Below are 114,275 nucleotides of genomic sequence, written 5' to 3'. Positions count from 1 at the left end.
AGCACCGGCGACCAGACCACGCGCGCCTCCGGCCATTTGGCGCGCAGGGCGTAGAGCAGGCCGCCGAACTCCTTCTTGAAGCGCGGCACCGAGTGGAAATTCTTGGTGTCGTTGGTGCCGATGGCCAGAACAATGTGCGTCCACGGATCGGCCGACAGATTGGGCAGCACATGGTCGCGGATCTGGCCCGACGTTGCCGAGTTGAAGCCGGCGGCGCGCCAGCGTACGGCGTTGCCGGAGCGTTGCGCGATCATTACGGCAAGCTGTGCGGCAAGCCCGTCCTCGGAATTGCCGATGCCGACCGAAGCAGCGGAGGAATCGCCCAGCACCAGCAGCGAGATCGCCGGCGCCTTGCCGGATATCTCGTGCATCACCGGCCCTTGCGCCGGCAGCATGCGGGTGGTGCGGCGGCGCACGCCAAGCCCCTGCCAGACGTAGACAGGGTAAGCGAGCCAGGTGAGAAGGGCCGGGAAGCGCATGGCAAAACCGTTTAAAGATCAGCGGCAGGCTTAGCGCATGTTCGGGCGCAGGTGAACGCGCTTCTAGTCGCAGCAGCTCGGCTGCCCCTGCCTGTCCTGATATTCGTCGTGCAGCCGCACCCAGTCCATCAGGCTTTGATAAGCGCCGTTTTCGCCGCGACCCTTCGGCGTCATGTCGAGATAATCATAAGTGCCGATCTGCGCCTCGCCGCCGCGGGCGCGCGACATGAAGGTGAGGAAGATGTCGCCGTTCTCGTCCTTGTAGAAAACACTGGTGCCGGGAAGGTCCTTCGATGTCCGCGGACGGGTCTCGAAATTATAGGTGGTGTCGCCGGCGGCGATCTGCTTGTCGGTGAACGAAACCTGCATGTCGAAATTGAAATCCGAGGCGTAAGACGACACCCAGTCGAATTTCCAGCCCATGCGCTGCTTGTAAGGCAACAGCTCCGCCAGTGGCGCGCGCGCTATCACTACCAGCGACACGTCGTGGTGCCTGAGATGCTGGTTGGCGCCATCGATATGGTCGGCAAGGAACGAACAGCCTTCGCAGCGATGATCCGACCCTGGCGTCATCATGAAGTGGTAGACGATGAGCTGGCTGCGGTTGGCGAACAGCTTCGTCAGGTTCTTCGGACCTTGCTCGGTCTCGAACACGTAATCCTTCCTGATCTTCAGCCATGGCAGTTCACGCCGCTCGGCCGCGACGCGCTCGCGAAACCGCGTCAGTTCCTTCTCGCGCGCCAGATGCGCCTTGTTGCGATGCATGAACTTCTCCCTGTCTGTCATCCCAAGGACGTTCGGAATGGGCAGGAACCGACATCGCTGCCGGTTTCGACCGAAAGGGAAATAAGGATGCTGACGTCCGATCCCAAGACCGGGCTCGCCACAAACAAAAACCCGGGCGCATAGGCCCGGGTTTGTATGACAACGGGAGGACCGCTCAGGCTGCCTGTTCGAGGCTTTGCTTCCATTTGCCCAGCGCCGCCAGGTGGTTCATGTGGGCGCGATGGGTGAAGGCGGCCTGGCCGGCGGCGACGTTCGACGCCTTGCCGCTCCAGGCTTTCTGCGGGGCTGCCTGCAGGGCGCGACCGTAGGAGAAGGTCAGCTTCCACGGATGCGGGCCGATGGCGTTGATGGCGTTGAGGTTGGCGGTCGCTTCCTCGTCGGATTGTCCACCTGAGAGGAAGGCGATGCCCGGCACCGCAACCGGCACGGTTTCGCGGAAAAGCTTGATCGTCTTCTCGGCGATCTCCTCGGGGCTGTTCGTCTTGCCGGATTTCTTGCCTGATATGACCATGTTCGGCTTCAGGATGGTGCCTTCGAGCACGACGCGCGCCGCATGAAGCTCGTCATAGAGCTTGATCAGCGTCGCCTTCGAGACCGCGTAGCAGGTGTCGATATCGTGGGCGCCGTCCATCAGCACTTCCGGTTCCACGATCGGCACGATGCCGGCTTCCTGGCAAAGTGCGGCATAGCGGGCGAGCGCATGGGTGTTTGAGGCGATCGAATTGGCCGAAGGCACGCCCTTGCCGGTGTCGATGTCGATCACCGCGCGCCATTTGGCGAAGCGGGCGCCGAGCTTGTAGTAGTCGGCGAGACGCTCGCGCAGACCGTCCAGGCCTTCGGTGATGGTGTCGCCGGGAAAGCCGGCCAAAGGCTTTGCGCCGGCATCGACCTTGATGCCGGGGATGGCGCCCGCGGCCTTGATGATGTCGACCAGCGGCGTGCCGTCGGCGGCCTTCTGGCGGATGGTCTCGTCGTAGAGGATGACGCCGGAGATGTATTTGGTCATCGCGTCCTTGGCGCGAAACATCATCTCGCGGTAGTCGCGGCGGCTGTCGGCGGTCGATTCGACGCCGATGACGTCGAAGCGTTTCTTGATGGTGCCGGAGCTTTCATCGGCGGCCAGCAGGCCCTTGCCGCCGCCCACGATCGCGGCGGCAATATCTTCGAGACGTTCGCTCATTGTTGCTTCTCCTGAAGGGGTCTGTTCCGCGCTTAACGGAAGTCTACCGCCAAAGGAATGGCATCGGAAAGCTCGAATCGATTGAAAGTTCCCGGCGCGTCGTTTGGCGCCGTCGTTCCCGGTTAGGCCTGCTTCTTCAGCACGTCGACGCCGGGCAGCGGCTTGCCTTCCATCCATTCGAGGAAAGCGCCGCCGGCGGTCGAGACATAGGTGAAGTCGTCGGCGACGCCGGCATGGTTGAGTGCGGCCACGGTGTCGCCGCCACCGGCGACCGAGACAAGCTTGCCGGCGTTGGTGCGGGCTGCCGCGTGCCTGGCCGCCGCGACCGTCGCGTGGTCGAAAGGCTCGATCTCGAAGGCTCCGAGCGGGCCGTTCCAGACCAGCGTCGCGGCGCGGTCGATCCATTCGCCGATCGCCTTCACGGTCTTTTCGCCGACATCGAGGATCATGCCGTCGGCCGGCACATCAGAGATGGCGACGGTCTCGCAGGCGGCGCCCGCCTTGAATTCCTTGGCGACGACGCCGTCGACCGGCAGGATGATGGCGCAGCCGGCTTCGGCCGCCTCGATCATGATCTGCTTGGCGGTCGGGGCAAGATCATGCTCGCACAGCGACTTGCCGACGGCGGTGCCGCGCGCGGCAAGGAAGGTGTTGGCCATGCCGCCGCCAATTACCAGCGCGTCGACCTTCTTGACCAGGTTCATCAACAGGTCGATCTTGGTCGACACCTTGGCGCCGCCGACAATGGCGACGACCGGACGGACCGGATTGCCGAGACCCTTCTCAAGTGCTTCAAGCTCGGCCTGCATGGTGCGGCCGGCATAGGACGGCAACAGACGCGCCAGCCCTTCGGTCGAAGAATGGGCGCGATGGGCAGCGGAAAAGGCGTCGTTGACGAAGATGTCGCCATTGGCGGCCAGCCGCTCGGTGAAGGCCGGGTCGTTCTTCTCTTCGGTCTTGTAGAAGCGGGTGTTTTCCAAGAGCAGCACGTCGCCCTTGTTCATGGCCGCAACGGCGCTTCCCGCGGTGTCGCCGACGCAGTCGCTGGCGAAGCCGACGGGGCGCCCGAGCACCTCGGCGGTCGCCTTGGCGATCGGCTCCAGCGAGAATTCGGCCGAGGGGCCATCCTTGGGCCGGCCGAAATGGGCGAGCAGGATGACCTTGGCGCCCTTGCCGGACAGTTCGGCGATGGTCGGCGCGATGCGTTCGATGCGGGTGGCGTCGGTGACCTTGCCGTTGGCGACGGGCACGTTGAGGTCGACACGCACCAGCACGCGCTTGCCGCTGATATTGCCGATATCGTCGAGTGTCTTGAAGGCGGCCATGCTGGTTCCTTTCCGTGGAAAATCGCCGGGACCATACCTCGCATCAATGACGATGCAAGGCTTGAGCCGCGGTGCGCGTTAAATTTTGAAGTCAGGGCGAACGTAGCGGTGATGCTGGGGGACGAACTTGCTTTGGTTAGTGGCGCAGACGGATCGTACTCAGCTCTCGATCGTTGCCTTTTCCGCGGCAGGATCCGAGGACGGCTTCTCCTCAGCCGGAGCCTCCGCGACCTGCGCCTCCGTCGGCTTGCGCCAATTGCGGATGAAGGCAGAGACCCGGTCGCCCATCTCGCCAGCGCTGAGAAACACCGGCACACGCGCCACCGGCGCGGTCGGTTCGAAGGACAGGCCGAGCCCTGTGATCTTGCCCTTGTCGTCGACGTCGCGGACAATCAGCTCGATCGGACCGATTAGCACCCGGTCAGCATATTCTGCATGGCCGCCGAGACGCGCCGCCACCAGTGCGCCGACGGTGAGCTTTTGCTCGACTTCGGTCAGTCCCGGAGCGTAGGCGGCTTCCAGTTCCGCGGCTGAACGTGCGGGATCGACGGCGAAGGCGCCGAAGAAATCGGCATCCTCGGGATCGACCACGGCACGGCTGGCGAACAGCTTGTCGAGCAGGCGCGGATAGCGGTCGGGCACGAAGATGTAGACCTGGTCGCCGGCGGCGAGCCGGCCCATGTCCTGGAAGCGCATCGAGCGGCCGTCGCGCAGCACTAGCGAGGGTCTGGCCCAGCGTGGAATGCGTTCGCCGCGCGCCACCGGGCTGCCGGGCGCGACACGGTAGGCTAGAAGCTCGTGATGGGCCGAGCCCGGCAGTTCGAGTTCGACCTTGTCGAGCGGTCCGAGTCTCGCCGGCACGATGAGGCCGAGCCGGCGCGCCAGTGGGCCGACCGTCCAACCCTGCACCACCAGCGACACCAGCACGATGATGAAGGCGGTGTTGAAGATGACGCGCCCGTTCTCCAGCCCGCCGAGCAGCGGGGTGATGGCAAGCAGGATGGAGACGGCGCCGCGCAGGCCGACCCAGGACACGAAGGCGACTTCGGGGCGCGGCAGGCGGAACGGGATCAGGCAGAGCCAGACGGCGACCGGGCGCGCGACGAACATCAGGAACAGGCCAAGCAGCACCGCCGGCACCAGGATCGCCGGGAATTGCGAGGGCGTCGCGAACAGGCCGAGGATCAGGAACATGATGATCTGCGCCAGCCACGACATGCCGTCCTGGAAGCGCTTCAGGATGGTGACGGCGCGGATGTCGGAATTGCCGGCAATCAGGCCGGCGAGATAGACCGCGAGAAAACCCGAGCCGCCGATGGCGCCGGCGGCGGCAAACACCATCAGCGACAAGGTCAGCACGAAGATCGGCAGCAGGCCGTGGTCGAGATTGAGCCGGTCGACGAGGCGTACGATGGCAAGGCCGCCTAGCACGCCGACGATGGCGCCGAGGCCCATATTGAGCACGAAGCCGAGGATCAGGTCGGTGACCAGCACATGGGTCTCGGGATTGGCGTGGGCGGCGATGACCTCGACCAGCGTGATGGTCAGGAAGATGGCGATCGGGTCGTTGGTGCCGGATTCAACCTCGAGCGTCGCGCGCACCCGTTCGCGCAAATTGATCTCGCCGGCGCGCAGCAGGAAGAACACCGCGGCCGCGTCGGTCGAGGCGACGGCGGCGCCGAGCAGGAAGGATTCCAGCCAGGTGAGGTCGAGCAGATAGTAGGCGGCGGCGCCGAACAGGCCGGTGGTCAAAAGCACGCCGAAGGTCGCCAGCGACAGCGCCGGCCCGGCCGCCTGGCGGAGCGCGTTGAGCGGCGTGCCGAAACCGGAATCGAACAGGATAACGGCCAGCGCCAGTGAGCCGGCAAAATAAGCCACGCGCGCATTGTCGAATTCGATGCCTAGACCGTCGGTGCCGGTGGCAAGGCCGATGCAGAGGAAGAGCAGCAGCAGGGGGGCGCCGAAGCGGAAGGCGATCAGGCTCGAAAACGCGGCGGCGACGACGAGCGCTGTGCCGACCAGCGTGACGAGATAGATCGCATGCTCCATCCGTGACTTGCCCCTCGAATTCCTCTTCCTCCCGATTTACGGGAGAGTGGGGCGAAGGCATGGCCAGTGCAAGGCGGGAGGGTGGTTTTTTGCCCTATGCCGCTGATTTTTGTGCATTTTGGCCGGTCGGGCTGGCTTGGCACGCGCTCCGACGAAAAACGCCCGGACAAAGCCGGGCGTTTGAAGCTGCGAGACGATGTTTGTGATCAGGCGATGGTCTTGCCGAAGGCGACCGAGGTGTCGGCCATACGGTTGGAGAAGCCCCACTCATTGTCGTACCAGGACAGTACCGAAACGAAGTTGCCGTCCATGACCTTGGTCTGGTCGAGCGCCATGATCGAGGAGCGCGGATCATGGTTGAAGTCGATCGACACATTCGGGTGATGAGTGACGCCCAGAATGCCCTTCAGCTTGCCGTTGGAGGCGGCGATCACCGCTTCGTTGATCTCCTGCACGGTGGTCGCGCGCTTGGCGATGAACTTGAAGTCGACGACCGAAACGTTCGGCGTCGGCACGCGGATCGAGATGCCGTCTAGCTTGCCCTTGAGGTCGGGTAACACGAGGCCGATCGCCTTGGCAGCGCCGGTCGAGGTCGGGATCTGCGACAGTGCGGCGGCGCGAGCGCGGTAGAGATCCTTGTGCATGGTGTCCAGCGTCGGCTGGTCGCCGGTGTAGGAGTGGATCGTCGTCATCATGCCTTTTTCGATGCCGACGGTGTCGTGCAGCACGGAGGCCAGCGGCGCCAGGCAATTGGTGGTGCAGGACGCGTTCGAGATGACAATGTGGTCCTTGCTCAACTGGTCGTGGTTGATGCCATAGACGACGGTGAGGTCAGCACCTTCGGCAGGCGCCGAAACGACGACGCGCTTGGCGCCGGCGGTCAGATGCGCGGCGGCCTTGTCGCGGGCGGTGAAGATGCCGGTGCATTCGAGCGCGATGTCGATGCCGAGTTCCTTCCACGGCAGCGTTGCCGGGTCCTTGATCGCGGTGACCTTGAAGGTCTCCTTGCCGACGGTGATCTGGTCGCCGGAAACCGAAACTTCATGCGGGAAGCGGCCGTGCACGCTGTCATAGCGCAGCAGGTGCGCGTTGGTCTCGACCGGGCCGAGATCGTTGACGGCGACGACCTCGATGTCCTTGCGGCCGGATTCATGGATGGCGCGCAGGATGTTGCGGCCGATGCGGCCAAATCCGTTGATGGCAACTCTGACGGTCATTTTACTCTCCCTGGGAGCTCGAAAGGCGGCAGATGGGTCCGCAGCTTCATAGCGGCGGAAGCGGAAAGAATCCAGCCGCAGCGACGTGGATTTAAATCGATTAGGTTGGGCCAGTCCCGCGAAGCCGCCGCAGCGGTTCGCGGGAATGACACCGAGCTTACTTGCTGTGCAGGCGGGCTTCCGCCGCTTTGGCCGCGGCTTCGGCGGTGATGCCGAAATGCGGGTAGAGCTGTTCGATGGTGCCGGAGGCGCCGAAGCCGTGCATGCCGATGAAGATGCCGTCGGAGCCGATCAGGTGATCCCAGCCTTGGCGGATGCCGGCTTCGATCGCCATCTTGATCGGCGCATTGCCGATGGTCTTCTTGCGGTAGGCATCGCTCTGCTGGTCGAACAGTTCGAAGCAAGGCACCGAGACGACGCGGGTCGGGTGGCCGTGCTTTTCCAGGAGGTCGCGGGCGCCGAGCGCGATCTCGATCTCGGAGCCGGTGGCGAAGATCGTCACCGCGGCGTCACCGCTGGCCGCGGCCAGTTCATAGGCGCCCTGGCTGCTCAGGTTCTTGGCCGCGTATTCGGTGCGCACCGTCGGCAGGTTCTGGCGGGTCAGCGCCAGGGTCGACGGCGTCTTTTCCGATTCAATGGCGATCTGCCAGCATTCGGCGGTTTCCACCGCGTCGGCCGGACGGAAGACATTGTGGTTCGGAATGGCTCGGAGCGCCGCCAGATGCTCGACCGGCTGGTGGGTCGGGCCGTCTTCGCCGAGGCCGATGGAATCATGGGTCATGACGAAGATCGAGCGGATGCCCATCAGCGAGGCCAGCCGCATCGACGGACGGGCATAGTCGGAGAAGCACATGAAGGTGCCGCCATAGGCGATGAGGCCGCCATGCAGCGTCAGGCCGTTGAGAGCGGCGGCCATGCCATGCTCGCGGATGCCGTAGTGGACATAGCGCTGGCCGTAATCGTCCGGAGTGATGTTCTTGGTCTGGCTGGTCTTGGTGTTGTTGGAGCCGGTAAGGTCGGCGGAACCGCCGATGGTCTCGGGCACGGCGCCGTTGATGACTTCCAGCGCCATTTCCGAGGATTTGCGGGTGGCGACCTTCGGCTTGTCGGCCGACAGCTTCTTCTTGTAGTCGGCTATGACGGCGTCGAAGTTGGACGGCAGCTTGCCGGCGAGACGGCGCTCGAACTCGGCCTTCAGCTTGGCGTCGGCCTTGGCCAGGCGGCCCTCCCAGTCGGTGCGCGGCTTGGCGCCGGCCTTGCCGGCGGTGCGCCAGGCGTCGAGGATGTCGGCCGGAACTTCGAAGGGCGGCGAGTCCCAGTTGAAGAACTTGCGCGCACCGGCGATCTCGTCGGCGCCGAGCGGCGAGCCATGCGCCTTGTTGGTGCCGGCCTTGGTCGGGGCGCCGAAGCCGATGGTCGTCTTGCAGGCGATCATCGTCGGCTTGTCGGAATGGCGGGCGGCCTCGATGGCATAGGCGATGGCTTCGGGATCGGTGCCGTCAATGTGGCTGGCGTTCCAGCCCGAGGCCTGGAAGCGGGCAACCTGGTCGGTGTTGTCGGCGAGCGAGACCGGACCGTCGATCGAGATGTTGTTGTTGTCCCAGAAGACGATCAGCTTGTTCAGCTTGAGGTGGCCGGCCAGCGCGATGGCTTCCTGGGAAACGCCTTCCATCAGGCAGCCGTCACCGGCCAGCACATAGGTGTAGTGGTTGACGAGGTCGTTGCCGAAGGCGGCGTTCATGATGCGCTCGCCGAGCGCGAAGCCGACCGAATTGGCGAGGCCCTGGCCGAGAGGCCCGGTCGTGGTCTCGATGCCGGTGGCGTGGCCGTATTCGGGATGGCCGGCGGTCTTGGAGCCGAGCTGGCGGAAATGCTTGATCTGGTCGAGGGTCATGTCCTCGTAGCCGGTCAAATGCAGCAGCGAATAGAGCAGCATCGAGCCATGACCGGCCGACAGGATGAAGCGGTCGCGGTCGGGCCAATGGGGGTTCTTCGGATCGTATTTCAGGAACTTCGTGAACAGCACGGTGGCGATGTCGGCGCAGCCCATGGGTAGGCCGGGGTGGCCGGACTGAGCCTTTTCGACAGCGTCCATGGCGAGAAAACGGATCGCATTGGCCATCCGGTCATGTTGTTCACGCGACGTCATGGTACCTCCGGGGTGGGGATTTGCGGGCTTGGCAGAGCCCTGGAAAGGGTGCGCGACACATAGCAGGCGCGGGCTTTTAGTCAACAAATCGGCTGCACATTTGCCGGTCTTGTGATGCCGGCGGCAGGCCTACATTAGCGTTAGCAGGGGACAGTCGCGAGAGCTTTGTTGACGTTACCTTCACCCGGTGCCTAATGTTTCCTTGTTAACGCGTTCTGAACGCGAGCGATTCGGTGATGGGCAGGGCACAGGACGAAGGCCATGACCGGGGAAACCACACTCAAGGAAGTCATCCACAGGCTGGGCAAGGCCATCGAGGGGCTGGAAAACGCCGTCGCGGCCAAGCTTGAGCATGAGCGCGACTACTCCGAAGCCGAGGCTGAAGTGCAGCGCATGAATGCCGACCGTTCCCGGCTGGCGCAAGAACTCGACAATTCCGAAGCCCGCGCCGAACGGCTGGAAGATGCCAACAAGGAAGTGTCGCGCCGACTGGTGACCGCCATGGAAACCATCCGCGCGGTGCTGGACAGATAGGAGCTGCAGGCCATGGCACAGGTCACGGTTTCCATCGACGGCAAGCAGTACCGCATGGCTTGCGACGAGGGCCAGGAAGAGCATCTGATCGACCTTGCCGAACGCTTCGACCGCTATGTCTCGCATCTGAAGGATTCGTTCGGCGAGATTGGCGACCAGCGGCTGACGGTGATGGCCGGCATCATGGTGATGGACGAGCTGTCGGAGCTGCAGAAGCGCGTCAAGGGCATGGAGACCGAAGTGCAGACGCTGCGCAAGACGCGCGACGATGCGCTGACCAAGGCCGACAAGAACGACACCGTGCTGACCAGCGCGCTCGGCGCGCTCGCCCAACGTATGGAAGACCTGGCCACGTCGCTTGCGGTCAACAAGGCCTGAGCGCAGCCTTTTCCCGCAGAAACGAAAGACTGTCGGGCCGAATGTCGGGTAGGTAGAACGAAAGTGCTCGTTCCGTCGCCGACAAGAGTTTCCTATTGTCTCGCGGCCGCGATTTATGCGCTAAGATGCGGCAATGCCGGAGCGTGGGCGCCGCCTTGGTGCCACTCCTAACGAAATCTGTTGCAGGGGAAATGTGCCATGAGCCTTCGTATCAACGACATCGCGCCGGACTTCACCGCTGAGACGACGCAAGGGACGATCAATTTCCATGACTGGATCGGCGACGGCTGGGCGATCCTTTTTAGCCATCCGAAGAACTTTACCCCGGTCTGCACGACCGAGCTTGGCACGATGGCCGGGCTCGAAGGCGACTTCAAGAAGCGCAACGTCAAGGTCATCGGCATATCCGTCGATCCGGTTGCGAGCCACGACAAGTGGCAGGCCGACATCAAGACGGCGACCGGCCAGACGGTGAACTACCCGCTGATCGGCGACAAGGACCTCAAGGTGGCCAAGCTCTACGACATGCTGCCGGCGGGCGCCGGCGAGACGTCGGAAGGCCGCACGCCGGCCGACAACGCCACGGTGCGCTCGGTCTACGTCATTGGGCCGGACAAGAAGATCAAGCTGGTGCTGACCTATCCGATGACCACCGGCCGCAACTTCGACGAGATCCTGCGCGCCGTCGATTCCATGCAGCTGACCGCCAAGCATCAGGTGGCGACGCCGGCCAATTGGAAGCAGGGCGAGGACGTGATCATCACCGCTGCCGTCTCCAACGAGGATGCGATCAAGCGCTTCGGCGCTTTTGACACGATCCTGCCCTATCTCAGGAAGACCAAGCAGCCGACAGCCTAGGTTTTCTCGACCCGGGTCGTTTTTCGATTTGTCCTGTTTCTGGCAAGGCGTGCTTGACGGGTGCGCCTTGCTGGATGACCATGCTCTTGGTTCATTCCGGCAGAGAAAATCATTCCTGCCGGAGCGAGGGGTAGGGGAGCCGGAAATTGGACGCAGCTTTGGCCAAGCCGCTGGTCAGCGGCTTCTACGACAAGCCGACCGGAGCCATACAGTATGTCGTCGCCGATCCGGCGACGAGGCGCTGCGCCATCATCGACCCAATCCTGGATTTCGACGAAAGGTCCGGCGCGACGGCGACGAAAAGCGCCGATGCCTTGCTGGATTTCATTCGGGAGAACGGACTGGAGCTCGAGTGGATCCTCGATACTCATCCGCATGCCGATCACTTCTCGGCAGCGCATTACCTCAAAGAGAAGACCGGCGCGCCGACCGCGATCGGCGACAGGGTCGTCGAGGTCCAGGCGCTGTGGAAGGCGATCTACAACTGGCCGGATTTTCCCGCCGACGGCTCGCAGTGGGACCGGCTGTTTGGCGAAGGCAATAGCTTTCGGATCGGCAGCCTTCCGGTCAAGGTGCTGTTTTCGCCCGGCCACACGCTGGCTTCGATCACCTATGTCGTCGGTGACGCGGCCTTCATCCACGATACGCTGTTCATACCCGACAGCGGCACGGCAAGGGCAGACTTTCCCGGTGGCAGTGCGGCGCGGCTGTGGCGATCGATCCAGGGCATTTTGGCATTACCGGATGACACGCGCCTATTCGTTGGCCACGACTACCAGGAGGGTGGCCGCGAGCCGCGTTGGGAGAGCACCGTCGCTGAGCAAAGGGCGAAGAATATCCACCTGGTTGCGGCGCACACCGAAGCCGAGTTCGTCGCCTTGCGTGAGGCGCGGGACAAGACATTGCCGATGCCGCGGCTGATCCTGCATGCGCTGCAGGTCAACATGAACGGCGGACGGCTGCCCGAGCCGGAAGCCAATGGAAGGCGGTATTTGAAGTTCCCGCTGGATGGGTTTTAAGGGGCTGTTGGCGAAGCTGCCAATCTCCCCCCTTGCGGGGGAGATGCCCGGCAGGGCAGAGGGGGGTGCTGTCCCTCCGCCCTGTCAGCCAGATATAGCTGCGCCCTCAATTTCCGATTGAGGTAGCTAAAACCGAAGTTGGCGATCCTTCACACCCCCCTCTGTCCTGCCGGACATCTCCCCCGCAAGGGGGGAGATTGGATGTCACGAATGCTTTCGCCAATCGCTGCCGCACCCACCAGACACAAAAAAAGCGGCGCCAGTTTCCTGGCGCCGCCTTTGTTTCGTAACCGAACCTGGCCTTAAGCCGCGGGCTGCGCCTCAATCGTGCGCAGAGCCTGCATCTGGCGCTTGGCGGCCGCCTTGACCGCGTCCTGCACCTTCTCGAAGGCGCGCACCTCGATCTGGCGCACGCGCTCGCGGCTGATGTCGAACTCGGCCGACAACTCTTCCAGGGTCAGCGGCTCTTCGGCGAGGCGACGGGCCTCGAAGATGCGCCGTTCACGATCGTTGAGCACGGCCAGAGCGCCCGACAGCATGCCGCGCCGGTTTTCCAGCTCGTCCTGCTCGATCAGCATCTCTTCCTGGCTTTCGTGGTCGTCGACCAGCCAGTCCTGCCATTCGCCGGATTCACCTTCGCTGGCGCGGATCGGCGCGTTGAGCGACGCGTCGCCCGACAGGCGGCGGTTCATCGACACGACTTCGGCTTCGGAGACATTCAGCCTGGTGGCGATCTCGGCGATCTGGTCGGGCTTCAAGTCGCCATCGTCGAGCGCCTGGATCTTGCCCTTCACCTTGCGCAGGTTGAAGAACAGGCGCTTCTGATTGGCGGTCGTGCCCATCTTGACCAGGCTCCACGAGCGCAGGATGTACTCCTGGATCGAGGCCTTGATCCACCACATGGCGTAGGTCGCAAGGCGGAAGCCACGCTCGGGTTCGAATTTCTTGACGGCCTGCATCAGGCCGACATTGCCTTCCGAGATCACTTCGCCGATCGGCAGGCCGTAGCCGCGATAGCCCATGGCGATCTTGGCGACGAGCCGAAGGTGGCTGGTGACGAGCTTGTGCGCAGCGGAAGTGTCTTCATGCTCGGCGTAACGCTTGGCGAGCATGTACTCTTCCTGCGGCTGAAGCATGGGAAAGCGGCGGATTTCTTCCAGGTAGCGGCTGAGGCCGCCTTCGCCGGAAACGATACTGGGTAATGACTGGGCCATGATAGCGCCCCCTCTCTATTGGAGTGATGCCCCCGAAACGCGGCGGGCATGTGACGCGAGCACCAAAAGGCTCCCCCGCGACAGGTGATTTATACAGGAACAAAACCAGAAAAGACAGGCATTTGTTCAACACGAAACAGTGTGTCACGCCAAAGTGAACAATGCCGCTCAGGTTTTAGCTGGCTGGTTCAGAGCTTCCGAAAGCCGCCGACGAGTTCCTCCATATCCCCCGGTATCGGCGCCTCGAACCTCATCGACAAATGGGTAGTCGGGTGTCGAAATGCAAGGAGCCAGGCATGCAAAGCCTGGCGGGAAAACGCCTTGACCTGACCTTTCAACGGTTCCGGCAGCCGGTTGGCCTTGGTGCGGAAGGCCTGGCCGTAGTCGGGGTCGCCGATGACGGGATGGCCGATATGGGCCATGTGGACGCGAATCTGGTGGGTGCGGCCGGTTTCCAACCGGCATTCGACCAGACTGGCGGTGGCGAACGCCTGCTGGTCCTCGCCGAAACGCTCCTTCACGGAGAAATGGGTGACGGCATGGCGGGCGTCGTCGCGGCCTTCCGGCACCACGGCGCGGCGCACGCGGTCGGCGGCGCGGCCAAGCGGTGCGTCGACCGTTCCCGACGGCCGCGAGGGGATGCCCCAGACCAGCGCCAGATAGGCGCGTTCGAGATCACCGGTGCGGCCATGGTCGGCCAAGGCCTCCGACAGCGCCTTGTGGGCGCGGTCGGTCTTGGCCACCACCATGACGCCGCTGGTCTCCTTGTCGAGGCGATGGACGATGCCGGGCCGCCTGACGCCGCCGATGCCCGAAAGACTGTCGCCGCAATGATGGATCAGCGCGTTGACCAGCGTGCCGGTCCAGTTGCCGGCGCCGGGATGGACGACGAGGCCGGCCGGTTTGTTGATGACGATCAACTCGTCGTCCTCGTAGAGCACGTCCAGCGCGATGTTCTCGCCTTGCGGCTCGGCCGGCTCCGGTTCGGGCATTAGTACAGCTACACGCTCGCCAGCGACCATCTTGCGCTTGGTCTCGTCGATCGGCTTGCCATCGATCGAAACGGCACCTTGCCGGATCAGCATCTGCACTCGGCTGCGCGACATATCGGGGCCAAGCGCGGCCGCCAGCCACTGGTCGAGGCGCTGGCCGGCCGCTTCCGCGCCGGCTTCGAGCACGGTTGGCGGCGCCTCTATGAATTGTCTGGTCTCTTCGTTATGAGCGCTCATCGAAAAAAGTTCCGGAAAGTTCTGCCATGGCCCGGCCCGTTGCCGATGAAGAAGAAAAGCCGCTCGATCCCGAGATCGAAAAGGTGCGCGGCAGGCTCATCCGCTTCATGGCCATCAATCTCGGCCTGCTTTTGCTGGCCCTTATGGTGGTGATCGCGGCCATTGTCTACAAATCGCGCAAAGCGCCGCCCACGAACCCGCCGCTCGCCAGCGACATTCCAGTACCGCCCGGCGAGCCGCTCACGGCCGACATCGTGCTGCCGGTAGGAGCCAAGGTGATCAGCCAGGCGCTGTCGGGCAATCGCATTTCAATCGACGCCGAGCTCAGCGACGGCAGCCGTGCCATTTTCATCTACGACATCGCCGAGCGCCGTATCATCGGCCGCTTCGCCATCCGCAACAAGTGAGCCTACAGGCATGACCGGGTTTGCCGAACATCGCCGTGTCGCGACCGTCACGCTCGTCGTCGCCAGTTACGATGAGGCGATCGCCTGGTATGTCGAACGGCTGGGCTTTCTGCTTACCGAAGATGTCGATCTCGGCGGCGGCAAGCGCTGGGTGACAGTGGCGCCGGCCAACGGTCAGGGCGCCAGGCTGCTTCTCGCCGAAGCTGACGGCGAGAAGCAACAGAAGAGCATCGGCAACCAGACCGGCGGCCGCGTCTTCCTGTTCCTCGAAACCGACGATTTTGCCCGCGACCACAAGGCAATGCTGGAAAAGGGCGTCGACTTTCGCGAAGCGCCGCGTCTCGAGCCTTACGGCACGGTGGCGGTGTTCGCCGATTTGTATGGCAATCTGTGGGATCTGATCGAGCCGAAGCGCCAGGTCTGAGCGGCCAATTCAGCCGTTCGTCCGAACCGCTCAAAGCCCGGTTGCTTTTTCCCAGCCGTCAGCCTATATCGCCGGTTCTTGAACGCGCCCATCGTCTAGCGGTCAGGACACCGCCCTCTCACGGCGGGAACAGGGGTTCGATTCCCCTTGGGCGTACCAAACAACGGCTGGGCCGTTTCTTCCCTCCACAATTTCAGACAAGCTGCCACGCGGATCGCGTTCGACCGCGAGGGGGCGGCGGTATCAGCGAAAGCCGGCTAGTCCGTGCACCCGAATACACCCAATTTAAGTCAGGCCGCGACGCTTGAAAGCGTAGCAATCTCTGTTACTTGCGGTGCGGGGGCAGCATCTGCGGCAACGCGGATTTGGGTCGGGTAAAGCAGGTAATGAGCTCGGTGACAATGACATGCCCGCACTGCCACGGCAGCGGGAAGATTTTCGATTGCTCCAGATGGTATGCGTCAAAAGGGCATTGCTGCCCGCAAGGAACGCATCGAACAGGCTGCCCGGGGCAGACCATGGCATGCGCCGAATGCGCAGGCGTGGGCACGTTGACGGAGGCCGAGCTCAGAGCTGTCGCGTAGCCAACGTCCTTCAACCTTGAACGCTTGGCCCTTTTTTCGTCTTCACCGCCATACGCCGGTCGACATGGTCGCTTCTGGCGCGTCGCTGCCAATTGCACTAGCATCATTGTGCGAAGCCTTGCCAAGGGCTCGTTGCGGCGCGCAGAACGCCGGGGAACAGATAGGGAAAAGCCGCCAGGCATGCACATCCGCCGCGCGCATGGCGTGCGGCGATGGTATGATTTGGCAGGATCCAAGCTCGCCCTGGAAGGCGATGGGTCGGCGAGGAGAAGACCGATGCAGAAACTGCAATCGCAGGGCGTCCATCACATCACGCTCGTCGGTGCCGGCCGCCAGACATCGATCGATTTCTGGGAAGGCGTGCTCGGCATGCCGTTCATCTTCGAGCAGCCCAATCTGGACAAGGCGAGCGAAAGCCATCTCTATTTCGATCCCGGCGACGGGAGGCTGATCACCATCTTTACCGATGAGAGCCGCACGCCGGTGAAGCGGCGCACGCCGACCGATATGGGCTGTGTGCATCACATCGCCTTTTCGGTGTCGCGCGTCACCTTCCTGCAGGCAGTCGCCCGGCTCGACGAGCGCGGCATCAAGCACAGCGGCGTCAAGGATCGCGGCTTCATGGATTCGATCTATTTCGAGGATCCTCTCGGCCTGTTGATCGAGCTCGCGTCCTACCGCTTCGAGCCGCCGGCGGGATTCACCCATGCCGATGTACTGATGCAGGCGCACAAGCTGCGCGTCGCGCGCGGCGACTACAACATTGCCGAAGTGCATCTTGCCGACGCCATCCAGGCGTTGGTGGAGAGTTCCCGCGCGACCTTGTCGGACGACCGGGCACCGAAGAATCCATACTGACGGCCACACAAAGGGGAGGACCACGATGGCAAAGACAGTGAAGAGCGCGAAGAAACCTGCGGCAAAAGCTGCCGCCAAGCCTGCGGCGAAGGCATCCGCAAAGGCCTCACCCAAGGCAGCCGCAAAGCCGGCTGCGAAAGCAGCGGCAAAGCCGGTAGCGCCAAAGGCAAAGGCCAAGTCTGCGAAGAAGCCGGCGCTGAAGATCAGCATGCTGAAGCCGAGCGTCAACAACATGACCGTTCGGGTGTTTGCCCGTGCGGCCGGCTTCGACGCCGCCGAGACCGATGCCTGGGGCCACACGCGCTCGCCCGAATATATGGCGCGCAATCCCGCGCATCTGACACCGATGATCGAGGACAAAGGTCTCCCCAGAGGCGTGCTGTGGGAGAGCTGCGCCATCATGCAGTATCTCGCCAACAAGCACGGGCTGGAGAAATTCTATCCCAAGGCGCCGGCCAAGCGGGCGATGGTCGACAGCGCCATGTTCTACCTGATCGGCACGCTCTACCCCTATGTGGCGCGCGCCACCTATCCGGCGCTGGGTTTCCCGCACTATGCCGGCGAGGTCGGCCACAGCGACGCCCATCCGGACAAGAAGTCCGAGGCGCAGAAGGCGGCCATGGCGGCGATTGCCGAGCCGCTGGAGGTGTTTCACTCCTTCTTCAGGGACGGCAAGCCGTTCATCGGCGGCAAGTACCCGTCGATCGCCGACATCCGCCTGGCATCGACACTCGAGTTCCTGGCCGTCATCGACTACGCGCTGCCCAAATGGGCGAAGGAGTATATGGCGGCCATCGAGAAGAAACTCGGCAAGGCCTATGCCGAGCCGGCTGGCGATGTGCGCGGCTACATCGCCTATGTGAAATCACAAGCCAGCGCGCAAAGCTAAGGATTCGTTAACCAAAGCCCTGTCTATTGAGGGCAATCCACCCTGCGACCACGGATGTACTGGCGCCGAAGTGGAAGGAAAGGTCGGCGCAATGCCGGCCTTTTTGCTTTTCGCCGATGCGCCATAAGACGCGTCCCCGCGCTCTGCCATAGAGTCTGACATCAGGCATATTGCCATTGCCGGCTTCGACCCTACCATCATGCCTGGCGGCCGAGGTACGAGGAGCTTTGCGATGAAGGGCGTGGCGAGATTGTTTGCGGTTGCCGGTGTTGTGTTGGCCGGACGCTACCCGTCCAATGCTGCACCGCTCGATACGATGAGCGAGGTCGGCGATGCGATCCAGGCGTGCTGGACGCCGCCGGCCGATGCTGGAAATGCCAGCGTTACCTTGAGCTTCAGCTTCAAGCGCGACGGCACGCTGATCGGTCCGCCGCGACCGACGGCGATCAAGGTCGACGGCGACGCCAATGCCAAGAAGTCGTTTGTCGACGCCGCAACCACTGCTCTGCAGAAATGTCTGCCGCTGAGCTTTTCGTCCAAGCTTGCACAAGGCGTAGCTGGCAATGTCTTCACCATGCAGTTCGCCTCGCCCAAGCAATAAGCGAGCGTCACTCAGTTGTGCCGGCGCCTTATGTCGACATGCCGTTGCAGGTCTGGTGTCTCGAAGACGTAGTCGGCCCACGCCGATTCGGGAATCTGGCCCGCGAGATAGCATTCCAGCAGCAGGCTCTGCTCGGGATCGAGCGCCCTTGGCGCCCGTTCATGGTCCAGCCCCAGCGAGTGGAACAGGTTCTTGGTCAGGCCAGAGACAGTGAAGTGAATAGACATCTTCGGTCTCCTTTTGTCTGACACAACGCGGGACAGCGGAGAAAGGTTTCAACCGCAAGGGCCGATAACGCGTGATTGATCGGGCTGCGGCCCGGCCATTGTCGATGCCTGGCTTCGTCTCAATCTTGAAACAAAAGTGTAATAGCGAGTTTACAGCATTCGGCATAATACACTTGGCGTAAATACATGGCCGTTGCTGGCTTCCTCTTAATTAGACTTGCCTCACGTATTGAGGCTCAATCGGCTGGAGCGGCTATCGGCTCCACAGGGTACAAGGACCAGGGGCGCCGATGATGCGTTTGTGGCTAGTCGTGATCTTCGCCCTGGTGTCGATGACGGCGACCGTCCTCGGAAGCTCGGCTTCCCTTGCCGATCCATGCGCCGCACTCAGAGGCCAGATGGTGTCGTCCGGCCGCAGCGGCGGGATCAGCCCCGAGCTTGCGCAGCTGCGCCGCCAGCTTGCGGCGATCCAGGGCCTGGAGAGGCAACGCCGCTGCACGGCGCAAAGTGCGACGGGCGGCTTCTTCAACGCTTGCGCCGACCTCGCCAAAAGCCGCGCGCAGGTGCAACGCCAGATTGCCGGCGCCGCGATTTCGGGCCGGGATACGTCCGGGCTGCAGGCCAGGCTCGTCGCGCTCGGCTGTGCGCCCGCCGCCGGGCAACAGAGACAGCGCCCGGCGGGCGCCATGATCGGCAGCAATTCGATGCTGTTTTGCGTTCGCCTGTCCGACGGCTATTTCTTCCCGGCACCGAAATCGCAGTTCGTGCAAGGCGACGATGTCAAGGAGATGGTCGATCAGTGCCGCTACATCTGCGACGATGCCGGCGTCGACCTGTACACGCTCGGCGACCCAAGCCTTGAAACCGAAGAGATGGTCGCGCTCGGTACGCGCAAACCCTACAAGGATCTGCCGGCGGCCTTCAAATACCGCGACGATGCGACTTTCCGGACATGTGACGTCAAGCGCTATTCCAGGCGTGTCGCCGAACTGAGAGCGCGCACGGTGACGCCAGCCAATATGAGCAACGCCATCATTCCCCTGCCGTCGGCAAAGCCGGATCTCGGCACCGTTGCGCAAATCCCCCGGATCGACGCCGATGCCCCGGAGGCCAGGGGCGCTGCCCAGCAGCAGTCGGTCGTGTCGTTGGCCGGCGAGCGGCCAGTCAGGATGGTCGGGCCGGCTTTCTTCCCGTCGGAGTAACCTGCGCCTAGTGCCAGCTATTCGCAGACCATCTTGTAGCGTTTGCCGGGTTCGCTGACATTCTTGCAGGTAAGCGGGTTGGCCGGTTCGGAAGCCATGCTGGGCGGGCTGGACCTGACGTGCCGTCTTGGCACGACCTTGGTCGTCTGCCGCCGAACCGCCGGCCGGTACGGCTCCTGCGGCGGTGCCGTTGGAAACACACCAGCTGCCGCCTGCATCTTGCTGGCCTCGGTCTGCGACGGATCGCGATCCCAGACCCGCCTGATATCCAGCGGCCTCGGGATCACGACCGTGCCGTCATAGCTGCGCGCACAGCCGCTGCTCGCAAGCAGCGCCAGGCCCAGGAAACAAGGCACGATCCATCCAGTCATCAGCAACACCCCCTGCCGACTTATAGCCCGGCCGGGGTTCCGCCGACAACCGGCGGAATACCGCAGGGCAATGTGGGCTCTGGCCGCAGTTTGGATGCGTTATGGTTAGCGGATCATTAATGCTTCTCGGGCACATTCCGCCGGCGAGCCGCTGAGGGGGTTCGGCCTTGGCTTTCGGGGTGGGAACGGGATGGCTGACGGGACAGTTGGAACACGCGGCGGACGCGGTTCCCGAAAAGGGGCTGTGAACGGCGAGGATACGTCCGTCGGGGCTTCACCCGAAGCGCTGCGCCAACTGGTCGAGGCCGGTGCTGACTGGGTCTGGGAGACCGACGCCGAACTGCGCTTTTCCTGGCTTTCGGAACATTACCAGGCCGCCACCGGCATCGATCCCGCCAGCATTCTTGGCCGCTTCCGCTTCGATTTCCTCAAGCAGACGGTGGACGGCAATCGACACGCCGCCGCGCATCTGGAGGATCTGCAGGCGCATCGGCCGTTTCGTGACTTCGTCTATGAATTGAAAGGTGGCCGCCCGGGCTGCCGCTGGGTTTCGATCACCGGCTTTCCCCGGTTCGACAGCGAGGGCGAGTTTACCGGCTATCGCGGCATTGGCCGCAACGTCACGGCGCTGGCCGGTACGCTGGACGACCTTCGGCAGGTGCCGCCGGCCGCAGCCGAGAGCACGCAGCATCTCGCCGACCTCGAGCGGACCATGGATGCCATGCATATGGGCGTCGTGCTGCTCGATGCCAAGCTCGACACGCTCATCGTCAACAAGGCCTATCGCGACCTCTCAAGGATTCCCGACGGCGCCGTCACGGTCGGCGCGCCGTTCAGCCTCCTGATGGAGCTCAACCGCCGCAACGGCATCTATGGCGATCTCGATGAACAGCAGTGGCAGCATTACCTTGCCACCCGCATCGAGGAGATCCGCGCCGGCTCGGTTGCGCCGCGCGAGTTCACCCACGCCAACGGCCGCACGATGATGTTCTCGGTCACGGCGCTGTCCGGCGGCAAGCGGCTGTTGACCTATTACGACGTCACCGAGCTGACACTTCGCGACGCCGCGATCGAAAGCGCCAACGCCAGGACCGCCGAGACCTTCGCCAATCTGCGCACGATGGTCGACCAGATGCCGATCGGCGTCGTCGTCGTCGACGCCGAATTGCGCGCCGAAGTGATCAATCGCGCCTTCTACGATTTCTGGCAGATCGATGCCAAGCAGGCCGGCATCGGCTGCAGCTTCCGCACGCTGATGGAGGCCAGCCGTGGCATCGATCCGTTTGGGCAGGACGAAGCGGCCTGGCAACAGCACATTGCCGAGCGCGAGGCGGAGATCCGCGCCGGCATTGCCGGATCGCGGCAGCTGCCGCGCAATGACGGCCGCACCTTGATCTGCTCGACGGCGCCGCTCGCCGGCGGCAAAAGGCTGATCTCTTACGTCGACGTCACCGACATGAAGGACCGTGAGGCCGAGCTCGCCGAGGCACTGGAAAAATCACGGCTGGCTGAAGCAGTGATCAACGCCGTCGAGGACCCGATTTTCGTCAAGGACGACAATCTGCGCTTCGTCTTCGTCAACGAGGCGTTTTCTGCGCTGTTCGGACAGACGCCGCAGGCCATGCTTGGCAGGCCTGGCGGCGACTTCATGCCGGGGAGGGACGCCGCGCTGTTCGAAGACAGTGAACGCGCCGTACTGGCGACAGGCACGCCCTACGAGGTCGAGGAGAATTTCGAGGTCGAGGGCGCCAGGCGCTCGCGCATCGTGCGCAAGAACCGCGTCGGCATGCCCAGTGGCCGCAACTATGTCGCCGGTTTCCTGTTCGACATTTCCGACATGAAGCGCCGCGAGACGGAAGCCGAGGACGCCCGCAAGAACCTCGCCACCGTGCTGGAATCGCTACCGGCCGCCGTCATCATCTACGACCGCGACGACAAGTTCGTTTTCGCCAACCGCAAGCTGCAGGACACGCTGCCGGCGCTGGTGCCGGCATGGCAGCCCGGCAGCAGCTTCCGCGACGCGCTGGAACTGGGGCATTCGGTCGGCTATTTCCGATCGAGCGGCGATCCCGAGATCGACAGACTCTATGATGGCGATCGCGATGTTTGGCTCAACGCCATCCTCGCCCGCTACCACTTGCCGAACTCCTCCTACGAACGGCGCAATGCGGACGGCCGCTGGTACCAGGTCTACGACATGCGGACCGAGGACGGCACCTTCATCGGCGTGCGCGTCGACATTTCCGACATCAAGAGCCGCGAAAAGGCCCTGCAGGATTCGATGCGCCAGATCGACCTGTTCCGCCATGTCATGGACGAGCTGCCGGTCGCTGCCTTCATCAAGGCGCAGGATCTCAGCATCGAATTCGTCAACAAGGCCTGGTGCGCCATGACCGGCATCGCCAAGGAAGATGTCATCGGCCGCACCGACCGCCAGCTGTTCGGCGCCGACGATGCCGAAAGCTACAGCTATGACGACACCGAGGTCGTTGTCACCGGCAGCGTCAAGGAGATCGAGGAACCCGTCACCCACCGCGACGGCACCGTGCGGCAGTTGATGACGCGCAAGAGCCGGCTGGTGGCGCTAGACGGGTCGGTGCATCTGGTCGGCTCCAGCACTGATATCACCGAGGTCAAGGCGCGTGAGCAGGCGCTGGAAGAAAGCATGCGCGAGAACGAGGTGTTCCGCAGTCTCATCGACAACGTGCCGGTGTCGATCTACGCCAAGCGCTCGGACCTGCGCCAGTTCTACGTCAACAAGGGCTGGTGCGACCTTACCGGCCTGAGCAAGGAGGAGGCGATCGGCAAGACCGACGTCGAGATCTTCGGCGCGGACGGTGAGGCCTTCGTCGCCGGCGATATGGCCGTGCTGCGCACCGGCGAAACACAGGAGATCGAAGAGACGGTGACGCTTGCCGGCGGCAATGTGCGCCACCAGTTCGCGCGCAAGGGCGCGATGATCGCCTCCGACGGTTCGCTCTATCTGATCGGATCGACCACCGACATTACCGAATTGAAGATGCGTGAGGCCGAGCTGCGTGAGGCGCGCCAACGCGCCGTGCTCGCCGACCGCGCCAAGTCGGAATTCCTGGCCAATATGAGCCACGAAATCCGCACGCCGATGAACGGCGTGCTCGGCATGGCCGAGCTGCTCGCCAAATCCGACCTCGATCCCAAGCAGAAGACGTTCACCGACATTATCGTCAAGTCAGGCAACGCGCTTTTGACCATCATCAACGACATATTGGATTTCTCCAAGATCGATGCCGGCCAGCTCGTGCTCGACCCCGCGCCGTTCAACCTGCCAGAGGCGATCGAGGATGTGGCGACACTGGTGTCGACACGTGCCAAGGAGAAGGATCTCGAGCTGATCGTGCGCGTCGAGCCGGGCCTGGAAAGCCTGTTCATCGGCGATGTCGGCCGCTTCAGGCAGATCGTTACCAATCTGCTCGGCAATGCGGTGAAGTTCACCGACGAAGGCCATGTGCTGGTCGATGTCACGGGGACAAGGGTTGCGACCGGAACCAGGCTCACCATCTCGGTCACCGACACCGGCATCGGCATTCCGGAGGAAAAGCTCAAGGCCGTCTTCGAAAAGTTCAATCAGGTCGATACCTCGTCGACCAGGCGCCACGAAGGCACCGGGCTCGGCCTTGCCATCACCTCGCGGCTGGTCGAGTTGATGGGCGGCGAGATCGGCGTCGAGAGCGCCGAGGGCAAGGGCTCGACCTTCTGGTTCACCGTCACGCTGCCCAGGGCCGGCCAGCAGACGGGGCAGCGCATCATGCCGGTGGACGTCACCGGCGCGCGGGTGCTGATCGTCGACGATAACGCCGTCAACCGGTCGATCCTGACCGAGCAGATGGTGTCGTGGACGTTCGATTCCTGCGCCGCCGAAAGCGGACCCGAGGGGCTCAAGGTGCTGGTCGCCGCAGCTGCCTATGGCGTGCCGGGCGACTGCGTCGTGCTCGACTACCAGATGCCGGGGATGAGCGGCGCCGAAATGGCGCGCATCGTGCGCAACACCGCAGGGCTGGCCGACACGCCGATCATCATGCTGACCTCGGTCGACCAGTCGCTCGCCAACACCAGCTACCGCGACCTCGGTATCGACGCGCAGCTGATCAAGCCGGCGCGCTCCTCGGTGTTGCTGGAGACGTTGGTCGCGACCATCCAGCGCCATCGCCACGGCACGGCAGGTGGCGATGGGGAACACGCGGCAAGCGACAGCTCCGGCCAGGCGACGGTGCAGCCGGTGTCGGCGCCGCCGGCACGGGCCGCATCCGAGCGGGCCCAGCTGCATCCGCCGCCGGTGCGTGCCCGCGCCCGGGCAGGCGGCAACGAACGCGGGCTCGACATCCTCGTTGCCGAGGACAATGAGGTGAACCAGATGGTGTTCACCCAGATCCTCGGTGAAACCGGCTATAGTTTCGAGATCGTCGGCAATGGCCGCAAGGCGCTCGACGCCTTCGGCCGGCTCAATCCGCGCATGATCCTGATGGACGTTTCGATGCCGGAGATGAACGGGCTCGAAGCCACCGCCGCGATTCGCCGGCTGGAGGAAGAGAGCGGCACGCGTATCCCGATCGTCGGCGTCACCGCGCATGCCTTGAAGGGCGATCGCGAGCGTTGCCTGGAAGCTGGCATGGACGACTATCTGCCCAAGCCGATCAGCCCCAAGGCACTGCTCGAAAAGGTCGAACGTTGGGTCGGAATATCGGGCGAAGCCCAACGAGACGCCGGCTAGCGGATTTTCCGCACCGGATTCGGCGGCACCACGAGGTCCAGGGATATGGTGCGATCGCACCATATCAAAGCTTGCGCCCAGTCGGGAAAATGGCGGCAACGAAACCGCTCATTCAGTTACGGGCGGGAGCAAGCGACCGCCGACAAAGAAACAGCGTCGAAATCTACCCCAACGGACCTGTTTTTGGCGATGGCTCGGCCAAGATACGCTCTGGCCTCGGGCAACGCGCTCCCGTCCGGTTTTTCTTTCTCGGCATCGCAGCCTGCGATCTGCCGGGACAAATGCCGGCGCAAAATCCCGCAAGCTTATGATTCCAGCGGCAAACTGCGGCTCTCCCGGAGAGGCCGGCCAGCTGCGGTTTTCAGTGCGTCCATCCGACGTTACCGGGCTGACACGAAACTGTCATGCGACTGTAATAATCGAAGGCTATTGGCCTCAGCGGGCGCCGGCTGAAGAGGGCGCCGAGAGACCATCTTCCGAACAGGAGCAGGCCACATGAAGAAATTCCTCGTTACGGCGTCGGCCGTGGCGCTTGCGCTCGCCGCATCGTCGGGTGTCGCCGCCGCGCGCGACCAGATCCAGGTCGCCGGTTCGTCGACCGTGCTACCCTACGCCAAGATCGTCGCCGAGCAGTTCGGCGAAACCTTCACCAACTTCAAGACCCCGGTTGTCGAGTCCGGCGGCAGCGGCGCCGGCATCAAGGAATTCTGCAAGGGCGTCGGCGAAGACACCATCGACATCGCCAACTCCTCGCGTCCGATCAAGAAGGACGAACTGAAGTCCTGCGCCGACGCCGGCGTGAAGGAAGTCCAGGAAGTCCGCATCGGCTATGACGGCATCGTCTTCGCCACCGACATCAAGGGCCCGGATTGGGCGCTGGTTCCCGCCGACGTCTACAAGGCGCTCGCCGCCAAGCTGGTCGTTGACGGCAAGCTCGTCGACAATCCGAACACCAAGTGGAACCAGGTCAACCCGAAGCTGCCCGACTGGGATATCGCCGCCTACATCCCCGGTGAAAAGCACGGCACCCGCGAAGTGTTCGAGACCAAGCTGCTCGACGCCGGCTGCGACAAGGCCGCTCTCAAGGCCACCGGCATCGCCGACGACAAGGAAATCGGCAAGACCTGCATCGCGATCCGCAAGGACGGCAAGGCTGTCGACATCGACGGCGACTACACCGAGACGCTCGCCCGCATCGACTCCAACAAGACCGGCGTCGGCGTGTTCGGCCTCGCCTTCTACGAGAACAATGCCGACAAGCTGAAGGTCGCCACAGTGGAAGGTATCGTGCCTTCGACCGAGACGATCGCGACCGGCAAATATCCGGTTTCGCGCCCGCTGTTCTTCTACGTCAAGAAGGCGCATCTCGGCGTCGTTCCCGGCCTCAAGGAATATGTCGAGTTCTTCCTTGACGACCAGATGATCGGCCCGGAAAGCCCGCTCGCCCAGTACGGCCTGGTTTCCGCTCCCGACGCCGAGCGTCAGGGCCAGCGCGACGCCTTCGCCGCTGGAAAGACGATGTAATCAACTGACTGAATCAGGGCGCGGACCAAATCCGCGCCCTGATTTCGCCGTTTGCCGCAACGGCGGCGGCGATCTGAACTTTCCCTGGGGTGGGTGATGTCGTCCTTGCTCGTACTCGCCATAGTCATTGCCATCGGCGTGGTCGCCTTTGTGATCGGCCGCCAGCGCGCCGCGGCGCAGGATACCGGCAAGGTAAAGCCGCATTCGCGCGCGCACTATCACGGCTGGTGGGCTTTTCTGCTCGCCGTCCTGCCTGCCGTCCTGCTGCTCGCCGTCTGGGACATCGGCTCGTCCTTCTATCTTGACCGGCACATCCACGCCGCCCTGCCCGAGCGCACCGTCGACTCCAAGGTCGCCAGCGAAGCGCTCGATGCCAGCCTGGTGAAGAGCCTCGCCAAGGGCCTGCGCCGGCTCGATGCCGGTACGCCGCTTCCCGCCACCTTCGCTGAATTGCAGCCGCTGCTCATCGCCAAGGGCGTGGCGCTGGCCAGCGATACGCAGGATTACATGATCCCGATCGCCGTCGACGCGAACACGGTCCAGGACCGGCTCAGCTGGTTTGGCGCGGTGCTGACCTTCGCCCTGTCGATCGCCGGCGCCTTTTATGCGCTGAGGCAGATCGCGCCGCGCGCCAGGGCGCGCAACAATGTCGAAAGGCTGATGCTGTGGGGGCTGCTTGCGGCCTCGACCATCGCCATCCTGACAACGGTCGGCATCGTGCTGTCGATGCTGTTCCAGACCATCACTTTCTTCGAAAGTGTGTCGCCGATGAGCTTCTTCTTCGGCACGGTCTGGAATCCGCGTTTCGCCGCTGCCGGCTCGGGCGGCAGCCAGGGCCAGTTCGGCCTGATCCCGCTGCTCGCCGGCACGCTCTACATCGCCGCCGTCGCTCTTCTGGTGGCCGTGCCGGTCGGGCTGATGTCGGCTGTCTACATGTCCGAATATGCCTCGCGTAGCGTGCGCTCGGTGGTCAAGCCGGCGTTGGAGCTGCTGGCCGGTATCCCTACCATCGTCTACGGCATCTTCGCCGTGGTCACGCTCGGGCCGTTCCTGCGCGATCTGTCGGCGGCGCTCACTGGCGGCTCGCCCTTCATCCAGGGCCAGAGCATCTTCACCGCCGGCCTGGTGATGGGCGTCATGCTGATCCCGGTCGTGTCCTCGCTTTCCGACGACATTATCACGGCGGTGCCGCGCGCCATGCGTGACGGCTCGCTCGGCCTCGGCGCCACGCGCTCCGAGACGATCAAGCGGGTGATCCTGCCAGCCGCACTTCCCGGCATCGTCGGCGCGATCCTGTTGACCGCGTCGCGCGCCATCGGCGAGACGATGATCGTCGTCCTGGCGGCCGGTGTCGCCGCCAATCTCACCATCAACCCGTTCGAAGCGATGACGACTATCACCGTCAAGATCGTCAATCAGCTGACCGGCGATCTTGAGTTCAACTCGCCGCAGACGCTGGTCGCCTTCGCGCTCGGCCTGACGCTGTTCGCGCTGACGCTGGTGATGAACATCGTGGCCCTCTACATCGTGCGCAAGTACCGGGAGCAGTACGAATGACCGACATCCCCCTGGACACGATGGCGGGTGCCGTTGCGCGTCCGCGCCGCGACATCGGGCTGAAGGCGCGTTACGCCGCCGAACGCCGTTTCCGCATCTATGGCGTGATTGCGATCTCGGTCGGCCTGGCGTTCCTGGCCATCATGTTGATCACCATCGTCTCGAAGGGCTACACCGCCTTCTGGCAGACCACGGTGACGCTGCCGATCAGCTTCGACGAGAAGGTGATCGATCCCTCGAACAAGCGCGCCACCGATCCGAATGTGCTGATCAAGGCGAACTATCCCAAGCTTGCCGAAAACGCGCTGGTGGCCAAGCTCGGCATCGATCCCGCCAACAAGCCGATGATGTTGAAGCTCAAGGGTTTCCTGTCGGAAGGCGCCCGCGTGCAGCTGCGCGACATCGTGTCCGCCGATCCGTCGGTGATCGGCACGACGCGCGTCGTCAACATCCTGGCCGCCGCCAACCTCGACTCGGCCTTCAAGGGCCAGATCGACCTCGGCGTCGATGAAGCGCGACGCAAGGTGTCCAACCAGCAGATCGAGTGGATGAACAAGCTCAAGGCCGATGGCGTGATGGCCGAGCATTTCAACACCGGCCTGTTCACCTATGGCGCTTCCAGCCGCCCGGAAACGTCGGGCATGGGCGTGGCCATCATCGGCTCGTTCTACATGATGGTGATCGTGCTGCTCCTGGCGCTGCCGATCGGCGTCGCCGCCTCCATCTATCTCGAGGAATTCGCCAAGAAGAACCGCTTCACTGACCTGATCGAAGTCAACATCAACAATCTGGCGGCGGTGCCGTCGATCGTCTTCGGTCTGCTTGGCCTTGCGGTGTTCATCAACTTTCTCGGCATGCCGCGCTCGGCCGCCTTTGTCGGCGGCCTGGTGCTGACGCTGATGACACTGCCGACCATCATCATCGCCACGCGCGCAGCCCTTGCCGCCGTGCCGCCGTCGATCCGCTCGGCAGCGCTTGGGCTTGGCGCCTCGAAGATGCAGATGGTGTTTCAGCACATACTGCCGCTTGCCGCACCCGGCATCCTGACCGGCACCATCATCGGCCTGGCGCGTGCGCTCGGCGAGACAGCACCGCTGCTTCTGATCGGCATGGTCGCCTTCGTCGCCGACTATCCGAAGACGCCTTTCGATCCGGCGACCGCGCTGCCGGTGCAGATCTACATGTGGGCAAACGAGGCCGAACGCGCTTTTGTCGAGCGCATGTCGGGCGCCATCATCATCCTGCTCGTCTTCCTCATGGCCATGAACATCACCGCGATCGTGCTTCGGCGCCGGTTCGAGCGGCGCTGGTAGAAAAAAGGCAATTTGGTATGAACATCATGACCGAACAGTCCCTTGAAAACGCAGTGGGCGACAAAATGAACGCCAAGTCGAACGAAGTCATCAAGATGCGCGGCGACAAGGTCGGCGTCTTCTACGGCGAGAAGCAGGCGCTGTTCGACGTCAATCTCGACGTCCGCCAGAACCAGGTGACGGCGCTGATCGGCCCGTCCGGCTGCGGCAAGTCGACCTTCCTGCGCTGCCTCAACCGCATGAACGACACCATCGATTCGGCGCGGGTGACGGGCAAGATCACGCTGGACGAGGACGACATCTACGACAAGAACATCGACGTCGTCGAACTCCGCGCCCGCGTCGGCATGGTGTTCCAGAAGCCCAATCCGTTCCCGAAGTCGATCTACGAGAATGTCGCCTACGGCCCGCGCATCCACGGGCTGGCCAAGCGCAAGTCCGACATGGACCAGATCGTCGAATCCAGCCTGAAGAAGGCGGCGATCTGGAATGAGGTCAAGGACCGCCTGCAGGAGCCCGGCACCGGCCTGTCCGGCGGCCAGCAGCAGCGCCTGTGCATCGCGCGCGCCATCGCCGTGTCGCCGGAAGTGATTCTGATGGACGAGCCCTGCTCGGCGCTCGACCCGATCGCCACAGCCCGCGTCGAGGAACTGATCGACGAACTGCGCCAGAACTACACGATCGTCATCGTCACCCACTCGATGCAGCAGGCGGCGCGCGTGTCGCAGCGCACGGCGATGTTCCATCTCGGCTATCTGGTCGAAGAGGGCGCCACCGACAAGATGTTCACCAACCCCGACGACAAGCGCACCCAGGACTATATTACCGGCCGCTTCGGCTGAGCCGTCCAGCGGTTGAATTTTCAGGCACGAGGACCAGGATCATGGGTGAACATACCGTCGCCTCCTTCGATGAAGAACTGGGGCAGATCAGCAAGCTGATCCGCGACATGGGCGATCTGGCCGGCTCGATGGTCAGCGGCTCGACCAGGGCGCTGCTCACTTCGGACAACGCGCTGGCGCAGCGTGTCGTCTCCGACGACGCCATCATGGACGCGCGCCAGCGTGAACTGGACGACCGCGCCATCACGCTCATCGCCAAGCGCCAGCCGATGGCCAACGATCTGCGCGCCGTGGTTGGCTCGATCCGCATGGCCGGCGACCTTGAGCGCATCGGCGATCTCGCCAAGAACATCGCCAAGCGCGTCGGCACCGTTGGCCTCAGCGTCACACCGCGCGACCTGTCGCATTCCATCGATGCGATGGCGCAGCTGGTGCTGATCCAGGTTCAAAGCGTTGTCGAGGAGTATGCTGCCGCCGATGCCGCGGCGCTGGCGAAACTCCGGAATGACGACGAGCGCATCGACGTCAAATACACGTCCGTGTTTCGCGAACTCTTGACCTACATGATGGAAGACCCGCGCAACATCACCGCCTGCACGCATCTCCTGTTCTGCGCCAAGAATCTGGAGCGCATCGGCGATCATGTCACCAACATCGCTGAAAATGCGTACTATGTGCTGACCGGCCAGCAATTGCCCGCCAATCGCCCGAAGCAGGACGAGACGGCGATGGCCACGTCGGCCTGACAAGGGTGAACTGCTGATGATTGCGCCACGCATCATGGTCGTGGAGGATGAGGAGCCGCTAGGCGTGCTCCTCCGCTACAACCTCGAATCCGAAGGCTACCAGGTCGAAGTGGTGACACGCGGCGATGAGGCCGAGATTCGGCTGCAGGAAAACGTGCCCGATCTGCTGGTGCTCGACTGGATGGTGCCGGCAGTGTCCGGCATCGAGCTCTGCCGACGGCTGCGGATGCGGCCCGAGACCGAACGGCTGCCGATCATCATGCTGACCGCGCGCGGTGAAGAAAGCGATCGCGTGCGCGGTCTCTCCACCGGCGCCGACGACTACCTGGTGAAACCATTCTCGACGCCCGAGTTCATGGCACGCGTCAAGGCGCTCCTGCGCCGCGCCAAGCCGGAAGTCCTGTCCAGCGTGCTCAAGGTCGGCGACATCGTGCTCGACCGTGAATCGCACCGCGTCTACCGCAAGAAGAGCGAGATCCGGCTCGGGCCGACCGAGTTCCGCCTGCTCGAGTTCATGATGCGCCATCCCGGCCGGGTGTTCTCGCGCAGCCAGCTGCTCGACAATGTCTGGGGCGAGACGATCTATATCGACGAGCGTACCGTGGACGTGCATGTCGGCCGCCTGCGCAAGGCGGTCAACAATGGCCGCATGCCTGACGTGATCCGCACCATCCGCGGCGCCGGCTACGCCATCCGCGAAGACTAGGCCGCGCCGTGCCGCGCCGTTGCCGGCCTCTCAGGCGACATGTTTGCCGGTCTTCGACTGAATCCCCGGCGCGAAAATCTCCTGGTCGACGAAGCCGAGGGCGCGCATGGCGCAGCCTTCGCGGATCAGCGGCAGTTCGTTGGGCTCGGTGTCGAAGGAGATCGACTTCGAGTGCTGGCCGCCGGCAGTCTGGGCGATCGCTTCGCGCAGCGCCGGTTCGATCAGGTCGAAGGCGGCGGCGCTGACCCCGACCATGGCGACAGGTGCGGGATCGATCAGCGCGAACAGGCTGCCAAGGCCGAAGCCGAGCGCTTCGCCGGCCTTGCGGTAGGCTTCCCGCTCCGGGCCGTCGGTCTCCCGGGCGCGCGCGGCAAGCGCGCGCATATCAGCGTCGCCGACATCGACCGGTTCGGCGTCCTCGCTCATCATTTTGGCGCTGCGCCAGATGGCGTAGTTGCCGGCATAGGCCTCGACGCAGCCGCGCCGCCCGCAACGGCAGAGCGCGCCGCCCGGACGGTGGATCATGTGGCCGAACTCGCCGCCAGACGAATGGGTGCCGGTGAACAGTTCGCCTTTCAGCACCAGCCCCATGCCGATACCGTGCGAGAGGAGGATAGCGATGAAATCGTCGCGGTAGCGCTCGGGCTGGCGCCATTGCAGCGCCACCGCCATCATGTTGCAGTCGTTCTCCATGGTGGCCGGAATGCCGAATTCCGCTTCCAGTATATCGGCGAAGGCAATGTCGGTCAGCGGCGTGATCGGCGACCACAGCATGGCGCGCGCCTGCGAATCGGTGATGCCCTGGATGCCCATGGCAATGCGGGCGATGCTTTGGACATCGAGGTCGGGATCCTCGAGCCGCCGCCGCACGATTGCCGTGCATTCGCCGATCAGCTCGTCGCGCGGCATGGTCAGCGTGTCCAGCCGGCGCTGCTCCTCGGCGACCACGTGGCCGGCATAGTCGATGACGGTGACGGAGAGGAAGTTCAGCGACAGCACCACGGTCATCACGGCCGCTGCTTCCGGGTTGAGGCCCAGGCCGACCTGCGGCCGGCCGCGCTTCAGCGCAACGGTCTCGCCAGGTTTGCTCTCGGCCAGTATGCCTTCCTGAATCAAATCAGACGAGATCGCCGATATGGTCGAATGGCTGAGGCCTGTCGTTGCGGCAATCTCCGTTCGCGACGGCTGGCCGGCCCGGCGCACGGCCGAAATCACCATCGCACGGTTGCGACGGCGCAGATCGTCGTGGCGGATACCAACCGACATCTTTTTTGTTTCCTCCCGGTCCCCCCGCGCCTCATGATAGTGGAGGCGGTCAGGGACGCCACGCAAATATTGGCAGAAGCCGGCGGCGCTGTCATTGTTTATTGCGGGTCTCGAAAAAAATCGGCGAGGCCATCAGAATCCATCAGAATCGATGTTGACAGCGCCTCGCTGTTGGACCAGTATTTTTTCGAGGCTCGAAAAAATAGAGCCTCTGTGTGCCGGCCTTCGGGCCAGTTTTGTCGCGCCGCGCGCGGCGCAGGGAGGATTATCATGAACAGATTTGCAGCCGCCATGCTGGCGGGTGTCGCCATGTCGCTGACGCTGGTGTCGGTCGCGCAGGCGAAGGACAAGGTCATCGGCGTGTCGTGGTCGAATTTCCAGGAAGAGCGCTGGAAGACCGACGAAGCGGCGATGAAGGCGGCGATCGAGGCTGCCGGCGACAAGTACATTTCCGCCGACGCGCAGTCCAATCCCGGCAAGCAGCTGACCGACGTCGAGAGCCTGATCTCGCAGGGCGCCAACTCGCTGATCATCCTCGCACAGGACGCCTCGGCCATCGGCCCGGCGGTGCAGAAGGCGCTGGATGAAGGCATTCCGGTCGTCGGCTATGACCGCCTGATCGAGAACAAGGACGTCTTCTACCTGACCTTCGACAACAAGGAAGTCGGCCGTATGCAGGCCCGCGAAGTGTTCAAGGCGAAGCCCGAAGGCAACTACGTCTTCATCAAGGGCTCGGGTTCCGATCCGAATGCCGATTTCCTGTTCTCGGGCTCGATGGAAGTGCTCAAGGAAGCCATCGACTCGGGCAAGATCAAGAATGTCGGCGAGGCCTATACGGATGGCTGGCTGCCGGCGAACGCCCAGAAGAACATGGAACAGTTCCTGACCGCGAACGACAACAAGGTCGATGCGGTGGTCGCGGCCAATGACGGCACCGCTGGCGGTGTTGTCGCGGCGCTGACGGCGCAAGGTCTTGCCGGAACGGTTCCGGTGTCCGGCCAGGACGGCGACCATGCCGCGCTGAACCGCATCGCGCTCGGCACGCAGACCGTGTCGGTGTGGAAAGATGCGCGAGAGCTCGGCAAGAACGCCGCCGAGATCGCCTCGCAGCTCGCCGACGGCAAGAAGACCGGCGAAATCGCCGGCGCCAAGGACTTCACCACGCCCGGTGGCAACACCGTCAAGTCGCTGTTCCTGACCCCGGTTGCGATCACCAAGGACAACCTCAACGTCGTCATCGATGCCGGCTGGATCAAGAAGGACGAAGTCTGCACGGGCGTCGCCGCCGGCAGCGTCGCGGCCTGCAACTAAGCTTGGCTGTTTCCATCCGATATCGACGCCGCGGCCCCAAAGCCGCGGCGTTTTCTCAACAAGATTTGTGTTTCCGCCATAGGCGGCTAACTTCTAGGCTGTGGTCCGGCATCCGCGTCAGACGGCAAGCCGCTGGGAGGACATCATGACCGACACGACCTCGACTTCGCAGGCCGACACCGCGCGTGCGTCGGAACTCGGCGCGGTCGCCCGGTTCCTGAAAGCGACCGAGATCGACACCCGCATGCTCGGCATGATCGGCGCGCTGCTTCTGATCTGGATCGGCCTGCATGTCATTTCCAGCTTCCGCCTCGGGGTCAATCCGCTCGATTTCGACAGCCGCACCTTCCTGACGCCACGCAATCTCTGGAACCTGTCGGTGCAAACGTCCGCCGTCGCCATCATGGCCTCAGGCATGGTGCTGGTCATCGTCATGCGCAACATCGACCTCTCCGTCGGTTCGGCCGAGGGCCTGATCGGCATGGTGATGGGTTTTGCCCAGGTGCATTTCCTGGTGCGCTTTGTCGGGCTCGAGCTCGGCAATCCGTGGATCTGGGTTCTGGCGCTGGTCATCGGCGTGGCACTCGGCCTTCTGATCGGCGCCTTCCAGGGTTTTGTCATCGCCTATCTCGAAGTGCCGGCCTTCATCGTCACGCTGGGCGGCCTGCTGGTCTGGCGTGGTGCTGCCTGGTGGGTGACCAGCGGCCAGACCGTGGCGCCGCTCGACGCCACCTTCCAGCTGATGGGTGGTGGTCCGGCCGGATCGATCGGCGCGACCTGGAGCTGGGTCGTCGGCATCGTCGCCTGCCTTGCCGTGGTGTTCGCGCTCTTCAACGGGCGGGTGCAGCGCAAGCGCTTCCGCTTCCCGCTGCGGCCGATCTGGGCCGAGACGCTGCTCGGCACCGTCACCTGCGCCGTCATCATGGGCGCGGTGTGGCTGGCCAATTCCTATCCGTGGCCGATCGGCATCGTGAACCGCTATGCGGCCGCCAACAACATCACAGTGCCCGAAGGCGGCCTGTTCATCGCCCATGGCATCGCCATCCCGGTGCTGATGGCGATCGCGGTCGGGCTGATCATGACCTTCATCACCAACCGCACCCGTTTCGGCCGCTACGTCTTTGCCATCGGCGGCAATCCGGAAGCCGCCAATCTCGCCGGCATCAACACGCGCTGGATCACCATGAAGGTGTTCATGATCATGGGCGTGCTGGCGACGATCGCCGCGGCGATCTCGTCGGCCCGGCAGAATTCGGCGACCAACGTGCTGGGGACGCTGGACGAGCTGCTCGTCATCGCCGCCGCCGTCATAGGCGGCACCTCGCTCGCCGGCGGTTCGGGAACGATCATTGGCGCCATGCTCGGTGCGCTTTTGATGCAGTCGCTGCAGTCCGGCATGGTGCTGCTCGGCGTCGACTCGCCGCTGCAGAGCATCGTCGTCGGCGCCGTGCTGGTCATCGCGGTGTTTCTCGACACCGTCTATCGCAAGCGCGTTTAGGGGATACGATCATGGCTGACAAAACCGCTCCCTCCGCTGCACCCACCGGCATGCCGCTGATCGACATGCGCAACATCTCGATCGCCTTTGGCGGCATCCGCGCCGTCGACGATGCGTCCATCGATCTTTTCCCGGGCGAGGTCGTGGCGCTGCTCGGCCATAACGGCGCCGGCAAGTCGACACTCATCAAGATCCTGTCCGGCGCCTACAAGCGCGATGCCGGCCATATCTTCGTCAACGGTCAGGAGGCTTCGATCTCCAATCCGCGCGACGCCAAGAAATACGGCATCGAGACCATCTACCAGACGCTGGCGCTGGCCGACAATGTCGACGCCGCAGCCAATCTGTTCCTCGGCCGCGAGATCATGACTGCCTGGGGCACGCTCGACGATGTCGCCATGGAGGCCGAAGCGCGCAAGGTGATGGGCCGGCTCAATCCGCGCTTCCAGCGCTTCAAGGACCCGGTGATCAAGCTGTCGGGCGGCCAGCGGCAATCGGTGGCGATCGCGCGCGCCATCCTGTTCAACGCCCGCATCCTGATCATGGATGAGCCGACGGCCGCGCTTGGTCCGCAGGAAACGGCGCAGGTCGGCGAACTGGTCAAGCAGTTGAAGTCGGACGGCATCGGCATCTTCCTGATCAGCCACGACATCCACGACGTGTTCGAGCTTGCCGACCGCGTCTGCGTGATGAAGAACGGCCAGGTCGTCGGCACCGCGCGCACCACCGATGTCACCCAGGACGAGGTGCTCGGCATGATCATCCTCGGCAAGTGTCCGCCTGGCGCCATTCCGGGCCCGGGCGCGCTGAAGATCGCCGCCTGAGATACGCGATCGTCGATTGATCGCGATCTCGTCCGAGCCGTTTTTGCTTCTTCGAGATCGTTATTCGATAAGCCGGCTAAATATCTGGAACTTGATGTGCCAGCCGTCATGATGGTTTAGCCGCGCCATTGTGTTGCCGCGGCGACTTGCCCATAAAGGTTCCGAACCGTTCATGGGTCTGCGTTGAAGAAGTTTTTCCCGATCCTCGCCTTCATTGCCGTCGCGCTGATCAGCTTGACGATGGCGGGCTTCGCCTACTTCGCCACCCAGGAGGCGGCACGGATCAAATTCGAGGCGACCGCCGATGATGCGCTCAACCGCATCGAAAGCCGCATCGACCTGCATCTTTCGCTGCTGCGCTCGACGCAGGCACTGTTCGACGCCCGCAATGGCGAGATTTCGCGGAGCGAATTCAAGGCCTTCTTCAGCGCGCTCGATGTCGACAGCAACTTCGCCGGCCTGCGCGGCATCGGTTATCTCAGGCTGACCAAAGCCGGCGATGAAGCGGCGGTCGAGCGCGACATGTTGCGCGACCGTGGCGTGCCCCACGCTGTCTATCCGGACACGGCACAGTCATGGCGCACGCCCGTCGTGCTGTTCGAGCCGCTCGATCCTTCCAACGAGTCGACCATCGGCTACGACATGTTCACCGAACCGGTGCGGCGCGAAGCGATCGAAAAGGCGATGGCCGATGACGCACAGCATGCAAGCGGTCTGGTTCAACTCGGCCAGGACACGGGCGCGGCGCAGACCTTTACCGGCTTCCTGGTCTTCGTCAGGCTCAATGTGGAAACCGCGCCGGATGGCATCAACGCGTCCAGGTCGTCGACATCAGGCTTTCTTTACGCGGCCTTCCGCGCTCGCGACCTGTTCCAGACGGCGCTCAGCCGCACGCCTTTGCTGCCGGTCAACACCGAGGTCTATGACGGCAAGGTCGACGCCGACAATCTTCTGTTCCAGTCGGAAACACCGCCGGTTTCGAGCTTTGGCGACAGGCTGTTGGTGACCCGCAAGATCATCGTCGCCGGCCGCCCGTGGACGGTGCTGTTTCGGCCGACAAGCGCTTTCTCGCAGCCGTCCTCGCGCGCCATTCCGGTAATGCTTGGCCTGTTCGGCCTGCTTTTGGCCGGTGCCATCGCGCTGGTGGCGCGTTACCAGGAGCGGGCCTATGACGCCAAATCGCTGTTGCACGAGACGACGGAAAAGAGCCTGCTCGAAAAGGATCTGATGCTGCAGGAGATGAAGCATCGGATCAAGAATTCGATCACGCGGGTGCTGGCGATTGCGCGCCAGACAGCAGCGCACGCCACCGATGTGAAGGAGTTCTCCTCGTCATTCTCGGCCCGCCTGCAGGCAATGGCGGCTTCACAGGACATGCTGACCCGCTCGCGCTGGCAGAAGGCCGATCTTGGCGATCTCTTGCGCATCGAGCTTGGCCAGGTGTTCGGCAAGGAGCTTCCGGACGGGATATTGTCGGGACCCGAAGTGCTGCTCGACGAGACGACGACGCAGGCGCTTGGCCTTACCTTTCACGAGCTGGCGACGAATGCGCTGAAATATGGCGAGGCCGGCAATTCCGTCGGCGCGCTGAAAGTGGACTGGTCGTTTGAAGGGCGCGGATCCGACAGGATGCTGGTCCTGAACTGGCGCGAGGCGGGGCAGAAGCAACTCGAAGCACCGGCCACGACCGGCTTCGGCACCAAGCTGATCGATCTCAATGTCACACGCGAGTTGCGCGGCACGATCGCCAGAGATTTTCGCGCCGACGGGCTCACGGTGGAAATCAGGATTCCACCGCCTGATGCAGGCAAACAAACGGAGACCGGCTGACCGGTCTCCGTCTTGATTGTTTGACGCCTTTGAAGCGGATCAGCAGCGAGCGGTGTAGAGCCGGCCGCGATTGTCGCGATACTGGCAATAGCCATTGCGCAGGTTGCGCACCAGCAGACCGGAACCGGCACCGACGGCTGCGCCGATGAGCGCACCCTTGCCCCCGCCGATCAGGCCACCGGCCAAAGCACCGACACCGGCGCCGACGCCGACATCCTGCTCGGTCGTGCTGCAGCCGCTGACGGCGACCACGGCAACCATGGCAATAATCAATTTCCGCATTGAGTCTCTCCTCACTTTCGTCCTCACTTTAGTAAGCTCCAGCCGCCATTTAGCACGAAATGACGGCCTTTGCCCGCTCGATCTTATTGTTGGCGAAGATAGTCTTTTTCGGGGCGTGTCACATTCGACGCAACCGCGACGTTTGAAATCTGCAAGGATGCGTCGAGCGAACCATCCGGGCGCACGTTCCAGACGATCTGGTCGTAGTCGTCCTCCAAGGCAGGATCGACGTCAAGACATTTGGCAACGACGTGCTGGGCCTGATCCTGCACATCACCCATGGCGAAAGGCCGCTCGGCGGTGCACGCCTCCGCGGTCTCGAACACGCTGACCGGCACCTGCAGTTCGCGGCATTCGGTCATGTTGTTTGAACAGCCGATGACCAGAAGCAAAGCGGCGATGTGTTCCACGGCGAAAAATCCTCTCGCCATAAGAACGGTCGACAGCCGTCAAAGTTCCTGTGATGAAAGGTGGGGAGGTTAATGATTGGCTGGCCAGGAGCCAGACCAGCCTCTCAGCTCAGCCTGATTTGGGAGCAATGTGGACCCGAGCGATCCTGGCTCAGCCCAGCTGCGACGCCACGATCAGCACGATTGCGACGACGAGCGCGACAGCGGCGAAGCGAAGCAAGGGATGCCAGGCGTGCGGCAAAGGCGCGGCGGGGGCATCAGGATCCTGAAAGCCGCTCATCGACACACGGGCGGCCTGCTCCAGCCTGTTCATATCGGCAACCGTCAAGATCATTCCTCCCATACTGCGCTGCAGATCGCGGCCGAGATGTCGTGGGATTCGGCCAGGGTCCAGCAATCTCTGGGAACCACAGCATCGAACTTTATGGTGAACAGCCGGTTAAGGAATCCGGCGCTCTGGGCTCTCTGTCTGACGCAATTCCGGACGGAATTGCTCCAGGGGCAAATCCGGCCGCTCACTCGGTTTCGAAATTGCCGTGGGGAACGACAAGCCGATATTCGAGACGGTCTCCGGTGATCTCCAGCGTCGCCGTGCCGTTCAGCGATGCCGGCACGACACGTTCGAGCGCAACGCTGCCGAAACGTTTCTCGGTGCGCCTGTTGTCATTGGCGACAATAGCCTCGACCCAGGTCAGCGACAAAGCCGGCTTGTCGGCGGCCTCTGTGACGCTCGACAGATTGGCGGTTACCTCGACGAAGCCATCCGGCCGCGCCAAGGCGCCGTAGCTGAATGAATTGACGGCGAGCTCATGCATGGCCAGGCCGATGTGAAGAGCGGCGTTGGGATTGAGGTAGGGGTTGACGCCATTGAAGCGCAGGCTCTGTGTAGGATCGGCGCCGTAGCGCACGACCTGGCCACGGACAAGCTCGCGTAGTGCGGCGCCCCGCCAGTTCGACGACGTCACCAGATCCTGGGAGGAGGCCAGTGACTGCAGCCGGCCGCGAAAGCGCGTGAGGAAATCGTCCGATGTCTCGGAATAGCGGCCGGTCTGGGTGGCAATGCTCTGGATGATGGCCAACAGGTTCTTGGAGCGGTGGCTGACCTCGCGCAACAGCGTCTTCAGCGTCTGCTCGCGGCGTTTCTGCTCGGTGGTCTCCACCATCGTGGTGACGACGCCCTGCACATCGCCGCGGTCGCCATGATCGGCGTCAACCCACACCTGGAACCAGCGGATACCGTCGGTGGCGGGCACACTGAGCTCGACGTGCTCGGGATTTCCGGAGGCGATGACACGGCGTTTGGCGGTATCGATGTGCTCGACCTGCGCCGCCGGCAATATGCCGCTGCTGTCCGCGGAGTCGGAAGCCCATGGCTCACGCATGTTGCGCGCCCACACGGTCTTCATCTCGCGGTCCTGGTACAGAACGGAGATACCGGCATTGTGCAGAGCGTGGAGCAAGGCGCGACCGAGCATGCCGCTTTCAGCGGGATGCAGGGCGATGACTTCGTCACTCCGCCCGCTTTCGCCTGTCTCTCCGCCTCTGGAACGCATCAGTCACCTGTCCGCCCACCCAAGCTGAACGATTCACTCTGAAATGAGTTCCTGAAATAAGCCCCGAAACAGGTCCGCCGGACGGCGTCCCGTTAAAGGACACCGCCCGGCGGTGGCTGGAAACCGTTTGAGGGGTGCGGCTTCCAGTGTTGGCCCCGCTGCCGGTCTTACGACGCCCGCCTGAACAGGCCGGCCAGAAGCGAGATGACGAGGAAGGCGAGAAAGATGAAGAACAAGATTTGCGCGATGCCGGCGGAGGTGCCGGCGATACCGCCGAAACCAAGCGCGCCGGCGATGATCGCCACGACCAGAAATACGAGCGCCCAGTAGAGCATGATCCGTCTCCTTCCGATGCTGAGATAAGAACGTGGGTGGTTGGTGTTTGTTCCACCCTTTGCCGAAAAAGACGGCCTTTGGAAGGGCCTGGACGCGAATTGATTTCAAGCACGCGAGCGCGACCGGCAACTGGCGATCGCCAGGTTGACGATCGCCAGTGCTGGCAACGCCGCGCGATGCGGCGAATGTTGTGCTAGGCGGCGGCCTTGGCCTGCCGGTCGAAGAACAGCGCCTGGCTGATCAGCGCTTTGACCATGTCAGGATTGAACGGCTTGGTGACCAGGAAAGCGGGTTCGGGCCGCTCGCCGGTCAGCAGACGCTCGGGGAAGGCAGTAATGAAGATCACCGGCACCGAGGTCGACGACAGGATCTCGTTCACCGCGTCGATGCCCGAGCTGCCATCGGCAAGCTGGATGTCGGCCAGCACCATCTTCGGCCGGGTCTTGCCGAACATTGCCACCGCCTCGGAATGGGTGCGGGCGGTGCCGACGACGCGGTGGCCGAGGCTCTCGACCATCTCCTCGATGTCCATGGCGATCAGCGGCTCGTCCTCGATGATCAGCACGTCGGTCGCCACCTGGCGGGAAATCTCGTTGCTCGCCTGGGCAAGCAGGTCCGAGAATTCCCTGGCGTCGACATCGAGAATTTCAGCCGCCTCGTCTTCGCTAAAGCCTTCGACCGCGACCAGCAGGAAGGCCTGGCGTGGCCGTGGTGCAATGGCATTCAGATTGGCGGCGGCGCGCTGCTCCCATGCCGATTGCGCATGCTCCTGCGGAACGCGGATGGCGATGGAGGTGAACAGTTTGGCGAAAACCTTGTAGATCGCGATGCGGTCGTTCGACGCTTCGGGGAAGATGTCGACGTCGGCGATGATGGCTTCGAGCATCGCGGCGACCAGCGCATCGCCACTCTCCTGCGATCCGGATACGGCGCGCGAGAAGCGGCGCAGGAACGGCAGGTGCGGAGCAATGGTTGCGGAAAGGCTCATGATAGACGTCTCCCTCAGATGACGTGATTGCACAGTTTCCAGGTCAAGCTGATTGCAAGCCCCGGACACAAAACGCTGTTTTTGCGAAAAAGTTCCGTGGGTTGTGGAACGAATGTGCGTGGGCGACGTTTGTGGGGCGATGGGCAACCAGACGCGGGGGCCGCTTTGCGTTGTGTAATAGGGCGGCTCGGGCGCTGGAATTTAAGGGCGAAATGAAGGACATGAATAAAGATCCACTGGCTGGCGCCGCTGACAGGCGCCGGGCCAATTCCGGTGACCCGCTCGGGGCGAATTCGGAAATCGGCCGCAAACTCAAACAATATTATGACGAGCTGGTCTCCGACAATGTGCCGGATCGCTTTGCCCAGTTGCTCAGCCAACTTGAACAGGCCGAACCCGCACAGAAGAAGGACTGAGGCATGGCAGCTGTCTCACAAGGCTTCAAGACCGATCTGCTCGGCTCGATCCCGAGCCTGCGGGCCTTTGCCGTGTCGCTGACACAGAATGCAGACAAGGCCGACGACCTGGTGCAGGAGACGCTGGTCAAGGCCTGGGACAAGCATGAGAGCTTCCAGCCCGGCACCAATCTCAAGGCATGGCTGTTCACCATCCTTCGCAATGAGTTTTATTCGCAGATGCGCAAGCGCGGCCGCGAGGTGCAGGACAGCGACGGCATCATGACCGCCAGGCTGGCCGTTCATCCGGCCCAGCACGGCCAGCTCGACCTGAAGGATTTCCGCAGCGCGCTCGAGCAATTGCCCGAGGACCAGCGCGAAGCCATCATCCTCATCGGCGCTTCCGGTTTCTCCTACGAGGAGGCGGCCGAGATCTGCGGCTGCGCGGTCGGAACGATCAAGAGCCGGGTCAGCCGCGCGCGCACGCGGTTGCAGGAGATCCTGAAAATCTCCGGTGAAGACGAATACGGGCCTGATGCTATCTCGTCCCAGGTCACCGGTTCAAACGCCGCCTGATAGTGGAGTCCGTTTGCGAGCTCGGGCTCTCTAAGGCATTTCAGACTGGCGCGCGGCCGCAGGCCGCCGCCAGCGCTTCGACGAGATCGTCTCCCGAATAAGGCTTTGTCACCAGCCGGATGCCGGGGAAAGACGCCTTGATCTCGTCCGCGTCCGAATAGCCGGAGGCAAAGACGAAGGGCGTGCCCGCCTGGCGCAGTTGCGCGGCGAAGTCGAGCGTCGACGTCCCTCCCAGCATCAGGTCGACGATAACGCCGTCGAATCTGTCGGCGACAGTCTGCTCGTCGATCTCTGCCAGGTCGCGGGCGATCACCACGTCGCCGGCGCCATGGTCGCGGCAAAGCTGCTCGACATCCATGGCGATCAGGAACTCATCCTCCAGGACCAGAATTCGCAATCCCTCGAGCAATGGTGGCACCTGGCAAATTCTCCGTGTTCCCTGCGGCACTTCAACCCAAACCACACCGGATCTCAACAATCCACCAGTGGCCTTGCATCTGAATTCGCTTGCCGGGGCTGCTTCAACGCCGGGCTAACTGGATTCAGCCTGACTGAAGCGGGGCAAGTCATGATCGTTATTCGGTGCCCTGTCATTTAAAAAAGACATGCCCTGTCGCCGACGCCGGAACCACAACCCCTGCAAGCCGTTGCAGTCAGTCTGCCACAAAGGCTTTCGAAAGAGGGATCGAAATGTCGGGCCAGAATGGTCGTTCTTTTTCCAGCCGCCAGTATGCGTGCGAGAATTGCCCGCTTCGGCCGCTGCCGGTGTTCCGGGAATTCGAGAAGGAGGAGCTTGCCTATGTCAGCAAGTTCAAGAAGGGCGAACTCGCCGTCGACAAGGGCGCCACGGTGCTGGTCGAAGGCAGCCACAGCGCCCATCTCTACACCGTGCTTTCGGGCTGGGCCTTCCGCTATAAATTGCTGTCGGACGGCAGGCGCCAGATCCTGAATTATTCCATGCCGGGCGATTTGATCGGCCTGCAAGGCAGCGTGATGGGCGAAATGCAGCACTCGATCGAGGCGCTGTCGCCGATGCTGTTGTGCGTCTTCGAGCGCGAAAACCTGCACGAGCTCTACCGCAACCATCCGGGCCTTGCCTACGACATTACCTGGCTGGCATCGCGCGAGGAGCGCATGCTGGACGAGAATCTGCTCAGCATCGGCAGGCGTACGGCGGTCGAGCGCACCGCCTATCTCATCGCTTTCATCGCCAGCCGCGCGGCGATAGTCGGGCTCAACGGCAAGGCGCCGGTGCAGATTCCAATCACGCAGCAGCACGTCGCAGATACGCTCGGCCTGTCGCTGGTCCACACCAACAAGACGATCCGCAAGCTGATCGACCGCAAGCTGATCGTCTGGCGCGACGGCGGTTGCGAAGTGGTCGACAGGGAAGCGCTGAAGGATCTCGCGCGCTGGGAGGGCTTGAGCGAAGGTCGCCGGCCACTGATCTGACGGGGTAACCGTTCCAGACGGGCTGGACTCACAGAGGCAAACACCCTTTCATGGATAAGGTCTCCGATTGCGGAACCTTGACGTGTGTCGGGCGTTTGAAACCAAGCAAACGCAAGGAGTTATAGAATGGCAACTGCCACAGGAAAGACCGCTGGCGAAAGCCAGACGAATGCCGACCTCGAAGCCGACATCCGGCAGTTGAAGGCCGACATCGAAAAGCTGACCAAGCAATTGGCCAAGACCGGCGAACATGGTTATGGCACCGCCCGCCGCGCTGCCGCAGAAGGCGTCGAGCAGTTGCGCGCCCAAGGCGAGGCCGCCTTCGACAACCTGCGTGGCAACGCCAAGGATCTTGAGGCCCAGATTACCGCCAATGTGCGTGAAAAGCCGGTGACGTCGCTGGCAATCGCGGCCGGCGTCGGCTTTTTGTTCGCGCTCCTCGCCAGGCGCTAGTTTCGCCTGAGATGGGGACGCTGGCATCGCTGATATCGGCCCTGGCCTCGGGTGAAGCCATTGCCGCCATGCGCCGCGCGCGCACGACGGCAATCGTCTATGGGCTTGCCGCCGTGGCGGCTCTATGTGGCCTCGGATTCCTTTTGGGGGCTGCCTATATCTGGGCCGCTGACCGATATGGGTCGATGGCCGCCTGCCTCGGCTTCGCCGCCGGCTTCCTGGTGATCGCGGGGCTCATCCTCCTCGTCCATCAACTGGCCGCCGGCACGCGCGCTCGCCGCCGCGCTCGGCGGCGCAATGCCGACCTCAAAGCGCTGGGCATCACGGCGGCCCTTGCCGTGCTGCCGGCTTTGCTCAAGGGGAAAGGTGGCAAGGAACTTGTCCTTGGCCCGATCATCGCGCTGGTGGCGTATGCCATCTACAAGGAAAACGTCAAACCGGACCGGGACGACAATGCCGACGGCGAGGCCGAATAACTGAGGTTCGGCAAGATACTCAGGTCGGCAGGTCTTCCAGCGGCAGCGATATTTCGGCGAATACGCCTTCGCTGCGGAATTCGTGGACCACCTCGCTGGATAAAACCTTGGCGAGGCTGCGGCGGATCAGGATCGAGCCGAAGCCCTGGCGTTCCGGCGGCTGGACCTGCGGCCCGCCGCTTTCGCGCCAGGTCAAAACAAGGCGGCGTGCGCCTTTCTTTCCCAACGCCTTCCAGTCGACGTCGACCTTTCCCGAGCCCACCGACAGCGATCCGTATTGCAGCGCATTGCTGGCCAGTTCGTGCATGATCAGACCGAGCCCCACCGCCTGGTCGGGCGAAAGCAGCAGATCGGGGCCGGAAATCGCGATGCGGGGCTGTTCGACAGAGTCGAACGGCTTGACCTCGATCTGCATCAATTCACGAATGCCGATGCCGCGCCATTCGCGATCGGACAGCAGGTTATGGGCAGCCCCCAGCGCCTGCAGCCTGGCGCCAAAGGCTTCGAGGAATTCGCTTGGGCGGCGGGCGTGGCGAACGGTCTGCGTCGCCAATGCCTGCACCGTCGCCAGCGTGTTCTTGACCCGATGGTTCAGCTCGCGCAGCAGCAGCCTTTGCCGCTCCTCGCCGAGCTTGCGTTCCGATATGTCGTAGTTGACGCCGAAGATCAGCGTCGGTTTGCCTTCGCCGTCGCGCTCGATGACGCGGCCGCGGGTGGCTATCCAGCGCGGCGGATCGAAGCCCTTGACCCGGTATTCGCCGAAATAGTCGTCGCTGCCGGTCAGGGCATCGCGAAAGCGCGTCTCGGTCTGGTAGACGTCGCGCGGGTCGATGGCGCCCAGAATGTCGCGCGCGCGCAGTCGGCTCGAACGCGGCAGGTTGAACAGCTCCGACAGGCGCACATCGCATTCGATCATGTCGGTGCGGATATCCCAGGCCCAGCTGGCAAGCGAGGCGGCATCGAGCGCAATGGCGCGGCGCTTTTCCTCCTGCGCCAAAGCCGCCTCGGCAATGGCGCCGCTGCGGGTCGCGTCCTTGAGCATAAACAGACTGGCGGCGAGGTCGGCCAGCGCCTTCAGTTGGTCAAGCGCGGCAGTGGAGGGAAATTCATGCGGCTCGCGGTCGAGCACGCACACCGTGCCGATGCGCGCGCCGGCCACAACCATCGGCGCACCGACATAAAAGCGGACATGGTGCTCGCCGGTGACCAGCGGATTGCGGGAGAAGCGGGGATCGATGCTGGCGTCTGGCACCACCATGGGCTCGTCGCCGGCGGCGATGGCATGGGCGCAAAACGATATATCGGTGGCGGTCTCGGTTTCGTTGAGGCCGACACAGGACTTGAACCACTGGCGTTCGGTATCGAGCAGCGTGACCAGCGCGATCGGCGCCTGCATCACCGCGGCCGCGAGGCTGGTGATGCGATCGAAGTCGGGCTCGGAGGCCGTGTCGATCGCGTCGAGCCCATGCAGCACGGCAAGCCGCTCCGGCGCCGTCACGGCGCGGCGGACCTCGACCGGCAGACCTGTCTTCTGCACCCTGCTATCCACCAAGCCCCCTCGCTTGCAGGCCGCAATGGCGCGCGTCTTGCGCCACCGTCGGGACCCGGAACTTTTGTAGCAAGCAATCGTTACCCGACCATGTTTCGCCAGCCATGGTTTTATCGACCATGCGTGCAGCCGAATGATGGGAACGCCGCCAATGACCAAGATCATCCCCGAGAACAAGGCTCGCCAAGGGCGTTGGGGTTGGCATGGCCTGCGTATCCTGATCGCAGCACTGCTCCTGGCCTTCATCGCTTGGGGCGCCGCCGAGATTTACGGCCAAAAGATCGACAACAGCGCGCCTGCCGGCCAGAGCGCGCCTGTCAGCCAGCCGGCGGGCGGCTAGAGCGCGCCATATAGTCGGCCTTCGCATCAGGCGGCCTTTGCCTGGGTGGCGCGCGCCGGCACCAGAACGTTCAAGGCGCCGGGATGAATCTGCACTGCCGTTTCGCGCTCCAGCTTGACCAGTTCGCCGTCGATGACGGCGCCGAACTTCTTGCTTCCCGTGTGAATTTTCACAACTGCCTTGTCGGCCTGATGGATCTCGACATGATCGCTGTCGCGCCATCTGCCGCGCGCCATGTCGAAGAGGGCCCTGGCCAGTTCGCCGCGCTGCCGCGCCACGGTGACATAGATGCCGAGCACGCCGCCGGCAGGGTTATCGGCATAGGGCAGGTGACCCTCGCCGAACAAATTGTTGGAGATGCCGATGCCGCTGATGCGGGTCACGATCTCGGCGTCGCCGACCGTCAATGTCACCTTCATGGCGGGTGGATTGTTGATCGTCGTCCAGGCGGCCTTTGCCGAAGCACGGATCTTTCCCAGGCGAGAGGCGAACTCCATGGTGTCGCGCAGCCGCACCATCCTGGCATGCAGGCCGATGGAGAACTGATGCACGAAGGGTCGGCCATTGGCGCTGGCGATGTCGATGGCGATGACCTCGCCGTCGGCAAAGGAAGTCAGGGCCCCGTCGAGGGTCTGCGGAATGCCAAGGCCGCGGGCGAACAGGTTCATGGTTCCCGCAGGCAGGACAGCCAAGGCTTTCTTGCCATTCATCAGCCGCGCTGCAGCGGCCGAAATGGTTCCATCACCGCCACCGGCCAGCACGACCTCGATGCCGCGCCGCGAAGCGACCTTGTCGAGCGCCGCGACAATGTCCTTGCCGGCGACAATGTCGATATCGAGGGAATGACCGGCCGCCTCAAGCGTCTGCCGCATCCGGTCGGAAAACACGGAAAGATCGGTCGTCCGCAAGGTGCCGCCGTCCCGGTTCAGCACCGCTGCAAATCGCATGCCCGCTCCGTATTCTTTTTAGCGGCTGGAATACCCAGCCACAGGCTGAAACGGCAAAGCCTGACAAAGGTTCCATCGGCCGGCCGAAATGTCGGGCGATTCCACGGACTTGCCTGAAGCATTCCGACGACCCCGTTTTTTCGGAACAAGCGCCTTGTCACGACGTTGTGAACGCATTGGAGGCGCCGCTTTCGGTCTCCCGGCAATGGCTGCCGGTTGCGGCGCGCACGAGATCACGCAAGAGGAGACTTAATCATGATCCGCACTCTTTTCGCGACGACCGCACTCGCAACGCTGATCGCAACCGGTGCGTTTGCGCAGTCAACGACGGCCCCGGCGACGACCCCGGCTCCGGCTGAAGCCCCTGCCACCATCGCGCCGGCAGCGCAGCAGGCCGACGGCGCCCTGATGACCAATATTGTCGGTGAATCCGTCTATAACGGCACCGGCGACGATGCCCAGAAGATCGGTGACGTCAGTGATGTCGTCTTCGACGAAAACGGCCAGGCCAAATCCGCCATCATCGGCGTCGGCGGTTTCCTCGGCATCGGCAGCAAGAACGTCGCCTTCGATTACGACAAGCTACGGTGGGTCGAGAAGAACGGCGACCGCTGGCTGGTTGCGGAAGCGACGAAGGAAGCGCTGACGGCGCTACCGGACTTCGACCGCAAACCTTATGATCCGGCGCCGCCGGCGCCCGCTGCTACCGACAGTGCGCAGAACGATCCGCAGAAGCCTGTCGACCTCAACGCCGCGCCGTCGGAACCGGTGGTTAAACGCGCCGAAGGCAATCTTGCCACCAATATTGTCGGCGAGACCGTCTACAACGGCACCGCCGACGACGCCGAGAAGATCGGCGCAGTCAACGACATCGTGCTGACCAAGGACGGCAAGGCCCAGTCGCTGGTCATCGGCGTTGGCGGCTTCCTCGGCATGGGCGCCAAGAACGTCACCTATGATTTCGCCAAGGCCGCGTGGGCGCAGAAGAACGGCGATCGCTGGCTGGTTGCGCAGACGACCAAGGAGGAGTTGCAGGCGCAGCCGGATTTCGACCGCAAGGTCTATGATCCGGTGCCGGTGACGACGATCTCCGATGCCGGAGCGCCGGCTGCTCCGGCAGCCACGGCCCCTGCGGCGACCGCTCCGGCTGAGACGGCTGCTCCGGCGCCGATGGACAAGACAGCCGAGGCGCCGGCGGCCGAGTCGCCGGATGTGAAGGCTACCGATCCGACGCAGACGGCGGCGATCGACAAGTCATCGCTGACCGAAATGCCGGTCGGTGAAATCAGGGGCGACGATCTGAAAGGCACGACAGTCTACGGCGCCGATGACGCCAAGGTCGGCGAAATCGGCGACGTCGTGCTGGCGCCCGACAGCAAGCCCGATGCGGTCATCGTCGATGTCGGCGGCTTCCTCGGCATCGGCGCCAAGGAGGTTGCGGTCGGCATGGACAAGCTCAAATTCATGACCGACAAGGACGGCAAGAAGTATCTCTATACCAACTTCACCAAGGAGCAGCTGCAGGCGCAGGCCGCCTACGACAAGGGCAGCTATGCCGAGAAGCGGGATGAGCAGCGGATGATGGTGCAGTAAAGGGAATAGGGCAGTAGGGATTAGGCAGTAGGCGAGGAATTAGGTGGCTAAGCATCAAGCCGCCGAGATTTACTGCCTACTGCCTACTGCCTACCCACGTACCCAACCACGCCATCATCCGTCAGTTCCGCCAGTGCTACGGACTGGTCGAGATGTTCGGCGCGCCAGGCAAGCAGGCGCTCCGCAAATTCAAGCCGCACGCTGAGATAGGCCGGGTCGCTGGCGACGTTGATCAGTTCGCCCGGATCCTTCGACAAGTCGAAGAGCAGCGGCGGCAGGCCGCCACCGAAATGCACGTATTTGAATTTTTCCGTGCGGATGACGGCGAGATTGCATTGGCGTGAATCGATGCCGAAATGCCGCTCGGCTTCACCGTTGGCAATCGAGCGGAAATCGAATTCCCAATGTGCGGCGTCGCGCCAATCCGCTGATGTTTCGCCGTCCAGGAACGGCTTCAGCGAGCGGCCGTCGAGATGCGGCTGTGCGTCGGCATCCAGCAGATCAAGCAAGGTCGGGAAGATGTCGACAGCCTCGGTGAAGTGGTTGACGGTCGAGCCGGCTGCATTACCGCGGCGCGGGTCGCGCACTATCAGCGGGATGTGATAGCTGCCGTCGAAGAAGCCGCCTTTGCCCAGCATGAAATGGTCGCCCATCATCTCGGCATGGTCCGACGTCAGTACGATGATGGTGTCGTCCCAGGCATTCGCCGCCTTGAGCGTTTGCCAGATGCGGCCAAGCTGCGCGTCGACTTCCGAAATCAGGCCGTAATAGATCGCGCGGATGGCGCGGAGATTGTCGTCGCCCCAGTCGCAGACCTTGCCGTCCGTGCCGGGGCGGAAACTTCTCCGCTTCTGGCGACCGAGGTCATAAGCCAGATAGGGATGGCTTTCTGCTTCCGCCTGCCAGCTTGCGCCACGACGGAAGGCCGGACCGTCGGCTGGATCATAAAGCGTGTTGTAGGGCTCCGGCACGATGAAGGGCGGATGCGGGCTGATGAAAGAGACATGCGCGAACCATGGCGCATCCTGTTCGTCCAGCCAGCGCATGAATTCGCCGGCGAGGAACGCGGTCGGCGTTTCGTCCCTGGAATAGACAGGCGGCGCGTTGGTCACCGCGTCGCTAACCTGTTCGCCGACAGGGCGATGAATGCCGGGAGAGCCGGCGCTGGTGTCGACGCCACGCGCCTTCAGCCATGAGAGCCACGGTTTCTGATGCTCGGGCAGGAACTGGCGCACGCTGAAGCCGGGCAGCACGCCCTCATAGCTTTTCAGGCGGGGGTCGCCCGGCGCCATTGTGCGTGGATCGGACGAGACGTCGGTGTAGCCGAACAAAGTCGGATCATAGCCGAGGGCGCGAGCCGATAGCGCGATGTTGCCGTGGCGGGTGTCGAGCGGCGTGCCGTTGCGGCAGACGCGATTGTTCATCTGGTAGAGGCCGGTGTAGAGGCAGGCGCGGGCCGGCGAGCAGGGCGCCGCGCCGCCGTAATGCCGCTTGAAAAGGACGCCCTCGGCGGCGAGCGCATCGGCATTCGGCGTTCTCACCACGGGATGGCCGGCAGCCGACAGGCAATCGCCGCGCCACTGGTCGCAGGAGATCAGGAGGATGTTCGGGCGTCTGCTTTTCACGGCCAATGCTCTATCCTGTCACGTCGGGAAGACGTTCAATGGACCGGATACTGGCGGCGGCGCAAGCCTGTCTCGCTCTCGCTGAAATGGTGAACGAAAATTTTCTGTCGTTCACTATTAGGATACAGTCCATTCTGAGTTTGGCGTCTTTGCCATTGCCGGGCGGACCCTCATATAGGCCTGGACAGCGGCAAGGGCCGCAAACACCAAGGGAAGGAGCAAGACAATGCTCGACCAGATCAAGGGCCTGCATCACGTCACGTCAATGGCCGGCGATGCGCGCCAGAACAATGATTTCTTCACGCACAAGCTCGGCCTGCGCCGGGTCAAGAAGACCGTCAACTTCGACGCGCCTGACGTCTATCACCTCTATTATGGCGACGAGCACGGCACGCCGGGCTCGGTGATGACCTATTTTCCGTTCCCAGACATTGCCAGGGGCCGCCATGGCGTTGGCGAAGTCGGCACCACAGCCTATTCGGTGCCTGCGGGTACGCTCGGCTATTGGGAGAAGCGCTTTGCCGATGAAGGCGTTGCCGGCCTGTCGCGCGAAGAAGCGTTCGGCGAAAAGCGTCTCGCCTTCGCCGGTCCCGATGGCGACGGCTTCGCGCTGGTCGAAGACAAGGTCGACGGCCGCGCGCCATGGACAAAGGGCGGCATTCCCGCCGACGAAGCGATCCGTGGCTTCCACTCGGTGTCGCTGCGCCTCAAGGATGGCGGCGCCACCGAGGAGCTGCTGAAGTTCATGGGTTATGAGGAAGTCGACAAGTCCGGCAATGTCAGCCGGTTGGCGGTGAAGAACGGCAACGGCGCCGATGTCGTCGACATCGAATCGCTGCCGACGGCTGGCTTCGCCAATCTCGGCGCCGGCTCGGTCCACCATGTCGCGTTCGCGGTGGAGAACCGCGCCAAGCAGCTCGAAGTGCGCAAGGCACTGATCGATACAGGCTATGGCGTGACGCCGGTGATCGACCGCGACTATTTCTGGGCGATCTACTTCCGCACGCCGGGCGGCGTGCTGTTCGAAGTCGCCACCACCGAACCGGGCTTCGACCGTGACGAGGACACCGCCCATCTCGGCGAGGCGCTGAAGCTGCCGACGCAGCACCAGCATCTCAGACCCTATCTCGAACAGCACCTGCAGAAGCTGGAAGGCTGAAGACGATGAGTAAGGACGCTTACATCCACAAGACGCTGCCGGGTTCGCCCGGCGGCACACTGCTCTTCGTCTTCCACGGCACCGGGGCGGACGAGAGCCAGTTGCTGTCGCTGGGGCGCGACCTTGCGCCCCAGGCGACGATCGTGTCGCCGCGCGGCGATGTCTCCGAGCACGGTGCGGCGCGCTTCTTCCGCCGTACCGGCGAGGGTGTCTACGACATGGACGACCTCGGCCGGGCGACTGGCAAGATGGCCGGTTTCATCAAGGCGCAGATTGCGGCGGCAAAACCGTCTTCGGTGTTGGGCCTCGGCTATTCCAACGGCGCCAACATCCTGGCGTCGGTGATATTTGCCGCGCCCGAGCTGTTTGACGCGGCGGTGCTGATGCACCCGTTAATCCCGTTCGAACCTGAGGTGAAGGGCAGCCTTACCGGCCGCCGCATCCTGGTCACCGCGGGCAAGCGCGATCCGATCTGCCCGCCCAATCTGACCTCGCGGCTGGAAGCCTATTTGCGCGCCGATGGCGCCGATGTCACAGTGGAATGGCACGATGGTGGCCACGAGGTGCGGCCGAACGAGATCGAAGCGGCAAGGCGGCTCTTCGCCGCCTCGCCGGTTGAAGGAGCAAGCAATGCCTGACCAATTGCCAGAGATAGAACTGGAGGACCGCGGCTCCAAGGGCCGCTATGTCCTGCGCGGGCCGGGCGGCGCCGAGGCGGAGATGACCTTCACCAAGATCGGCGAGCACCAGATCATCATCGATCACACCGAAGTGCCGGACGTGTTTCGCGGCCAGGGCGCCGGGCTTCGGCTCGTCACCCGCGCTGTCGAGGATGCGCGGGTGTCGGGCAAGAAGATCATCCCGCTCTGCCCGTTCGCCAACGCCCAGTTCCGCCGCCATCCAGAATGGGCCGATGTGCTGAAGCAATAGGCCAGGCAACCAAACACGCGTCTGGCATTTGCGCGATTCGGCCATCTTGCCTAGATAGAGGTATCGCCCGCAGGCGCGGTTTGCGCCTGCAGCTCCTCAATCGAATGGCTTCCTGATGACCGAATCCAATCTCGTCCCCGTCTTCGACGGCCACAACGACACGCTGCTGAGACTTTACCAGTCGAAGGACACGGACGTCGAAAAGCTGTTCATCGAGGGGACTCAGGGCGGCCATATCGATCTGCCGCGCGCCAGGAAGGGCGGCTTTGCCGGCGGCATGTTCGCGATCTTTCCGCCGCCGGTGGAGAAGGCCAAGCGCAGCGCTGTGCCGCCGGCGCCAAGCGACAATGAGCCGCTGCCGCCGGAGCTGCCGCGCGCTGATGCGCTGACGTCCACCATCGCCATGGCTTCGATCCTGTTTCGGCTGGAGCGGGCGGGGGCGCTGACCGTTTGCAGGAGTGCCGCCGACGTGCGCGCGGCGATGGCGAAAGATACGATCGCGGCGGTGTTCCACATCGAAGGTGTCGAGGCGATCGACCCCGAGCTCACGTTGCTCGACGTGCTCTATGAGGCCGGCCTGCGCTCGCTCGGCATCGTCTGGAGCCGGCCCAACGCCTTCGGCCATGGCGTGCCGTTTCGTTTTCCGTCGTCACCCGACACCGGGCCGGGACTGACCGATGCCGGCAAGGCCTTGGTCAAGGCCTGCAATCAGCTGCGGATCATGATCGACCTTTCGCACCTCAACGAGAAAGGCTTTCGTGATGTCGCCGCGCTCAGCGATGCGCCGCTGGTCGCCACCCATTCGAACGTGCATGCGCTCTGCGGCCATTCGCGCAACCTCACCGACTGGCAGCTCGGCGCCATCCGCGAGACTGGCGGCATGGTTGGGCTGAACTTCGCCACCGGCTTCCTGCGCGACGACGGCCGGATGAATTCAGACACCAGCCTCGACATCATGGTGCGCCATGTCGATTCGCTGTTGCAGGCGCTGGGCGAGGATGGCGTTGGCCTCGGCTCCGATTTCGACGGCGCCATGATCCCGGCCGTCATCGGCGACGTTGCCGGCCTGCCGAAGCTGATCGATGCACTGGCCGCGCGCGGTTTCGGCCGCGCACTGATCGAGAAGATCGCCTATCGCAACTGGCTCAATGTGCTGGAAAGGACGATCGGCTAGGCGCCCATGCGCTTCAGCCAGTCCTGGCCGGTGCCGCGATCCCTGATGATCGGCAGCGGGTTCTCCGAATCCAGCCGCGCGCAGATGCGGTAAACCTCGAGCGTCTCGGCGCTCATCTCGCCACGCTTGTAGAAATACATGGCGGCGGCGTAGCGCGTGCGGCCGGACCATTTTTCGCCGAGCGGCGTATTCACCAGCTGCCACTGTTCGGCGGCTTCCGTCGCATCATCGGCTTCGTCGGCCATGATCAGAAATCCGCCGGCGGATTGGCGGTGCGGCGGTCGAGCTTGATGAAGGGACGAGCCACCACCTTGGCCCGCTTCATCAGCTTCTGGTACTGCAGCTCGCGCATGGCGTAGATCTCGACCCAGAGGTCTTCCACCATTGTATCACCGTAGGGCCGCGCCAGCGAAGCGATGGCGATGTTGCGCTTGGCCATCGGCGACCACATGGCGGCGCTGACCAGGCCGACCTCCTGATGCTTCTTGTGATAGACGATGGCGTGTTCGGCCGGGATGTTGCCTTCGATCTCCAGTCCGACCAGCACATAGCGCAGCTTGCGTTTGGTGCGGGCTTCGAGGATGGCGCGGCGGCCGTTGAAATGGCCTTTTTCCAGGTCGACCATGAAGCCGAGGCCGATCTCGTCCGGCGTGCGCAGACGGTCGGCGCGAATGGCATGTTCGGCGGTGGTAAAATCGGCATTGGCGACGATCAGCCCTGCTTCCAGCCGGGCGCGGTTAAGGGCGGTGTAGCCGATGGCGCGAATGCCGCGCAGTTCGCCTGACGTCATCAGCCGGTCCCAGAGGCTGAGAGCCTTTTCGGCCGGCACGAACAGTTCGTAGCCGAGATCGCCGGTGAAGCCGGTGCGCGAGATGGTGACTTGGCAGGTTCCTTGGGGGCCGCCATCATGCGGGAATTCGGCGAGGTCGAAGATCTTCAATTTCTCGACACCGGAAAATCCGGCATCGCGAAGTGCGGCGAAGGAAGTCGGGCCTTGCAGCGCCAGACCGGCGACGCTTTCGGTCTCTTCCTCGATCACAACATTGAAGCCGATGGCGCTGTCGAGAAGCCAGGGCAAATGCCGTTCCTGCGAACATAGCCGGAAGCGGGTCGGCGACAGCCGGAACAGCGTGCCGTCGTCGAGGACGAAACCTTCATCGTCGCACCAAGCGGTGTAGTGGACGCGGCCCGGCTTCAGCTTGGTGACGTCGCGCAGCGTGACGCGATCAAGGACGGCTTCGGCATCGGGGCCTTCAATGCGGTATTTGGTCATTGGCGAGATGTCGAACAACGCCGCCTGGCTGCGGATGGCGAAATATTCGAGCTCCTCGTCCCACAGCGAATGCGGCGCGCGATAGCCGGCCCAGTTGTACCAGTCCTGGGTCTTGGCGAGTGCGTCGATGCGTGGCTGGAACGGGGTGCCGAGACGCAGCGCGCGGAAATGCGATTGCGCGGCGGTGCGGGTCTTTGATTTGATGGTGGGTTGATGGTTCATGATGGCGATCCTTCGCGCCCCCCTCTGTCCTGCCGGACATCTCCCCCACGAGGGGGGAGATCAGCCGTCGTCGCGGCTTTCGCCAAATGCCAACATCCCGGGAATGATCGGTTGCGCCGAAGCTGCTGATCTCCCCCCAAGTGGGGGAGATGTCCGGCAGGACAGAGGGGGGCGCCGTAGAGCGCGGGGTTGGCGAATTGCAAAATCATGCTCACCCCTTCGTCGCGATGATGCGTTTGGCGGCATTGAGGCCAGGCGCGCCGGAGACGCCGCCGCCGGGATGCGAGCCGGCACCGGCCAGGAACAGCCCGTCGACCGGCGTGTCGTAACCCGACCAGCCGGAGACCGGCCGCGACATCAGCATCTGGTCGGCCTGTAACTCGCCGTGGTGCCAGTGGCCGCCCGGCATGCGGTAATTGGCTTCGATATCGGCCGGCGTCAAAAGCTCGGCATGCAGCACGGACTTGCCGATGCCGGGGGCGTAGGCTTCAAGCTGTGCCATGACGGCTTTGAGGAATTTCGGCTTGCCGGCATCCCAGCCTTCCTTCAGCGCATAGGGCGCATATTGCACCACCGCCGACAGCACGCAGGCGCCGGCGGGCGCGAGCGACGGGTCGGCGAGCGAGGGCAAGGTGATTTCCATCACCGGTTCGGCTGAGAATTCGCCATATTTCGACGGGTTGAAAGCGCGCTCGACATGGTCGGGCGAGGGCGCGATGACCAGGCGGCCCTTGTGACCGGCGGCGTCGACGCCGGAAAATTGCGGCGGCTGGTCGAGCGCTAGATGGAGCTTCGCCGCATCGCCCTTCATGCGGATGTTTTTGACCTTGCGCACAAAGCCAGTGTCGATCTCGCGCGGCCCGACGAGGTCGAGCATTGTGGTCGCGGGGTTGATAGCCGAGACAATCGTTCTGGCGCGCAGCATTTCGCCGTTGTCGAGCGCGACTCCGACGGCGCGGCCTTTCTCGACGATGATGCTTGCCACCGGTGCCGCGGTGCGGATGGTGACGCCGGCTTTCTCCGCCGCCGCGCAGATCGCGGCGACGACCGCGCCCATGCCGCCTGTCGGCAGCATCTGAGCTCCGGCCGCACCGCCAGTCTCGCCCGCCAGCCGGTAGTAGAGGCCAAGTAGCGAGGTCGGCGAGCGCGGACCGAGATGGCTTCCAAGCGTCGCGTCGAAGGCAAGCAGGCCCTTCAGCCTGATATCGGCAAGCTGCTCGTCGAGCAGGTCGGCGACGTTCATCAGGAGAACGCGCAGGAAGTCGCGCATGTCTTCCTTGCCGAGCTTCTTCAGCGCCAGCGCCGTCTGGCCGAGCGCTGCGGTCTCGGCAAGCGACATGCCGGCGAGATCGGGCGGGCGTCGCGACAGGAAGGGTTTCAATATGCCGGCATAGCGCATGAGTTGCGCGCGCAATTCCTTCCAGGCCGATTGCTCGGACGAAGTGGAACCGGTCAGCACTTCGCCATAGGCACCATGCAGGACCAGCGGCGGTCCGTCTTTCGACAGCGCAACCGACGGGATGAAGTCGTTGCGTGCGATTTGCAGCCCGTGCTTTTCCAGCTCCAGCGTCTTTACCACATCGGGATGCAGGCGGTTCAGCACATGGGCGATCGAGGAGACGCGAAAGCCGGGCGCGAAGTCTTCGGTGCGCGCGGCACCGCCGACTTCGGTCGTGGCTTCCAGCACCAGTGCCTTGCGGCCGGCTTTCGCCAGCGTGGCGGCAGCGACAAGGCCATTGTGGCCGCCGCCAATGACGATTGCATCAAATGACGTCATGGGCCGGGCTCATATGCGAGGTTGACTTGGCGAGGTCGCGCAGGATTTCAGCTGCCGCATTGCGGCCGGGTGCACCCATGACGCCACCGCCGGGATGGGTCGAGGAGCCGCACATATAGAGGCCCCCGACCGGCGAGCGGTATTGCGCGTAGCCCGGCACGGGACGGTTGAACAGCAATTGGTCGAAGGTCAGTTCGCCCTGAAAAATGTTGCCTTCGGTGAGACCGACCTCGGCCTCGATCTCACGCGGCGTGCGCACCTCCATGTGGACGATGCGGTCGCGGAAGCCCGGCGAGTATTCGGCGATCTGCGCAACCACGCTTTCGGCGAAACCGTCGCGGTCGGCGTCGGTCCAGTCATGGCCGTTCACCTTGGGCGGCGCGTACTGCACAAAGCAGCTCATGAAATGCTTGCCCGGCGGCGCCATGGTCGGGTCGAGCGTCGTCGGGATGACCATGTCGAGGAACGGGTCGGCCGACCAGCGCCCGGCCTTCCAGTCGTCATAGCCGCGCTCCATGCGCTCCATCGAATCGGTGAAATGCATGTCGCCGCGATAGACCGGCGAGTCCTTCGGCAGTGCCGGGAATTCCGGCAGCGAATCGAGCGCGACGTTGACCTTGCCGGACGAGCCGCGGATCTTGAAGTTCTTCACCCGCCGCAGAAAAATATCGGGCAGTTCCTTTTCCTCGACCAGTTTCAGGAAGGTGCGTTTGACGTCGGCGTTGGAGACGACGAGCTTGCCGTAAATCTCCTCGCCGCCGGCCAGCACCACGCCTTTCGCCTTGCCCCGGCCAACCAGCACATGGTCGACCTCGGCGCCGGTGCGAATAGTGCCGCCTGACGCCTTGAAGGAGGCGGCGAGCGCCTTGGTGACGGCACCCATGCCGCCGCGCGCATAGCCCCAGGCGCCGACCGAGCCGTCGACCTCGCCCATATAGTGATGCAGCAGCACATAGGCCGTGCCGGGCGACATCGGCCCGAGCGCGGTGCCGATGATGCCGGACAGCGCGAAGTTCGCCTTGATGACATCGGTCTCGAAATATTCGTCGAGGAATTCCGAGATCGACATGGTCCAGAAGCGCAGCGTCAGCGCCATTTCCTCGGCCGACAGGCCGGCGAACTTCTTGCCGAGATAGAGCAGTTCGCCGAGGTCGCGCGGCTTGAGGCTGGTCGGGTCGGGTGCGGTGCGCATCAACAGCGGCTGGATGAAGCGGCACTGCCGCGTCACGTCGCGCGAATAGCGGTCATAGGCTTCGGCGTCGCGCTTGGAGAAGCGGGCGAATTCGCGCCGGTGCGCATCATGGTCGCGGTAGTTGGCGAGATAGTCGCCGTCGCGGGTGAACACGGCGCCGCCTTCATAAGAGATGACCTGCAGGCCGAAGCGCGGCAGTTCGAGGTCGCGCATGATCTCGGGGCGAAACAGCGAGCAGACATAGGAGCAGTTGGAATAGAGGAAGCCCGGCGTCAATTCGCGGCTGGTGGCGGCGCCGCCGACCCAGTCGTTTTTCTCTACGACGAGCACGTCGAGCCCGGCGCGCTGCAAGTAGCAGGCGTTGACCAGGCCGTTGTGGCCGCCGCCGATGATGATCGCATCCCAAGCTTTCATTCTCGTCCGTTTTCCCTAGGCGATCCGCGTTCATTTTTGCGTGATCTCGTTCCCAAATGCGCGGAATTTGGCATGGCAGTCGGCATTTTGTCCAGCCATATTGAATGAATGTTCAACAAATAGTCTTGCGTTTTCTCTGGTATGCGCTACGCTTTGCCGGCAATCGAACGTTCGCAATTCGGCTGATAGGACCGAGGTTCGATGATCGAAACGGCAGATGCCGAACCGGAATATGACGACACGGCCATCCGCTTCCTCGAGGCGTTGTGGGGCGAAGGTTACCTGTCGCCGGGCGGACCTGATGAGGTTGACCGGGTGGTCGAGGGGCTGTCGCTGACCGGCAAGACCGTCCTCGATATTGGCTGCGGCTCTGGTGGCATCGCGCTGCATCTGATCGAGCGTCACGGCACCGCGCACGCCACCGGTTTCGATGTCGAGCTGCCGGTGATCGAGGCAGCGATGAAACGCGCCGCCGCGTGCGGGCTTTCAGACCGCGCCAGCTTCATCCAGGCGCCGCCAGGGCCGCTGCCTTTCGCCGATGCCTCGTTCGATGTCGTCTTCTCCAAGGATGCGCTGCTGCATGTGCCCGACAAGGACGCGCTGTTTGCCGAGATTTTTCGCGTGCTGAAACCGGGCGGCGTCTTTGCCGCTTCCGACTGGTTGATTGGCCATGACGGCGAGCCGTCGCCTGAGATGAAAGCCTATGTCGCGGCTGAAGGCCTGTCCTTCGCCATGGCGTCGCCGGCGCGCTATGCGCAGGCGATGCGCCGCGCCGGCTTTGCCGATGTCGCGGTCAAGGATCGCAATCCCTGGTATCGCGAAGTCGCGCGCGGTGAGCTGGAGAGGCTGAAAGGCCCGCTCTACCAGACGGCGGCGGCAGCGGTCGGGGCGGCCTATGTCGACAAGAACATACGAACCTGGGAAGCCATGCAGAACGTGCTTGACAGTGGCGAGCACCGTCCCACTCATCTTCGCGGGTGGAAGCCGGCTATGGTGGGATAGCCGGCAATGTGGAGCATGACGGCACCGATGAAAGCTGCAGCGCGTGAGGAGCGATCCTCTGACCTGTCTGGAAAAAATGAAACGGAAAAACGCGGCCGCAAGGCGTCGAAGGAAGTCAGGCAACTACAGCTGATCGAGGCGACGATCGATTCGCTCGCCAAGCGCGGCTATTCGGAGACGACGATGGCCGATGTTGCCGATGGCGCCGGCCTGTCGCGCGGCATCGTCAACTTTCATTTCGAGAGCAAGGAGAAGCTGCTCATCGCGACGCTGCAGCACATGTATGACGAGTATTCGGCGCATTGGCGCGCTGCCCTGCAGAAAGCAGGGGATGATCCAGCCCGCCAACTGCAGGTCCTGGTGTGGGCCGACTTCGACCGCTCGATCTGCAACAAGCGCAAGCTCGCCGCCTGGTGCGCGTTCTGGGGCGAGGCCAAGTCGCGGCCAACCTATCAGGCGCTGAGCAGTTCCCGGGACGCATACTACCAGCAGGTCTTCATCGATCTCTGCGCGACGCTCAAGCAGAGCGGCGGCTATGCCTATGAGCCGCAGGTGATGGCGCTGGCGCTGTCGGCCATGCTGGAAGGGTTGTGGCTGCGGCTGATGATGGGAACCGAAGACACCACGCGCGAAACCGCCCTGCAAGCGGCGAACGCATTCCTCGCCGTGGCCTTTCCCAAACACTACGCATAACCAAAAGCCGGCCAGTCGAGCCGGCAACGCAACGACAAAGAGGATGGAACAGCATGAAAAGCATAACCCGACGCCTGACACTGACATTAGCGCTGACCGCAACGTTGGCGGCTTCGGCCGCAGCACTTGCGATCGCCGCCGACAAGGACCTGATCGTGTTCGACTGGTCCGGCTATGAAGACCCGAGCTTCCACCCGAAATATGTCGAGAAGAACGGCGACTCGCCGACCTTCGCCTTCTTCGGTGATGAGGACGAAGCCTTCGAGAAGGTGCGCTCCGGGTTCAAGGCCGATCTCGGCCATCCCTGCTCGCAGAGCGTGACAAAGTGGCGTGAGGCCGGACTGTTGCAGCCGCTCGACACCTCGAAGATCACCGGCTGGAAAGACCTCAATCCCGGCATCATGGCGATGAAGGATCTGGCGACCACGTCGGATGGCAAGGCCTGGTTCATGCCGTGGGACTGGGGTAACACGCAGGTCACCTTCAACACCTCCAAGATCGACGAGAAGGACGTGCAGTCGCTGAAGGCCTTCGCCGATCCCAAATTCAAGGGGCGCGTATCGATCGGCGACAATGTCGACGACGCGTATGCGCTGGCCAGCCTCGCCATCGGGCTGAAGGACTGGACCAAGATGACGGACGACCAGTTCAAGCAGGCTTCCGACTTCCTGCGGCAGGTGCATAAGAATGTCCGCTCTTACTGGACCGACACCACCGACGTCGTGCAGTTGCTGAGTGGCGGCGAGGTCGATCTCGCCTGGGCATGGAACGATGCGACGGTACAGTCGGTCGCCGCCGGTGTGCCGATCAAGGCCAAGAAGGACACTGACGAAGGCATCTCGACCTGGGTCTGCGGCTATGTCCTGTTCAAGGACGCACCCGACAATGTCGACAAGGCCTATGACTACCTGAACGCGATCAACGATCCCGAGACCGCCAAGGTGCTGGTCAAGGACTGGGGCTATGGCCAGGCCAATGCCAAAGGCATGGCCGGCGTCGACCCGGCGATCCTGAAGGAAAAGGGCTATGACGACGTACAGAAATTCGTCGACAAGACACTGTTCCAATCGCCGGTGCCGTCGGCGCTCAAGCTCAAGATGATCGCCGAATTCGAGAAGATCAAAGCGGGCTACTAAGCCCCGTCAGGCTTCATCCGTCTGCCCGTGATCGCACCGGGCAGACGGTCTCGCCAAGGTCGCTGAAATTCCGTAACGTCGCCCGGCTGCTTTTAGCGATGAGGAGTTTCGCACCATGAATTCCATGCTTCGCCGCCTTGCCCTTGCCGCTGCCTTAACGGTGGGCGCCGGCGCCGTGCTGGCTTATGCCGAGGGCGGTGGCGACCTCGTCGTGTTCGACTGGTCGGGCTATGAGGATCCGCTGCTGCATCCCGACTACACTGCCAAATACGGCGCCGAGCCGACCTTCGCTTTCTTCGGCGACGAGGACGAAGCCTTCGAGAAGATGCGGGCCGGCTTCAAGGCGGACATCGCCCACCCCTGTTCGCAAAGCGTCGCCAAATGGCGTGCGGCCGGCATTCTGCAGCCGCTCGATACATCCAGGATCGCCGGCTGGAAGGACCTCAATCCCGGCATCATGGCGATGAAGGATCTCGCCGTCACCGCCGACGGCAAAGCCTGGTTCATGCCGTTCGACTGGGGCAACACATCGCTGCTCTACCGCACCGACAAGGTGACGGCTGAAGAGGCGCAGTCGCTGAGGATTTTCGCCGATTCGAAATTCAAAGGGCGCGTTACCATCGGCGACAATGTCGACGACGCCTATGCGCTGGCAAGCCTGGTCATAGGCCTGAAGGACTGGACCAAGATGACCGATGCGCAGTTCCAGGAGGCGTCCGCCTTCCTGCGCGACGTCCACAAGAACGTCCGCTTCTACTGGACCGACGACACCGACCTCAACCAGGCTTTTACCGGCAATGAGGTCGACCTCGTCTGGGGCTGGAACGAGACCTTCGTGACGCTCAAGGGCCAAGGTATGCCCATCGCCATGAACCGCGACACCAAGGAAGGCATTTCGACCTGGGTGTGCGGCTATGTGCTGATGAAGGACGCGCCGGGCAAGCTCGATCAGGCCTATGATTTCCTGAGCGCGGTCAACGCGCATGCCGTGTCCGATTACTTGGTCAAGACCTTCGGCTATGGCCACGGCAATAGTGCCGGGATGGCGGCGATCGACCACCAGGTGCTGACCGAGCGTGGCTTCGACAATCTCGACAAGTTCCTCGACAAGACGCTGTTTCAGCAGCCGGTGCCGCCCGAGCTCAAGCAGCGCATGGTCACGGAATTCGAGAAGATCAAGGCCGGCTATTGACCACCGCATTGGAAAGAACCGACGTCGTTATCGTCGGCGCCGGTTTCACCGGCTTGTCGGCTGCGCTTGAACTGAAGCAAGCTGGCATAGATTTCGTGCTGCTTGAAGCGCGCGACCGTGTCGGCGGCAGGGTCGAAGCGGTTCGCAACGGGCGTGGCGAACGGATCGACAGCGGCGGCCAGTTTTTCTGCGAAGACATGCCGGAGGTGACGGCGTTGGCGGCGGCCCGCGGCAAGGCCTTCGTCGAGACCTATGTGAATGGCGATTTCATCACCCATCCGTCACTGTCGGTCGAACAGGCCGAACGGACCTATTACGGCGCGATGGCGATCCGCGAGCGCATGAATGCGATCGAGCCGGACGACCCTTCGATCGCCGGCATGAGCGTTGCCGCCTGGCTCGAACGCCAGCCTGATCCTACTGACGCCAAGACGGCTTTCCGGTCGATGATCGAGGGCCTGTGGTGCCTGGCGATGGACAAGGTGCCGCTGTGGTACCTGATCGACAATGACCGTCGCATCACCAACGAGGTGCCTGAGCTGCAGTATTCTTTGCGCGACACCATGCAGTCACTGGCCAAGGATCTGGCCGGCGATCTCGGCGATCGGGTGTGGCTCAGTGAACCCGTCACGCGCATCGAGCACGGGCCGCATGGCGTCCGTGTCGTTTCGGCCGGTAGCGTCATCGACGCACGAAAAGTGCTGGTCGCGCTGCCGCCGGCGACGGCCGCGAAGCTCGATTTCGCGCCCGCCTTGCCGCCAGCTCTCGGCAAGGCGCTCGGCGTCTGGGAAAGCGGCGCGGTGATCAAGATCCTGGTGCGCTATCCCAGACCGTTCTGGCGCGAGCGCGACCTGTGCGGCATGGTGATGTGGCGCGACCTGCCAGGCCTGTTCGCCTGCGACGCAAGCAAGGATGCGGAACATGCGGCGCTGGTCGTCTTCGTCGGCGGACCGTTGGCGCTGCGTTGGCGCCCGCTCGACGATGCTGCGTTGCGCGCGGAAGTAACGGCAAGGCTGGTGGATGTGCTCGGCCGCGAGGCGGCGGACACTCTCGATTTCAACCAACGGGACTGGATCGAGGACCGTTGGAGCGGTGGCGCCTACAGTGACCTCATTGTCGATGTGACGGCACGTGATGCCGAACGCACGATCCGTGCCGGCGCAGCCCCGGTCCACTTCGCATCATCGGAGCTGTCGCCGTCATTTCCGGGCTATATCGAAGGAGCGATCGTGATGGGGCGCATCGCCGCGGGCAAGATCGTCGCTGATCTCGAAATGCCATGAGGCAGTTTTGGGCATGCAATATCTCGGTTATGGCGCGAACTCTGCTTTGACGTCACCGAGCAGCGCCATGCTGCCTAGCCGACCCAATTCGTCCGAACATTTCGCACTCTTGCCGTAGCAGCCGAATGCAACCGTTACGCGCTGCGAAAGCGGTCCGATGCAGGGCAGCCCGCTGTCGCCAAAGGTGGTCATGCAAGGCACAACGCGGCGTTCTTCGAATTTGAGGTCGCGAATACGGTCGAGAATCTGCTTCTGAAGTCCGTCGGCAACGTGAGCCGATCCGCCCGATCGGAACCAGTCTTTGATGTCCGCCTCGCTTTCGAGTGGAATATCGACCGGATCGCCGCCGAGCTTTAGCCAGGTTTTGCCGTCCGGATAGGGGATCGGCGGCAGAATATAGGGATCCTCGCCCCTAGGCCCGAAACAACGCATCGACGGCATTTCGGCCAGGCGTTGAACCTCGGCCGCACCAAGCCGAAACATCACTGTGGTGCGCGCATAGACCGTAAAACCCAATGATTGACCGAGCAGCGATTGGGTATGCCCGCCTGCTGCAACGAGAACCCGATCGGCCTCGACACTGCCCGATCTCGTCCGGATCGTCACACCGGAGCCGCTTTCCGAAACCCCCAGAGCAGGCTCGTCGATGATCCGAGCCCCGGCGCGCTCCGCCGCGATTGTCTGCGCCCGGACCAGGCGGCGCGGGCTGATGTATCCGGCATCCCGCGGCTCGAAATATCCCTGCATGCCCGCCCGTGATGTCAGAAACGGAAATCGCTCCGTGAGCCCCGTATCGTCATAGGCTTCACAAAGGATGCCGGCCTCGGCGGCGATTTCGCCAACCGAACCGATATCCGTGCTTTCGCCAGGGCCAAGGTGAAGCACGCCGACTTCCCGGTAGAAATCGACACCGCTTTCCGCAGAAATCTCGCCGTAGCGCGCAATCGCAGCACAGTTCGCTTGCCGCCAAAATGGCTGTGAATCGAACCTCCGCGTGATGCGGCCCTCATCGTAGTGACTTCCGAAGACACCGCCATGGCGCGAAAAATCTGCCGGCTCATCGGGCCCGATGAGCGCCACATCATGGCCCATCTTGGACAGATGCCGCGCAGCCGCTGACCCGATCAGACCACGTCCGATCACTGCAACTTTGATCGCTTTGTGAACGCTCACGATTAAGTCCTACGCCTTGCTGCTCCAAGCGGGATGAAATCCACCATGTCAGAAGCGCTTGTCGACGTTCAAGCAATTCCTCGGGGCCGCAACCCACGTCGAAAGGACGGCCAGAAACTATCTCGCCATCGTGACGTCGCTGCTACAATCCTGTGGATCAGACAAGTGGTGACCACGCGACCCTAGTCGGCCATAGCGACCAAAGCCTCGGGGTCGTAGGCGAGGCGGATCGGGGTGCCGACAGGAATGTCGTCGGCGCCGAAATCATTGGTCTCGGTCACCGATAGCGGCTTTTCCAGTCCGGGTATCTCGACAATCAGATGGGTGATCTCGCCGAAATAGTGGCGTTCGACCACCTTGCCGGCGACTTCGAATTTGGCCGTCGCATTGTCCCACAGCACGCGCAGGCGCTCCGGCCGGATGCCCAACGTGGCGCCGCCGCCATTGCGCACGAATGCCTTCGGCTTGTCGGTCCTGACACGGCCGAAGCCCAGCGTGTCGACGACCAGCGAGGCGGCGTTCTCCTCGACGATCTCAGCCTTGACGAAGTTCATGCCGCCGAGGAAGTCGGCAACCTGGCGGTTGACCGGCCGCTGGTAGATTTCCTTGGGCGAGGCGACCTGGGCGATCTTGCCGCCGAACATCACGGCGATGCGGTCGGACATTGCGAGTGCTTCATACTGATCGTGAGTGACCAGCACGAAGGTGATGCCTACCGCCTGCTGCAGCCGGCGCAGTTCGACCTGCATCTGCTCGCGCAGCTTCTTGTCGAGTGCCGACAGCGGCTCGTCGAGCAGCAGCACCTTGGGCCGCATCACCAAGGCGCGGGCGAGCGCCACGCGCTGGCGCTGGCCGCCGGAAAGCTCGGTGGCGAGGCGTTTGCCGAGGCCGATCAGCGACACCTGCGCCAGCGCTTCCTCGACGCGGCGCTTTTCTTCCACAGCGCCCAGCTTCAGCCGCTTCAGCCCATAGGCGACATTCTGTTCGACATTGAGGTGCGGGAAGATGGCATAGCTCTGGAACACCATGTTGGTGGGCCGGCGGTTGGCCGGGATGCCTTCCATCGACTGGCCACCGACCGAGATCGAACCGCTGGTCGGGTTGTCGAAACCGGCAATCATGCGCAGCAGCGTGGTCTTGCCGCAGCCGGAGGGGCCGAGCAGCGAGAAGAACTCGCCTTCCCTGATGGTCAGCGTCGCGTCGTCGAGCGCCTTGAAGGCGCCATAGCTGCGGGTGACGTCGCGGATTTCGATCATAGGTCGATCAGATTGGGCCCGCTCGGACTGGAGCCGTTCGGCCTGGGTTGGCTCAGGCATAGAGGCCTCCCTCGTTCTGGGTGCGCCTGGCCGCACGGCGGCGCAGGACTTCGGCAACGGTCATCAAGACGAAAGAGGCAACCAAGAGCAGCGTGCCCAGCGCCAGCACGCCCGGCAGCTTGGCGGCGAAGCGCAGCTGGCCCCAGATATAGATAGGCAGCGTCGTCTCGGTGCCGGTCAGGAAGAAGGCGATGACGAACTCGTCGAGCGAGATGGTGAAGCAGACCAGCAGGCTGGAAATGATCGCCGGCGCCACCATCGGCAGCGTCACCCGCCGGAAGGTGCCGAAGGCGCTCTCGCCGAGATCGGCCGAGGCTTCTTCGAGGCTGCGGTCGAACCCCTCGAAGCCGGCGGTCAGCACTGTCATCGAATAGGGAATGCAGATCAGAACATGGCCGAGCACGACGGTGAACAGCGACAGGCTCAGGCCGAGCTGCAGCATGACCAGCAGCATGGAGATGGCGAGGATGATTTCCGGCAGCACCAGCGGCGCCATGATCAGGCCGTTGATGGTGCGGCGGCCGGGATAGCGGTAGCGGGTGATCGAGCGGGCGGCGAGGATGCCGAGTAGCGTCGCCAGCACCGATGCCGAGACGCCGACGATCAGGCTGTTCCAGGCGGCGTCAAGCAGCGCCGGCGTCTTTGGCAGGTCTTCGTACCATTTCAGCGTATAGCCGGTGAGGGGAAACTTCGGCGTCGGCGCGGTGTTGATCGAGAAGATCGGCAGGAAGATGACAGGCAGATAGAGAAAGACGATGTAGAGGAACGCGTAGGCGGTCAGCCAGCCGCCGGCAAAGAAGCGCCGCATCGCCGTCATCGCGCCAGCCTCTGCAATGCGCGAATAATCAGCACCGTGGCGCCCGCCATTAACGTCACGACCAGCATGGTGGTGACGGACAGAGCCGCACCCAGCGGCCAGTTCGATGCCTTGCCGAACTGCGCCTGGATGGCGTTGGCGATCATGACGCCGTCCTTGCCGCCGACAAGCTTCGGGGTGACGTAGTCGCCGACGGTCGGGATCATGACGATCAGCGCCGCCGAGATGACGCCTGGCGTCGACAGCGGCAGCGTCACGCGCAGGAAGGAACGCAGCGGGCCGTCGCCGAGATCGGTGGCCGCCTCGACCAGGGTGCGGTCGACTTTCTCCAGCGAGACGAAGATCGGCAGGATGGCGAAGGCCGCCCAGGCATGGGTCAGCGTGATGATGACTGCGCTGGAATTGTAGAGAAGCGCCGTCGATGGTTCGTCGATTATGCCGAGGCCCATGAGGCCGGAATTGAGCACGCCATTATAGCCGAGGATCACCTTCCACGACATCACGCGCAGCAGATAGCTGGTCCAGAACGGGATGGTGATCAGGAACAGCCAAAGGCTTTTGTGGCGGCCGCCGTGGAAGGAAATGAAATAGGCGATGGGATAGGCGAGTATGACGGTGAAAAAGCTCACCGTCAGCGAGATGTAGAGCGAGCGCCACAGAAGATCGCGGTAGATCGGTTCGGTCAGCGCGATGCGATAGTTCTCCAGCGTGAATGTGTGGTCGATGGTGAGGTAGTCCTGCGTCCAGAAGGAGTGGGCGAAGACCACCAGGATCGGCAGCACCAGAAGAATAAGGGCATAGAGGAAAGTCGGGCTGATCAGGGCAAAGCCCTGAACGGGTTCGGACTGCAGAAGAGCGTTTCGCCTGGCTCGCGTCATGCGCCGCGCGGGCACCCCTTCGGCAGCTGCCGTCATTGCAGCGCCCCGGGCGTGATCTCGGTTGCCGGTTCGAACTGTCCCGCCATGATGCTCCCATTGACCGGGCCGGCTGCCTGTTCCCAATTTTTGCGGAGCGCGATTTGCTGGTCGCGCTCCAAGCTTGCCGGCTTTCTTTCATCATGAGCGCATCCGTGGATTGAAATCAAGCGCTATTTCTGTAATATTGATTGAACGGACATTCAAAATGAAGTGAAGAAAGCCCGCTTTTCAACGCTTGGCGCTTCGTTTTGTGCCCGACGAAAAATACGCTCAAGACCTGCGAGGCAATGATGGCGGCTGCAAGAGACCTAAGAGCGATGGAGATGACTGGCGACGACGATGCGGTCGAGCTGGCCAAGCGCCATCTTGTCCAGCCCTGGCCCTATGCCGGCTCGGTTGGCAATGAAGCGCGCGCGCTGATCGGCGAGGGCGATGGCATCTACATCACCGACGTCACAGGCAAGCGGCTGATCGACGGGCCGGCCGGCATGTGGTGCATCAATGTCGGCCACCGCCGCGAGGAACTGGCCAAGGTGATGTACGACCAGGCGATGATGCTGTCCTACAACACGCCCTGGTACACGATGAATGCGCCGTCGGCCGAGCTTGCCAAGCGCATCGCCGACCATGCGCCGGGCGATCTCAGCCATACCTTCTTCACCACCGGCGGCTCGTCTGCGGTGGAAACGGCGCTGCGCTTCATGCAGTTCTACAACAATGTGCGCGGGCGACCGGAAAAGAAGCTGATCCTCAGCCGCGGCGGCGCCTATCACGGCTCGACCTATCTGTCGGCCTCGCTCAACGGACGGCCGCGTGACCGCGACTGGATGGACGGCGCCGACGATCTGGTGGTCAAGCTGTCGTCGCCCGATCCGTTCCGGCGGCCAAAAGGCATGAGCGTCGCCGATTTTGCCGATTTCCTCGTCGATCAGTTCCGCGATACGGTCGCGCGTGTCGGGCCTGAGAAGATCGGCGCCTTCGTCGGCGAGCCGGTGCAGGCTTCGGGGGGCGTCGTCGTGCCGCCGGATGGCTATCTCAAGCGCATCCGCGAGATCTGCAGGGACAACGACATCCTCTATGTCTCCGACGAAGTGGTGACCGGTTTCGGCCGGCTCGGCCATGTCTTTGCATCCGGCGACGTGTTCGGCATCGATCCCGACATGATCACCTTCGCTAAGGGCGTCACATCAGGCTATTTCCCGCTCGGCGGTGTGATCATCTCGGAACGGCTGCTTCAGGAAATGCGCCGCTCCAACCATCCCGATGCGCTGTTCGGCCATGGCCTGACCTACACCAGCCATCCGATCGGCTGCGCGGTGGCGCTGAAGAACCTCGACATCCTCGAAGACAGCGTGCTTGCCCATACGCGTGATGTCGCGCCCTATTTCCAGGCGCAGTTGAAGACGCTCGAGGAACTGCCGCTGGTCGGCGAAGTCCGCGGCATGGGCCTGATGGGCTGCGTCGAATGCGTTGCCGACCGTGAAAGTAAGGATCCGCTGCAGCTCGACAAGGATGTCGGCAAGCGCATCGACGCCCATTGCCACGAGCTCGGCCTGCTGGTCCGGCCGCTGATCAACATGTGCGTGATGTCGCCGCCGCTGATCATTACGCGCGAGCAGATCGACGACATGGTGGCCATCCTGCGCGAGGGCATTTCGCGGACCATGGATGATTTGAGGAAAGAAGGGGTGTGGCAGGGGTGAAGGCTCTTCCTTCTCCCCGTTTCACGGGGAGAAGGTGCCCGAAGGGCGGATGAGGGGCGGCGCGAACATCGGCGGTTGGCCGTGCCCAGCGCCGTTCGCGGTCATCTGTCTGAGGCGATAACCTCGCCGGCTTTGTGCTGCCCCTCACCTGCCTGCCGGCATCCTCTCCCCGTATAGTGACGGGGAGAGGGACTCTCACCGTCGCCGCATCTAAACCTGCGACCGCATGGCGTCGTTGAGGTTCCACATGTCCTTTTCCTCCGGCGCCGTCTCCAGGCCCAGAACCGGGATCTGCTTGCGCAAATGGTCGTGGTGGGTGCGCACGCCGTATTCGAGGTCGGAGAGATAAAAACCTTCGAAGGCCTCCGAAATCATGGACTCGTTCGACCACACGGAAAGCTGGACATCCTCGTTCATGGTGTCGCGGTCGATGCGGTAGGCGAGATAGCGCGCCGCTGCCTGTTCCCTGGTCTCGTCGGGGTAGCGGTAGATGGCGCCGCGCAACAGCGTCTCACCGGTCGACAGCGGGAACTCCTGATAGAACTGCACGGATTCCGGCATAATCGACAGCGCGTTGTTGGGGAAGATGCCGTAATAGATCCAGGCCCTGCGCAGATGCTCCGGCAGATGCGACGCATCAGGCTTGAGCTTGATGTATTCGCGCACGCTCCAGCGCCGGCCCGCATGCGGATTGTAGGTGGCGAAGGAACGCGAGACGCCGTTGATGAACGGCTCGTCAAAATAGGTCGCGCCGTAGAGATCCTGCAGCGCCGGATGCGCCATGGCGACGTGGTAGCCTTCATTGTCGACGTCGCGCACCGACTTCCAGTTGACCGGCGACTTCTGCGTCCAGATACCCCAGGACGGCACCATCTCGGCCACATTGTAGTGAGTCATCTCGGCTTCGATCGGCTTCAGCAGTTCGGCCACCGAAGGCTGTGGGCCGCCCTTGCGGAAGCGGATGAAGATGAAGCCCATCCAGATTTCGAGGTCGAGCGGCATCAGGCCGAATTCGGTCTTGTCGAGTTCGGGGAAGGAGCGCGGGCGGGCTGCGCCGCGCAGCGTGCCGTCGAGATTGTAGACCCAGCCATGGAACGGGCAGACCAGCGCATTCTTGCAGGTGCCCTGGCTGTCGGCGACGACGCGGCTGCCGCGATGCCTGCACATATTGTTGAAGGCGCGCACGACGCCGTCCTTGCCGCGCACGATCAGCGCCCGCTCACCGACCACGTCCATGGTCAGATAGTCGCCGGCATTCGGCACGTCGGAGATATGGCCGGCGATCTGCCAATGGTTGCGGAAGACGTATTCCTTCTCGAGTTCGAGAAGCGCGTCGGAATGATAACTCCAACCCGGCAGGCCCCGCCGGTCCCAATCATTGGGGATCGCCACGTCACGGAGGTGCGGGTTCATAAAAAGCTCTTCTTTTGTTGAATACTCATTCAATAAAATCATATTTTGCATTGAAATGCAATGGCTTGCGGAAATCGATCGATTTCTCGACGATGTAATCGAGCCAGCTCGAAGCCGCTTCGATCGAAGAAAATCCCGGAAAATCCGGGCGTTAACCGGGGTCCTGAAACGGCCGTCCAGCATGCGGATTTGGCCCCGCTGGGCGTGCAAAAGCGACCCTGCTCGGAGACGAAAAATGCCTGCCGTGCGCAAATTCAATCCGCAGTGTGAGCTTGTTCATAGTTCGACTGGCCAGCGATGGGCTTTGCTGTGTCTACGGCCCGCCTGTCGTCAACGTTCTGATTGCGCGCATGAAACAGCTTCGCAAACGAATCCTGCCGTCGGCACATGCCCGGATATGCCCGGATATGCCCGAGTTTCTTGTTTCAAACCTGTTACGCGGGCAAGCCAAGCGCATCATTCGCCGGTTACCGGGCGCGATTAAGTTCGTTTCATAAGAAAACGAAGGGGAGCAACAATGTTTACGAAAGCCGAGACAGCCAGCAACGAACGGCGCGCCAAACTGGCACTGCGCCAGCGCGCCAGCGATCATCCGGTCGCGATGTTCTCAATGCTGGGCGCCTGCGCCCTTGCCGTCCTGTTCCTGACACCGGCTTCCGGTCCGGCCTTTGCTTCGCTCAACCCGCCGGCCAATGTCGTCGAGGGCGCGCCAACCACCATCAAGACCGCCCGGCTGCCAGAGGCGGAAATCGATTTTGCCTGCCAGGGCCAGGCTTGGGGAGCCGAGAGCGCGGACTGCCTGCGCGTCATCGCCGCGCAGTCCGGCGTGCACAAGGCTCGTGCCATCCGCATGATCGCCAACGCTGCGCCGCTGACCACGACGCCCAACGTTTTCTGAACCTCCCGAGCGCTTCCTCCCGCGCTCCTTTTTGGCTCCCGCCGTCCTGCCGGTTGGGAGCCTCTTTTTTTCCGGGTCTACGATTCGGGTGAGGCCGGCCAGCGAACGATGGTCGCCTGCGCTTCCGGCCTTCGCCGGCCGAAGCTCTCATGAATGCCGAGGCTGTGAAGGCTACGGCCGGCGTAGGCCGGTGCTCACGTACCCAAAGTACGCTCCGGTCCGGTTCTCGGCGTCCACCGTTCTCGGCTCGGCCTGACCCGAATCTCGATAGACCCTAGGGTGCTTCGGAAAAGTCAGCCGGCGGCGGCGACCTGGTCGGCTATTGCCGAGAGCACGCCACGGACGTCGAGCGTCGAGAACGGCTTTTCCAGGATCTGAGGGCGTTGCTGCACCGGCAACGCTTCGATCTCGGCCTTGGCGCCGATCAGGTCGCCGGTGACCAGCACGAAGCGTTTGGCGAGCGCCGATTTCTCGGCCAGCAATTCGCGGTAGATAGCTATGCCGCTGATGCCGGGCATGCGCAGGTCGGAAAAGACGATGTCGGGTGGCATGTGGCCAGTCAGGGTTGCGGCCGCCGATGTCCAGACCGGCACGATCCGCGACTTGATGCCCATCAGTTCCAGAATGTCGGAGAGCGAGCCGGCGACGTCGGGTTCGTCGTCGATAATCAGTGCGTGGCGCAAGCCGCTGGAACGGGCCGGGCTGTCGCCGACCGCGGCTGCGCCGCTGGTGATCGCCGGCAGCTGGACGACGAAGCGCGCGCCGCGCGGCAACACTTCCTCGAACCAGACATTGCCATTGTGCCGCTCGACGATCGATTTCGAGATCGACAGGCCGATGCCGGTGCCGACACCGACCGGCTTGGTGGTGAAATAGGATTCGAAGATGCGGCCGCGGATCGCCTCCGGAATGCCCGGTCCATTGTCCTCGACTGAAAAGCCGGGATTGCCGCGGTCGCTGCGAAACGTTCGCACCTTGATCAGGCGGTCACCGCCAATACCGGCCAGAGCGTGTTGGGAGTTGATCAGAAAGTTGGCGGCCACCTGGGTGACATGGTCGGCGTCGGCCATCGCCAGCAGCGGGCCGGGGGCGAAATCGGTGTCGATGATGATGCCGCTCGAACGCGCGCCATAGGCGGTCACTTCGAGCGCGGCGCGGATCACCTGGTTGAGATCGGTTTCGGCCTGGGCAGCGGGGTGCAGGCGCACCATCGACAGGAAGCTCTTGACGATGCGGCCGCAGCGCTCGGCGGCGGCGCGCACTTTTTCGGCGCGCACCTTGGTCTGCGGGTCAGTGGCGAATTCATGCAACAGCGTCGATTGCGCAACGACCACGGCGAGCGGGTTGTTGAGTTCATGCGAAACGCCGGCCAGCAGCGAACCCATCGCCGCCATCTTCTCGTTCTGGTGCAGTTTCTCGCGTTGGCGGTTGATCTCTTCCTCGGCGCGCAGTTTGTCGCGCAGGTCGCGGATCGAGCCGAGGATCAGGTGGCGGTCGGCAACCCGCATCTCGGTTGCCGTCAGCTCGATGGGAAACACCTCGCCGGCCGCATTCTGGGTCACCGTCTCCAGCCGCTGGCCAACCATCGGCGCGCCGCGGCCAGACATATACTCGGCCCCCGAGGCGTAGCCTTTGCGATAATATTCCGGCACCACCGTATCGAGCAGGTCCTTGCCGAGGATGTCGCTGCGCTGGAAGCCGAACATTTTTTCGGCGGCCGGATTGAATTCGATGATCGAGCCGGTCTCGTCGATGACGATGATGGCGTCGAGCGAGGCCTGCAACATGGTACGGCGGATGACTTCGCTGGCATGGGCATCCGACGGCGACCGCTCGATGGCGTCGCCGATGGCGAGCGCGATGATGTGCAGCGCCGCCTCTTCCTCGTCGGTCCACTCACGCTCACTGACGCAGTCGTTGACCGCAAGCGTTCCCCACAGATGACCGTGGGCGAACACCGACACCGACAGGAACGACTTGATGTGCTGCTTTTCGAAATCGGTCCTGAGGAAACCGTCGAGGTTGCGCGTGTGGCCGGCGAAGATCTTGCCTTGCCGCTCGTCCTCCGAAATCCGCTCCAGCAGCGGGTCGTTATCGACGATCGATTGCATGATCACCGTCGGCGAGGCCAGCTCGCCGCCGAAGCGCGGGTCGATCCAGTAGGCGGCGACCGACTGGGCAAAACCCTGGCCGGGCAATTCGCGCAGCCTGAACAGAATGCCGCGCTGGCAGTGCATGGCGACGCACAGCGTCTCCAGGATGGTGTCCATCTCGCGCTGCCAGTCGCCGGCTTCGCGCAGCCGGCGCACGACACGCACGGCCGCCATCGCCGCGCCCTGTCGAACGCCTTTCAGGTCCATGCGTGGTTCAGCGGTCATGTCAGCCATCTATACAGGGCCGTGGGTGGTGGGCTCAGAAACGGCTCACTGTTTCACAGAAACGGTGCACCGCTCCCTCTCTTTGTTTCGACGCAATTCCTATGGGAAAACCGCTACGCGCTTTTCCTGGAATTGCTAGTGCCCATCGCCGGTCGGCAGCGAGAAGATATAGCCTTCGCCGCGCACGGTGCGCAAAAATTTCGGGTTGGCTGGGTCGGTTTCGATCTTCTTGCGCAGCCGCATGATGCGGATGTCGACCGCGCGCGACGATTCAGGATCCTCGACGAAGCCGATCGCCTCGGAGATCGCCGCCCGCGTCAACAGCCGGTTGGCGCGGGTCAGGAAAACCTCCAGCACGTCGAACTCGCTCTTGGCCATGTCGATGACGGTGCCGTTGGCGCCGGTGACAAGCCTGCCGTCGAGGTCGGCCTGGAATTGACCGAAGCTTAGCCGGCGCCCGCCATCGGCTTGCGCCTTGGCGGCCTGCGGCGGGCTCGGTTGCGGAACCCGGCGCAGCACGGAGCGGACCCGGGCCAGCACCTCACGCAACTCATAGGGCTTGACGATGTAGTCGTCGGCGCCAAGCTCCAGCCCGACAATGCGGTCGAGCGCGGTGCCGGCTGCCGTGGCATAGATGATGCCGATCGGCATTTTAGAGCGCAGCCAGCGGCCGAGCGACAGGCCATCCTCACCGGGCATGGCGATGTCGAGGATGGCCAGGTTGAACGCTTCGGTCTCGAGCAAGGTGCGCGCCTCGGCAGCGCTTCCGGCCTGGGTCACATCGTAACCATTGGCGCCGAGATACTCGGCGACTGCGTCCCTGAGATCGGGCTCGTCCTCGACGATGACAATTCGTGCCCGCACTATGGCCTCGCTCCCGCTTTCAGCAGAAAGTAGATTGGGTATAAACATGATGTCCAGCACTCATATCCGGTTGCAGGGGCAGGGGAAGAAAATATGGCTGCACGATCCGTCATCGCGCTGGTTTCCGTCGCCGATGTGGTGGCCGGTGATCTCGCGGACCATCTTGACCGGCGTGGCCATGACGTGCGCGAGGCGCGGCAACCCTGGGAAGCTGAATCCCTGCTCTCGGCCGGAGGCATAGATGTCGTCGTCGTCGGCGACAGCGTCAGCCAGGCGGACGGGCGGGACCTGCTCAGGCGTTATGGCGGCGGCCAGAGCGTGGATGGGAAGGCCGGGCCGGATTTCATCCTGATCTGCCGGCCGGCCGATCTGGTCGACAAGGTGCTGGCGCTCGAGCTTGGCGCCGCGGACGTCGTTGAGAGCCCGCTCAATGTCCGGGAGCTTGCCGCGCGCATTGGCGGCTTGCTGACGCGGCGCGGCCGGTCCGCCCAGGAACTGATCGTGCTGGAAAATGCCACCGTCGATTTGCGGTCGGCCATCGTCATGCACCGCTCGGGTGCGGAAGAGCAACTGTCGCCTGGCCAGGTGGCGCTGCTCAGGCTGTTTCTGGCCAGCCCGCGCAAGGTGCTCACGCGCGACGACATCATCGCGGCGGCGCCGGCCGAAAATGCCGATGCCTTCGACCGCTCGATCGATTCGCGCATTGTGCGGCTGCGCCGCAAGCTCGACACCGAAACCATCATCACCATACGCGGCGCCGGCTACCGGTTCGACCCGCCGACGCAGCGCGCCGACTAAAGCAATTCCAGGAAAAATGTGAAGCGGTTTTCCGGGGAAAAGCGCGTAGCGCTTTCCCTTGGGAATTGCGTAAAAACCAATAGATAGAGCGGGTCGCCGTTTCCGTGAAACGGTGAACTGCTCTAGGGGCAATAGAAGATTATTTGCCGGTCCACCCAAAACCGCTGCGCAATTTTGGGTGGCATGCATAGGCTTTAGCGTACCACCAGAAGCGATGGTCCCGGCGGCAATTCGCTGGCGACTTCGATTTCGCTGGCGGCATGCGCGCGGTACTTCAGGAGAACCGTGGCGAGACCGGCAAAGCCGAGCAGGCCTTGTGCGAAGAGCAGCGCCGAAAGCACCGAGGCAGCAGATTTCGTCTTCATCGGTAATCCCTCAAAATCAGAACCGCGGGTACTTCAGGATAAACCCGAAGTGCCCGCGCCGCCCACGGAGCCCCCCGCTGCGGCGCGGGCCTTCGGTCCTCTCGGCAGCAAGTTGCCGGAGGGGCCGCGCATCCACTTCAACCCAAGGCCGACCCGCCAGAAGGCCTTGAGACGGTTGATGCGCAGACTGGAGACAATCCAGACCAAGGCTATGAACAGCGCGGCATGCAGCGTCGAAACCTCACCCGAATTCATGACCGCCAGTTTCATCATCGGGGTGCCGGCTACTGTGCCGATACCGCCGATGACAAGTGCGGCGATGCTTGTCCTGAAGAGCCAGGACAGGGTGGTCGATCTGATGCTCATTTTCGTTTCGCGCCGGCTGTTCTCGTTGGGATGACTGTGCCGCCGGCCTGTAACCAGATCATGCCGCCCGCGCCGCGCTTTGTTGCAAGTCGGTTTCGAGCGAAGCCAAACTCCTTTCATATAAGGATATTCGCACTTTCGTTTGGCGGTTGGGTCATGATCGAGAGTTAGCCGGGCAGACCGGAAAGCACCCCCCTCTGCTGCTCCCTTGACCGTCCTTGCTTGTTAACCAGAGGAAAACAGATTCGAAACACAAACGAGCATCAAGCGAAGTCAGCTTGAAACATGACGTTGGGATAAGGCGGTCATCGAATTGACGTCGGCCGGGCCGGCAAAAGGGGAGCCATCATGTACAAAGCCATTTCCGCCAAACTCATCAACGTCACCGCCGCCGCTGCCGGCACCGCGCTCCTGCTTGGCGCCGCCAACAGCACGGCGCACGCCGCGGCAAACCAGATCGTGGCGCGCGTTTCGCTGTCGCAACAGACCATGGAAGTGCTGGTCGACGGCCGGCCGACCTTCGCCTGGAAGGTCTCGACCGGCGACAGGGCGCATGTCACGCCGACCGGTTCGTTCAAGCCGACCCGCATGCATGAGATGTGGTATTCGAAGAAATATGACAACGCGCCGATGCCGCATTCGGTGTTCTTCAGCGGTGGCTACGCGGTGCATGCGACCAACGCCATCAAGCGGCTGGGACAGCCGGCGTCGCATGGCTGCGTGCGGCTGCATCCCGACAATGCCGCCGAATTCTACCAGCTGGTCGAAACCTTCGGCCCGACCAACACCAGCATCGTCATCGTCAAGTAGCAGACTGCGGTTGGAGCGGTTGTGAAGTCTGGCCGACGCCGCGCTTTACCGCAGGCTCCCCCGAAGCTCCAGCAGGAGCGTTGCGGTAATCAATCCAGTCAAAAAAAGAGGCCGGAAGTTTCCGGCCTCTTTTTCTTTGCACTTGGCAGTTCCGCGCAGCGCTTAGTCGGCGTGCACCGGCATCAGCTTCGGGTCGGGCTTTTCGGCGTGATGCGGCAAGTCCTTGCTGGCGATGAAAGTGTAGAACATCGGCACCACGAACAGTGTGAACATGGTTCCGACCAGGATGCCGGTGAAGATCACCAGGCCCATCGAATAGCGCGCCGCGGCACCCGCGCCGCTGGACACGATCAGCGGCACGACGCCGAGCGCCATCGCCGCGGTCGTCATCAGGATCGGCCGCAAGCGCACCTTGGCCGAGGCGACGATCGCATCGCGCCGCCGCATGCCATGCACCTCGCGTTGCTGGTTGGCGAACTCGACCAGAAGAATGCCGTGCTTGGTGATCAGGCCGATCAGCGTGATCAAGCCAACCTGCGTGTAGATGTTGAGCGTTCCAAGCCCCAGATTGAGCGGCACGATGGCGCCGAAGATCGACAGCGGCACCGCCATCATGATGATCAGCGGGTCGCGGAAGCTTTCGAACTGCGCTGCCAGCACCAGGTAGATGACGATGACGGCGGCCGCGAAAGCGATCAGGATCGTGTTGCCCTGCTCCTTCTCCTGCCGGGACTGGCCGGAGTAGTCGATGAAGAAGGTGTCGGGCAGGCTCTCCTTGGCAAGGTTCTCCAGGGTCTGCAGCCCGTCGCCGGTGGTGACGCCGGGAAGTGGCAGCGCTGATATCGTCGCCGAGTTCAGCTGGTTGAACTGCTCGATGGCGGCCGGCGAGGCGTTGGTCGAAATCTTCACCACCGCCGAAAGCGGAACCATCTCGCCGGTCACGCTGCGCACGAAATACTGGCCGAGCTTCTCGGGATTGTCGCGGAACTCCTGTGGCACCTGCGGGATGATGTCATAGCTGTTGGAGTCGCGGTCGAACTGCGCCACTTCGGCGCCGCCGACCAGCAGCGTCAGCGTCTGGCCGATGTCGGCGATCGGCAGGTTGAGGGCCGCGGCGCGGTCACGGTCGATGGTCACCGTCACCTGCGGCGCGTCAAAGGACATCGAGTTCTGCACGACGATGAAGCGGCCGGAGGCCTGCGCCTTGTTCTTGATCTGCTCGGCCGCTTCGTAGACCTCGGCGGAACCGCCGGTCGAGCGCACCACCATGGAGATCGGCAGGCCGCCGCCGGAGCCGGGCAGCGTCGGCGGCGCGAAGACGAAGGCCTCGACGCCGGCGACCTTGGCGAGGCGTCCCTGGATGTCGGCCTGAAGCTCCTTTGAATTGCGCTGACGCTCGGCCCAATCCTTGAAGGCGAAGCCGACAAAGGCGCCGTTGGTCGCGCCGCCAAAGGCAACGGCGGAGAATTGTGCCCTGGTCTCGGGAATGTCCTTCACCAGTCCGAGAATCTGGTTGACGTAGGTCTCGGTGTAGTCCGAGGTCGCATAGCGCGGTGCCGTTACGATCGACAGCAGGAAGCCCTGATCCTCTTCCGGCGCCAGTTCGCTCGAGGTCTTGGTGAACATGAAGCCGGTGAGCGCCACCAGCGCGACGACCATCAGCAGCGTCACCGGCCGATTTCTCAGGGAGGCGGTGACCGCCCGCTCGTAGACATGCTCGACGCGGCTGAAGGTGCCGTCGACAATGCGCTGGAAGCGGCTGTGCGATCCGGCCTTGAGGAGACGCGCGGCCATCATCGGCGTGATGGTGACGGCGATGAGGCCGGACAGCACAACCGAGCCGGCGAGCGTCACTGCGAACTCGCGAAACAGCGCGCCGGTCAGGCCGCCGGTGAAGGCCAGCGGCGCAAACACGGCGGCCAGCGTGATGGTCATGGCCACGATGGCGGAGAAAATCTCGCGCATGCCGTTGAATGCCGCCTGCATCGGCGACATGTGGTCTTCCTCCATATGGCGATGGATATTCTCCACCACCACGATGGCGTCGTCGACGACAAGGCCGATGGCCAGCACCATGGCCAGCAGCGACAGAAGGTTGATCGAATAGCCGACCGCAAACAAAAGGAAGCAGACGCCGACCAGCGACAGCGGGATGGTCACGATCGGCATCATCACCGAGCGGAACGAGCCGAGGAACAACAGGATGACCACGACGACGATGGCGACGGCCTCGGCGATGGTCTTGAACACTTCGTCGATCGAGGCGCTGATCTGCTCGGTGGAATCGTAGACGATCTCGATGGTCATGCCTTTCGGCAGCGTGTCCTGAATCAAAGGCACGATCTTGTGGATCGCCTCCGCCGTCGTCAGCGGGTTGGCGGCCGGCGTCGGGAAAATGGCGAGGAAGGTGCCGGGCTTGCCATTGAAGCTCACCCTTGTGTCGGTGCTCTCGGCTGCGAGTTCGACGCGCGCGACGTCGCGCAACCGCACCACCWGTCCGTCGGTCGAACGCAGCGGAAGCTCGGCAAAGGCCTCCGGTGTCTGCAGCGTCGAGCGAACGGTGATCGACGACACGACATATTCGTTCTGGGTGTTGCCGGGCGCCGACAGGAAGTTGGAGTTGTTGATCGCGGTCAGCACTTCGGCAGCGGTGACGCCGCGCGCAGCGAGCTTGACCGGGTCGATCCAGACGCGCATCGAATATTCCTCGGCACCGAAGATCTGCACGTCGGCGACGCCTTCCACCGTCGACATACGCGGCCGTACGACCCGCTCGATGTACTCTGTGAGCTGCTCCTTGGTCATGTTCGGATTCTGCATCGAGATGTACATCATCGCGAACTCTTGACCGGTGCCCTTGACGATGACCGGATCCTTCGACGCGTCAGGCAAGGTGCCGCGCACGCCCTGCACCTTGGACAGCACCTCGGTCAGCGCGACATCGGGGTTGGAGCCGAGCTTCATCTGGACGACGACAGTGCTCGAAGACGGGCGGCTGGACGAGGTAACGTAGTCGATGTTCTCGGTCGATGCGACGGCACGCGCGATCGGGGCGGAGATGAAGCCCTGGATCAAGTCGGCGCTGGCGCCGGGATAGGCGGTCGTGATGGTGATCGCCGTCTCGTCGACCTTGGGATATTGCCGGATCGACAGGTTGAAGATGCCTTGGAAACCTAGGAGCAGGATCATGCAGGCGAGGACGGTGGAGAGAACCGGCCGGCGGATGAAGATGTCGGAAAAGTTCATTGCTGAGCCTGCTGGTTAGCCGACTTGCTGGGGTCAATGGTGTTGTCGACAGCAACGGACATGCCGTTGAAGAGACGGTTCTGACCGGCGGTGACCACCTCGTCACCGGCCTTGATGCCCTCCACGATCTCGACCATGCCGTCGTTGCGGCGGCCTGGCTTCACGAACACCTGCGACAGCACAAGCGCCGGCTTCTCCTCTTCAGAGGCCGGTTTACCGGCGTCGGCAGCGTTCTTGTCGGCGGCCTTGTCCTTGGGCTTCGCCGCGTCGGCGGCGGGCTTGGCGGCTTCGGCCTGCGGCTTTGCGGTATCGTCGGCCGGCTTGTCGGCCGCCGGCTTCTGGTCCTCGGCCTTGGCCGGCGGAGCTGCGCCCGCCTCGGCTGGCTTCGCCGGCACGACGACAAAGACGAAGTCGCCATAGAGGCTCGACGTCAATGCCGTCTGCGGCAAGGACAGGATATTTTTCTCCTGCGGCAGCTCGACGCGAACCTGGACGAACTGGCCGGGCGTCAGCTTGCCGTCAGGGTTAGCGACCTCGCCGCGGACGGACACCAGGCGGCTCGAAGCGTCGATCTTGGGGTCGATGCCGCGAATGGCGCCGGCAAACGGCATGTCGGCGCCGCCGCCGCTGCCTCCGAGGCCGAGCCGCACCGTCTGGCCATTCTTGAGCAGTGGCAGCTGCTGTTCGGGCACCGAGAAATCGACCCGCATGGTGTCCAGATCCTGCAAGGTCACCACCGCGTTGCCGGGCGAGAGATATTGACCGAGGTCAATCTTCGGGATGCCGACAGTGCCGGCGAACGGCGCCGTCAACTGCTTCTGATCAAGCACGGCCTGCAGCTTGTTGACCTGCGCGGCGGAGGCCGATGCAGCCGCCTGCGCGGTGTCGAGCGTGGCATCCGTGCCGACGCCGCGCCGCTGCAGTTCCAGCGCGCGTTCCAGCGCCGTCTGGTCGGATACGGATTGCGCCTTGGCCGCCACGAGATCGGCACGTTCGACGGCGTCGTCGAGCTGCAGCAGGACAGAATCGACGGGCACCTTCTGGTTGGCGTGGAAAAGGATGTCCTTGACGATGCCGCTGGTCTCGACCGTCAGGTCGACGCCGCGCACGGCGCGGACCGTGCCGATCGCCTCGACGCCCGGCGTCCAGTCGGAAGGCTTGACCACAACCGTCGACACGGTCGTCGCCGGCGGCTTCATGGTGGCGAAATACTGTTTGATGGCGCTGTCACGGAACAGGTTGAAACCGACAACGCCGACGCACACCAGAGCGAGCAGAAGCAGAATTGCTGTGATAGAGATGAAGCGCTTCACGAACTGTCCCCTCGGTCCGGCAAAATAGCCAAATAGCGGGACTTATCGACCGCAAGTCCCGATTACAAATGACGGCGAACTTACTGTACCGTCTGGACGGTCTTGTCAATTCCGCCTAGGCTCATGTGGGGGAACGGATCAATGAAGACCCGAAGGGCAAATTCGCGCGACAAGATACTCGCCGCAGCCGCCGATGTAGCACGCGAGGCAGGCCCCGGCAGTCTGTCGCTTGATGCCGTCGCCAGCCGCGCCGGCGTGTCGAAAGGCGGCTTGCTTTACAACTTTCCGACCAAGGCCAAATTGATGCAGGGCCTGGTGGAGAATTACCTGCGCGCTTTCGAGCTGGCGCTGGAATCGGGCCGCGTCGCCGGCGCCAGCGGCGATAGCCTGCTTGCCACCTATATCCGGCTCTCGGCGGATGATTGCGAGGAGCCGAAACCGACGGCCTCGTGGATCTTCTCGGCGATCGCCGAGGATCCGGATTTCCTGACGCCGATAAAAGCCTTCAAGTCGCAGCTGCTGCAGCGGCTGAAGAGCGAGACGCCGGACCTCAAGGCGCTGCTGGTCTGCTTTCTCGCCATCGAAGGGCTGCGCAGCATGAACCTCTTCGATTCCGACGTGCTTTCCACCGACGAACGCCGTCTGCTGGTATCGGCGCTGCTGGAGATTGCGGGGTAAATCAGGGCGTCGTGAGAGTGCGCGTGGTGCCGTCGCCACCCGCTGAGTCCCGGCGCTGCAACTTGCTTGCGCGATCAAAAAACCATAGCCGTCACACCAGCTTCATCGACCAGCCATAGCGTCATCCTCAGTTCTTTTGCTGCAGTGCAAAACGGAGTGGGACGATGGTGGACGTTGTTTCTAGCGAGGCGGGGATCCCGAGACCGGACCATCCGCTCAATCAAACGGGCGGTGCCAAATGGTTCCTGCCGGCCTTCGGCGTGCTTGTGCTCGTCGGTGTCATCTATGTCGGCTATGCGCTCAGCCAGGATCTGGCGGTGGCCAAGACCGTGCCGTGGATCCTGCTTGGCATTGCCTTGCTGATTGCGCTGGGCTTCGAGTTCGTCAACGGCTTCCACGACACCGCCAATGCGGTGGCGACGGTGATTTACACGCGGTCCATGCCGGCCGAATTTGCCGTCATGTGGTCGGGCGTCTTCAACTTCCTTGGCGTTCTCACCTCCAGCGGCGCGGTTGCGTTCGGCATCCTGTCGCTGCTGCCGGTCGAACTCATTCTGCAGGTCGGTTCTTCCTCGGGTTTCGCCATGGTGTTCGCGCTGCTCGTCGCGGCGATCCTGTGGAACCTCGGCACATGGTTCCTCGGCCTGCCGGCTTCCAGCTCGCACACGATGGTCGGCTCGATCATCGGCGTCGGCCTCGCCAATCAGTTCATGGCGCCGGCCGGCAGCGCCACCAGCGGCGTCGACTGGGGCCAGGCGACCAATGTCGGCATCACCTTGCTGGTGTCGCCGATCGTCGGCTTCTTCGCCGCCTTCGTCCTGCTCTATGTGATGAAGCTTCTGGTCCGTAATCCTGCTCTCTATGAGGCGCCGAAGGGCAACACGCCGCCGCCATGGTGGATCCGCGCCCTGCTGATCTTCACCTGCACCGGCGTCAGCTTTGCGCACGGCTCCAATGACGGCCAGAAAGGCATGGGCCTGATCATGCTGATCCTGATCGGCGTCGTGCCGACGGCCTATGCGCTCAACCGCACGCCCGACATCAACTATCTCGAGGCCTACAAGGCGGCATCGGTCGGCGTCGAGACGGCGCTCGGCAACTATATCAAGCCGGGCGTCACGGTCCCCGACGCCAAGGCAGCAGTGCAGGATGCCGTGCGCACAAGGAGCTGGAGTGACCAGACGACGGTCGCGCTGCAGACCTACATCCACAACACGACGGCTTCGTTGCAGCCCTATGCTTCGATTAGCAATGTTCCGACCGACCTAGTCAGCAACGCCCGCAACGACATCTATCTGATCGGCGAGGCGCTGAAGCTGATCGACAAGAAGAAGCTGCTGCCGATGCAAGACGCCGACCTGAAGGCGGTCACCGACTATCACAAGGCCGTCGACAACGCGACAAAGTTCATCCCGCTATGGGTCAAGATCGCGGTGGCACTGGCGCTCGGCCTCGGCACCATGGTCGGCTGGAAACGCATCGTCGTGACCGTCGGCGAGAAGATCGGCAAAAGCCATCTGACCTATGGCCAGGGCGCGGCCGCCGAACTGGTGGCGATGGTGACCATCGGCATGGCCGACCGCTTCGGCCTGCCGGTGTCGACCACCCATGTGCTGTCGTCTGGCGTTGCCGGCACCATGGCGGCCAACGGGTCGGGCCTGCAGTGGTCGACGGTGCGCAACCTGCTGCTGGCCTGGGTGCTGACGCTGCCGTGCTCGATCACGCTGGCCTTCGTGCTGTTCATCATCTTCCGCCAGGTGTTCTGAGCGGGTGATAAGGCTTCAACGAAAAGGTAGCGCCCCGGTGATCGGCGCTGCCTTTTTGTCTTAGGGATGTTCTACGGAGCTATTTCGAAGCGCTGGAGGGACAGCACCCCCCTCTGGTCTGCCGGCCATCTCCCCCGCAAGGAGGGAGATCGATGCCGCCTCTGCCTTCGCCAATCTCCAATGTCGAAAAGCCGACGGGACGCACAAACTGCCAATCTCCCCCCTTGCGGGGGAGATGTCCGGCAGGACAGAGGGGGGTGTGAAGGAACTCGATCGCGGCGATTTCCTATACCGGAAAGACCCCGTCGAGTTGTCCTTCTACCAGAACCCTTAAGTCGGGTCTTCGCGGTGCAAATCGTGGATGGTGACGCCGTCGGCATTGGTCGGCAGCATCAGCCACTTCTTGTGGCGCAGCGTGCGTTCCGTATCCTCCAGACCCATCTCCCAATGCTCGCGCATCGACGTTCCGGAGAATTCATAATCCTTGGCGTGGCCCTCGTAGCCTTTGTGCTGATAGATCAGGTGGACGATGTTGACGACGCCGGCATCCGAATAATCGGCGATCAATTCCTTCTCGCCGTCCTTCAGCGCCTCGGGCGGGACGCGCTTCAGCGCATCGAGCAACTTCATCTTCAGCGCATGGATGCGCTGAAAATTGTCGGTGTTCTGGCGTGTGCGGCTGGAATACATGATGTCCTTGTGGCGTGACAGCACGTCGGCCATGCCGCGCGGCAGCACGCCGCGGGCGCTGAACAGGTCGACCTGGAACACCAGTGAGGAGCGGTCCTCTTCCTGGTCGAGCAGATACTGCAGCGGCGTGTTCGAAACGATGCCGCCGTCCCAGTAATACTCGCCCTCGATGCGGATCGACGGGAAGGCCGGCGGCAGCGCGCCGCTGGCCATGATATGCTCCGGCTCGATACGCACCCTCTCAGTGTCGAAATAGACGAAATTGCCGGTCCGGACATTGACCGCGCCGACGCTCAGCCGCTTTTTGCCGTCGTTCAGCACATCGAAGTCGATCAGGCTCTCCAACGTATCCTTGAGCTCGGCGGTGTCATAGAAGGAGGTAGCGCCTTCCGCGCCCGCCAGTTGGAGCCAGGGATTGGGCGAGCGCGGCTTGAAGAAGCCGGGCTGGCCCATCGCCATCGTCATGAATGACGATGTCTGGTTGCGGATATCGCGGTAGATGTCGCCTTCCGGCGTATAGGGCCAGATCTTGCGGCCCGAAACCGTCTGCCAGAACTGTTCCAGCCGCTGCAGCCGGCGGCTCGGCTCGTTGCCGGCAATGATGGCGGCATTGATGGCGCCGATCGAGACGCCGGACAGCCAGGTCGGTTCGCAGCCGGCATCGGCCAGCGCCTGGTAAACGCCGGCCTGGTAAGCGCCGAGCGCGCCGCCGCCCTGGAACACCAGCGCGACGCGGTCATATTGCGCCGAGATTTCCGCGATCGTGGCGGCAGTCGCCTTGCTGCGGTTACGCTCAAGCACTGACTTTCTCCAGTCTGGTCGCGCCGGCAGCAGACTGGCTGTGTTCGGCGAGGTAATCATGCACGACTTCGCCGAGGCCAAGCGTCAGATCTGCTTTGAAGTGGACGGCCGAGACGATGTCGAGCACCGGCAATTTCGCAACATCGGCCATGACGTGCGGGCGAAGATCGAGCGCGGCCGGCGCCGTCCAGGCTTCCTTCAGCGTGATGTCGGTCAGGTAATAGCGCACCAGCTCGCAGATGCGTGGGGTTCCGTCGACATGCGGGATGATCTTGATCAGGAAGTTGGGCGCGGCAAGCGCGGCGAGCACGGCATCGTGATCGGCGGGCTTGTGCTTGTAGCCCATCGTGCCGGTGGCGCAGAGAACGCTGCCATAGTGCAGCGTGCCGACCACCACTTCGCCCTCATGCACAATCTTGGGGTTGGCGAGCTTTTTCGGAAACCCCCACAGCTCGCGGCCGCCGGCGATCGGCGCATCGTCGTCGAGATACATGGAATGGACGTAACCGCCATGCTGGCCCTGGTAGCGCACCGGGATGACCTGGCCGGTTTCGGTGTAGTCGCCGAAGCCGGTTGAATCGGGCATGCGGATGAATTCGTATTTGACCAGCGGCTCGTCGATCTCCAGCGGCGCCGGCACCACCGCTTCGAGCGCCTCGCGCGTCGTGCGGTAGGTGATGATGACGTATTCGCGATCGAAGAAGCGATAGGGTCCGGGCGGGAAGGAGGGGTTGGTCAGCGGCATCGCATAGGCCCGCTTCACGACATCGGCGATTTCCAAATTGCTCACCCATTGATTCAGGAATGATGTGTGCGAGACGTGCAGGACGATCATGTTGCACGGCAGCATGACAGTGCCATGTCGTGTCACTTCGGTGCCAGCTTCAAGGCACTCGTGAGGGATCACAACATTGTAATCGCAATGACATATGGTCATGCCATTGTTATGTTGCGGTGCACAAACTATGTGCGCCAAAGCTCCTCCACCATTCGCGAGATCTCCCATGGGTTCCCTGTCTCAAAAGAATGCGCTCGTCACCGGCTCGACCAGCGGTATTGGCCTGGCCATTGCCCGCGCCTTTGCCGCCGAAGGCGCCAACGTCACCATCAACGGCCTCGGCGATGCCGCCGCGATCGAGCAGGAGCGTGCCGGCATCGAGAAGGATTTCGGCGTCAAGTGCCGCTACTCCGGCGCCAACATGATGGACGGCGCTGCGGTGACCGCCATGGTGCACGACGCCGAGCAGGCCTTCGGCAGCCTCGACATTCTGGTCAACAATGCCGGGATCCAGCATGTCGCGCCGATCGAGGAATTTCCGGACGACAAATGGGAAGCCATCATCCGCATCAACCTGCTTGCCGCCTTCTATGCGATCAAGGCCGTGGTGCCGGGCATGAAGGCGCGCAAATGGGGGCGCATCATCAACACCGCGTCGGCGCATGCGCTGGTCGCCTCGCCGTTCAAGTCGGCTTATGTCTCGGCCAAGCACGGCATTGCCGGCCTGACCAAGACCGTGGCGCTGGAAGTCGCGCAGGATGGCATCACGGTCAATGCGATTGCGCCCGGCTACGTCTGGACGCCGCTGGTCGAAAAGCAGATCCCCGACACCATGAAGGCGCGCGGCATGACCGAGGAACAGGTCAAGCACGACGTGCTCCTGGCAGCGCAGCCGACCAAGGAGTTCGTCACCGTCGAGGAACTTGCGGCACTGACGCTTTTCCTGTGCTCGGATTCGGCCAGGCAGATCACCGGCACGACCTTGCCGATGGATGGCGGCTGGACGGCGCAATAGGGCCGTTCCCGAGATCGACTCGCCGCCACAAATTGCAGATTGACTCATCCCCCCGGGGGGGATAGTCGACTGACATGACAGACAACACCCATCAGTCGCACCCCGCTATCGTGAAGCGTCTAAAGCGCGCGCAAGGCCACCTTGCGGCAGTGCTCTCCATGTTCGAGGCTCGTCGTTCCTGTGTTGACCTCGCGCAGCAACTCCATGCCGTGGAAAGCGCCATCAGCAGCGCCAAGCGAGAACTCATCCACGATCACATCGAACATTGCCTGACCGACACCGCCGAGGGTGGAGCGCACGACTCGCTGGCGGAACTCAAGCAGTTGGCCAAGTATCTATGAGCGGTCTCGGCAGGCGCACCCTCGACTGGTTCGGTTTCGGTTCGCACGATCACGCCGGCCACGATCACGACCACCACGGTCCGCATGGTCATACACATGGCGTCATCGATGCAACCATCGCGACGACCGATCGGGGCATCTGGGCCATAAAATGGTCCTTTGTCATCCTGGCGGTCACGGCAGCAATGCAGATGGCCGTGGTGGTTCTCTCGGGCAGCGTGGCCCTTCTTGCCGACACCATTCACAATATTGGAGACGCAACCACTGCCATCCCCTTGTGGGTCGCCTTCATGCTGGCGAGGCGCAAGCCGTCATCAACCTTCACCTATGGACTGGGTCGGGCCGAAGACCTCGCCGGTATCGTCATCGTCCTGGTCATTCTGTTCAGCGCCATCGTCGCCGGGTACCAGGCTATCGAGCGCCTGATCCACCCGCAGGCAGTGACGCATCTCGGTTGGCTGACGGCGGCGGGCATCGTCGGCTTCCTCGGCAATGAGGCCGTCGCGGTGTTTCGCATTCGCATCGGCAGGGAAATCAACAGTGCGGCGCTCGTCGCCGACGGCTACCATGCCCGCACCGACGGGCTCACCAGCCTTGCCGTGGTCATTGGCGCTATCGGCGTCTGGCTCGGATTTCCGCTTGCCGACCCAATCATCGGGCTCCTCATCACGGTCGCCATTTTCGGTATCGTCTGGCAATCGGCGCGCTCGGTGCTCACCCGTATGCTCGACGGCGTCGAGCCGGGTGTGATGGCCGAAATTCATCATGCTGGCGAGCATGTGCCGGGTGCTCACATCGTCGATGCCAAGGCCCGCTGGATTGGCCACAGGTTGCACGCCGACATCGCCATCGCTGCAGACGAAACGTTGCCGCTCGCAGAAGCAAACAAGATCACGGCAGCGCTGGAGAATGAACTGTTCGAACACATGCCCGCTCTCGCGACTGCCAACATCCGGTTTTCGAGCGAGCATGGCGCGCACGCGCATCCACATCCTCACGACCACAATCATGGCGAACACCACGACCACCAACACTGACGTGCGCAGAAAACCACCCGCTTCTGCTAGTCCAGGCTGATGCTCCAGACGCTTGTCGAATTCCAGCGCACCATCTACCTGGCGCTGGCAGAACAAATCAAATTGCTCTCAACTGGCGGCGGCTGGGTTGCGTTCCTTGCCTTTCTGCCGATGGGCGTGCTGTTTGGTGCGGCGCATGCCCTGACGCCGGGACATAGCAAAGCCGTTCTGGCTACGTATCTGGCCGGTTCGGACGCGAAGGTTTTGCGCGGCCTTCTGGTGTCACTGACGCTCTCCTTCACGCATGTGACGATCGCGGTGCTGATTGCGGCGTTCTCGTTACCGCTGGTATCGATTGCTTTGGGCAGCGTTGGCCGAGCGCCTCTGCTGGAAGACGTCAGCCGTGGGTTGCTTGGCCTGATTGGCGTCTGGATGCTGTGGCGCGCACTGAGCCGCGGCCACCATCACAAGCATGAGGGCGAAGCCGTTGGCATCATGGCCGGCTTGATTCCATGCCCGCTGACCCTTTTCGTGATGACCTTCGCGATATCCAGAGGCGTTCCGTTTGCTGGCATTCTGTTTGCGGTCACCATGATAGCCGGTGTGGCGCTGACCTTGTCCTGCGTGGCGGTGTTGTCGATCCTGTTTCGAGAACGGCTGGTGCATTTTTTCGACAGCCGGCCACGCTTGTTCGACATAATATCCAGGAGCATCGAAGGTATCGCCGGCCTCACTCTTGCTGGCGTCGCTGTTTGGCAAATTTCTGCGCGCTGAGGACGTTGAAACGAACAGCCGAGCCATGGATTGACAAGCACGAAGGATCAATCCAGCATAGTGACAAGGGGTTCCTTCGCGACGACCCCGTGAGGCGTCAGCCCAACGATCGCGTCCAAACTCTCACTCTGGAGGTGGACGCCATGCCGTCAACAACCGCAATCACCGTAGCGCAACTTTCCCGGCTCATCGGCTTGCCGGACGCGCCTGTTCTTGTCGATGTTCGCATCGACGAGGACTATGACGCCGATCCCCGCCTGCTGCCGGCCTCGTGCCGGCGCGACTTCAAGACTGTTTCGAGCTGGGCGGCCGAGTTCACCGGGGCTCATGTGGTCGTTATTTGCCAGAGAGGGCAGAAGCTCTCGCAAGGCGTCGCCGCCTGGCTGCGCCATGAGGGCATCGCTGCCGAATCGCTCGAAGGCGGTTTCGAAGCCTGGCTGGCGGCCAAGGGGGTTCTGGTCAAGGCCGAGAAGATGCCGCGCCGCGACGACAAGGGCCGCACGGTCTGGGTGACGCGGGCCCGCCCCAAGGTCGACCGCATCGCCTGTCCGTGGCTGATCCGCCGCTTCGTCGACCCTTCGGCGGTGTTCCTGTTTGTCGAACCGGCCGAAGTGCTGGCTGCCGCCGATCGTTTCGCGGCGATCCCCTTCGACATCGACGATGTGTTCTGGAGCCATCGCGGCGAGCGGTGCACCTTCGACACCATGATCGAGGAATTCGGGCTGCGGTTCGAGGCGCTCGACCGTCTTGCCTTGATCGTGCGTGCGGCCGACACGGCGCGCCTCGATCTCATTCCGCAGGCGGCTGGGTTCCTTGCCGCATCGCTCGGCCTGTCACGCATGTTCCGCGACGATCTCGAACAGCTCGAGGCCGGCATGCTGCTCTATGATGCGTTCTTCAGGTGGTGCCGCGACGCCACCGACGAAACCCACAACTGGCCGAGCGGGCCCAAAGCGACATGAACGCTCTTGCCGTGGACGACAGCCCGCTCGCTGCTCCAGCCCCGCCTACCTTCAGGCAAGCCGCGAAACTGTGGGCCAGGATTGGTCTGCTCTCCTTCGGCGGGCCTGCCGGACAGATCGCGCTGATGCACAAGGAATTGGTCGAGGACCGCCGCTGGATCGGCGAGCAGCGGTTCCTGCATGCGCTCAACTATTGCATGCTGTTGCCCGGCCCCGAGGCGCAGCAGCTCGCCATCTATATCGGCTGGCTGCTGCACCGGACCGCCGGCGGCCTCGTCGCCGGCATCCTGTTCGTGCTGCCTGGTGCGCTTGTCATGCTGGGCCTCAGCACCTTCTATGTGCTCTACAATGACGCGCCGGTCATCGAGGCGCTGTTCTTCGGCATCAAGGCGGCGGTGCTTGCCGTCGTTGTCGAAGCGGTGATCCGCATCGGCAAACGGGCGCTCAAGAACCCGGTGATGGTGGCGATCGCGGTGGTCGCCTTCCTCGCCATCTATGTCGCTAGGCTGCCGTTTCCGCTGATCATCCTGTTTGCGGGGCTGGCCGGCTGGATCGGCAACCGCCTGGCGCCTGCCCTGTTTTCGGGTACGACGCACGGCAAGGGCAATGCCGCGGCCGATAGCCTGGGAGCGGTCGACCTGATGTTCGAACGCGGCGAACTCGACCATGCAAGGCCGAGGCGGTGGCATGCCGCCCGCACGATTGCGATCTGGCTGCCGGTTTGGCTCGGACCCGTGGCGCTGATTGCCGTGCTGACAGGGCCTGCCAGCGTCTGGTCGCAGCTTGGTGGCTTCTTCAGCCTGATGGCCGTCGTCACCTTCGGCGGCGCCTATGCTGTGCTCGCTTATGTCGCGCAGGCGGCGGTGACCTCGTTCGGCTGGCTTGCCCCTGGTGAAATGGTCGATGGCCTCGGCCTTGCCGAGACGACGCCGGGCCCGCTGATCCTGGTGCTGCAATTCGTCGGCTTCGTCGCCTCCTACCGGCATGCCGGCGCGATGGGTCCGCTCATCGCCGGATCGCTCGGTGCGTTGCTGACGCTCTGGGTGACGTTCGTGCCATGCTTCTTCTGGATATTTCTCGGTGCCCCCTATATCGAGGCGCTGCGCGGCAACAAGGCGTTGTCGGCGGCGCTGAGCGCGATCACGGCGGCGGTCGTCGGCGTCGTGATGAACCTTGCGCTGTGGTTTGCGCTGCATGTCGTCTTCGGCGCGGTGCACCGTGTTGGCCTCGGGATGGAGGTGCCGGTGCTGTCGTCGCTGGACTGGCGCGCCGCGCTGCTTTCGGCCGCCGCGATGGTCGCCATGTTGAAACTGAAGATCGGCATGCTGCCGACATTAGCCGGCTCGGCGCTGGCCGGACTGGCGCTGCTGGCCTTGCCTGGGTAGCGCTCGACGCAAGCAAAGCTCGACCAGCAATCATGGGCGACCACGGTCTTTCCGTGTCGGCATGCCTCTTGACTCATGCCCTCCAATTGGTATTGATACGTATAAGTGATACGTATAAGGAAGCTCATGAAAAGCTCGCGGGCCACACAGAAGGACGTTGCGCGGCTGGCGGGTGTGTCGCAGGCGAGCGTGTCCATGGTGATGAGCGGCGGCGGCTCACCGGCGATATCCTCCGAGACCTGGGAGCGGATCACCAAGGCGGCGGCGGAGCTTGGCTATACGCCGAACCGGTTCGCGCAGGCGCTCAAGACCAACCGCACCATGACCATCGCCTGCGTCGTGCCCGACATCACCAATCCGTTCTATCCGGCGCTGATGCGCGGCATCCAGTCGGTGGCCGAGAACCTCAGCTATGACGTCATCGCGGTCAGCACCGACGGGTCGGCCGAGCGCGAGCGGCATTTTCTAGATTGGTCGCGGCAGGGGCGGGTCGACGGCGTGATCGGGGTGTTCTTCACCTTGCGGGCCAGCGACTTCAAACCGTTGCTCGATGCCGGCGTACCAGTGGTGCGCATCGAATCGAGCAAGAAGCGCGGCGGCGACATCGCCATCGACGACATTTTTGTCGACAGCTACGCCGCCGCCTTCTCGGTGACGCAGTTTCTCATCGGCCGTGGCCACAAGCGCATCGCCATGGTCGCTGGCCGCGGTGGCCCCCAGGGCGTGCGGGTCGAAGGCTACCGCACGGCGCTCACCGAAGCCGGCGGCACGCCCTACATCGTCGTCGACGAGGAATTCAGCGAGACCGGAGGCGCCCGCGCCGCCGAGGCGGTGCTGGCCAGCGGCTATGCGCCGACGGCGATCTTCGCCGCTAACGATTTGATGGCCATCGGCGTGATGCAGGCGCTGCGCGATCGCGGCATCGCCATTCCCGGAGACATTGCGGTTGCCGGCTTCGACGACATTTCGGCGGCGCGGCTGGTGACGCCATCGCTGACCACCGTGGCCCAGTTCCAGGGCGACATGGGGGTCAAGGCTGCACAGATCCTGATGGAGCGCCTGCGCGGCGCCTCACCGGGCGCGGGGACCGCGCTCGAAATGCCCTACAGCCTGATCGAACGCGGTTCGACCTGACTGCCTTAAGAAACGATATCGGAGGAGAACATCATGCAACGCCGTACATTGCTCAAGACCGGCCTCGGGCTTGCCGCCCTGCCGCTGCTGTCGCGCCTTTCCTTTGCCGACGACAAGAAGCCGGTCGGTTTCTGGTACGAATCCGCCTCACCGGAAAACCAGGACAGTCTCAAGACCATTCTGATCGATCCCTTCAATACGGCGCATCCAGAGGACGATCTGTCGATCGACTTCCGTGGCACCGATCTCGACAAGCAATTGCGCATCGCCATGCTGTCGGGCAGCGGCCCGGACGTCGTCTTCACCGCCGGCCCGAGCTATGTCGCGTCGATGGCACAAGCCGGCCAATTGCTGCCGCTCGACGATTACGCCGCCAAGCTCGGCTGGAACGACCGGCTGCTGCCGCTGTTCATGGAACTGGGCAAATATGAGGGCAAGCTCTACGCGCTGGCCAAGACCTACGAGACGCTCGGCCTGTTCTACAACAAGACGCTGTTCGACAAGAACAGCTGGAAGGCGCCCACCACCATCGCCGAACTCGAGGCGCTGGCCGACGAGATGAAGGCCAAGGGCCTGGTTCCGTTCGGCGCCGGCAACGCCGACTGGCGGCCCGCCAACGAACACCATGTCTCGATCGTGCTCAATTCGGTGGCTGGTCCGGAAAATGTCTACAAGGCGCTGACCGGCGCCATTCCATGGACCGACCCGTCCATCCAGGCAGCCATCGATAAGCTCGATGAGTGGTGGCAGAAGGGCTACTTTGGCCCCAACTATTTCTCGCTGACGTTGGAGCAGGCGTTCGCCCAGGTGGCGACAGGCCAGGCCGGCATGGCGCCGAGCGGCACCTGGAGCTTTACCAACGTCCCGACCTATTTCCCGCCGAACAATGCCGAGCCGGCCTTCGTTGGTTTCCCCAGCACGAGCGGCCCGCCGGTCTATGCGCTCGGCATCGGCTCGACGCTCTCGGTCAACGCCAAATCCGAGAATCCCGACGGTGCGGCGGCAGTGCTCGACTATATCTTCAGCGACACATTCTACGGCGCCATGAATTCGGCCTGGCAGGGCGAGTGGAACCTGCCTTTGAAGGACCTGTCGGGGGCGAAGCTCTCCGACAAGGTGCTGCCGCTCTACACGGAGTCGATGAAGAACCTGTCGACGGCCGTCGGCGCCGGCCAGTACGGCTACACGACATGGACCTTCCTGCCGCCTGCCACCGATACCTATCTGGTCAGTGGCATGGAAGAAGTCTGGCTGAAGAAGATCAGCTCGAAGGACTATCTGAAGAAGTTCGACGAGACCTTCCAGCAGGAAAAGGCGGCCGGCAAGGTGCCGGCGGTGCCGAAGCGAGCCTGAGGCGGGCAACCGCGAACCATCTGAACCAGCGACGGAGCGGCGCCTGACCGGCGCTAAATCAAATAGAGCATGATGTTGTCCGAAAACCGCTTCACACTTTTCGGCATCATGCTCTGAAACCCAGGCCACTTGTCCATGCACCGGCTCTACCTCGTCCCGACGCTGATCATCAATTTCGTCATCGTGCTGGTTCCGGCACTGCTGACGGTCGTCCTGGCGTTCTGCAGTTGGGACGGCATTTCGACGCCGACGTTCTCCGGGCTGGACAATTTCCGGGCGCTGCTGGCCGACGGCGTTTTCTGGTCGGCGCTCACCAACAACATCATCTGGACCGGCATCTTCCTCGTCGTGCCGATCGCCATGGGGCTGCTGGCCGCTTCGATGCTCTTGATCGTGCGGCGCGGCAGCAATTTCTTCCAGGTCGTCTACTTCCTGCCGGTCGTCATCGCCACGGTCATCACCGCGCGCGTCTGGCAAGGCATGATCTACAGCCCCGTCACCGGCGTGTTCGGCATGCTGGACCGCATGGGCCTGCCGGTGGCCAATCCGCTGGCGCAGCCATCGACCGCGCTGTTTGGCGTGGCGACCGTCGACCTCTGGCACTGGTGGGGGTTTCTGTGCGTCATCTTCTTCGCAGCCCTGCGGCAGGTGCCGCAGGAACAGATCGAGGCGGCGCGCATCGAGGGCGCCAGCTACACACAGATGATGCGCTATGTTCTGCTGCCGGCGATCCGGCCGACCATCATGCTGATGATGATCATGACGGTGATCTGGAGTTTTCTCGCCTTCGACTTCGTCTACATCCTGACCCAGGGCGGGCCGGCGTTTTCGAGTGAAGTGCTGTCGACGCTGGCCTATCGCCACGCCTTCTACGACCTCAATGTCGGCCAGGCCGCGGCGGCGGCGCTGGTGATCAGCCTGTTCGGTCTGGTCGGCACCTTCTTCTATGTCCGCCTGCAGACGCAGGAGGGCGAACAATGAGAATGGTCGAGAGCCGGGCGACGCTCACCGTCTCCTATATCGTGCTCGGCATCGGCGCCTTCATCGCGCTATTTCCGATCGCGCTGCTGGTGCTCAATGCACTGAAGCCTGCGGCGCAGATCGTGCAGAGCCCGCTGTCGCTGCCGAACCCGATCCGCTGGGAGAATTTCACCAATGCTTGGACGCACGCCAAATTTTCCAAAACCTTCGTCAATTCGCTGTTGCTGTCCGGCACCACGATCGTCCTTGTCTGCACGACATGCTCGCTGTCTGCCTACGTGCTGGCGCGCAAGAAAGTCGCCTCATGGAAGATCTGGACGTTCTACCTGCTGGCCACGACCACGGCGCCGATCCAGCTCTACATTTTCCCGCTCTATTTCGGCTTTGCTAAACTCGGCCTGATCAACAATGTCTTCGGCGTCGCGCTGATCTATACGGCTCTCTACAGCCCCTTCGCGGTGATGCTGCTCAGGACCTATTTCATCGCTGTGCCGAAGGAGCTCGAGGAAGCCGCGCTGATCGACGGCGCCACGTCCTGGCAGGTGTTTTCCAAGGTCATGTTGCCGATCGTGTCGCCGGGCATCCTGACGGTGGCGCTGATCATCGGCCTCAATTCCTGGAACGAATTCCTGATCGCGACGACGTTCCTGCAGAAGGCGGACAAGGTCACTGCGGTGATCGGCTTCTACCTGCTCAGCGGGCAATACAGTTCCGACTGGGGTGAGATCATGGCCGCCGCGCTGATCATCGTGGTGCCGGTGGTGGTGCTGTTCGTCGCCATGCAGAAGCGGTTCATCGAAGGCATGGCGGGCGGCTCGGTCAAGGGCTGAAACCCGAGCTGAAATTTTTCGAGTATCTGGAGCAGAACATGCAGTTACCCAATGACTATCTGGAACGGGTCTATGCCGGCGTGCTTGGCAAGCTGGTGGGTGTCTATCTCGGCCGGCCGTTCGAGGGCTGGACCTACCAGAAGATCATGAAGGAGCTCGGGCCGATCGACTACTACGTGCATGAGCGGCTGAAGCAGCCGCTGGTGGTGACCGACGACGATGTCGCCGGCACCTTCACCTTCATCCGGGCGCTCGAGGATTACGGCATCTCGGCCGATCTGCCGGCCGAAGCCATCGGCAAGGCATGGTTGAACTATATCGTCGAGGAGCGTTCGATCCTGTGGTGGGGCGGCTCAGGCAATTCGACCGAGCATACCGCCTGGCTCAATCTCAAGAAGGGCATTGCGGCACCGCATTCGGGTTCTATTGCGACCAATGGCGCGACGGTTGCCGAGCAGATCGGCGCGCAGATATTCATCGACGGCTGGGCCATGGTGGCACCGGGACAGCCGCAGCTCGCGGCCAGGCTTGCCGAGCAGGCCGGCAAGGTCTCGCATGACGGCGAATCCGTCTATGCGGCGATGCTGTGGGCGGCGATGGAGGCCGAAGCCTTCGTGTCCAGCGACATCGACCATCTCATCGACACCGGCCTGTCGGTCATCCCGCGCGACAGCCTGATCGCAAAGCTGATCGCCGACATTCGCGGCTGGGTGAAACAACATCCCGACTGGCACGACACGCGCCAGAAGATCGAGGACAAATACGGCTACGACAAATATCCCGGCAATTGCCACGTGGTGCCCAACCATGCGCTGATGGTCATGGCCGTGCTCTATGCGCCCGACGATTTCCAGAAGGCGCAGATGATCGTCAACACGTCGGGCTGGGACACCGACTGCAACGCCGGCAATGTCGGCTGCCTGCTCGCTCTGATGCTCGGCCTTGACGGCATCGAAGCCGGTCCTGACTGGCGCGGGCCGATCGCCGACCGGCTGCTGATCTCCTCGGCCGATGGCGGCAACTCGATCAACGATGCGGTGCGCACCGCATACTACATCGCCAATCTCGGCATGACGCTCGCCGGCGGAAACCCACTCGATGCGCCCAAGGGTGGCGCCCAGTTCCACTTCTCGCTGTCGGGCAGCCAGCAGGGCTTTCGGCCGGTCGAAGGTCACGGCTCTGCGATTGGCATTCGCGTCGGCAACATCGAGTTCGAGAATGCCCGCGCGCTGACCGTAAACTATGAAGCGCTGGCGCCCGGCCTCAGCGCCACGGTGACGACGCCGACATTTTCGCCGCGCGAAGTGCTGTCGATGCGCACCTACGATCTGATGGCGACGCCGCTGGTTTATCCCGGGCAAGTGGTCAAGGCGCGCGTCGTTGCCGATCGCCACAGCAGGGGCGTGGTGTCGGTGCGGCTGCGCATCCGCGCCTATGATGGCGAGGACCATCTGCGCGACATCGATGGCGACGCCGTCACCTTGAAGGCAGGCGAAGACCGCGTCCTGTCATGGCGCCTGCCGGATCTGGACGGTCAGCCGATCGCCGAGATCGGCATCGTTCTCACCAGCGAGGGCAAGCGTGCCGACGGCCGTGTGTTGCTCGACTATCTCCGCTGGGATGGGGCGCCGGAACTCACGCTGCACCGTCCCGCCGGCGAAAGCGATTTCTGGCGCATGGCCTGGGTCAATGGCGTCAGCTTCTTTTCCAAGCGCTATCCGCCGAGCTTCCGCATTTCGCAAAGCCGCGACGAAGGCATGGTCATTCACGGCACGCGGCAATGGATCGACTATAAGGTCTCCGGAGACATCGTCATTCACCTCGGCAATTATGGCGGCGTGTGCGCGCGCGTCCAGGGTCTACGGCGCTACTACGCCGTGCGCGCCATGCGCGATGGCAAGCTGCAGATCGTGCGCACACGGGATGCCGAGACAGTCGTTCTGGCGGAGACGACATACGATCTCGTTTTCGAAAAGGCGATCCCTGTGACATTGACCGTCAAGGGCAGCCGGATCAAGGCGCTGTTCGATGGTGTGGCGCTCGAGGCGGACGATACGACCGCCGAGGCGTTGAAAGATGGTGGCATCGGACTGCTCATCGCTGAAGGCGCCCTGTCGACCGACAGGCTGCATGTGAGCGGGACCTGAACGTCCCGCGACCTCAATCCCAGGAAAAATCCCCATGGCTTCAGTCGAAATCGCCAATGTGCTGAAATCCTACGCCGGGCACGCAGTGCTGCACGGCGTCTCCGTCACGATTCCTGACGGCCAGTTCGTGGTACTGGTGGGGCCATCTGGCTGCGGCAAGTCCACGCTGCTGCGCATGATCGCCGGGCTGGAGGACATTTCCGGCGGCACGATCAGCATCGGCGACAAGGTCGTCAACGACCTGCCGCCGAAGAAGCGCGACATCTCCATGGTGTTCCAGAATTATGCGCTCTACCCGCATATGACGGTCGCCGAGAACATGGCGTTCTCGATGACGCTCGCCAAAGCGCCGAAAGCGGAAAAAGACGAGCGGGTGGCGAAAGCCGCGGAAATCCTTGGCCTGACGCCGCTGCTCGATCGTTATCCCAGGCAATTGTCTGGTGGCCAGCGCCAGCGCGTCGCCATGGGCCGCTCCATCGTGCGCAACCCGCAGGTGTTCCTGTTTGACGAACCGCTGTCGAACCTGGATGCCAAATTGCGCGTGGCCATGCGCGCCGAGATCAAGGCGCTGCATCAGCGCCTGCGCACCACCACTGTTTATGTCACGCACGACCAGGTCGAGGCCATGACCATGGCCGACCAGATCGTCGTGCTGAATGATGGGCGCGTGGAACAGATCGGCAGTCCGCTCGAACTCTACGACCATCCGGCCAATCTGTTCGTCGCGACTTTTATCGGCTCGCCGTCGATGAACATCATCGACGGCGTTGTGGCGCGCAACGATGCCGCGCCGGTGGTGCGGGCGCGTGACGGCACGCTTTTGCCTGTCGCCTCGGGGTTCGGCGCAGCGGAGGGAAAGCAGGTCCGCTACGGCTTCCGGCCGGAACATCTCAGCATCTCTGCCTCCGGCAAGGGCATTGCCGCATCGATCGACGTGGTCGAGCCGACAGGCTCCGAAACCCAGGTCCATCTGACGATCGCCGGCGTGCCGGCGGTCGCCGTGTTTCGCGAAAGGATCAGTGCCCGTCCGGGAGATACGCTCTACGTCGAACCCGATACCGCCAAGCTGAACCTGTTCGACGCCGAGACTGGACGGGCGCTGGTAAACTGATTTGACGAGGTTGGCCGAGCTGTTTCAAAGTCGCTCCCGGATCGCGAAACGGGATGTGACATGGTGGGTTCTGAGCGGATCGACAAGCTGATCAAAGGGGTGCCCCCGGCCCTGGCGCTTCGTGCCGGGCTGGACCTTGGCATCTTCACCCGGCTCGGTGGCGATGCGATGACGGCTGACAGCCTTGGGACCGCGCTCAAAGCCGACCCCGATCGTCTGTCGCGGCTGCTCTACGCGCTCGCCAGCATCGGTCTCCTCGACGTCAAGGATGGTCAATTTCGCAACGGAGCCGAAGCGGCGGCCTTCCTCGACGCGTCCAAGCCGACCTATCGCGGCGGCGACCATGCGCTGCTGCGCGAGCTCTGGGGAGCCGACCTGTTGACCGCAGAGTCGCTGCGACAGAACCGGCCGGCTGCGCTGCACGACTTTTCCGAAGCGGGCCTCGAGTCCGCGGCGGCCTTCAGCCGCATGCTCGCACCGGGCGGGGTGATTTTCGGCCGAAATCTGGCCCGTGAGTTGGACCTCCAGGCGATCGGTTCGGTGATCGACATCGGCGGCGGCGCCGGGACCATTCTGGTCGGCCTTCGCGAGCGGTGGCCGCATATTGCGGCGACGCTGATGGAACTCCCGACGGTCGCAGCGGTCGCGCCAGCCATCCTGTCAGAATACGGTGCCGACGACGTGGTTGTCGAAGAAGGCGACATAACTGTCGCGCCATCGATCGGCCGGCACGACCTGGCGATCCTGAAAGCCGTCGTCCAGGTCCTTCCGCCGGCCCAGGCGCGCAGTTCGATCCTGAACGCGGCGCGTTGCCTCACACCTGGAGGCGAGATCGCAATTGCGGGGTGGGGTGTCGTCGATGATGACCGCCTCGGCCCGTCTGAGGGTGTCTTCCTCAATCTCACCTTCCTGAACCTCTACCGCGCAGGCGAATCGTACACGGAAGGTCAGTATCGGGCGTGGATGGCCGAGGCTGGATTCCGGGATATCTCCAGGTCGCGCCTCGCGGACGGCACCGCGCTGTTTCGTGGGCGCCTCACGGGCTGATCGTGGCGGAATGGCTGGTTTCGGGCGAAGGCTCTCCGAGGCTCTAGAGCCAGCCCTGGATGGATTGCATAAAGGTCCTGAGGCGGCGTGAGCCGATTTTTCCCCTTACCGGGCAGCGCGGGGTATCGGCAGTCTTCTTTACTATGAGCTGTTTGGTGCGCGAGATCTCTTGGAACTCTTGCGTGTAAGCGACCAGGAAGCCATCGACGGCGGAAGTTGGACGCTCCCAATTTGCCTTGTCGTCCTTGTAATCGGTGTAGTCATCCCAAATGAGCATGCCGCCAACATTGAGCATCCCCCATGCCAGGACGCTATCCATCAAGACGCTTTCGCGCTCGTGACAGCCATCGATATAGACCAGGTCAAATTCCGCTCCGGCCTGGCGTAGTCTGATCAGCGCCGGAAGCGAAAAGTCTCGAATCTTCGTGATCCGATCGGCGTATCGCCGCAGATTGTTGTCGAACCGCTTTTCCCGTTTGTGGAAAGCATCGATGCAGGTGATGACGGCCTTTCGCAAATAGCTGGCAAAGAAGAGGGCGGAGCGGCCCTCCATGGAGCCAATTTCCAGAATCGAAAGGGGCGTGTCGCGCAGCGGTTCAAGAATGGGCATCCACGTCGAGAGCTTGTTCGTCACGTAGTCGCGCTCGGTAAACGAAGCTGCAGCGTTGATGCCCTGCCAATCGAAATCCATTCCTGTCAGAAGCCCCTTGAGTGTACCCGTGATTGTCGTTCCGGCCGAGCTATGATCTTGGATACTGGCGGCGCAACGGTACCATCATTCCCGCCAATCTTGGTCCTGTTTCATGACCAGAGCCGGACGTATCTACCGGCCATCGCCACGTGACAAATGACGGAGGAGACAATTCCGATGAAGGCAATCGTAGTAACGGACCAGGCCGCGGGGACGGCCGGGATGAAGCTGGCGGAACGACCCGAGCCACAAGCGGCTATAAACGACGTCGTCGTTCAGGTTCATGCGTCGGGATTCGTCCCGACTGAGCTGACGTGGCCCTCGACCTGGACTGATCGCGTCGACCGAGACCGAACGCCATCGATCCCCGGGCACGAGCTGGCCGGARTGGTCACCGCCCTCGGCTACGGCACGACGGGACTGTCGGTGGGCCAGCGGGTGTTCGGTCTCACCGATTGGTATCGCAACGGCACACTGGCGGAGTATGTGGCCGTCGAGGCCCGTAACCTAGCGCCGCTGCCGGGCGACGTCGACTTCACTGTAGGCGCCAGTTTGCCGATCTCGGGCCTGACTGCGTGGCAGGGTCTGTTCGATCATGGCCTTCTTCAGGCCGGGCGGAGTGTCCTTGCGCATGGCGCGGCCGGCGCAGTCGGGTCGATGGTGACGCAACTCGCACGAGAGGCCGGCGCCTACGTCATTGGCACCGGACGCGCTGCCGAYCGTCAGAAGGCGCTCGAGTTCGGCGCGAACGAGTTCGTCGACCTCGAGAACGACGCCCTGGAAGACGTCGGCGGCGTCGATCTGGTGTTCGATGTCATCGGCGGCGATATCCAGAAGCGGTCCGCAAGCCTTATTCGAGCCGGAGGAACACTAGTGACCGTCGTCGGGCCGCCCGAGGCGCAGCCCGCCAATGGCCTGGCGGTCGACTTCGTTGTCGAGTCCGACCGTGCTCAACTGCGTGAGATCATCCAGCGGGTGCGGGATGGACGACTGCGGACGAACATCGGCAACATCTCGACCCTCGACTATGCCGTTTCCGCCTTCAACCCGACCGAGCGACGCTCGGGGAAGACGATCATCCGCGTTCGTCCGTGAGCAACACGCGCCTATCGATGCACGCGCCCAGCCGGCGCTATCCGGATCGGCCGGCTGCCGCAGGCGATCGACGGGCGCCAAGGGCCGTATCTGAATCTATGATCCCTTCACGATTCTCGGTTTGGTCGGTCGTCGGGATTGAGCGGCGCTCTCGAGGGCCAAGGCCAGCCGCTTCTCGTCTTCGATAGCGCGATCGACTGCCTCGATTTCCTCTTGGAGCGCCTTCAGCTCGGCTCCGTAGCTGGAGCCGTCGCTGTCCCCGATCTGAAAGCCACTCGCCCGCATTGCGTCGCGAGTATGGTGCACGTTGCGGACTCCTTCGCGTCGAGTCGCGACCAGGATCTCCCTGAACTCATCAAGACGTTCAACGTGATTGCGAGTCATTGCGTTCTCCTATTTCGTCGTCATTCGTCGCCGACGGCCACTCAGAATGGCAGAACCTTGCGGCGCAGAAGGTCTAAGTGACTACAGGAGATACTCTCGACAAAGCATGAGTACGGAAGCTCAAATTTGAACGTCTTGCAATAACGTGGAGCGCGGAAGGCGGAAATTGGCTAGGGACCCCACGGATCATGTCTAGACGCTAGACTTTTCGGCAGAGCACGCCTTGCTGCTCGGCGTCCGATCCGCTTATCGCTGTTCCGTATGTGTTGTCGGCGCTCACAAATGGCTCGGCTCGAAACATTTCTGAACTCTCGAAAGTTACCGGCATCCATCGCTCTGACCTCAGCAAGGCATTGCCACTAGCCTTCCTGTCTCCGGCGATCGTGGATGACATCTTGGCGGGCAATCAACCTGTCAGCCTAACCGCTCGGCGGCTCGCTCGGCTCGCCGATCTGCCGGTTGATTGGAACCAGCAGCAGTCCGTCTTAATCACCGCCTGGTCACTTCCCGCTCTCCAGAAGCGGGTCACGTCGGCAATCTCTCTGTATCCGTCACGAAAACAATAGGGCACGGAAACCGGTCAGAGAGACCGGCCTTGAAAATTGGGCGGAAACAGAGACTGACTGGGCGTATGAGCCCGACAGTTTAAGGGGAGCGTAGCCTAACCTGCGGAAATGTCGGCCGAATTTCGAGCCAGTCACCATAGACAATACTGCCAGTGACTGAGTGGTGATCCCGACAGGAATCGAACCTGTGACCTACAGATTAGGAATTTGTCAGACGGCCTTTCCTATTGTTTCCCAATGCAGGTCGTTGTACGTTTTCACTCGTTCTAACATGCTCAAGTTGTTGTGTTTTTCGTACTACGCGGCTATGATGGCGTAGACAAACCAACAGATTGAACATGGCGCAATCCCCGTACTAATCCCGTACTAATTTCATGACAGACCTCAGAATCCCCCTTACAGACCGCGCCGTCGCAAGCCTCCAGCCGGCGTCTTCGGGCCAATATTTTGCTCGGGACACCGATCTGCCGGGCTTCATGGTGCTCGTGGGCAAACGGAAAAAAACGTTCGTCGTCCAGGGTGATCGAATGAAGGCGGGCAAGCGTCTGTCCGTCCGGATGAAGGTTGCCGAAGTTGGAGAACTCACAACGCGTGTGGCACGGGCGAAGGCCAAGGACATTCTCGGCAAGATCGCCAACGGTGTTGACCCTCGCGCGTCGACGCGCAAGCGGACCAGCGATGCTGAAGCGGTTGATCTGCCGTCGATCACGAACCCCACGCTGCGCACCGCCTGGAAACGCTACCGTGACGGGCATATGAAGAACAAAGGTCGCAGCGATGGGACGATCAACAACTATCGTGATCACGTCGAGCGGCTATTGGCCGATTGGCTTGACGAGCGGCTTTCCAAGCTCGGCAGCGATCCCTCTCTGGTCACGGCGCGACATGAGAATCTCACGAAAGCGAACGGCGCCTATATAGCCAATGGCTGCATGCGAACGCTGCGCGCCGTCTACAATCATGCCCGCAAGGCCGCCCGCACACTTCCGGCGGACAACCCGGTCTCAGCCATAGACTGGAATGCCGAATATCGGCGCAATACCGCGCTCGGGCTTTCAGATCTGGAGGAGTGGTTCGCCCAACTCGCCGCCTTGAAGAACCCTGTTCGGCGGGAGCTCCATTTGTTCATGCTGCTCTCAGGCCATCGCCCTGAAGCGATCAGGAAGGCGCGGGTCGAGCATGTCAATTTTCGCGCTCGAGTCCTGCACATACCCAAGCCGAAGGGCGGCGAGGTCAAGGCGTTCGACATACCGCTTTCGAGAGCCATGATCCGCTGTCTGGTTCGGGTGATGCGCATTGGTCGGGCTCTCTACGCCAAGCAATCGCGTGAATGGCTGTTCCCAGCCGATAGCGAAAGTGGTCACATTATCGAGCACAAGGAGAAACGCAGCGATCTGTCGAAATGGGGGAATGACCTGCGGCAGACTTTCCGGACAATCGCCCAGGCTGCAGGCGTTGCAGAGCTGGACGTTCATCTTCTGATGAACCACTCGATCCCGGGCGTTAATGCTGGCTACATCACACGCAACAAGCTGCTGAGCGACCACCTGCGCCAGCAGCAGGAAGCTATCTCACGTCGGATGCTCGAAGCCGGGCGTTCGAGACAGAGAGAATCGAAGGATAGTGCTTCTGCCTGGCCGGCATTGCCAAGCAGACGCCTGCATTCTGAACTGATGAGCGAAGACGACTAGCTGCGCCGAGACATTCCGCATTGCACCGGACCTTGTCCGGGGCTAACGGCCGCTTTGCGCCGCTTGTCGGCCGTTGAGGGCACCTTTGCCACCTCGTGAAAGCAGACATTGCCGGCGACGAGGCTTGACGGTCGCGGTCGCGGCAGGCACAAAGATCAGTCGAGGCTGATCCGCGTTCCCTTGGCGCCGTTAAGCAGCCGCTTGAGATGGAAGCTGGCGAGCTGGTCGTCCGGACATTTGCCAATCTGCGCGGCGAAGGCCGTAAGCGCGTTTGCATCGCCGGCCTCCAATCTGCCGAAGGCTTCGAGATAGCTCGCCGTCGAAGGATCATCATACTGCTTTGACGACAAAGGCTCGAACGCGCGCAGCGCCTCGGCCCTGCCGCGCAGCATCAGATCGCCGACCGGCCGTCCACGGAAGCCGTCGACCCTTGCAGCCGCGCTCCCGCTGACGCAGATACGCGTGCCCAGCTGCTTGTTGGCGCTTTCCAGCCGCGCCGCGATATTGATGGTGTCGCCATAGGCCGTGTAGTCGAAGAAGCGGCCTCCGCCGAAATTTCCGACCAGCGCCGGACCTGCATGGACGCCGATGCGGGTCGTACCGACCGTGACGCCCTTGTCGCGCCAGCTATCGCGGAACGATTGCGACAGCGCGTCGAGCTCGAGCGCGCAGGCAACCGCGCGCGCCGCATGGTCCTGCTGCTCGCCAGGCGCGCCGAACAGCACATGCAGCGCATCGCCGACGATCTTGGCGACGGTGCCTTCATGCGCGAAAACGACGTCGGTCATGCCGGCCAAATAGTCGTTGAGGAGCGCGCCTAGCGTGGCAGGGTCGATCGTTTCCACCAGCGTTGTGAAGCTGGTAATGTCGGTGAACAGCGAGGCGACCTCGCGCCACTGTCCGGCTAGCGCCAACCCTTCGGCGTCGCCGGCCAGCCGCTCGGCCAGATTGGGCGAGAAGTAGCGCGACAGCGATGCATGCGCGCGCTCCGCGACCGCTTGCCGCCGATGCGCCTCGTGCAGCACCTCGCGATGCTTCAAGGTCTTGGCGATCGTGGTCTCCAGGTCGGCAAAGTCGATCGGCTTAGTGATGAAGTCGAAGGCGCCGCGGTTCATCGCCGTGCGGATGTTGGCCATGTCGCCGTAAGCGGAGACGATGACCGTCGAAAGCTGCTGCCCCTCGGCCTGCTGCAGCTTTTCCAGCAGCGACAGGCCGTCCATACGGGGCATGTTGATGTCGCACAGCACCATGTCGATGTCGCTGTTGCCGTCGATGACGGACAGGGCGTCCACACCATCGCTGGCAAACAGGAAAATGACCGCGCCGTCGCGGATCTGACGCCGGAACTTCTGGACGATCAAGACCTCAAGATCGGGCTCGTCGTCGACCACGAGGATGCGCGCCGTCACGCCACCATTCCCAGCCGGGTTTCGATCTGTTGCCTGAGCGCCGAAAAGTCGATCGGCTTGGTCAGCAGCGCTTCGGCACCGTTTTCCAACGCCTTGCTCTTGGTTTCGGCGTCGCCATAGGCGGTGATCATGATGACCGGGACGTCGGGCCGCAGCACCTTGATCTTCGGCAGCAGCTCGAGCCCGCTCATGCCGGGCATGTTGATGTCGGACAGCACCAGGATCAGTGTCACCCCTTCGGCGTGGTCGATCTGCTCCAACGCATCGACCGCCGATTGCGCGAACTCCATGGTGAAGCGGCTGGCTCGGATGTCGCGGCGGAACTGCTGGCGAAATAACGGCTCGACGTCGGGCTCATCGTCGACGACCAAGATGAGGAGGCTCATGCTTCACCTCCCGATTTTGCGAGCGAGGCCTCAGCGCGCGGCAGCACAATTCGGAACTCGGTGAACTCGCCTGGCTGGCTGTCGACGTCGATCGTACCGGCATGCTGTTTGACGACGATGTCGTGGCTGAGCGACAGCCCGAGCCCGGTGCCCTCGCCGGCTGGCTTGGTCGTGAAGAATGGATTGAACATCTTCTCCTTCACCTCCGGCGGAATGCCGGTGCCGTTGTCGCGGATCCTGATTTCGACACGGTCGCCGAGACTCCTGGTGGTGACGGAGAGCGTCGGCTCATAGCCCGCGCCATTCGCCGCGGCGCTCCGCTTGGCCGTCGCATAAAAGCCGTTGGAGATGAGGTTGAGAAGCACCCGCGTGATCTCCTGCGGGTAGAGATCGACATCCCCCGCCTGCGGGTCGAAATTCCGCGCCAGCGTGATGTTGAATCCTGGCTTTTCGGCGCGCGCCCCGTGATAGGCAAGGTTCAGGCTCTCCTCCACGACGGCATTGATGTCGATCGGACGATGCTCTCCTGAACCCGCGCGCGAATGCAGCAGCATGTTCCTGACGATGGAATCGGCCCGCTTGCCGTGCTGGACCACCTTGTCGAGATTGCTCTTGAGCATGCCTGTCAGCTCGGCGACCTCTTCGCGCACGGATGCCTCCAAAGGCGCCCCGGCCAGCACACTGCTCAAATCATCGATGAGTTCGCCGGAGAGCGCTGAGAAGTTGTTGACGAAGTTGAGCGGGTTCTTGATCTCGTGGGCGATACCGGCGGTCAACTGGCCGAGTGAGGCGAGCTTCTCCGTTTGCACGAGGCGGTCCTGCGCGGTCCTCAGATCTTCGAGCGAGCGTGACAATTCGCGTGTGCGCGCCTGCACCTCGTCGAACAGCCGGACGTTCTCGATCGCTATGCCGGACTGGTCGGCAAACGTCTCGACGAGTTCGATCTGCCTCGGCGTGAAGTCCCGCACCTGTGACCGCGTCAGCGCGAACACGCCTACCGGCGCGCCTTCGCGCAAGATCGGAACGCATAGAATGGTCCGGTAGCCGCCGAGCTTCTGAAGCTGCGTTGCCCCGTAGTCCGGGTCGGCGAGCACGTCCGAAACGTGGACGGCGCGGGCTTCGAGGGCCACCCTTCCGGTGACGCTGTCGCGACTGGCGGCGAAGGGATTGGCTTTGGCGAAAACCGCGGCTTCAGGCAAATTGCCGTAGTCGGCCGACCACCGGTAGAGATCGCCGTCGCGCTTGAAGATGACGCTCGTGTCCGCGTCGCACAGCTTGGCCGCTGATTCCGCCAGCGTGTCGAGAACCGGCTGCAGGTCGAACGTAGAGCGGCTGATCGCCTTCAGCACATCCGCCGTTGCCGTCTGTTGCTGCAGCGCCTCTCCGAGTTCGGCCGTCCGCGCCTGCACTTCGTCGAACAGGCGGACATTTTCGATGGCGATCACCGCCTGGTCGGCAAAGGTTTCGACGAGTTCGATCTGCCTTTCGGTGAAGGGCCGCACCGTCGAGCGGGTGAGCGAGAAAACGCCGATTGGAAGCCCCTCGCGCAGCAGCGGCACGGCCAGCACCGTGCGGTATCCGCCGAGCCGCTGTCCTTCCCGCAGCGTGTAGTCGGCGTCTGCCAGCACGTCCGGAATCTGGACGGCCTTGCCTTCGAGCAGGACTCGACCGACCCCGGTGCCGCGCCCCGGGATGTGCACAAAGCCGCTGAAATATTTCTCGAGCTCGGCCGGATAGCCGTAACTCGCGGCCTCGACGAATTTGCCGTCCGTCTCACGCACGATCGAGGCGTTGTCCGCTTCGCACAGCCGCGTGACCGATTCGGCCAGTGCGTCGAGCACTGCCCGGAGGTCGAAGGTCGAGCGGCTGATCGCCTTCAGGACGTCGGCCGTCGCCGTCTGCTGCTGCAGCGACTCGCTCAATTCCGCGGTGCGCGCCTGCACTTCTTCGAACAGGCGTGCATTCTCGATGGCTATGACCGCCTGGTCTGCGAAGGTCTGGATCAGATCGATCTGTTTCTCGGTGAAAGGTTGGACTTTCTGGCGGGCCAGTATGAGTACGCCGATCGGATTTCCCTCGCGCATCAACGGCACACCCAGCACGGTCCGGAACCAAACCTCGCTCGTGGACTCCAGGAAGGTGTATTCGGGATCGGCCAGGACGTCAGCCAGATGCACGATCCCGCGGTCGAGCAATGCCCGCCCGACCACACTGCCGCGTCCGGGCACAAAGTGCTTGTCCTTGACGTACTCCAGCCAGTCCGGAGGCAGATTGTAGTTGGTGGCGTAGTAGGCGCCTTCCGGCTCCTGCCGAGTGATGCCAGCCATATCCGCCTCGCAAAGCTGCGCGGCCGATTGCGTGAGCGTATCGAGCACCGTCTGCAAATCGAACGTCGAGCGGCTGATCACCTTCAACACGTCGGCGGTGGCCGTCTGCTGCTGCAGGGCGTCGCCGAGTTCTGCCGTGCGCGCCTGGACCTCGTCGAAAAGGCGCACGTTCTCGATCGCGATCACCGCCTGGTCGGCGAACGTCTGGACGAGATCGACCTGTCGAGGTGTATAGGGACCTGGCTCCTGCTTGCCCATTGAGAAAACGCCGATCGGTACGCCCTCGCGCATCAGCGGCACGGACAGGACGGCCTTAAAGCCGCCGAGACTTGGTAGTTCCGGGAACCCGTATTCGAGATCCTTGGCGACATCAGGAACGTGGATCACCGCTTTTTCCAATGCACTGCGTCCGACGTAAGAATCCCGTCCTACGCGGATGGCATGGCGAGCCTCGTAGGCAACAAGCTCTGGTCTCATTCCGTAGTTGGCAGCGAGTTTGTAGGCGTCGCCGTCGTTGTCCAGCATGTAGATTCCGCCCGTGTGCGACCCGCAAAGCTTGCAGGCCGAATCGATCAGCGTTTCCAGGACACGGTGCAAGTCGAAGGCGGATCGGCTGATGACTTTCAGCACATCGGCCGTGGCCGTCTGCTGCTGTAATGCTTCGCCAAGCTCGGCGGTGCGCGCCTGCACCTCTTCGAAGAGCCGCACATTGCCGATTGCGATGACGGCCTGGTTGGCGAAAGTTTTGAGAAGGCCAATTTGGCTGTCGCTAAAGGGCCGCGCCTCGATGCGCCGGATCATAAGCGCTCCGATTGCTTTTCCTTCCTGCAACAGCGGAGTGGCGAGAATCGCCCGAAAACCAAGCCGTTGAGCCATCATTCGGGCAGTTGCAAACTCCTCTCCAGCGATGGTCAAGTCGTGAACGTGGACCGGCACCCGATCCAATACGGCGCGGCCGGTAACGATGTCGCGCGCGACCGGCAAGCCAGCGCTGTCAATCGGAATCGGTCCGTGATGCGCTCCCACAGCCAGCCTGTCGGAGCGCAGCAGATAGATCGTTGCGTCATAGGCGTCGCAGAGCCGAGCGGCACTTTCAGCGACGGCGTCCAGCACAGGCTGAATGTCCGTAGGAGACCCGGCGATCACTTGCAGTATCGCGCCGGTCGCCATCTGCTGTTCCAGCGACTCGGCTAGGTCGCGGTTGCGGGTCTCCACCTCTTCGAACAGCCGCACGTTCTCGATCGCGATGACCGCCTGATCCGAAAATGTCTGCACCAGTTCGATTTCGCGCGTACTGAACGGCGAGACCGACGAGCGGGCGAGGACGAACACGCCGGTCACGGCGCCGTCACGCATCAGCGGAACGCCCAGCAGGGTGCGGAAGCCGCCGAGCCGCTGGCCTTCGATGTTGGTATACTCCGGATCGTCGAGAACGTCGGCAATCTGCTCTACCGACCCGCTCTGGGCAACGCGGGCGGCGATGCTGCCCCGGCCTGGCGTGACCGGGAGGTTGTTCATGTGGTCCTGGAATTCCTGGCTCCATCCGATCTGTACCGTCGGCTGCAACACGTCGCCCTGGCGCAGATAGATGTAGCCCATCCCGGAATGACAGAGGTCGGACGCGGACTTCACAAGCGTATGCAGCACGGAATCGAGATCGAACGCCGAACTGCTGATCGTCTTCAACACTTCGGCCGTCGCCGTCTGCTGTTCCAGCGCTTCCGTCACCTCACGGTTGCGCGCCTGCACCTCGTCGAACAGGCGGACATTCTCGATGGCGATCACCGCCTGGTCGGCGAAGCTCTCGACCAGTTCGACTTGACGCGGTGAAAATAGCCCGATCGCCCGCCGCGCCATGCCGAATACGCCGATGGTCTCCTGACCCCGCTTCAGCGGAACAGAAAGTACTCCGCGGAAACTGCCCATGATTGCCGCTTCCGGCCTTTCGTATTCCGGGTCTTCAAGCGCGTCCGCCACGTGGATCGTCAATCCCTCCAGCGCGGCGCGGCCCTGGAACGTCCCTCGTCCCACGACATGTGGATTGGCTCGTTCGTATGCATGCAGCTCAGCAGCCTGCCCGCCGCCTGCCATGAACCGCAACGTGTCGCCAACGCGCAACGTGATTGCGCCCATGTCCGCCCCGGCCAGGCGTATTGCCGAGTCGACCAGTGTCTGCAGTACCGGTTGGAGATCGAAGGCCGACCGGCTGATTGCCTTGAGCACCTCGGCGGTCGCGGTCTGCTGCTCCAACGCCTCGCCGAGGTCGCGTGTACGCGCCTGCACCTCGTCGAACAGGCGCACGTTCTCGATGGCGATGACCGCTTGGTCGGCGAAAATCTTGAGCAGCTTGATCTGCTTCTCGCTGAAAGGCTTGACCTCGATGCGCCTGATGACGAGCGCGCCGATCGCCTCGGTGTCACGCATGAGAGGTGTTGCGAGCATCGTGCGGTGGCCAAGCCTTTCGGCAAGTGTTTGGCTGACAGGAAACTCCGCACCTGCAACCGCTATGTCGTTGACATGCACAGTCTTGCAGTCAGCGAAGGCGCGACCGCAGACCCAATCGCGTGCGACCGGCATCGGTTCGAAGTCGAAGGCGATGGGGCCGTAGTGCGCTTTGGGGAATAGTGTCCCGTCTCGCGCTAGGAAAATGCCGGCGTCGTAGGTGTCGCAGAAGCGCGCAGCACTCTCCGCCACGACCTGCAGGACGGGTTGGATGTCGGTCGGCGATGCGGCGATCACCCTGAGGATCGCACTCGTCGCAGTCTGCTGTTCAAGGAGATTGGCGACCTCCGCGGTGCGTACCTGATTTTCTTCGCGCGCCGCTGTCAACTCGGATCGGAGCGAGCTGATCGTCATCTCAGAGTCGGAGTCAGGCCCTCCCACCGAGGTGCTCCTGTTTTTCTCTGCTCAGTGTCGGCTTTGGCCAGCCCAGCGTCAAGTTTGGTGACCTGCAACGTCCGTTCGTCACGCAGAGCGGCCGCTTTGGTGATGCACCTGAGCGCCGGCTTTCGGAGCTATTGCAGATAGGGAATACGTCCGAGATGGGGTCGTAGGCCGAGTGTCCGCTTCTTCGCGCCTTGACCTAAAACCAGTCGGTCAGCTTCCGGCCCCTTTCAGTCATCAAGATCGCAGGCCAGTAAGGTCGTTCCTGGATCGAACCGCGCAGAGAGCTGACATTCTCCTGATGGTGCCGTTCGCGGCAGGACAACGAACGGCTCGATTGAGCCCGGTGTCGTCGCTGGTGCGCGGTCCATCAACCGGTCACATGCCAGAATGACGCCGTTCTCTACCAGAAGAAGAAGCCAGCTCGCCGTCCAATATTGCGGGGATGGGAAGCCTGTTCAGAATCTAATGAGGGCAGAACCGCTCGCCGGCCCCAGGCCCTCACGGACGAACGCGGATGATCGTCTTCCCCGAGCGTCGCTCGGTCGGGTTGAATGCTGAAACGGCATCGTCGAGGGTCGAGATGTTGCCGATGTTCGTCCGCAGTCGGCCGTCCCGCACCCGCTGGACGATCTCACTTAGTTGAGCACGATCGGACTCGACAACGAAGTCGACCGCCAGGCCATTGGTGGGCCGCGCGTCGGGCGGCCCGACGACGGTCACCAGTGTTCCTCCTGCTCGTATCAGGCTCGCGGACCGCTTCTGGATGTCGCCGCCGATGACATCGAACACCAGATCGACGCCGCCGACGTCTTCCAGCGCGTCGTTCTCGAGGTCGACGAACTCGTTCGCGCCGAAGTCGAGCGCCTTCTGACGATCGGCAGCGCGTCCGGTGCCAATGACGTAGGCGCCGGCCTCTCGTGCGAGTTGCGTCACCATCGACCCGACTGCGCCGGCCGCGCCATGCGCAAGGACACTCCGCCCGGCCTGAAGAAGGCCATGATCGAACAGACCCTGCCACGCAGTCAGGCCCGAGATCGGCAAACTGGCGCCTACAGTGAAGTCGACGTCGCCCGGCAGCGGCGCTAGGT

Annotated in this window: 103 protein-coding genes and 1 tRNA gene (1 of these 104 running past the window's edge); 59 read left to right on the top strand and 45 right to left on the bottom strand. The window is 62.9% G+C overall.

Annotated features, from left to right (window positions below; all coding sequences use genetic code 11):
• From AC1D1B_RS26945 to tkt, 7 genes are all read right to left on the bottom strand, one after another.
• Positions 1-479 carry the 5' portion of an SGNH/GDSL hydrolase family protein gene (locus tag AC1D1B_RS26945; protein WP_477335963.1) on the bottom strand. Its footprint begins 235 nt before the window's first position, so 479 of the gene's 714 nt are visible here — the first part of the coding sequence; its start codon is at positions 477-479; its stop codon lies off the left edge, out of view.
• A gap of 63 nt (positions 480-542) precedes the next feature.
• Entirely contained in the window at positions 543-1,244 is a 702-nt protein-coding gene (locus AC1D1B_RS26940; RefSeq protein WP_477335961.1) for a DUF899 domain-containing protein, read from the bottom strand.
• A 175-nt stretch (positions 1,245-1,419) separates the two neighbouring features.
• Positions 1,420-2,445, bottom strand: a complete 1,026-nt coding sequence (locus AC1D1B_RS26935) for a class I fructose-bisphosphate aldolase (RefSeq protein WP_477335959.1) — start codon at positions 2,443-2,445, stop codon at positions 1,420-1,422.
• Between the two features lie 122 nt (positions 2,446-2,567).
• Entirely contained in the window at positions 2,568-3,770 is a 1,203-nt protein-coding gene (locus tag AC1D1B_RS26930; protein ID WP_477335957.1) for a phosphoglycerate kinase, read from the bottom strand.
• Between the two features lie 159 nt (positions 3,771-3,929).
• The gene (locus AC1D1B_RS26925) at positions 3,930-5,819 is read right to left on the bottom strand and encodes a potassium/proton antiporter (RefSeq protein ID WP_477335956.1); all 1,890 of its coding nucleotides are present in this window, start codon (positions 5,817-5,819) and stop codon (positions 3,930-3,932) included.
• A gap of 206 nt (positions 5,820-6,025) precedes the next feature.
• Positions 6,026-7,036: a type I glyceraldehyde-3-phosphate dehydrogenase gene (gene gap, locus AC1D1B_RS26920; protein ID WP_477335954.1), complete on the bottom strand. Its 1,011-nt coding sequence runs from the start codon at positions 7,034-7,036 to the stop codon at positions 6,026-6,028.
• 157 nt (positions 7,037-7,193) lie between these two features.
• Positions 7,194-9,185 carry a transketolase gene (gene tkt, locus AC1D1B_RS26915; protein ID WP_477335952.1) on the bottom strand — a complete coding sequence of 664 codons (1,992 nt, stop codon included), beginning with the start codon at positions 9,183-9,185 and terminating at the stop codon, positions 7,194-7,196.
• 261 nt (positions 9,186-9,446) lie between these two features.
• Here tkt and AC1D1B_RS26910 point away from each other — a divergent pair, with 261 nt between their 5' ends.
• The 4 genes from AC1D1B_RS26910 to AC1D1B_RS26895 all read left to right on the top strand — a co-directional run bounded on the left by AC1D1B_RS26910 (position 9,447) and on the right by AC1D1B_RS26895 (position 11,974).
• On the top strand, positions 9,447-9,719 hold the full coding sequence (locus AC1D1B_RS26910; protein WP_023670128.1) for a DUF4164 domain-containing protein: 273 nt from the start codon (positions 9,447-9,449) through the stop codon (positions 9,717-9,719).
• 12 nt (positions 9,720-9,731) lie between these two features.
• Positions 9,732-10,097: a cell division protein ZapA gene (locus AC1D1B_RS26905; protein WP_477265081.1), complete on the top strand. Its 366-nt coding sequence runs from the start codon at positions 9,732-9,734 to the stop codon at positions 10,095-10,097.
• Positions 10,098-10,295: 198 nt separating this feature from the next.
• On the top strand, positions 10,296-10,955 hold the full coding sequence (locus tag AC1D1B_RS26900; protein ID WP_477335950.1) for a peroxiredoxin: 660 nt from the start codon (positions 10,296-10,298) through the stop codon (positions 10,953-10,955).
• A 146-nt stretch (positions 10,956-11,101) separates the two neighbouring features.
• Entirely contained in the window at positions 11,102-11,974 is an 873-nt protein-coding gene (locus AC1D1B_RS26895; RefSeq protein ID WP_477335948.1) for an MBL fold metallo-hydrolase, read from the top strand.
• Between the two features lie 302 nt (positions 11,975-12,276).
• Here AC1D1B_RS26895 and rpoH read toward each other — a convergent pair whose 3' ends face one another.
• Together rpoH and AC1D1B_RS26885 are read right to left on the bottom strand one after the other, a co-directional pair.
• Positions 12,277-13,188 (bottom strand): RNA polymerase sigma factor RpoH, encoded by a 912-nt coding sequence (gene rpoH / locus AC1D1B_RS26890; protein ID WP_181058020.1) that lies wholly within the window; start codon positions 13,186-13,188, stop codon positions 12,277-12,279.
• Between the two features lie 188 nt (positions 13,189-13,376).
• The gene (locus AC1D1B_RS26885) at positions 13,377-14,417 is read right to left on the bottom strand and encodes an RluA family pseudouridine synthase (RefSeq protein ID WP_477335946.1); all 1,041 of its coding nucleotides are present in this window, start codon (positions 14,415-14,417) and stop codon (positions 13,377-13,379) included.
• 26 nt (positions 14,418-14,443) lie between these two features.
• Between AC1D1B_RS26885 and AC1D1B_RS26880 the strand changes: the two genes are divergently transcribed.
• The 6 genes from AC1D1B_RS26880 to AC1D1B_RS26855 all read left to right on the top strand — a co-directional run bounded on the left by AC1D1B_RS26880 (position 14,444) and on the right by AC1D1B_RS26855 (position 18,180).
• Positions 14,444-14,824 (top strand): fimbrial protein, encoded by a 381-nt coding sequence (locus AC1D1B_RS26880; protein WP_477335944.1) that lies wholly within the window; start codon positions 14,444-14,446, stop codon positions 14,822-14,824.
• A 10-nt stretch (positions 14,825-14,834) separates the two neighbouring features.
• Positions 14,835-15,248 (top strand): VOC family protein, encoded by a 414-nt coding sequence (locus AC1D1B_RS26875; RefSeq protein ID WP_477335942.1) that lies wholly within the window; start codon positions 14,835-14,837, stop codon positions 15,246-15,248.
• Between the two features lie 84 nt (positions 15,249-15,332).
• Positions 15,333-15,407, top strand: a tRNA-Glu gene (locus tag AC1D1B_RS26870).
• A 701-nt stretch (positions 15,408-16,108) separates the two neighbouring features.
• A complete protein-coding gene (locus AC1D1B_RS26865) occupies positions 16,109-16,690 on the top strand; it encodes a VOC family protein (RefSeq protein WP_181058030.1) in 582 nt (193 codons plus the stop codon).
• Positions 16,691-16,715: 25 nt separating this feature from the next.
• Positions 16,716-17,579: a glutathione S-transferase family protein gene (locus tag AC1D1B_RS26860; protein ID WP_477335940.1), complete on the top strand. Its 864-nt coding sequence runs from the start codon at positions 16,716-16,718 to the stop codon at positions 17,577-17,579.
• Positions 17,580-17,811: 232 nt separating this feature from the next.
• Positions 17,812-18,180 (top strand): hypothetical protein, encoded by a 369-nt coding sequence (locus AC1D1B_RS26855; protein ID WP_477335938.1) that lies wholly within the window; start codon positions 17,812-17,814, stop codon positions 18,178-18,180.
• An 11-nt stretch (positions 18,181-18,191) separates the two neighbouring features.
• On the opposite strand, the gene AC1D1B_RS26850 is transcribed toward AC1D1B_RS26855, so the two are convergent.
• Positions 18,192-18,407, bottom strand: a complete 216-nt coding sequence (locus AC1D1B_RS26850; RefSeq protein ID WP_477335936.1) for a hypothetical protein — start codon at positions 18,405-18,407, stop codon at positions 18,192-18,194.
• 293 nt (positions 18,408-18,700) lie between these two features.
• On the opposite strand from AC1D1B_RS26850, the gene AC1D1B_RS26845 reads away from it, so the two are divergent.
• Positions 18,701-19,609, top strand: coding sequence for a DUF2865 domain-containing protein (locus tag AC1D1B_RS26845; protein WP_477335934.1), 909 nt, complete (start codon positions 18,701-18,703; stop codon positions 19,607-19,609).
• A 17-nt stretch (positions 19,610-19,626) separates the two neighbouring features.
• Here AC1D1B_RS26845 and AC1D1B_RS26840 read toward each other — a convergent pair whose 3' ends face one another.
• Positions 19,627-19,980, bottom strand: coding sequence for a hypothetical protein (locus tag AC1D1B_RS26840; protein ID WP_477335932.1), 354 nt, complete (start codon positions 19,978-19,980; stop codon positions 19,627-19,629).
• A gap of 190 nt (positions 19,981-20,170) precedes the next feature.
• Between AC1D1B_RS26840 and AC1D1B_RS26835 the strand changes: the two genes are divergently transcribed.
• The 7 genes from AC1D1B_RS26835 to phoB all read left to right on the top strand — a co-directional run bounded on the left by AC1D1B_RS26835 (position 20,171) and on the right by phoB (position 31,415).
• Positions 20,171-24,727: a PAS domain-containing protein gene (locus AC1D1B_RS26835; RefSeq protein ID WP_477335930.1), complete on the top strand. Its 4,557-nt coding sequence runs from the start codon at positions 20,171-20,173 to the stop codon at positions 24,725-24,727.
• A gap of 495 nt (positions 24,728-25,222) precedes the next feature.
• Entirely contained in the window at positions 25,223-26,251 is a 1,029-nt protein-coding gene (locus AC1D1B_RS26830; RefSeq protein WP_477335928.1) for a substrate-binding domain-containing protein, read from the top strand.
• 96 nt (positions 26,252-26,347) lie between these two features.
• A complete protein-coding gene (gene pstC, locus AC1D1B_RS26825; RefSeq protein WP_477335926.1) occupies positions 26,348-27,808 on the top strand; it encodes a phosphate ABC transporter permease subunit PstC in 1,461 nt (486 codons plus the stop codon).
• A complete protein-coding gene (gene pstA / locus AC1D1B_RS26820; protein WP_477335924.1) occupies positions 27,805-29,121 on the top strand; it encodes a phosphate ABC transporter permease PstA in 1,317 nt (438 codons plus the stop codon). Before pstC ends, pstA begins: the two co-directional genes overlap by 4 nt.
• Before the next feature lie 17 nt (positions 29,122-29,138).
• Entirely contained in the window at positions 29,139-29,963 is an 825-nt protein-coding gene (pstB, locus tag AC1D1B_RS26815) for a phosphate ABC transporter ATP-binding protein PstB (RefSeq protein ID WP_112559514.1), read from the top strand.
• A gap of 41 nt (positions 29,964-30,004) precedes the next feature.
• Positions 30,005-30,709 (top strand): phosphate signaling complex protein PhoU, encoded by a 705-nt coding sequence (gene phoU, locus AC1D1B_RS26810; RefSeq protein ID WP_477335922.1) that lies wholly within the window; start codon positions 30,005-30,007, stop codon positions 30,707-30,709.
• A 16-nt stretch (positions 30,710-30,725) separates the two neighbouring features.
• On the top strand, positions 30,726-31,415 hold the full coding sequence (gene phoB / locus AC1D1B_RS26805; protein WP_010911896.1) for a phosphate regulon transcriptional regulator PhoB: 690 nt from the start codon (positions 30,726-30,728) through the stop codon (positions 31,413-31,415).
• Between the two features lie 30 nt (positions 31,416-31,445).
• On the opposite strand, the gene AC1D1B_RS26800 is transcribed toward phoB, so the two are convergent.
• A complete protein-coding gene (locus AC1D1B_RS26800; RefSeq protein ID WP_477335920.1) occupies positions 31,446-32,681 on the bottom strand; it encodes an ROK family protein in 1,236 nt (411 codons plus the stop codon).
• Between the two features lie 270 nt (positions 32,682-32,951).
• Here AC1D1B_RS26800 and xylF point away from each other — a divergent pair, with 270 nt between their 5' ends.
• The 4 genes from xylF (at position 32,952) to AC1D1B_RS26780 (ending at position 38,144) form a co-directional block, all read left to right on the top strand.
• Positions 32,952-33,992 (top strand): D-xylose ABC transporter substrate-binding protein, encoded by a 1,041-nt coding sequence (xylF, locus tag AC1D1B_RS26795; RefSeq protein WP_477335918.1) that lies wholly within the window; start codon positions 32,952-32,954, stop codon positions 33,990-33,992.
• A 145-nt stretch (positions 33,993-34,137) separates the two neighbouring features.
• Positions 34,138-35,490, top strand: a complete 1,353-nt coding sequence (locus tag AC1D1B_RS26790) for a sugar ABC transporter permease (protein WP_477335916.1) — start codon at positions 34,138-34,140, stop codon at positions 35,488-35,490.
• 11 nt (positions 35,491-35,501) lie between these two features.
• Positions 35,502-36,314 carry an ATP-binding cassette domain-containing protein gene (locus tag AC1D1B_RS26785; protein ID WP_477335914.1) on the top strand — a complete coding sequence of 271 codons (813 nt, stop codon included), beginning with the start codon at positions 35,502-35,504 and terminating at the stop codon, positions 36,312-36,314.
• Between the two features lie 183 nt (positions 36,315-36,497).
• Positions 36,498-38,144 carry a CHASE domain-containing protein gene (locus AC1D1B_RS26780; RefSeq protein WP_477335912.1) on the top strand — a complete coding sequence of 549 codons (1,647 nt, stop codon included), beginning with the start codon at positions 36,498-36,500 and terminating at the stop codon, positions 38,142-38,144.
• A gap of 39 nt (positions 38,145-38,183) precedes the next feature.
• On the opposite strand, the gene AC1D1B_RS26775 is transcribed toward AC1D1B_RS26780, so the two are convergent.
• The 6 genes from AC1D1B_RS26775 to AC1D1B_RS26750 all read right to left on the bottom strand — a co-directional run bounded on the left by AC1D1B_RS26775 (position 38,184) and on the right by AC1D1B_RS26750 (position 41,713).
• Positions 38,184-38,426, bottom strand: coding sequence for a YMGG-like glycine zipper-containing protein (locus AC1D1B_RS26775; protein ID WP_023670102.1), 243 nt, complete (start codon positions 38,424-38,426; stop codon positions 38,184-38,186).
• An 83-nt stretch (positions 38,427-38,509) separates the two neighbouring features.
• Positions 38,510-38,836 (bottom strand): hypothetical protein, encoded by a 327-nt coding sequence (locus AC1D1B_RS26770; protein WP_477335910.1) that lies wholly within the window; start codon positions 38,834-38,836, stop codon positions 38,510-38,512.
• Between the two features lie 151 nt (positions 38,837-38,987).
• Complete coding sequence (locus AC1D1B_RS26765) at positions 38,988-39,170, bottom strand: hypothetical protein (protein WP_477335908.1); 183 nt, start codon at positions 39,168-39,170, stop codon at positions 38,988-38,990.
• Positions 39,171-39,351: 181 nt separating this feature from the next.
• Positions 39,352-40,389 carry a sensor histidine kinase gene (locus AC1D1B_RS26760; protein ID WP_477335906.1) on the bottom strand — a complete coding sequence of 346 codons (1,038 nt, stop codon included), beginning with the start codon at positions 40,387-40,389 and terminating at the stop codon, positions 39,352-39,354.
• Between the two features lie 167 nt (positions 40,390-40,556).
• On the bottom strand, positions 40,557-40,724 hold the full coding sequence (locus tag AC1D1B_RS26755) for a DUF1328 domain-containing protein (RefSeq protein ID WP_023670098.1): 168 nt from the start codon (positions 40,722-40,724) through the stop codon (positions 40,557-40,559).
• A 194-nt stretch (positions 40,725-40,918) separates the two neighbouring features.
• Positions 40,919-41,713 (bottom strand): response regulator, encoded by a 795-nt coding sequence (locus tag AC1D1B_RS26750; RefSeq protein WP_477262966.1) that lies wholly within the window; start codon positions 41,711-41,713, stop codon positions 40,919-40,921.
• 212 nt (positions 41,714-41,925) lie between these two features.
• On the opposite strand from AC1D1B_RS26750, the gene AC1D1B_RS26745 reads away from it, so the two are divergent.
• Positions 41,926-42,129, top strand: coding sequence for a NepR family anti-sigma factor (locus tag AC1D1B_RS26745; RefSeq protein ID WP_181058065.1), 204 nt, complete (start codon positions 41,926-41,928; stop codon positions 42,127-42,129).
• A 3-nt stretch (positions 42,130-42,132) separates the two neighbouring features.
• On the top strand, positions 42,133-42,684 hold the full coding sequence (locus AC1D1B_RS26740) for an RNA polymerase sigma factor (protein ID WP_477262968.1): 552 nt from the start codon (positions 42,133-42,135) through the stop codon (positions 42,682-42,684).
• Positions 42,685-42,724: 40 nt separating this feature from the next.
• Here AC1D1B_RS26740 and AC1D1B_RS26735 read toward each other — a convergent pair whose 3' ends face one another.
• Positions 42,725-43,102 (bottom strand): response regulator, encoded by a 378-nt coding sequence (locus tag AC1D1B_RS26735; RefSeq protein ID WP_477335904.1) that lies wholly within the window; start codon positions 43,100-43,102, stop codon positions 42,725-42,727.
• Positions 43,103-43,374: 272 nt separating this feature from the next.
• Between AC1D1B_RS26735 and AC1D1B_RS26730 the strand changes: the two genes are divergently transcribed.
• The 3 genes from AC1D1B_RS26730 to AC1D1B_RS26720 all read left to right on the top strand — a co-directional run bounded on the left by AC1D1B_RS26730 (position 43,375) and on the right by AC1D1B_RS26720 (position 45,065).
• Positions 43,375-44,136: a Crp/Fnr family transcriptional regulator gene (locus AC1D1B_RS26730; protein ID WP_477335902.1), complete on the top strand. Its 762-nt coding sequence runs from the start codon at positions 43,375-43,377 to the stop codon at positions 44,134-44,136.
• 126 nt (positions 44,137-44,262) lie between these two features.
• Positions 44,263-44,589 carry an ElaB/YgaM/YqjD family protein gene (locus AC1D1B_RS26725; RefSeq protein WP_477335900.1) on the top strand — a complete coding sequence of 109 codons (327 nt, stop codon included), beginning with the start codon at positions 44,263-44,265 and terminating at the stop codon, positions 44,587-44,589.
• An 11-nt stretch (positions 44,590-44,600) separates the two neighbouring features.
• A complete protein-coding gene (locus tag AC1D1B_RS26720; RefSeq protein WP_477335898.1) occupies positions 44,601-45,065 on the top strand; it encodes a hypothetical protein in 465 nt (154 codons plus the stop codon).
• A 19-nt stretch (positions 45,066-45,084) separates the two neighbouring features.
• Here AC1D1B_RS26720 and AC1D1B_RS26715 read toward each other — a convergent pair whose 3' ends face one another.
• Positions 45,085-46,614, bottom strand: a complete 1,530-nt coding sequence (locus AC1D1B_RS26715) for a sensor histidine kinase (protein WP_477335896.1) — start codon at positions 46,612-46,614, stop codon at positions 45,085-45,087.
• 151 nt (positions 46,615-46,765) lie between these two features.
• Between AC1D1B_RS26715 and AC1D1B_RS26710 the strand changes: the two genes are divergently transcribed.
• On the top strand, positions 46,766-46,954 hold the full coding sequence (locus AC1D1B_RS26710) for a hypothetical protein (protein ID WP_477335894.1): 189 nt from the start codon (positions 46,766-46,768) through the stop codon (positions 46,952-46,954).
• 26 nt (positions 46,955-46,980) lie between these two features.
• Here the strand turns inward: AC1D1B_RS26710 and AC1D1B_RS26705 are convergent, their stop codons facing one another.
• The gene (locus AC1D1B_RS26705; RefSeq protein ID WP_477335892.1) at positions 46,981-47,901 is read right to left on the bottom strand and encodes a diacylglycerol/lipid kinase family protein; all 921 of its coding nucleotides are present in this window, start codon (positions 47,899-47,901) and stop codon (positions 46,981-46,983) included.
• Positions 47,902-48,156: 255 nt separating this feature from the next.
• On the opposite strand from AC1D1B_RS26705, the gene AC1D1B_RS26700 reads away from it, so the two are divergent.
• Positions 48,157-49,494 (top strand): PRC-barrel domain-containing protein, encoded by a 1,338-nt coding sequence (locus AC1D1B_RS26700; protein ID WP_477335890.1) that lies wholly within the window; start codon positions 48,157-48,159, stop codon positions 49,492-49,494.
• 83 nt (positions 49,495-49,577) lie between these two features.
• On the opposite strand, the gene AC1D1B_RS26695 is transcribed toward AC1D1B_RS26700, so the two are convergent.
• Positions 49,578-51,125 carry an alkaline phosphatase family protein gene (locus tag AC1D1B_RS26695; protein ID WP_477335888.1) on the bottom strand — a complete coding sequence of 516 codons (1,548 nt, stop codon included), beginning with the start codon at positions 51,123-51,125 and terminating at the stop codon, positions 49,578-49,580.
• 220 nt (positions 51,126-51,345) lie between these two features.
• Between AC1D1B_RS26695 and AC1D1B_RS26690 the strand changes: the two genes are divergently transcribed.
• The 4 genes from AC1D1B_RS26690 (at position 51,346) to AC1D1B_RS26675 (ending at position 54,382) form a co-directional block, all read left to right on the top strand.
• On the top strand, positions 51,346-52,278 hold the full coding sequence (locus AC1D1B_RS26690) for a VOC family protein (RefSeq protein WP_477335886.1): 933 nt from the start codon (positions 51,346-51,348) through the stop codon (positions 52,276-52,278).
• A 5-nt stretch (positions 52,279-52,283) separates the two neighbouring features.
• Positions 52,284-52,916: an alpha/beta hydrolase gene (locus AC1D1B_RS26685; protein WP_477335884.1), complete on the top strand. Its 633-nt coding sequence runs from the start codon at positions 52,284-52,286 to the stop codon at positions 52,914-52,916.
• Positions 52,909-53,208 (top strand): GNAT family N-acetyltransferase, encoded by a 300-nt coding sequence (locus tag AC1D1B_RS26680; protein ID WP_477335882.1) that lies wholly within the window; start codon positions 52,909-52,911, stop codon positions 53,206-53,208. Before AC1D1B_RS26685 ends, AC1D1B_RS26680 begins: the two co-directional genes overlap by 8 nt.
• Positions 53,209-53,323: 115 nt before the next feature.
• Positions 53,324-54,382 (top strand): dipeptidase, encoded by a 1,059-nt coding sequence (locus AC1D1B_RS26675; protein WP_477335880.1) that lies wholly within the window; start codon positions 53,324-53,326, stop codon positions 54,380-54,382.
• Here the strand turns inward: AC1D1B_RS26675 and AC1D1B_RS26670 are convergent.
• The 4 genes from AC1D1B_RS26670 to AC1D1B_RS26655 form a co-directional block, all read right to left on the bottom strand.
• Positions 54,379-54,627 (bottom strand): hypothetical protein, encoded by a 249-nt coding sequence (locus tag AC1D1B_RS26670; protein ID WP_477335878.1) that lies wholly within the window; start codon positions 54,625-54,627, stop codon positions 54,379-54,381. The genes AC1D1B_RS26675 and AC1D1B_RS26670 overlap by 4 nt on opposite strands.
• 2 nt (positions 54,628-54,629) lie before the next feature.
• On the bottom strand, positions 54,630-55,877 hold the full coding sequence (locus AC1D1B_RS26665; protein WP_477335876.1) for an aminomethyl transferase family protein: 1,248 nt from the start codon (positions 55,875-55,877) through the stop codon (positions 54,630-54,632).
• Positions 55,878-56,088: 211 nt separating this feature from the next.
• A complete protein-coding gene (locus AC1D1B_RS26660; RefSeq protein ID WP_477335874.1) occupies positions 56,089-57,654 on the bottom strand; it encodes a phytoene desaturase family protein in 1,566 nt (521 codons plus the stop codon).
• Entirely contained in the window at positions 57,641-59,260 is a 1,620-nt protein-coding gene (locus AC1D1B_RS26655) for a phytoene desaturase family protein (protein ID WP_477335872.1), read from the bottom strand. The genes AC1D1B_RS26660 and AC1D1B_RS26655 overlap by 14 nt, the downstream gene beginning before the upstream one ends.
• 201 nt (positions 59,261-59,461) lie before the next feature.
• On the opposite strand from AC1D1B_RS26655, the gene AC1D1B_RS26650 reads away from it, so the two are divergent.
• The 5 genes from AC1D1B_RS26650 to AC1D1B_RS26630 all read left to right on the top strand — a co-directional run bounded on the left by AC1D1B_RS26650 (position 59,462) and on the right by AC1D1B_RS26630 (position 64,566).
• A complete protein-coding gene (locus tag AC1D1B_RS26650; RefSeq protein ID WP_477335870.1) occupies positions 59,462-60,262 on the top strand; it encodes a methyltransferase domain-containing protein in 801 nt (266 codons plus the stop codon).
• A 27-nt stretch (positions 60,263-60,289) separates the two neighbouring features.
• Positions 60,290-60,955, top strand: coding sequence for a transcriptional regulator BetI (gene betI, locus AC1D1B_RS26645; RefSeq protein WP_477335868.1), 666 nt, complete (start codon positions 60,290-60,292; stop codon positions 60,953-60,955).
• A 53-nt stretch (positions 60,956-61,008) separates the two neighbouring features.
• Complete coding sequence (locus AC1D1B_RS26640) at positions 61,009-62,091, top strand: ABC transporter substrate-binding protein (RefSeq protein WP_477335866.1); 1,083 nt, start codon at positions 61,009-61,011, stop codon at positions 62,089-62,091.
• Positions 62,092-62,206: 115 nt separating this feature from the next.
• Positions 62,207-63,283 (top strand): extracellular solute-binding protein, encoded by a 1,077-nt coding sequence (locus AC1D1B_RS26635; RefSeq protein ID WP_477335864.1) that lies wholly within the window; start codon positions 62,207-62,209, stop codon positions 63,281-63,283.
• Positions 63,280-64,566 (top strand): flavin monoamine oxidase family protein, encoded by a 1,287-nt coding sequence (locus AC1D1B_RS26630; protein WP_477335862.1) that lies wholly within the window; start codon positions 63,280-63,282, stop codon positions 64,564-64,566. Before AC1D1B_RS26635 ends, AC1D1B_RS26630 begins: the two co-directional genes overlap by 4 nt.
• A gap of 27 nt (positions 64,567-64,593) precedes the next feature.
• Here the strand turns inward: AC1D1B_RS26630 and AC1D1B_RS26625 are convergent, their stop codons facing one another.
• The 4 genes from AC1D1B_RS26625 to AC1D1B_RS26610 form a co-directional block, all read right to left on the bottom strand.
• On the bottom strand, positions 64,594-65,739 hold the full coding sequence (locus AC1D1B_RS26625) for an NAD(P)/FAD-dependent oxidoreductase (protein ID WP_477335860.1): 1,146 nt from the start codon (positions 65,737-65,739) through the stop codon (positions 64,594-64,596).
• A gap of 182 nt (positions 65,740-65,921) precedes the next feature.
• On the bottom strand, positions 65,922-66,995 hold the full coding sequence (locus AC1D1B_RS26620) for an ABC transporter ATP-binding protein (RefSeq protein ID WP_477336120.1): 1,074 nt from the start codon (positions 66,993-66,995) through the stop codon (positions 65,922-65,924).
• 52 nt (positions 66,996-67,047) lie between these two features.
• A complete protein-coding gene (locus AC1D1B_RS26615; RefSeq protein WP_477335858.1) occupies positions 67,048-67,872 on the bottom strand; it encodes an ABC transporter permease in 825 nt (274 codons plus the stop codon).
• Positions 67,869-68,786: an ABC transporter permease gene (locus AC1D1B_RS26610; protein WP_477335856.1), complete on the bottom strand. Its 918-nt coding sequence runs from the start codon at positions 68,784-68,786 to the stop codon at positions 67,869-67,871. Before AC1D1B_RS26610 ends, AC1D1B_RS26615 begins: the two co-directional genes overlap by 4 nt.
• A gap of 293 nt (positions 68,787-69,079) precedes the next feature.
• Here AC1D1B_RS26610 and AC1D1B_RS26605 point away from each other — a divergent pair, with 293 nt between their 5' ends.
• Positions 69,080-70,492, top strand: a complete 1,413-nt coding sequence (locus AC1D1B_RS26605) for an aminotransferase (RefSeq protein ID WP_477335854.1) — start codon at positions 69,080-69,082, stop codon at positions 70,490-70,492.
• Positions 70,493-70,702: 210 nt separating this feature from the next.
• Here AC1D1B_RS26605 and AC1D1B_RS26600 read toward each other — a convergent pair whose 3' ends face one another.
• Positions 70,703-71,905, bottom strand: coding sequence for an aromatic ring-hydroxylating oxygenase subunit alpha (locus AC1D1B_RS26600; RefSeq protein WP_477335852.1), 1,203 nt, complete (start codon positions 71,903-71,905; stop codon positions 70,703-70,705).
• Positions 71,906-72,422: 517 nt separating this feature from the next.
• Here AC1D1B_RS26600 and AC1D1B_RS26595 point away from each other — a divergent pair.
• Positions 72,423-72,803 carry a hypothetical protein gene (locus AC1D1B_RS26595; RefSeq protein WP_477335850.1) on the top strand — a complete coding sequence of 127 codons (381 nt, stop codon included), beginning with the start codon at positions 72,423-72,425 and terminating at the stop codon, positions 72,801-72,803.
• Positions 72,804-73,096: 293 nt separating this feature from the next.
• Here the strand turns inward: AC1D1B_RS26595 and AC1D1B_RS26590 are convergent, their stop codons facing one another.
• The gene (locus AC1D1B_RS26590; RefSeq protein ID WP_477335848.1) at positions 73,097-75,181 is read right to left on the bottom strand and encodes a GAF domain-containing sensor histidine kinase; all 2,085 of its coding nucleotides are present in this window, start codon (positions 75,179-75,181) and stop codon (positions 73,097-73,099) included.
• A 135-nt stretch (positions 75,182-75,316) separates the two neighbouring features.
• On the bottom strand, positions 75,317-76,093 hold the full coding sequence (locus AC1D1B_RS26585) for a response regulator transcription factor (RefSeq protein WP_477335846.1): 777 nt from the start codon (positions 76,091-76,093) through the stop codon (positions 75,317-75,319).
• A 45-nt stretch (positions 76,094-76,138) separates the two neighbouring features.
• On the opposite strand from AC1D1B_RS26585, the gene AC1D1B_RS26580 reads away from it, so the two are divergent.
• Complete coding sequence (locus AC1D1B_RS26580; protein WP_477335844.1) at positions 76,139-76,843, top strand: winged helix-turn-helix domain-containing protein; 705 nt, start codon at positions 76,139-76,141, stop codon at positions 76,841-76,843.
• Positions 76,844-77,037: 194 nt separating this feature from the next.
• On the opposite strand, the gene AC1D1B_RS26575 is transcribed toward AC1D1B_RS26580, so the two are convergent.
• Together AC1D1B_RS26575 and AC1D1B_RS26570 are read right to left on the bottom strand one after the other, a co-directional pair.
• On the bottom strand, positions 77,038-77,208 hold the full coding sequence (locus AC1D1B_RS26575; protein ID WP_477335842.1) for a hypothetical protein: 171 nt from the start codon (positions 77,206-77,208) through the stop codon (positions 77,038-77,040).
• 33 nt (positions 77,209-77,241) lie between these two features.
• Positions 77,242-77,574, bottom strand: coding sequence for a hypothetical protein (locus tag AC1D1B_RS26570; RefSeq protein WP_477335840.1), 333 nt, complete (start codon positions 77,572-77,574; stop codon positions 77,242-77,244).
• A 348-nt stretch (positions 77,575-77,922) separates the two neighbouring features.
• On the opposite strand from AC1D1B_RS26570, the gene AC1D1B_RS26565 reads away from it, so the two are divergent.
• Positions 77,923-78,384 (top strand): L,D-transpeptidase, encoded by a 462-nt coding sequence (locus AC1D1B_RS26565; RefSeq protein WP_477335838.1) that lies wholly within the window; start codon positions 77,923-77,925, stop codon positions 78,382-78,384.
• 162 nt (positions 78,385-78,546) lie between these two features.
• On the opposite strand, the gene AC1D1B_RS26560 is transcribed toward AC1D1B_RS26565, so the two are convergent.
• Together AC1D1B_RS26560 and AC1D1B_RS26555 are read right to left on the bottom strand one after the other, a co-directional pair.
• The gene (locus tag AC1D1B_RS26560) at positions 78,547-81,630 is read right to left on the bottom strand and encodes an efflux RND transporter permease subunit (protein WP_477335836.1); all 3,084 of its coding nucleotides are present in this window, start codon (positions 81,628-81,630) and stop codon (positions 78,547-78,549) included.
• Entirely contained in the window at positions 81,627-82,943 is a 1,317-nt protein-coding gene (locus tag AC1D1B_RS26555) for an efflux RND transporter periplasmic adaptor subunit (protein WP_477335834.1), read from the bottom strand. The genes AC1D1B_RS26560 and AC1D1B_RS26555 overlap by 4 nt, the downstream gene beginning before the upstream one ends.
• A gap of 141 nt (positions 82,944-83,084) precedes the next feature.
• Here AC1D1B_RS26555 and AC1D1B_RS26550 point away from each other — a divergent pair, with 141 nt between their 5' ends.
• Positions 83,085-83,621, top strand: a complete 537-nt coding sequence (locus AC1D1B_RS26550; protein ID WP_477335832.1) for a TetR/AcrR family transcriptional regulator — start codon at positions 83,085-83,087, stop codon at positions 83,619-83,621.
• Between the two features lie 164 nt (positions 83,622-83,785).
• Positions 83,786-85,387, top strand: a complete 1,602-nt coding sequence (locus AC1D1B_RS26545) for an inorganic phosphate transporter (protein WP_477335830.1) — start codon at positions 83,786-83,788, stop codon at positions 85,385-85,387.
• Positions 85,388-85,717: 330 nt separating this feature from the next.
• Here AC1D1B_RS26545 and AC1D1B_RS26540 read toward each other — a convergent pair whose 3' ends face one another.
• Together AC1D1B_RS26540 and AC1D1B_RS26535 are read right to left on the bottom strand one after the other, a co-directional pair.
• Positions 85,718-86,878 carry a patatin-like phospholipase family protein gene (locus tag AC1D1B_RS26540; RefSeq protein WP_477335828.1) on the bottom strand — a complete coding sequence of 387 codons (1,161 nt, stop codon included), beginning with the start codon at positions 86,876-86,878 and terminating at the stop codon, positions 85,718-85,720.
• Positions 86,871-87,659, bottom strand: a complete 789-nt coding sequence (locus AC1D1B_RS26535) for an acetoacetate decarboxylase (RefSeq protein WP_477336118.1) — start codon at positions 87,657-87,659, stop codon at positions 86,871-86,873. Before AC1D1B_RS26535 ends, AC1D1B_RS26540 begins: the two co-directional genes overlap by 8 nt.
• Positions 87,660-87,882: 223 nt before the next feature.
• Between AC1D1B_RS26535 and AC1D1B_RS26530 the strand changes: the two genes are divergently transcribed.
• From AC1D1B_RS26530 to AC1D1B_RS26470, 13 genes are all read left to right on the top strand, one after another.
• Positions 87,883-88,671, top strand: coding sequence for a 3-hydroxybutyrate dehydrogenase (locus AC1D1B_RS26530; RefSeq protein WP_477335827.1), 789 nt, complete (start codon positions 87,883-87,885; stop codon positions 88,669-88,671).
• A 74-nt stretch (positions 88,672-88,745) separates the two neighbouring features.
• Entirely contained in the window at positions 88,746-89,012 is a 267-nt protein-coding gene (locus tag AC1D1B_RS26525; RefSeq protein ID WP_477263046.1) for a metal-sensing transcriptional repressor, read from the top strand.
• Positions 89,009-90,049, top strand: coding sequence for a cation diffusion facilitator family transporter (locus tag AC1D1B_RS26520; protein WP_477335825.1), 1,041 nt, complete (start codon positions 89,009-89,011; stop codon positions 90,047-90,049). Before AC1D1B_RS26525 ends, AC1D1B_RS26520 begins: the two co-directional genes overlap by 4 nt.
• 39 nt (positions 90,050-90,088) lie before the next feature.
• Positions 90,089-90,802 (top strand): nickel/cobalt transporter, encoded by a 714-nt coding sequence (locus AC1D1B_RS26515; protein ID WP_477335823.1) that lies wholly within the window; start codon positions 90,089-90,091, stop codon positions 90,800-90,802.
• Positions 90,803-90,945: 143 nt separating this feature from the next.
• Positions 90,946-91,764, top strand: a complete 819-nt coding sequence (locus AC1D1B_RS26510) for a chromate resistance protein ChrB domain-containing protein (RefSeq protein WP_477335821.1) — start codon at positions 90,946-90,948, stop codon at positions 91,762-91,764.
• A complete protein-coding gene (chrA, locus tag AC1D1B_RS26505) occupies positions 91,761-93,149 on the top strand; it encodes a chromate efflux transporter (protein WP_477335820.1) in 1,389 nt (462 codons plus the stop codon). The genes AC1D1B_RS26510 and chrA overlap by 4 nt, the downstream gene beginning before the upstream one ends.
• A gap of 126 nt (positions 93,150-93,275) precedes the next feature.
• Positions 93,276-94,283: a LacI family DNA-binding transcriptional regulator gene (locus AC1D1B_RS26500; protein ID WP_477263056.1), complete on the top strand. Its 1,008-nt coding sequence runs from the start codon at positions 93,276-93,278 to the stop codon at positions 94,281-94,283.
• Between the two features lie 33 nt (positions 94,284-94,316).
• A complete protein-coding gene (locus AC1D1B_RS26495) occupies positions 94,317-95,636 on the top strand; it encodes an ABC transporter substrate-binding protein (protein ID WP_477335818.1) in 1,320 nt (439 codons plus the stop codon).
• A gap of 135 nt (positions 95,637-95,771) precedes the next feature.
• Positions 95,772-96,617, top strand: a complete 846-nt coding sequence (locus AC1D1B_RS26490; protein ID WP_477335816.1) for a carbohydrate ABC transporter permease — start codon at positions 95,772-95,774, stop codon at positions 96,615-96,617.
• Positions 96,614-97,447: a carbohydrate ABC transporter permease gene (locus tag AC1D1B_RS26485; RefSeq protein ID WP_181058186.1), complete on the top strand. Its 834-nt coding sequence runs from the start codon at positions 96,614-96,616 to the stop codon at positions 97,445-97,447. Before AC1D1B_RS26490 ends, AC1D1B_RS26485 begins: the two co-directional genes overlap by 4 nt.
• Positions 97,448-97,485: 38 nt before the next feature.
• Positions 97,486-99,594 (top strand): ADP-ribosylglycohydrolase family protein, encoded by a 2,109-nt coding sequence (locus AC1D1B_RS26480; RefSeq protein ID WP_477335814.1) that lies wholly within the window; start codon positions 97,486-97,488, stop codon positions 99,592-99,594.
• Between the two features lie 34 nt (positions 99,595-99,628).
• Entirely contained in the window at positions 99,629-100,705 is a 1,077-nt protein-coding gene (locus AC1D1B_RS26475) for an ABC transporter ATP-binding protein (RefSeq protein WP_477335812.1), read from the top strand.
• A 60-nt stretch (positions 100,706-100,765) separates the two neighbouring features.
• Complete coding sequence (locus AC1D1B_RS26470; RefSeq protein WP_477335810.1) at positions 100,766-101,752, top strand: methyltransferase; 987 nt, start codon at positions 100,766-100,768, stop codon at positions 101,750-101,752.
• A 43-nt stretch (positions 101,753-101,795) separates the two neighbouring features.
• On the opposite strand, the gene AC1D1B_RS26465 is transcribed toward AC1D1B_RS26470, so the two are convergent.
• Complete coding sequence (locus AC1D1B_RS26465; protein ID WP_477335808.1) at positions 101,796-102,443, bottom strand: class I SAM-dependent methyltransferase; 648 nt, start codon at positions 102,441-102,443, stop codon at positions 101,796-101,798.
• A 177-nt stretch (positions 102,444-102,620) separates the two neighbouring features.
• Between AC1D1B_RS26465 and AC1D1B_RS26460 the strand changes: the two genes are divergently transcribed.
• Positions 102,621-103,538 carry an NADP-dependent oxidoreductase gene (locus AC1D1B_RS26460; RefSeq protein ID WP_477335806.1) on the top strand — a complete coding sequence of 306 codons (918 nt, stop codon included), beginning with the start codon at positions 102,621-102,623 and terminating at the stop codon, positions 103,536-103,538.
• 96 nt (positions 103,539-103,634) lie between these two features.
• On the opposite strand, the gene AC1D1B_RS26455 is transcribed toward AC1D1B_RS26460, so the two are convergent.
• Positions 103,635-103,922 carry a hypothetical protein gene (locus AC1D1B_RS26455; protein ID WP_181058196.1) on the bottom strand — a complete coding sequence of 96 codons (288 nt, stop codon included), beginning with the start codon at positions 103,920-103,922 and terminating at the stop codon, positions 103,635-103,637.
• 940 nt (positions 103,923-104,862) lie between these two features.
• On the opposite strand from AC1D1B_RS26455, the gene AC1D1B_RS26450 reads away from it, so the two are divergent.
• Positions 104,863-106,179, top strand: a complete 1,317-nt coding sequence (locus tag AC1D1B_RS26450; protein WP_477335804.1) for an integrase arm-type DNA-binding domain-containing protein — start codon at positions 104,863-104,865, stop codon at positions 106,177-106,179.
• 155 nt (positions 106,180-106,334) lie between these two features.
• Here the strand turns inward: AC1D1B_RS26450 and AC1D1B_RS26445 are convergent, their stop codons facing one another.
• From AC1D1B_RS26445 to AC1D1B_RS26430, 4 genes are all read right to left on the bottom strand, one after another.
• Positions 106,335-107,588, bottom strand: coding sequence for an adenylate/guanylate cyclase domain-containing protein (locus AC1D1B_RS26445; protein WP_477335802.1), 1,254 nt, complete (start codon positions 107,586-107,588; stop codon positions 106,335-106,337).
• Entirely contained in the window at positions 107,585-107,974 is a 390-nt protein-coding gene (locus tag AC1D1B_RS26440) for a response regulator (protein ID WP_095081778.1), read from the bottom strand. Before AC1D1B_RS26440 ends, AC1D1B_RS26445 begins: the two co-directional genes overlap by 4 nt.
• The gene (locus tag AC1D1B_RS26435; protein WP_477335800.1) at positions 107,971-113,157 is read right to left on the bottom strand and encodes a GAF domain-containing protein; all 5,187 of its coding nucleotides are present in this window, start codon (positions 113,155-113,157) and stop codon (positions 107,971-107,973) included. The genes AC1D1B_RS26440 and AC1D1B_RS26435 overlap by 4 nt, the downstream gene beginning before the upstream one ends.
• 528 nt (positions 113,158-113,685) lie before the next feature.
• Positions 113,686-114,275: NADP-dependent oxidoreductase (locus tag AC1D1B_RS26430; protein ID WP_477335798.1), on the bottom strand; the 590-nt coding region annotated here is incomplete at its 5' end.

It is taken from the genome of Mesorhizobium sp. P2_C5_2 (genome assembly GCF_056404535.1).
This window is presented reverse-complemented; position numbering and strand designations above follow the sequence as displayed.

Excerpts from the sequence above, each read along its gene's own strand:
- AC1D1B_RS26940 (WP_477335961.1), bottom strand. The coding sequence starts at position 1,244 with ATGCATCGCAACAAGGCGCATCTGGCGCGCGAGAAGGAACTGACGCGG.
- AC1D1B_RS26935 (WP_477335959.1), bottom strand. The coding sequence starts at position 2,445 with ATGAGCGAACGTCTCGAAGATATTGCCGCCGCGATCGTGGGCGGCGGC.
- AC1D1B_RS26930 (WP_477335957.1), bottom strand. The coding sequence starts at position 3,770 with ATGGCCGCCTTCAAGACACTCGACGATATCGGCAATATCAGCGGCAAG.
- AC1D1B_RS26925 (WP_477335956.1), bottom strand. The coding sequence starts at position 5,819 with ATGGAGCATGCGATCTATCTCGTCACGCTGGTCGGCACAGCGCTCGTC.
- gap (WP_477335954.1), bottom strand. The coding sequence starts at position 7,036 with ATGACCGTCAGAGTTGCCATCAACGGATTTGGCCGCATCGGCCGCAAC.
- tkt (WP_477335952.1), bottom strand. The coding sequence starts at position 9,185 with ATGACGTCGCGTGAACAACATGACCGGATGGCCAATGCGATCCGTTTT.
- AC1D1B_RS26910 (WP_023670128.1), top strand. The coding sequence starts at position 9,447 with ATGACCGGGGAAACCACACTCAAGGAAGTCATCCACAGGCTGGGCAAG.
- AC1D1B_RS26905 (WP_477265081.1), top strand. The coding sequence starts at position 9,732 with ATGGCACAGGTCACGGTTTCCATCGACGGCAAGCAGTACCGCATGGCT.
- AC1D1B_RS26900 (WP_477335950.1), top strand. The coding sequence starts at position 10,296 with ATGAGCCTTCGTATCAACGACATCGCGCCGGACTTCACCGCTGAGACG.
- rpoH (WP_181058020.1), bottom strand. The coding sequence starts at position 13,188 with ATGGCCCAGTCATTACCCAGTATCGTTTCCGGCGAAGGCGGCCTCAGC.
- AC1D1B_RS26885 (WP_477335946.1), bottom strand. The coding sequence starts at position 14,417 with ATGAGCGCTCATAACGAAGAGACCAGACAATTCATAGAGGCGCCGCCA.
- AC1D1B_RS26880 (WP_477335944.1), top strand. The coding sequence starts at position 14,444 with ATGGCCCGGCCCGTTGCCGATGAAGAAGAAAAGCCGCTCGATCCCGAG.
- AC1D1B_RS26875 (WP_477335942.1), top strand. The coding sequence starts at position 14,835 with ATGACCGGGTTTGCCGAACATCGCCGTGTCGCGACCGTCACGCTCGTC.
- AC1D1B_RS26865 (WP_181058030.1), top strand. The coding sequence starts at position 16,109 with ATGCAGAAACTGCAATCGCAGGGCGTCCATCACATCACGCTCGTCGGT.
- AC1D1B_RS26860 (WP_477335940.1), top strand. The coding sequence starts at position 16,716 with ATGGCAAAGACAGTGAAGAGCGCGAAGAAACCTGCGGCAAAAGCTGCC.
- AC1D1B_RS26855 (WP_477335938.1), top strand. The coding sequence starts at position 17,812 with ATGAAGGGCGTGGCGAGATTGTTTGCGGTTGCCGGTGTTGTGTTGGCC.
- AC1D1B_RS26850 (WP_477335936.1), bottom strand. The coding sequence starts at position 18,407 with ATGTCTATTCACTTCACTGTCTCTGGCCTGACCAAGAACCTGTTCCAC.
- AC1D1B_RS26845 (WP_477335934.1), top strand. The coding sequence starts at position 18,701 with ATGCGTTTGTGGCTAGTCGTGATCTTCGCCCTGGTGTCGATGACGGCG.
- AC1D1B_RS26840 (WP_477335932.1), bottom strand. The coding sequence starts at position 19,980 with ATGACTGGATGGATCGTGCCTTGTTTCCTGGGCCTGGCGCTGCTTGCG.
- AC1D1B_RS26835 (WP_477335930.1), top strand. The coding sequence starts at position 20,171 with ATGGCTGACGGGACAGTTGGAACACGCGGCGGACGCGGTTCCCGAAAA.
- AC1D1B_RS26830 (WP_477335928.1), top strand. The coding sequence starts at position 25,223 with ATGAAGAAATTCCTCGTTACGGCGTCGGCCGTGGCGCTTGCGCTCGCC.
- pstC (WP_477335926.1), top strand. The coding sequence starts at position 26,348 with ATGTCGTCCTTGCTCGTACTCGCCATAGTCATTGCCATCGGCGTGGTC.
- pstA (WP_477335924.1), top strand. The coding sequence starts at position 27,805 with ATGACCGACATCCCCCTGGACACGATGGCGGGTGCCGTTGCGCGTCCG.
- pstB (WP_112559514.1), top strand. The coding sequence starts at position 29,139 with ATGAACATCATGACCGAACAGTCCCTTGAAAACGCAGTGGGCGACAAA.
- phoU (WP_477335922.1), top strand. The coding sequence starts at position 30,005 with ATGGGTGAACATACCGTCGCCTCCTTCGATGAAGAACTGGGGCAGATC.
- phoB (WP_010911896.1), top strand. The coding sequence starts at position 30,726 with ATGATTGCGCCACGCATCATGGTCGTGGAGGATGAGGAGCCGCTAGGC.
- AC1D1B_RS26800 (WP_477335920.1), bottom strand. The coding sequence starts at position 32,681 with ATGTCGGTTGGTATCCGCCACGACGATCTGCGCCGTCGCAACCGTGCG.
- xylF (WP_477335918.1), top strand. The coding sequence starts at position 32,952 with ATGAACAGATTTGCAGCCGCCATGCTGGCGGGTGTCGCCATGTCGCTG.
- AC1D1B_RS26790 (WP_477335916.1), top strand. The coding sequence starts at position 34,138 with ATGACCGACACGACCTCGACTTCGCAGGCCGACACCGCGCGTGCGTCG.
- AC1D1B_RS26785 (WP_477335914.1), top strand. The coding sequence starts at position 35,502 with ATGGCTGACAAAACCGCTCCCTCCGCTGCACCCACCGGCATGCCGCTG.
- AC1D1B_RS26775 (WP_023670102.1), bottom strand. The coding sequence starts at position 38,426 with ATGCGGAAATTGATTATTGCCATGGTTGCCGTGGTCGCCGTCAGCGGC.
- AC1D1B_RS26765 (WP_477335908.1), bottom strand. The coding sequence starts at position 39,170 with ATGATCTTGACGGTTGCCGATATGAACAGGCTGGAGCAGGCCGCCCGT.
- AC1D1B_RS26760 (WP_477335906.1), bottom strand. The coding sequence starts at position 40,389 with ATGCGTTCCAGAGGCGGAGAGACAGGCGAAAGCGGGCGGAGTGACGAA.
- AC1D1B_RS26755 (WP_023670098.1), bottom strand. The coding sequence starts at position 40,724 with ATGCTCTACTGGGCGCTCGTATTTCTGGTCGTGGCGATCATCGCCGGC.
- AC1D1B_RS26750 (WP_477262966.1), bottom strand. The coding sequence starts at position 41,713 with ATGAGCCTTTCCGCAACCATTGCTCCGCACCTGCCGTTCCTGCGCCGC.
- AC1D1B_RS26745 (WP_181058065.1), top strand. The coding sequence starts at position 41,926 with ATGAAGGACATGAATAAAGATCCACTGGCTGGCGCCGCTGACAGGCGC.
- AC1D1B_RS26740 (WP_477262968.1), top strand. The coding sequence starts at position 42,133 with ATGGCAGCTGTCTCACAAGGCTTCAAGACCGATCTGCTCGGCTCGATC.
- AC1D1B_RS26730 (WP_477335902.1), top strand. The coding sequence starts at position 43,375 with ATGTCGGGCCAGAATGGTCGTTCTTTTTCCAGCCGCCAGTATGCGTGC.
- AC1D1B_RS26725 (WP_477335900.1), top strand. The coding sequence starts at position 44,263 with ATGGCAACTGCCACAGGAAAGACCGCTGGCGAAAGCCAGACGAATGCC.
- AC1D1B_RS26720 (WP_477335898.1), top strand. The coding sequence starts at position 44,601 with ATGGGGACGCTGGCATCGCTGATATCGGCCCTGGCCTCGGGTGAAGCC.
- AC1D1B_RS26710 (WP_477335894.1), top strand. The coding sequence starts at position 46,766 with ATGACCAAGATCATCCCCGAGAACAAGGCTCGCCAAGGGCGTTGGGGT.
- AC1D1B_RS26705 (WP_477335892.1), bottom strand. The coding sequence starts at position 47,901 with ATGCGATTTGCAGCGGTGCTGAACCGGGACGGCGGCACCTTGCGGACG.
- AC1D1B_RS26700 (WP_477335890.1), top strand. The coding sequence starts at position 48,157 with ATGATCCGCACTCTTTTCGCGACGACCGCACTCGCAACGCTGATCGCA.
- AC1D1B_RS26690 (WP_477335886.1), top strand. The coding sequence starts at position 51,346 with ATGCTCGACCAGATCAAGGGCCTGCATCACGTCACGTCAATGGCCGGC.
- AC1D1B_RS26685 (WP_477335884.1), top strand. The coding sequence starts at position 52,284 with ATGAGTAAGGACGCTTACATCCACAAGACGCTGCCGGGTTCGCCCGGC.
- AC1D1B_RS26680 (WP_477335882.1), top strand. The coding sequence starts at position 52,909 with ATGCCTGACCAATTGCCAGAGATAGAACTGGAGGACCGCGGCTCCAAG.
- AC1D1B_RS26675 (WP_477335880.1), top strand. The coding sequence starts at position 53,324 with ATGACCGAATCCAATCTCGTCCCCGTCTTCGACGGCCACAACGACACG.
- AC1D1B_RS26670 (WP_477335878.1), bottom strand. The coding sequence starts at position 54,627 with ATGGCCGACGAAGCCGATGATGCGACGGAAGCCGCCGAACAGTGGCAG.
- AC1D1B_RS26665 (WP_477335876.1), bottom strand. The coding sequence starts at position 55,877 with ATGAACCATCAACCCACCATCAAATCAAAGACCCGCACCGCCGCGCAA.
- AC1D1B_RS26660 (WP_477335874.1), bottom strand. The coding sequence starts at position 57,654 with ATGACGTCATTTGATGCAATCGTCATTGGCGGCGGCCACAATGGCCTT.
- AC1D1B_RS26655 (WP_477335872.1), bottom strand. The coding sequence starts at position 59,260 with ATGAAAGCTTGGGATGCGATCATCATCGGCGGCGGCCACAACGGCCTG.
- AC1D1B_RS26650 (WP_477335870.1), top strand. The coding sequence starts at position 59,462 with ATGATCGAAACGGCAGATGCCGAACCGGAATATGACGACACGGCCATC.
- betI (WP_477335868.1), top strand. The coding sequence starts at position 60,290 with ATGAAAGCTGCAGCGCGTGAGGAGCGATCCTCTGACCTGTCTGGAAAA.
- AC1D1B_RS26640 (WP_477335866.1), top strand. The coding sequence starts at position 61,009 with ATGAAAAGCATAACCCGACGCCTGACACTGACATTAGCGCTGACCGCA.
- AC1D1B_RS26635 (WP_477335864.1), top strand. The coding sequence starts at position 62,207 with ATGAATTCCATGCTTCGCCGCCTTGCCCTTGCCGCTGCCTTAACGGTG.
- AC1D1B_RS26620 (WP_477336120.1), bottom strand. The coding sequence starts at position 66,995 with ATGATCGAAATCCGCGACGTCACCCGCAGCTATGGCGCCTTCAAGGCG.
- AC1D1B_RS26615 (WP_477335858.1), bottom strand. The coding sequence starts at position 67,872 with ATGACGGCGATGCGGCGCTTCTTTGCCGGCGGCTGGCTGACCGCCTAC.
- AC1D1B_RS26610 (WP_477335856.1), bottom strand. The coding sequence starts at position 68,786 with ATGACGGCAGCTGCCGAAGGGGTGCCCGCGCGGCGCATGACGCGAGCC.
- AC1D1B_RS26605 (WP_477335854.1), top strand. The coding sequence starts at position 69,080 with ATGGCGGCTGCAAGAGACCTAAGAGCGATGGAGATGACTGGCGACGAC.
- AC1D1B_RS26600 (WP_477335852.1), bottom strand. The coding sequence starts at position 71,905 with ATGAACCCGCACCTCCGTGACGTGGCGATCCCCAATGATTGGGACCGG.
- AC1D1B_RS26595 (WP_477335850.1), top strand. The coding sequence starts at position 72,423 with ATGTTTACGAAAGCCGAGACAGCCAGCAACGAACGGCGCGCCAAACTG.
- AC1D1B_RS26590 (WP_477335848.1), bottom strand. The coding sequence starts at position 75,181 with ATGACCGCTGAACCACGCATGGACCTGAAAGGCGTTCGACAGGGCGCG.
- AC1D1B_RS26585 (WP_477335846.1), bottom strand. The coding sequence starts at position 76,093 with ATGTTTATACCCAATCTACTTTCTGCTGAAAGCGGGAGCGAGGCCATA.
- AC1D1B_RS26580 (WP_477335844.1), top strand. The coding sequence starts at position 76,139 with ATGGCTGCACGATCCGTCATCGCGCTGGTTTCCGTCGCCGATGTGGTG.
- AC1D1B_RS26575 (WP_477335842.1), bottom strand. The coding sequence starts at position 77,208 with ATGAAGACGAAATCTGCTGCCTCGGTGCTTTCGGCGCTGCTCTTCGCA.
- AC1D1B_RS26570 (WP_477335840.1), bottom strand. The coding sequence starts at position 77,574 with ATGAGCATCAGATCGACCACCCTGTCCTGGCTCTTCAGGACAAGCATC.
- AC1D1B_RS26565 (WP_477335838.1), top strand. The coding sequence starts at position 77,923 with ATGTACAAAGCCATTTCCGCCAAACTCATCAACGTCACCGCCGCCGCT.
- AC1D1B_RS26550 (WP_477335832.1), top strand. The coding sequence starts at position 83,085 with ATGAAGACCCGAAGGGCAAATTCGCGCGACAAGATACTCGCCGCAGCC.
- AC1D1B_RS26545 (WP_477335830.1), top strand. The coding sequence starts at position 83,786 with ATGGTGGACGTTGTTTCTAGCGAGGCGGGGATCCCGAGACCGGACCAT.
- AC1D1B_RS26530 (WP_477335827.1), top strand. The coding sequence starts at position 87,883 with ATGGGTTCCCTGTCTCAAAAGAATGCGCTCGTCACCGGCTCGACCAGC.
- AC1D1B_RS26525 (WP_477263046.1), top strand. The coding sequence starts at position 88,746 with ATGACAGACAACACCCATCAGTCGCACCCCGCTATCGTGAAGCGTCTA.
- AC1D1B_RS26520 (WP_477335825.1), top strand. The coding sequence starts at position 89,009 with ATGAGCGGTCTCGGCAGGCGCACCCTCGACTGGTTCGGTTTCGGTTCG.
- AC1D1B_RS26515 (WP_477335823.1), top strand. The coding sequence starts at position 90,089 with ATGCTCCAGACGCTTGTCGAATTCCAGCGCACCATCTACCTGGCGCTG.
- AC1D1B_RS26510 (WP_477335821.1), top strand. The coding sequence starts at position 90,946 with ATGCCGTCAACAACCGCAATCACCGTAGCGCAACTTTCCCGGCTCATC.
- chrA (WP_477335820.1), top strand. The coding sequence starts at position 91,761 with ATGAACGCTCTTGCCGTGGACGACAGCCCGCTCGCTGCTCCAGCCCCG.
- AC1D1B_RS26500 (WP_477263056.1), top strand. The coding sequence starts at position 93,276 with ATGAAAAGCTCGCGGGCCACACAGAAGGACGTTGCGCGGCTGGCGGGT.
- AC1D1B_RS26495 (WP_477335818.1), top strand. The coding sequence starts at position 94,317 with ATGCAACGCCGTACATTGCTCAAGACCGGCCTCGGGCTTGCCGCCCTG.
- AC1D1B_RS26490 (WP_477335816.1), top strand. The coding sequence starts at position 95,772 with ATGCACCGGCTCTACCTCGTCCCGACGCTGATCATCAATTTCGTCATC.
- AC1D1B_RS26485 (WP_181058186.1), top strand. The coding sequence starts at position 96,614 with ATGAGAATGGTCGAGAGCCGGGCGACGCTCACCGTCTCCTATATCGTG.
- AC1D1B_RS26480 (WP_477335814.1), top strand. The coding sequence starts at position 97,486 with ATGCAGTTACCCAATGACTATCTGGAACGGGTCTATGCCGGCGTGCTT.
- AC1D1B_RS26475 (WP_477335812.1), top strand. The coding sequence starts at position 99,629 with ATGGCTTCAGTCGAAATCGCCAATGTGCTGAAATCCTACGCCGGGCAC.
- AC1D1B_RS26470 (WP_477335810.1), top strand. The coding sequence starts at position 100,766 with ATGGTGGGTTCTGAGCGGATCGACAAGCTGATCAAAGGGGTGCCCCCG.
- AC1D1B_RS26465 (WP_477335808.1), bottom strand. The coding sequence starts at position 102,443 with ATGGATTTCGATTGGCAGGGCATCAACGCTGCAGCTTCGTTTACCGAG.
- AC1D1B_RS26455 (WP_181058196.1), bottom strand. The coding sequence starts at position 103,922 with ATGACTCGCAATCACGTTGAACGTCTTGATGAGTTCAGGGAGATCCTG.
- AC1D1B_RS26450 (WP_477335804.1), top strand. The coding sequence starts at position 104,863 with ATGACAGACCTCAGAATCCCCCTTACAGACCGCGCCGTCGCAAGCCTC.
- AC1D1B_RS26440 (WP_095081778.1), bottom strand. The coding sequence starts at position 107,974 with ATGAGCCTCCTCATCTTGGTCGTCGACGATGAGCCCGACGTCGAGCCG.
- AC1D1B_RS26435 (WP_477335800.1), bottom strand. The coding sequence starts at position 113,157 with ATGACGATCAGCTCGCTCCGATCCGAGTTGACAGCGGCGCGCGAAGAA.